The organism is Sporosarcina sp. (assembly GCF_029257255.1).
Classification (GTDB): Bacteria; Bacillota; Bacilli; order Bacillales_A; family Planococcaceae; genus Sporosarcina.
The window spans coordinates 1-115343 of sequence record NZ_JARICI010000036.1; the positions used below are offsets into that span (position 1 = coordinate 1).

A 115343-nucleotide genomic window follows, 5' to 3' on the forward strand; every position below is an offset into this window, starting at 1 on the left:
AAGAGGACTTGAACCTCCACGGGTTATTCACCCACTAGGCCCTCAACCTAGCGCGTCTGCCATTCCGCCACTACCGCTTTGTTTTAGCGACAAACTCTATTATACATGACTGATTTAATAAGTCAACTACTTTTTTTAAAAAATGGTGAGCCGTACAGGATTCGAACCTGTGACCCTCTGATTAAAAGTCAGATGCTCTACCAACTGAGCTAACGGCTCGTTTTAAAATAAAAACGATGTAATGGAAATGGCTGGGGTAGCTGGATTCGAACCAACGAATGACGGAGTCAAAGTCCGTTGCCTTACCGCTTGGCTATACCCCATTGATAATCTGTTAAACAGATCTCCAGGCATTCATTCTATTTACTAAAGTGACCCCTACGGGATTCGAACCCGTGATACCGCCGTGAAAGGGCGGTGTCTTAACCGCTTGACCAAGGGGCCTAAGTTTTATTGTCCAGCAAACTGATGTGCGATTTGTTTCGCTTGTCTCAGTCGACTTTTCCTATTATAGACAGGCCTGTCCTGTTCGTCAACCTTTTTTATCAATCTTTTTTTATAAAACTTTCATGATCTCGCAAAAACATTGATTCTATAGGGTTTATAGCGCTAAATCTTTAGGTGTTTTTTAAAATACGTTTGGGGCATTTCCTATCAGGCATGCAAGAGTATTATGCAAAAGGTTTTCTATTTCTGGTTTCATCATCTGACCTTTCTACATAAATAAAGAGACAAACATAAAAATCTCACTTCCATGCTTGTCTCTTTTCTGTTTATTCTTCTTTCACAATTTCCCCTGCGCATTTACCGCAGCGATATTTCTTGCAGTCCATACGTCTTCTCCTACGGTATTCACAGCCGCAAGATGTACAGCGATATAAATGAACAGCTGCGCTTCTCACCTTTGGTTCAGCCAGAGGTTTACAGTGGCGCGGTGAATCTGTTATTTTCAGTAGATTTCTGAAATCTGCATCGCCGTGCTTGTAACCTTTGCCTTCTAAATGCAGGTGATAGTGACAGAGTTCATGTTTGACGATCCCTACAAGCTCTTGTTCATCGTGCATTTGCACAACAAGCGGATTAATTTCTATAAAATGGTTACCCAGTTTATAGCGCCCGCCTGTCGTGCGCAACCGTTTATTGAAAATAGCCTGATGGCGAAATGGTTTATGAAAGATGTCGAGTGAAATGTGCTCGACTAGTTCCTGTAATTGTTCATCCGACATAATCATTTACCCCTTTATTTGTTCAAAGGAACCATGGAAAGTGCAATTCGGCCTTTTTGACGATCAACTGAATCAATCCAAACGGTGACGATATCGCCGGAAGCTACGACATCTAATGGATGCTTAACGAAGCCTTTTTTCAATTTGGAAATATGGACAAGGCCGTCTTCCGATACTCCTATGTCTACGAATGCGCCGAAATCCACTACATTGCGTACAGTTCCTTGCATTTCCATTCCTTCGTGCAGATCTTTAATATCCAAAACATCCGCTTTTAAGAGCGGCTGAGGATAGTCGTCACGAGGATCACGGTTAGGCCGCTGTAATGTATTGATAATATCCTGAAGAGTGATTACCCCTACATCCAGCTGAGCGGCTAATTGGGATAGATTCATATTTGCTAATGCTTGTGTTGCCTCATCAGTACCCAGTTGTTTTTTATTCAGCCCCGCTTCTTTTAGAACTGCTTCCGCAATCTTATAGCTCTCTGGGTGAATTCCAGTTGTGTCAAACGGCTCTTTCGATTCAGGAATACGCAGGAATCCGATTGCCTGCTCATACGTTTTCAAACCGAGTCGCGGCACTTTCTTCAAATCTGTGCGTTTTTCGAACTTGCCAGCTTCTTCTCTCGCTTTAACGATATTTTCCGCCACTGCTTTAGATAATCCTGACACATACTGTAATAAAGAGGAAGAAGCCGTATTGACATTGACGCCCACTCGGTTCACTGCTGTCTCTACTACGAACGACAATGATTCCGACAAGTTTTTCTTAGCTACGTCATGCTGGTACTGACCTACCCCTATGGAACCCGGATCAATTTTCACCAGCTCAGATAGCGGATCTTGCAAGCGGCGGGCGATAGATACCGCACTTCGCTGCTCTACTTGTAAATCAGGAAACTCTTCTCTAGCTTGCGGTGATGCAGAGTAGACACTGGCTCCCGCTTCATTGACTATAACGTATGAAACCGGTTTATCAGATTCTTTAATGATGTCAACGATGAACTTCTCGGATTCCCGTGAAGCTGTCCCGTTGCCGATCGCGATGATGGAAATCGGATATTTCTCCAATAAATCATTAATTATTTTTTTAGATGCTTCCTTTTGCTGCTTCGGCGGATGAGGATAGATGACGGAAATATCATGGAGCTTTCCTGTCTCATCCACGACTGCCAGCTTGCATCCCGTTCGGAAAGCAGGGTCGAGGCCAAGAACCGTTCTGCCTTTTAGCGGCGGCTGCAATAGCAGACTGCGAAGATTTTCCGAGAATACATGGATGGCTTGTGTTTCTGCTTTTTCCGTCAGCGCTGCACGCACTTCTCTCTCAATAGAAGGAGCGATTAATCGTTTGAATGAATCTTCCAGCGCTTCTTTTATATAAGGGGCCGATGGCGAGCTTGTCCGTTTGAGATATGTACGCTCTAAATCCCCAACAATACGCTCAGTGGGAAAAGTCACGCTGACACGCAATACATCCTCTTTTTCTCCGCGATTGATCGCCAATACTCTGTGAGGAACGATTTTATTCAACGGTTCTGAGTAATCATAATAGTTTTCAAAAACATTACGCTCATCTTCTGCACCTTTTTTCAGATTCGCTGTCAGATGCCCAGAAACCCAAGAAACTTTACGTATTTTTTCACGCATCGATGCATCCTCTGAAACTCGTTCTGCCAGAATGAACTTGGCACCTTCCAGAGCATCTTCTGCTGTATTTACTTCTTTTTCAGGATTAATATAGTTTTGCGCTGTCTGTTCAATTGCTTCATTAGTTTGCATCATTATTTGATCCGCCAATGGCTCTAAACCATTTTCAATGGCTATCATTGCTTTCGTTCTGCGTTTCTGTTTATACGGACGATAGAGGTCCTCGATTCGCTGTAGAACCGTAGCTTTTTCAATATCAGCTTTGAGCTGATCACTGAGTTTGCCCTGTTCTTCAATTAAGCGGATAACTTCTTCTTTTCGTTGCTCTAGCGATTTTACGTAATGATAAGAGTCTTCTATGTCTTTTATTTGGACTTCATCTAATGAACCCGTTGCTTCTTTTCGATATCGGGCAATGAAAGGTACTGTGTTACCTTCTTCTAATAGTGCGATAACGCTTGCAGTTTGACGTTTGCCAATACCCGCCCTGCTCGCAGTTGCTTCCATAAGATCAATCGACAATACAACCACCCTTTCTTCTTTCCATATAATAGCATAGGTTCAACGTATATTCCCGTTAAAACGGTCGGGGTTATTCGGCAAAATGCGCACATAAAAACCCGCCTCAACTTAATGAAGCAGGCTGGCCGCGATGAATGTCGCGTCGTCATTATCGTCAATTGTCTTTTCAATTTTCTTGTACAATTGATATGGCGTAGAGTTTTCCTGAAGGTATTTCTTCGGGCTTCGCAGACTGACACCATCCGAATGCAAAAAGAATCGATCGTTCTTGTTATAAGGATAACGCTGTGTGCGAAGTGATTGCGGACGTCCTGATAAGTAACCCATGACTGGTAACGGATAAATCATCTGACCATTTGATTGCAGAATATATATACGGATATTGCCGACACAACTATATTCCAAAGTTTGTTGAGCAAAATAAACTTTTACAATACCGACCGCCGCGCCACGCTTATGGAACATCAGCTTATTGCAGCGCAGTAACAAATCGTCAGGTGATTCATGATGATACTTTTTCAAGACTTCCGGAATTACCTGAGCAGATTCCATGGCATCTGTACCACTTCCCAGACCGTCTGCAATTGCACAAATGAAATAGTCTTCTTCTGAATGAATGTAGTAGGCATCCCCAGAATCTTTATTCCCCTTTTTTGACTGTTGATAGATATACGCTTCTACATATTCATTCTCAAAGGTTTCCACTACTTTGCACCACCACTTGTTAATATTACTTCCTGAAGTTTCTTAATTGCTTTTCGCTGAAGTCTCGATACATGCATTTGAGAGATATCCAGCAATTCTCCAGCTTCTTTCTGACTCATCTGGTCAATATATGTATACTGGATAATCTGTCGTTCGCGTTCACTCAGAACGTTCAATGCATTCATTACAAGCATCCGCTGATCTGTTTTTTCAAATCCGTCATCTGTTTCGCCTATAATATCCAGCAGGGTAATCGTCCCACCTTCTGAATCGGCATCGAGCGTATGGTCAATAGACAATGCCTGATAGCTTCTACCCATTTCCATTGCTTCTAACACTAGTTCTTCATCTGTTTCAAGGTACTCAGCTATTTCGTATACCATTGGCGAGCGTTGGAATTCTGTTGTCAAGGCTTCAACTGCCGCTTTAATTTTCGGTCCTAGTTCTTTAATACGTCTAGGCACGTGGACAGCCCATGTTTTATCGCGCAGAAAACGTTTGATTTCACCAATAATTGTAGGAACCGCAAATGCCTCAAAACTTCTGCCTTGCTCCGGATCGTAACGGCGAATTGCACCTAATAACCCAAGCATTCCTGCCTGAACGATATCTTCATGGTGGGATTGGCCACGTGAATATTTTCGCGCAATCGAATGAACTAATCGTTCATAATGAAGGACTAGCTCTGTCTGTGCATGGTCGTCATTCGTTTCTTGGTATTCATGAATCCATTGAATGACTTGTTTTTTCGTTTCCTTATCACGAGAAGACTGTTGGTTTGACATGTCCTTCTCCCCGCTCTCTGCCCAAATATTTGGTCATGAATACGATGACACCCTCCCCATGATCGATCCTCACTTCATCCATTAATGTTTCCATTAAGTACAGACCTAATCCACCTTCTCTCAAAGGGGAGTCTTCATTCCATTCTTGGTAGGGTCCTACTTTTTTCTTTGTTTCCTCGAAATCAAAGCTTCTGCCGTGATCGGTCACGACGATTTCCAGTCGATCTTCATAAAGGGCGCAGCCTAAAATCACTTCACCCGCTTTCTCGTCATTATAGGCGTGCTGTACCGCATTCGTCACAGCCTCACTTGCAGCAATTTTCAAATCCTCAATTTCATCATATGTAAAACCGATGCGACTCGCCAAACCAGAGATCGCTAACCGGGCTACACCGACGTATTGAGGTTTTGCTGGGACTTTTACTTCGATGTAATCAAATGCTTGCATCATGTTCGCCACCTTCAACTTGTTCTATCTGCATAATGTCGCTCAGACCTGTAATTTCAAATAAGCGATAGAGGCGCTGATTAAGCCCTTTGATCACTAATTTCCCGTTATGCGCAGTGATTTCTTTGTAAAAACCAACAAATACACCTAAACCGGTACTATCCATATAATTCACTTCGGATAAATCCAGTTCCACATCCATACCTTCAGCCTGCTCTATTTGCGCCAAACGTTCTTTCAACTTTGGTGCTGTATAAATATCAATTTCTCCAATGATTTTAAAATTATGGACTAAGTCCTTGTCAACTTGCTCAACTTGTAAATTCATTTCGCCACCCCGATCGGTTTCTCTATTTTTTCAATTCATGTGCATCCCACGTAACTTGCTGCACACTTCTTGTTTTATACCCGCTTTCCAAATCTCTAAACCTTTACTTCGTTTTTTTTAAGATAACTAATGTGAAATCATCACGAAGCTTATAGTCTTGCATTTTGGAAAGTTCGTTAAATAAATAATCGACCATTGCCTGCGCATTTTCTGTCTTTACATCCAGCAGCAAATCTTCAATTACATCCATTTCAATAAAGCCTTCTTCGGTTCTCGTTTCACTTACTCCATCTGTCATGATGACGATAAAGTCGTCTTCCTCAAGCTGAACTCCACGTTCTTCGTACACTGCCTCTTCTTTTACTCCAAGCAGAAGGCCCTTACTTTCTAGCAGACTAAACTTCTTTTCAGCGGCACTATAAAAAAGTGCCGGCTCATGCCCTGCCGACGAATAGCGAAACGTTGCTGTGTCCGCATGATACTTGCCGTAAAACATAGAGATAAACATTGAATCCGATATACTTTGTTCAATCATTTTATTGATGAAACTTAAAACTTCTGACGGATCTCTCTTTTCATAGCGTAAGCTGTCCATCCCGAACTTGACCATGGACATATGCATGGCTGCAGACATCCCTTTTCCTATAATGTCTGCAACTGCCATGCAGACTTCATTGGAAGTTTCATTAAGGAAGTAAACGTAATCACCGTTCATTTGCTTTGCAGGTTTGGATATCCAACCAATATCCAGACCCTTCGCCTCAGGGGTCGCTGTCTGCAACAGTGTATTCTGCATTCTCACCGCAATGTCCATTTCCATTTGGATGGCTTCTTGTTTGCGGATCAAACTTTGATGCTCTTGCAAAGCCAGTCCATAATGAATCATCATCTCTATCAAAAAATCAAAAGAAACGCTGACATCAGAAGGTAAATCTTTTATTAATTCTTCAATAGAATTTTTGTGAATACTGATTACATCTTCAGGCGCGATATTCTTATCGATAAAACTGCGGCTGAACTGCTGGCCCAGATAGAGATCTTTTTCTCCCTGGGAATGCAGAAAATTCTTTAGCATTTGTTTATATTGTTCCCCAGCCTCCTGCGGCAATGTTCCTCAACTCCTAGTGCAACCATTTCGTCGCTGTAATGGTAGTGCCAACACCCACTTCAGTTTCGACACGGAAATCATCCATTAGCCTTTTGACTCCTGGCATACCTGCTCCCAGCCCACCGGAAGTCGTAAAGCCGTCTTCCATGACTTTCTGCAAATCTGCAATTCCCGGTCCTTCATCTGACGCGGTAATGATCAATCCGGCCCGCGTACCTACCCGTACCGGCTCAATCTCAATCTTGCCTTTCCCGGCATAAAGATATATGTTTCTCGCTAACTCACTTATAGCAGTAGTGATCCTCGCTTGGTCCACCGTTCCAAACCCCGTACTTTTCGCTTCGTTACGGCCAAGCTGTCTCGCTGCAACAATGTCCCATTCCGTATTGATCTCTATAGAAGACCTGTGGTTCATGGTCAGGCCTCCAATTCTCTAGTCAATTTCTCTAGCCCGTTTTCTAAGTCTAAAGCTGTTGTCACGTTCTCCAATCGGATGCCCAGTTCAATCAGCGTAATCGCTACAGAGGGCTGAATACCCGTGATGACTACTTTTGCGCCCATCAAGCTTGTCATATGAATTACGTCGCCCAGTACTTTGGCGATAAATGAATCAATGAAGTCAATCGGCGTTAAGTCAATTACAACTCCGCGGGCAGAGGTTTTATGCAATTGATCTAATAAATCTTCCTGGAATTGAAGAGCTGTCTGATCATCCAGCTCCACTTGAATGGATACGATTAATGTGTCTTTTAGTTTAAGAATCGGTATTCGCATCTTCATACTACTCTTCCTCCTCCACTATCGTACGACCTGTCATTTCCAGCGCCTTTTGCATACCGCGCCGCAATGTGCTCGTTGTTGAAAAGTCTGTCAGATTAATACCTAGTGTCACGATTGTCTGTGCGATTTCAGGACGGATACCGACCAGCATACATTTAGCGCCTACCAGACGTACTGCATCTGCGGCTTGAATAATATGGTGTGCAACCATTGTGTCTACTACAGGGACACCTGTGATATCGAGCAATACAACTTCCGCCCGTTGCTTGACGACACCTTCAAGCAAGTTTTCCATAATTAATTTCGCACGCTCTGTATCGATTGTTCCGACTAATGGCATGACAGATATTTTATCGAATACTGGAATTAAAGAAGCCGACAATTCCTGCAACGCAATTTTCTGCAGGCTGTCCGTACGTTCCCATTTCGTTGAGTATTCTTCAATAATACTTTCACGCAAAGGATTAATCCAGCGTGAGAAAATCCCAACACCTTGCCGCAAATTTGCATCTGATAAAATACCCTGCTCGAAAAACAATTCATAAACCACAGATGAAAACGTATCAATTGCCCGGTTAATAAATTTAATTGACCAGCCGAAATGTATGATTTTCTCAGTAAACTCGTCCAAACGTTCTTTATCTACTTTTTCACGGTCAGATAAATTCGAAGTCATTAATTCCGTAAATTCTCTGCTCGTCGTATCCACCACACTGGCTGGCATTAAATCTAAAAAGCGTTCAGAAAAGTTATCTTTCATTTGCTCTATCCATCGGCTCGTAATGATATCTATATTTTCTGATATCCCTTTTCTCATAACCTCGTTCATGGCTATTTGTTCCTCCCTACATCTTCAGTTATCTCTATTGTAACGAAAATTCGTATAAACTACATGTATTTTGCGGTTTTTTTATCAACAAAGCTCCCCCGAAGAAAATGCTAGAACCGCTCCGAGTGCCTGTCCCATGACTTTTACAACGATTTCAAGTTGCTATATTCATCTATACTAAAAAGAAAACACTATAACCTATTGGTTATAGTGTTTTCGAGTAAGCAGCCATATATCTTGCTGTTGTCTGCGTGTGTGAAAAACTGTAAGTAGAATATGTATGCTAAAATTTAATGAGTCCGAAGCTTACTTGCAGCGCTTCGTCAACCTGCTTCATTAACGTCTCATCTAAGTGTGTAATTTTGTCTGTGAGCCTGGACTTGTCGATGGTGCGGACTTGCTCGAGCAGGATCACTGAATCCCGCTCGAATCCATGCCGTGCCGCTGTAATTTCGACATGTGTCGGCAATTTTGCTTTTTGTATCTGCGCAGTAATGGCTGCTACGATTACTGTAGGACTGAACCGGTTTCCTATATCATTCTGAATGATCAAAACCGGCCGTGTCCCTCCCTGCTCAGAACCGACTACAGGTGACAAATCTGCAAAAAAGACGTCTCCGCGTTTAATTGCCAACTTTTCATCCTCCGGTGACGCAACGTTCCACGGTATGCTGTGCTTCAAATTCCGCATATAAACATTCTGCCGCGATATTGAGGTTGATCTGCGACATTTCAACATAGCCTCTGATCATAGCTTCCCGCAATAAAGAAGCCTCACCACTCTCCATATGTCTCTCTGTTGTCATATAAACGAAATCATCCTGCATCTGTTCCCGTTGAAAGATTGCGTCTTCATTTTGCTGTTGCAATCTCTTTGAGGCTATACTTACTATTCTTTTTTCGTTTTTATTCGTACGCAACTTGAGCACCTCCGACAAACCCATCCCTTTTATTTCTATATCAAATCTATCTTACCATTGAACTGCTAATATGAAAAGACATGGTTTGAACTCTTCTGACAAGAAATGCAAGTTTATTCAGTAGTTTGTCGAAATGAAGGATGCTGCTTCGAATGTTTTCATTAGTTTTTAGTCTTTTTATTTGTAAACTCTTGGAATACGCTCTGAAAGCATTACGGCTATTTCGTAAGGGATGGTACACAGTCGTTCTGCCCATTCTTCCATGGTGATTTCTTCGTCTCCCTGTTTACCAATCAAAGTTACTTTCTCACCTTCCGGAAATTCGTGCGGCAGCTTCACCATGCACTGATCCATGCAGATCGTGCCCACAATTGGTACCCTTCTACCGCCCACTATTACTTCTTGCCCTGTTAGCGCACGTTTCAAACCATCTGCATAGCCGATCGGCAATGTACCGATCCAGTCGTTTTCTGACGTAATATATTTCCCTCCATAACTGATCCCCTCACCTGCCCGGACCTTTTTCACATAGGACAGTTCGGTTTCAAGCGTCATCGCTCTTTGCAGCTTAAATGGCATTTTTTTAGCCACAACTGCAGAAGGCGCGATACCGTACAGACTGATACCAAAACGGACAGCGTCCAATGAATACTCAGGAAAAATCAGCGTCCCGGCACTGTTAGATGCATGAACGAGACGCGGCTTCTCAGGGAAAACATCCACTAATTGCATAAACTTTTGAAACTGCAAGTCAGTCGGCTCTGGTCCTTCTTCATCCGCCCGCGCAAAATGGGTAAATGTTCCGTCAATCGATAGGTTTTCAGACTGATTAATCGCTTCGATAAGCCTTGCCAGCTCTGTTTCATTCCTGACGCCAATCCTACCCATTCCGCTATCGATTTTCACATGGACTTTGCACTTTTTATTGAAACGCTGCAGGTCGCCAACTTTCTCCGCCCACACAACACTTGTTACAGTAACTGTAATATTTTTCTGGGCCGCGTACTTTGCAAACGATACAGGAGACGGCCCCAGCACGAGAATATCAGTCTGCGGATCGTGCTTCCTGAGCGCCAGTGCTTCATCCGGCGTCGCAACAGCGAACATTTCTGCTCCTGCTGCGAGCGCCGCGGATGAAGCTTCTGCCACCCCATGTCCATAACCATCCGCTTTCACGACGGCTATCAGTTTCGTTTCATTCGGGAGATAAGACACTACTTGTTGTGCGTTATGCTTTATTGCTGCTGTATTGATTACGGCTCTAGTCGGCCGAAAATCCATGTTGTTACACATACGTATTCACCTCGTCGGGATAGACTTTCTGCTTAATTATCTATCCTGAACCAGAAGCAAGTCAATTGTTAGAATCGCTTATCATTTCGCTTCCGTGACAGTCATCGAATTGGCGACAGTAATCAGCTCTTCCTTACTCAGCGTTTCAGAGGCAACAAAGAACGAAACTCCGTTCACTTCCCAATGAATTGACTGATCCGTTAACGCTGCTACCGCAAAGCCTAAGTCCACAGGATCACCTTCTACTGATACAGCCAACTGGTTTAACGGCTTTTCTGCCGGCTCCTGTATAACCAAAAATTCCTTTTCTCCGCTGAACGTCATCAAGATGCGCTGACCATTATCCGTTGTGATAACTTGCTCATCTGATAAAGTAGAGCCTTCCCAATTAACTGCCGGGTAATACGTTTGATATCCAGTTTTGTCGTCGGTTTCTGTAGCTTCTTCATCTTTTTCTGCATCCGCCTGATCATTTTCTGCTTTCGGCGGATCCATCTTCACTGCGTAATCCGCTACTTTATGTTCCACTCCCAATGAAATCTTTGAGAATTTAATGGCGATCTTTTCCTCGCCCGTTTCATCATGAATCGTTACTTTTGTCGGTAGCAATGTTTTCTTGTCAATATGAACTTTCTGTGTAGGCAATAGTTTCTTATGATTATTGCGCGTTGCCGTTTTAAACACATACTCTTTGTCTTTTTCTTCCATCACTACTTCTTTATCCGCCTTGATATCTTCCGCCAGCGTGCCGATTAAATAGCCTTGGCTGTTTTGTGCAGGCCAATCACTTTGGAATTTGTACGTCTTGCCGAGTGATGGCGTAATAACAAAGACGCCTTCTTCATTGCGCACGATCATTTGGGAATCTTCATTTCCCGCCTGCGTTACGTTGACCTTGTAAAATTCCGGCTTAGTGTGCCAAACTTCCACATCATATACCCGAGGTTCTGCACCTGTTTTAATTTCCATTGATGCATTCAATTCATAGCCTTTCGTTTCGTTCCATTTATTGCTGAGCTTCTTCATAACATCTTCTTTAGAAGGCTTTCCACATCCCCCTAATACTAGCAAGACTGCTGCGACCATTACCAACAGAAATCGTTTCCGCATTCAATTCATCCTTTCTCCAATCAATTCGGGTAGCTTATCTTATGAAAGGTATGAATGGATTATGCGAGCTTGTGTTAAAGTTTACGAGTTTGCTTCAGGATTGCATAAGAATCACTTGCGCAGCAGCTACAGTCTGGGTATGCGTGATGCTGACGAAGCCGCTGATCCGTTGCTGCTTGAAGTACAGAACAGGGCGGCCGCTCGGTTCCGACAAGATTTCAATGTCGAGAAAACCGCAGTCTGCACCGATACCTGTGCCGCGCGCTTTAGAAAAGGCTTCTTTTGCGGCAAACCGCCCCGCCAGGTACTCAGTCTGGCGATGTTCCTTTAATTGTTGATAGATTTCCAGTTCCGCTTCCGATAAAATGCGCTCCCGAAATTTTGTGCTGCGGCCGTTCAGACGGGCCACGCGATCGAGTTCTACAATATCTAGACCAATTCCTTGAATCAAAATGAACATCTCCTTTCACATCAGCATCAAATATAGGTATAATCAGTACAGAAGATTGAGGTGAAACCATGTTTATACGAACGGAAAACTTTTCACAGTACGTGCGCGCTTACCCTGTCGTGACGTTTTTACTGGCCCTGAATATCGGAATTTTTATTTTGGCGTGGATTCCCGGCATTGGCGGTCAGATTCTTGTATGGGGAATCGGCGATAATTTCCTGATTGCAAACGGCGAGTACTGGCGTTTACTTACGCCAATGTTCCTTCACGGCGGATTTACCCACTTACTGTTTAATATGTTCTCTTTATTTATTTTTGGACCTGAGCTTGAAAAGATCGCAGGGAAGGCCCGGTTTATTACAATTTATATGCTGGCTGGCCTGTTCGGCGATATCGCGACGTATTTCCTGCAGTTACCTGATTACAGACATTTGGGCGCTAGCGGTGCAATTTTCGGTGTGTTCGGTGCATTCGGTGCACTTGTTTATTATACGAAGCACGTGTTCCCGCAGCTGAAGCAAGTAATTTTGCCGATTATTGTGATCAGTGTGGTGATGACGTTTGTCGGTACAAATATCAACGTGACAGCGCATATTGCAGGGCTGATTACCGGTTTCATTATCGGGCTAAGCTATTTCAATCCAAAGAATATTGTGAGCTGGCGAAAGAAACGCTAGCTGAACACAAAGCCAGACAAGTTTGCTTGTCTGGCTTTTTTGCGTTGCAAATAGTTAGTAAGTAGTTACAATACCGTTTCCCTGCGTTTCAGGCGGACGTGCAGGGAAACGGCTTCCTAACCCACAACCCTATTCACCTTTATTTAATTCAACATATTCTTCGCCTTCAACCCGATGTTCATACCACGCCAAAAACTGTTCTGCTGCTTCTTCGGGCATGTGGCGGATTGCTGGGGAGTCTGCTGTCATGCCGGATTTTACGTTGACTGTTAGGGTAGCTACTTTATTTCTGCGGTGGAAATAGTTTTGGTCCATCTCCATTGACTGTATTCTGTTCTTTTCCGTAAACACAGTGTGTCGGCTGATGGTCCGGAACCGCATTGTCAGCTGCTTCGGCAAAATGGAGTAAGCTGCCGTGTTGTACTGCCATCGTCCAAATGCCCAAACGACAGGGAGCAAGATCAGCGCAAACAAGCCGTACGGGAAGAAAAAGTAGGATACAGCTCCTGCTGCGGCCAATACCAGAAGCAATTTAAAACGGTAGTAGAAACGTTTACCGCGGCCACTAAGCTTCTCTTCAGGCATATCGAAATCGAGATTAGGAAACAGCTCCTGCAGCGGTTCGATTACGCGGTTTCGTTTGGCCAGCGGAAACAGTTTGATTCGCGCGCTCTCCCCCATACCACCTGCACTGTTGACGATCACCGTTGCATAACCGAATAATTGGCGCACAGGATTCTCTGCGATCGTAATATTTTGTACGCGATTAAGCGGTACCGTTACACGTTTCTTCTCGAGCAATCCTCTGGTGATAATCAAATCATCTTTTTCCAATATTACTTTGAAATCATAATTCGCGAGAAATGTCATGGCTACAGACAGCAGCCAGACAATAAGGAAACCAAGCAAAATCATGATTGTGATTACCAGTACACCAAAACGCACGAATGATTCAAGTTCGCCGAACAACCATTCAAACGGGATCAATTCTTCAATTTGTGACAAAAACACAACGGCACCTGATAAAATAACACCGATTCCACCTGAAGTGGTAGCAAGCATCAGCAGGTCGCCTGTCGTCATCGAGAAAACTGTATTCACAGGCTTAACAATTTGTTTTACAGCATCGGTTTCAAGTTCCTGACGAAGTACCAGCTCACCGTCTTCATTGCTTCTTGAAGAAGGACCGATAATCCGGAATTGTTTCGCTTTCTGAATTTCTTCCTCGATCTGCCGGGCAGCCTCTTTCGTAATTGCTGTCAGCTCTGCCTCTGCATCCTTGCCGGAAGAAGACCCCGCTGTTTCCACTTTCACTTTCACCAAATTAAACATACGATGAAAAATTCCTTCTGTATAATCCAAGCTCTGTATCCGGTCATATGGGATGTAGCGTTTTTTTCGGACGAAAAGCCCTGAGACCATCCGCAACTCCTGATCTTCAAACCAATAATCAAATCGGCGCCATTTCACAATGCCAGAAACGAGCGTAATGAGTATGAGTAATCCGAAGATGATAAATGATGAATACTGAAGGAACCATGGTCCCGAACGTTCCCCTTTGAAGCCGTTGACAAGCACCAAGATAATGAATGGCCCAATCAGTTCTTTTAAGGTTTTCGCAGTTTCCACTACCGCCGTCACCCAATGCAATTTATAGTGCTGTTCAGACATCGTCCTTCGCCACCCTTGCAAACATGGAAATTCGGTTGCGCAATTCATCTGCTTCCTCTGTCACCAAAGCAGGTATTGAATGATTGGTTGCTGCTGTGGAGATTGTGATGGAGGCTAGACCGTATTTACGTAAAATCGGACCTTCCGCCGTGTCTACATGCTGTACGCGGACCATCGGGATCAATGTGCGGTTGACGATGAACAATCCGTGCTGCAGTTCAATTTCCGCTTCCCGCACTTCATAGCGCCAACGTTCCCATCTGATTTTCGGGAATAAGTAGATGGAGAAAAATGCTTGCAGAATGATAACAGCTGCGATCATAATGCCAATCCATTTCGGCCATTCGAAATAATAAATTAGAAATCCTAAACCAGCCGCAACGGCCAGCACAATTACAGTTTGTATAACTCCATATAACCTCCAGACTGTCAGACCTTTTCTGGAAATTTGATTTGCAGGCTGCTGTCTCACTCCATCAGCTCCTTTATAAAGTTCTATTATGTATACGGTGAAACTCAAAAAACGTTTCATTCTACCCGATCATATCATAATTAAACGAAAAAAATCCGGGCTGCCAGAAGCAAACCCGGATTGTATCTATTCTATTTCTTATCGCTCTGAACGATTGCTACTGCTGCTGCGACGTGAACCGCCGTCTCTTCTGCCGCCATCGCGTGGGCCGCTGCTACGTCTTGAACCGCCAGCACCGCCGCCACTAAAGTTTCTGCTGCGTCCACCTTGAGAACGTCCGCCTCCGCTGCTGCGATTGCCTTTATAGCCGCCGCGATTACCGCCGGAAGAAGTTCTGCGTGATGGAAGAGGGCGCTCTTCTGTAATATTTACAGGAGTCTCATCCACATCCTTCGTCAATGAACGAAGAGCTGCTGCGATGATATCTTTCGCATCAAATTTCTCAAGAAGCTGGCCTGCAAGTCCTGCATAGTCTTCTGAGTTTTTTTGTTCTACTGCTTCAGTTAAAGATTCTACCGCTAATTTCTTTTGTTCCATTAACGCTTCATCAGATGTTGGTGGACGTAAAGGAGTCATACGCTTCTTAGTCGTTTCCTCAACGATTCGTAGGTAGCCCATTTCACGCGGTGTTACAAAAGTAACTGCCACTCCACTCTTACCTGCACGGCCTGTACGCCCGATACGGTGAACATAGCTTTCTGGATCTTGAGGGATATCGAAGTTGTAAACATGTGTTACACCCGTGATATCCAAACCACGTGCTGCTACGTCTGTCGCTACAAGCACATCGATTTTATTCTCTTTGAACTGACGCAATACTGACATACGCTTCGATTGAGTTAAATCACCGTGGATTCCTTCCGCTAAGTAACCGCGAATGCTAAGTGCATGTGCAAGCTCATCCACCCGGCGCTTTGTACGGCCAAAGACAATTGCAAGTTCCGGTTGGTGAACGTTTAGCAATCTTGAAAGAATATCAAACTTCTCACGTTCGTGTGATTTTACGAAAAACTGCTCAATATTTTCAACAGTCATTTCTTTTGATTTAATTTTCACTATTTCAGGATTCTTCATGAATGTTTCTGCAATTTTACGGATCGGAGCAGGCATCGTTGCTGAGAATAGCAATGTCTGGCGCTCAGCCGGTACACTTGCAAGAATTGTGTTGATATCTTCAATGAAGCCCATGTTTAACATTTCATCTGCTTCGTCCAAGACAAGCGTCTGAACGTTATCCAGCTTCAATGTTTTACGGTTGATATGATCCAGGATACGTCCTGGTGTACCCACTACAATGTTCGGATTGTTGCGAAGCGCACGGATTTGACGTCCAATTTCCTGTCCGCCATAAACGGAAAGTACTTTCGCACGACTTCCGAAACCTACTCTATAGATCTCTTCTGATACTTGGATAGCCAATTCACGAGTCGGTGCGATGACCAGTGCCTGTACTGCATTACTTTTTGGATCCAATTTTTCAATGATCGGAATACCAAAAGCTGCAGTTTTACCTGTACCCGTCTGAGCCTGACCGATTACGTCGCGGCCTTCCATACCAAATGTAATTGTACCTTCCTGGATCGGTGTTGCTTCTTCAAACCCCATGCGTAGCAAGGCGTTCTGTGTTGTTTCACTAATATTCAATTCTGAAAACTTCGTCAAAATATTCATTCTCCTTTATTTCTTCATTTGACAATTGGTTACATTTGCAAATGAAAGCGCGGCAACTTCGAGCCATATACTTTGAAAGTGGGAGCATTTCCGATAGATCCATCTCTGGCATTTAAAAACTCATGGGAGCATTTCTGCGGATGGAGAGGGGTCATATCAATCACGCCTCAGCGTCATTGCGTCCAGATTTATTTAAGTAGCACAATGGTTAAACCTGTGACATACAAGGAAAGCCCGGTCCTTGCCGAGCGGTTAGATCGGCAAATCATTGCTAGTTTGCCTAATTATCCACCGTTTTATTCAAAAAAAAGTACTCTCCGCAAATAAACGGAAGAGCGCCGTGTAAATGTATCCAATTCCTCTCATGAGTTTACCACGGCCGGCGTAAAACTGCAATGAATCAGCTTAAGTTCTATTAATCAGTCTTTTGATAGGAATGACAGTACTCTAGAAAACCACTCATTTCGGTCGTCACTGTAGCAAATGTGATGTTTTCCATGCTCCGAATAAATCAAATGTTTTTCATCTGAGCCAAGCTGTTCAAACAGCAAATCCGCTGTCGCAGCAGGCACAATGCCGTCACGTTTCCCCTGTACAATACAGACAGGCGTTTGCACAACATGATGATAGGGCCGGACTAAGCGGACTACTTTTAAGAACTCAAGCGTCGCACGGACTGGTGTATGCATCAGCTTGTAATTGTAGAGATGATAAAACGAATCTGCAGGATAGCGGTGTCTCTTGGAAGATTTCATCATGATCCTGGCATCTTTTAGAAGAATCCGTGGACTAATATATTTAGCCGCGGCACTCAGCAAAACCAGTTTATCAATCGGATAACGCAGAGACAGATACATCGCAATTAATCCCCCCATCGAAAAGCCGATGACGATGACACGGTCTGTTTCTTTCATCAACCGTTGCAATTCGAGTTCCGCGGCCATAATCCATGAAGCAGCAGAACCTTCCTGCAGACCGCGGTCTAGCTCATGTCCCGGCAAAACCGGAACAACTATTTTCCAATCGGTATGAAGTTTCAAATATTGTCTAAACGGAGCCACTTCAAACGGGCCGCCGGTAAAACCATGGACAAACAGAACGCCTGTTGTCACAAAGTGTCCTCTTTCAGCGCGTTGATGATTCGCTCCACTCTCATTCCTCTTGAACCTTTGCACAGCACAACTGTCTGGTCCGTTAATTTGGGACGCAATGCCTCCGCAATCAACTCCGCGTCGTTCGCGGTCCACATGACTTCACCCGCAAAGTCCTGCAACTGATCTGCCAACCATTTCATCCGACTGCCGAGCAATGCAACCCCTGTCAAATTCATCTTCAGTAAATCTTCTGCCAGTCCTTCATGATATGCCTGTTCCTCTTCGCCCAACTCAAGCATGTCGCCAAGGACGAGCCACTTTTCCTGTCGCACTGACGTTTCCTGCATAAAACGGAATGCCGCACGCATCGAAGTCGGTGCTGCATTGTAGGCATCATTGATCAGCAGTGAGCCGTTCAAACCGGCGACCGGCTGCATTCGCATATCCGTCAGCACTGTATGCTGCAGCCCATCTTTAATCTGCTTATCTGTCAGTCCGAGTTTATTGGCAATCAGCATAGCAGCTAACGCATTCTTTACCTGATGCGCGCCGTACACAGGGATTGTGAATCGCCCCTGTAGCATGCCTGTTATCTCAAACGAACTCCCTTGATCCGTTGAATGAATTTCTTGGACCGTCAAATCCGTCTGTCCATAGCCAAATGAAACACTTTGCACAGCGGGTTTGCTTGCCGTTAACTCACGCAATAGTGGTTCATCGCCATCATATAAGAGGATTCCTTCATTGGACAAACCATCAATAATTTCAAACTTCGCTTTCGCAATACCTTCACGGGAACCGAGATCCTGCATATGTGCTTCCCCGATATTTGTAATGACCGCGAAATCAGGTGCAGCGAGAGTCGTCAAGAAAGAAATTTCTCCAAAACCGCTCATACCCATTTCTAAAATCGCAATTTCTGTTTCATCTTCAACTGACAACAATGTCAGCGGCAAACCGAGTTCATTATTGAAATTTCCTTCTGTTTTTTTAACACTGAAATAAGGAGACAAGACGCCGGCGATTAAATCTTTCGTTGACGTCTTTCCATTCGATCCGGTCACCCCGATTACTTTACAATCGAGTTCCTGCCGGTAGCTTCGAGCCATCTGCTGCAAGGCCAGTTCTGCATCTTCTACAAATATAAGCGGCAGATGTGCAGGCGGATTCGGTTCGTCCTTTAGCCAAAGAGCCGCGGCTGCACCGCGATTGATCGCTCCTTCAACAAATCGATGCCCGTTGACCTGTTCGCCGCGGAAAGGGATGAACAAATCCCCCTCCTGCACATTGCGGGAATCAATGCAGACACCTGTGATGAGTTGCTCGTTAATGTTCTGTCCGTCAGCCTGCAGCCATTGCTGAATAATAGTTATATTTCGTTTCACGTTATATCCTCCGCTCAGTCCATTGTATAGTGCAGTTGTTGTTTTTCCGCATGACGTTCAATCGCAAGTTCTATCAGACGATTGATCAGGTCCGGATACGCCAATCCCGATTTCTGCCAAAGCAGCGGGAACATGCTTGTTGGAGTGAAGCCCGGCAGCGTATTCACCTCATTGATCAGCACTTCATTGTCAGCTGTAACGAAGAAGTCCGCGCGCACGAGTCCGGCACAATCAAGTACTTTAAACGCACGGATCGCCATGTCTTTCATATGTTCTGCGACAGATTCGGGAATTTCTGCTGGAATCGACAGCTCCGTGCTTTGATCCTGATACTTTGCCTCATAATCATAAAATTCTGCGACGGGACGGATTTCGCCCGCTATTGAAACTTCGGGATGATCGTTGCCGAGAACCGCCATTTCAATTTCACGTGCCGTAATTCCTTTTTCTACGATGATCTTCCGGTCGAATTTCAACGCAAGCTCGATGGCTTTCTTCAACGAATCACGGTCGTCCGCTTTGCTGATGCCGACGCTTGAACCAAGATTCGCAGGCTTAACGAACATCGGATACGGCAGTGTTTTTTCCGCCTGATCGAGCAGTACTTCCGAATTATCCTGCCAAGCACTGCGAATAAAATGGACATATTCCACTTGTGCTAAACCAGCCTGCGCAAATAATTGCTTCATGACAACTTTATCCATACCAGCAGAGGAAGCCAGCACCCCGTTGCCTGCATATGGAATATTCAGCACTTCAAATAAACCTTGTACTGTACCGTCTTCTCCATTTGTTCCGTGCAGCAGCGGCAAAATTACGTCCGGCATATCGCCCGCTAAAAAGCCTTCGATATGATCCGGCTCCGGCGCACCTGCTTTTTTCAAGCGCAGTGTTTCAATTTCATCAACCGGTCCTTGAAGCGGCGCACCCTTAAGCCATTCCCCCTGCATCGTAATGTAAATCGGCAGTACTTCATATTTATTTAAATCCAACGCCTGCGTCACTGCGCGCGCTGTAGAAAGAGACACTTCATGCTCTGCGGACTTCCCGCCATATACTAACCCTAATCGTTTTTTCATATAATCTCCTCGCATTCCGTAGATTTCATTCATACAGTTTACCATGAAAGCCGCCCATTCATGAATGAAAAACTAGCGACAGGCATTCTTTTCGCCGAATGCCGAAACCAAACATTTCACCGCGCGTCAATAATCAGTGTACTTATTAAAATCATTTACGATATAATAAGAGATTGTAATAACAGATTATACTAGCTAGGAGAATGACAGCTACAGAAAAGGTGAGTTCGTAATTGAGACAATCAAACAGGCTTGGTGACCGATTCGACTGGACATTAGCCTTTATTATTATGTTATTCGGGATTATTAGTTTAGTTGTCATTGGATCTGCTCAAACATCAGAGCAATATACACAGAATTTCGTCATCAAACAAGTCAGATGGTATGTACTTGGTTCCTTCATCGTCGCCATGGTGATGTATTTCGAGCCGGATCAGTATAAAAAAGCAGCTTGGTATTTCTATGGTTTTGGGATTTTCCTCTTGCTGTTTCTTATGCTTGCGCCTGGGGGCGAAGGCCAGATTGCTGAAATGCGCTATAACGCAAAACGGTGGTTGCATCTGCCTGTCATCGGCACAATTCAACCTGCTGAATTCATCAAAACCTTTTTCATTTTAGGACTAGCCCGGATGGTCAGCACGCATAATGAAAAGGTTCTGCAACGAGACATTCAGTCTGACCTGAAGTTGCTCGGAAAGATTGCACTCATGCTCATTATGCCGCTGTTTTTCATTATGAAGCAACCTGACTTAGGGACTTCTCTCGTCTTTATTTCGATTACGGCAGCCGTCGTCATCGTGTCAGGAATTTCGTGGAAACTGCTAGTGCCGATCTTCTCAATCGGTGCCTCCACAGCCGCAGCGATACTGTGGATGGCGATTTATGCACAGGACTTTCTGGATAAGATTGGATTTTCCCCTTATCAATTCAAGCGGGTCTATTCATGGCTCGATCCTTATTCATACCCTACTGATGAAGGGTATAACCTAATTAACGCGATGACCGCAATCGGTTCAGGTGAGTTGACAGGAAAAGGTTTTCTTGGCCGGATTGTCTATATTCCGGAAAATCACACAGACTTCATATTCAGCGTAATTGGCGAAGAGTACGGTTTCATTGGAGCCTGCGTCGTGATTACCCTGTATTTCATACTTATTTATCATTTGACGAAAGTCGCTCTCTCTTTGCATGATACATTCAGCGTTTACGTCTGTACCGGCGTCATTGCGATGATTACGTTCCACGTCTTTGAAAATATCGGCATGAATATCCAGTTGCTGCCGATTACAGGGATTCCGCTGCCGTTTATTAGTTACGGAGGCAGTTCGCTGTTTAGTAATATGCTGGCGATTGGACTCATTTTCAGTATGAAGTTCCATCATCGAACGTATATGTTCGCTTCAGATGACGACAATTAATGTCATGCCAGCAGCAAAATAACGAAGTCCATTCTAACCCCAAAAGGTGAACCTGATGAAAACTTATAATAAACCGCTTGAACGTTTTGATTGGACGCTGGCTTTTATTTTATTACTGTTCTGCACGGTGAGTGTCATTGCGATCTCATCTGCACAAACCACAGGACAGTACACAATCAATTTTGTACCTTCTCAAATCCAATGGTATATCGTAGGCGCAGTTATTATCGCTTTTGCCATGTATTTTGAACCTGAGCAGTATTTTAAAGCAGCCTGGTGGATTTACGGCGGTGGAATCTTCATTTTGTTGATATTGTTCATCCTGCCGGAAAGCATGGAGCTAGTAGCTCGACGTAACGGCGCAAAAAGCTGGTTTCATCTGCCGATCGGAAGTATCCAGCCAGCTGAATTCATGAAAACCTTCTTCATTATCGCGCTCGCCCGCTTGATCACGCAGCATCATGAGAAGTATGTCGTCAAAACGCTGAAGACGGACGGTGTACTACTCGCCAAGATTATCGGCGTGCTGCTAGTGCCGCTGCTATTCATCATGCTCCAGCCTGATTTAGGGACAGGCCTAGTATTTTTGGCCATCACAGCTGCACTGATCATCATTTCGGGGATTTCATGGAAAATCATCGGACCTATTTTCATCGGCGGATTTACAGCCGGGGCTTCCCTGCTGCTGATGGCGCTGTACGCCCAGGACTTCTTATTAAAGCTCGGATTTAAGAAGTATCAGTTTGAACGGATCTATTCCTGGATTGATCCTTATTCCTACGCTTCGAATGAAGGAATGCATTTGATTACCTCTCTGAACGCCATCGGATCGGGAGAGGTTTTTGGAAAAGGTTATAAAGGCAGAGAGGTCTATGTCGCAGAGAGTCATACCGATTTCATTTTCACAACAATCGGTGAGGACTGGGGTTTCATCGGCACGAGTTTGATCATTTGCCTGTTTTTCATTCTGATCTATCATTTAACGAAAATTACGCTGGAACTGAAAGATCCTTTTAGCACATATATTTCTGCAGGAATTATTGCGATGATCACGTTCCATGTGTTAGAAAATATCGGAATGACGATACAACTACTGCCAATCACCGGAATACCGCTTCCATTCATTAGTTACGGCGGCAGTTCGCTGATGGGAAACATGCTGGCAATCGGTTTAATCTTCAGTATGAAGTTTCACCATCGCAGCACGATGTTCCGTGCTTCCAAAGATTATGAATAAGACCCCTCCTTCCCTGACAAGTACAAGTTGTGTAAACTGTATAGGAAAGGGGGTTTTTTTATGTCAGCACTGCCAAATTGTCCAAAATGCCAATCGGAATATACTTATGAAGACGGAAACCTTTTCGTCTGTCCCGAATGTGCACATGAGTGGACGCTGGAATCTGTTGTTGAAACTGAAGAAGCAGCTGTTGTGAAGGATGCGAATGGAAATGTTCTACAGGACGGCGATACAGTCAGCGTGATTAAGGATTTGAAAGTGAAAGGCAGTTCGAATGCGCTGAAGATGGGTACGCGCGTGAAAGGAATCCGTTTAGTCGACGGCGACCACAACATCGACTGCAAGATCGACGGCTTCGGGGCGATGCAGCTGAAATCGGAGTTTGTTAAGAAGATTTAAGGGGTTTGTTTAGAGTGTAGAAGTAGTTTAGACTTCGTTGATTGCACTTTAAGCGGGCACCTCCTGCGTGAATGGCTTGAGCCAATTGAACTTCGAAGAGTTCGATTGGCAGTATAATTCTCCATATATATTCAACACAAAAAGATCGCCTCCGAAAAATGTCGGGGGCGATCTTTTTGTTACGAGTTTTATTTAATTGGGTTGTACGGGCGGTACGTGTACGGCAGGAGTCAGAGCTTGCAGCATGTCACTCCTAGACTTTGTGAGTGTTGCGGAAACGCCAAGCTTTGCCAAGTTGGAAATAATCTTCTTTATATCCATTTCTTTAGCCATTTCTTCCACCTCAATCTTCCTGAGTTAATCATATAGACGTTTTGTCTGTTCATGAAGTTCTAGTTCTAAGAATAAAACTTGTGTCAATTTTTAGACAGCAGACTCTCAGACACATCGATTCTTTCGTCTTTGACTCTGTTATCCCTATCATACCACTCTGAAAGGAGTTTTAATCTTTCATTTGTGTTACAATTGTATACTTTTTGCAAATTTATTGCTTTCATTCGGTAAAACAGATGTTTTGACATACCCCCCATACGTATATTAGGATGAATTTATACAAAGGAGGTGAGACACTGTTGACAATGATTCCTGATGATTTTTCTGCAGAGGAAGCAGAGGTTTCCTGCCGAAAGAGTCATCATCCTGAATCCGTAAAGACTAATCTGATCCACAGGCTGAACCGGGTCGAAGGTCAGATTCGTGGAATTAAAGGGATGGTAGAACGAGATGTGTACTGTGATGATATTATTACCCAATTATCTGCAACTCAATCTGCTTTAAATAGTGTGGCGAATGTTTTACTCGACGGACACTTGAAAGGCTGTGTCAAAAACCGACTCGCTGAAGGCGATGAAGAAGTGCTGGACGAACTGCTCAAGACCATTACAAAATTAGTTAAAAAATAATTATGAGGAGGAATTTCAAATGAAAGAAACAACATTAAAAGTATCAGGTATGTCATGCAATCACTGTGTACAGGCAGTTGAAGGAGCACTGAATGAATTATCAGGTGTGGAGCATGCCTTGGTTGATCTGAAAGAAAATAAGGTAACTGTGCAATATGATGAATCCGCTGTGACAGTTGACCAGGTGACAGAAGCAATTGAAGAACAAGGATATGACGTAGAAGCTTAATGCACAGAAAGGTGTCTTGATTATCATGGATGATCAGAAAAGAGAAATTGCCATTACCGGCATGACATGTGCCGCATGTGCGAACCGTATCGAAAAAGGATTGAAGCGGCTTGACGGTGTAGCTTCAGCGAATGTAAACTTCGCAACTGAAAAAGCGGCAGTCACATTCGATCCTGATCACATCGATTTGGATGAAGTGGAACAGCAGATTCGCAAACTCGGCTATGATGTGCTGATGGAAGACGCGCATTTAAATATCGCAGGTATGACGTGTGCAGCCTGTTCAGCACGGATTGAGAAAGTGTTGTCCCGCACGCCAGGCATCCAAACAGTCAATGTCAATCTTGCGCTAGAGACAGCAAATGTTTCATATGATCCAGCCGCTGTTGAACTGGAGGATATTTTACAGAAGGTCAAAAAAATCGGCTATGAAGCGACTCCGAGAACAGACGATACTGCAGAGCATACAGACCATCGTCAACGTGAGATTCAGGAGAAGACGCGCAAACTTATTATTTCAGCCATTCTGTCTCTTCCTTTACTGTGGACAATGTTTGCCCATTTTTCATTTACATCGTGGATGTATGTACCGAATATCTTTATGAATCCTTACTTTCAGTGGGCGCTTGCCACACCAGTACAATTTTGGATTGGCGGTACCTTCTATAAAGGCGCCTATTCAGCACTGCGTAACGGCAGCGCCAATATGGACGTGCTGGTTTCACTTGGAACATCCGCAGCCTACTTCTATTCCATCTATTTAGTGCTGACAGGGTCTGCTCACGGACTGTATTTCGAAACAAGTGCCGTGCTGATTACGCTGATTTTATTAGGAAAATTATTTGAAGCTCGTGCGAAAGGCCGTTCATCTGAAGCAATTCAGAAGCTGATGAAATTGCAGCCGCAAGTTGCCACAGTGGAACGTAATGGCGAAACGGCAGAAATCTCGATTCATGAAGTAGTGCTTGGAGATGTGCTAGTCATTCGGCCGGGCGCTTCCATTCCTGTCGACGGTACCGTCCTTTCAGGTACTTCAGCTGTCGATGAATCCATGCTGACAGGTGAAAGCTTGCCTGTCGATAAGCACTCAGGTGATGAGGTATTCGCCGCCACCGTCAATGCCAATGGTTCATTACGTATCGAAGCTTCAAGTGTTGGTAATGATACCGTGCTTTCCAATATCATTCGGGTTGTGGAAGAGGCACAGGGCTCCAAAGCACCGATTCAGCGTCTGGCAGATCAGATTTCCGGCGTCTTTGTCCCGATCGTTGTCGGGATCGCTGTCCTGACATTTCTGGTTTGGTATTTCGCAGTCGCGCCAGGTGACTTTGCCGCGTCACTAACAAGTATGATTGCCGTCCTCGTGATCGCATGTCCTTGCGCGCTTGGATTAGCTACGCCGACATCCATCATGGCGGGATCTGGACGGGCTGCAGAGCAAGGCGTTCTATTTAAGACAGCCGAAGCAATGGAGCAAACACGATCGATCGATACGGTGGTTTTTGATAAAACAGGTACGATCACAAAAGGACTTCCAGAATTGACGGATTTCCACACCCGCAATGAAACGTCACGGGTTACGCTGCTTGCATTGGCAGCTGCTTCTGAAGGCGATTCGGAGCACCCCGTCGCCAAAGCGATAACGACTTATGGAATTGAACATCTGTCTACTCTACCGGTCGTTGATATGTTTGAAGCAATTCCTGGATACGGCATTCGCACGGTCATCGGTGGCCAAACTATCTTACTCGGAACGAAGAATCTTCTGTCGCGTTATGATGTGGAGTTTGATTCAACGATTGCGGCTGTGGAGCAGATGGAAGGTCAGGGGAAAACGGTGATGTTCATGGCTGTGGATGGTATCCATGAAGCAATCATTGCTGTTGCGGATACAATTAAAGATACATCCAAGCAAGCGATTTCAGAGCTTCGCGCGATGGGGCTTGATGTCATCATGCTGACAGGCGATCAAAAAATAACTGCAGAGGCAATCGCCTCTGCAGCCGGGATCGACCACGTCATTGCCGGCGTTCTGCCTGACCGCAAAGCAGAAGTGATCCGTTCGCTGCAGGCAGAAGGCAAACGTGTCGCCATGGTGGGCGACGGCATCAATGATGCTCCTGCACTTGCTGTCGCAGATATCGGCATGGCGATGGGCACTGGAACAGCGGTTGCCATGGAAGCCGCGGACGTTACGCTCATGCACGGTGATTTATTGCGCGTTGTCGATACGGTGCAGATGAGTCAGCTGACAGTTCGTAATATTAAACAAAACTTATTTTGGGCACTCGCCTATAACTCTGTTGGAATCCCGATTGCCGCAGCCGGTTTATTGGCACCATGGCTAGCCGGCGCAGCGATGGCTTTCAGTTCAGTCTCCGTTGTACTGAATGCTTTGAGGCTGCAGCGAGTGAAATTAAAACACTAATAATAGAATGCCTGCAGCAAAAGTCGTTTTAGCGACATTTTGCTGCAGGTTTTTTAAATCGTAGTAATACCCTCCATACTTGAACGCATCCCTCATTCATCGTACGATGTGAAAGACACTATATATATACAGAAAGCAGGTTCGCTATGAAGAAAACGATACTCTTGCTGATGTCTGTGCAATTCTTTGTTTATTTGGGGTTCGGCATCATCATTCCTATTTTACCGGAAGTTATCTTAGCAGAAGGCTATTCGGAAGTGCACGTTGGCGGATTGCTGACTATTTATGCACTGTCCTCATTTTTCACTGCGCCGTTGTGGGGGGCGCTGTCTGACCGCACAGGCAGAAAGAAATTAATCATGATTGGATTGCTCGGATTCAGCGTCAGCTTCTTTTTATTCGCTGTATTCATGCATCATCTATTACTGCTGTATGTTTCGCGTATTGTCGGGGGTATTTTCTCTGGTGCACTGTACACGGCAGTTACAGGCTTTGTAGCTGATTTGACCACAGAAGATAATCGCAATAAGTATATGGGGCTTCTCGGTATGTCAATTGGACTCGGTTTCATTTTCGGTCCGGCAATCGGCGGAATTCTCGGGAACATCCATCTGCAAGTTCCCTTTATTGCTTCGGGGGCTCTGACGCTTTTATTGACAGTTTATGCATTCGTCATCTTGAAAGAGCCGGAAAGACACAGTTCTGCAAATAAACGGGCTATACTGCCAAAAGGCGCTTCAACACTTTGGACGTATCGTATTCGCTATCTATTTATCACTTCATTTATCATTACCTTTTTATTGGCGGGAGTGGAGTCGACTTTCCAGCTGTTCCAGATCGATAAAATTCATATCACACCTCTGCAGCTCGGCTATTTATTCATGGCTAGCGGTTTAGTTGATGCCGCGATTCAGGGCGGAGTCGTGCGGCGGGTAAAGAACGGGCAGGAAACGACTTGGATTATTGTCGCCCAAATCGTTACGGCAATCGGCTTATGTTTAATTCCATTTTCAATGAACTTGATTTGGGCGGGCTTCGCGATGAGTGTATTCACAGCAGGAAACGCACTTGTCAGGACCGTACTCGTTTCGTTGACAACGAAAGAAGCTGGCGGGATGTATGGAACGGCCGCAGGTCTTTCCTACTCAATGGATAATATGGGACGGATCATCGGACCGTTGCTGTTTACGTGGATCTTCACGATGCAGGCAGGAAATATGTATTTCGTTTCCGCTGTCATTGCCCTTTTATCCATCATTCTTGTATGGTTTTTCAAGAAATCTAAACACTCGTTGAAAGAGGCTGACGCTTCTAAATACGCATAGGCTTTATCATGTAACACGCTCAGTTATCCTTTCTTTTCCTGCTAACTCCGATATACTATAGGAATAGCATAACGTTCATAGGAGGAAGCTTATGACGCAAGTGATTAGTATAATGATCACAAGTACGCTGATCATTAACATATTTTTAGCAATTGCTTTAATCTTTCTCGAGCGCAGAGATCCGGCGAGTACATGGGCATGGCTCCTGGTCTTATTTTTCATACCGATCTTCGGATTCCTAATTTATTTATTGCTGGGTCGGCAATTGAGGGAAAAGCATTTATTCCGCTGGGAAGGCAGGAATAAGATTGGAATTGAAAAACTTATCGATTATCAGCTCGTGGCGATAGAAGATGAGTCCTTTGAATTTTTAAAGACAGACACAGAAGATTATTACGATATGATCTATCTTCATTTGAAAAACAACCATTCGGTTCTTACACAGGATAATGATGTGCAAATTTTTGCGGACGGAAAAGAAAAGTTCGAAGCTTTGATAGAAGATTTGGAGAATGCGAAAGATCATATCCACATCCAGTACTATATCTTCCGTCTCGATGGCATCGGAACACGAATCGTAGATATTTTGTGCCGCAAAGCGAAAGCGGGTGTCAAGGTTCGCATGCTGTATGACGATATCGGTTCCAGAGGACTGCGCATCAAACATCTTCAGAAACTAACAGAAAGCGGAGGAGAAGTGGCCGCCTTCTTCCCCGCCATCTTACCTTTAATCAATCCGCGGCTGAATTATCGAAATCACCGCAAGCTCGTCATTATCGACGGACGGATTGGCTACATCGGAGGATTTAATGTCGGTGATGAATATCTTGGATTGAGCAAGAAGTTCGGCTACTGGCGTGACACGCATCTGCGAATGGAAGGAAGCGCCGTGCATCCGATGCAGACGCGCTTTATTCTGGATTGGAATCAGGCTGCCGAAAAAACAAATATTCAATATGATGAGCGTTTTTTTCCGGCTATTCCGCGTAAAGGGACTGTCGGAGTACAGATTGTTTCGAGTGGACCAGACTCTGAATGGGAAGATATTAAAGACGGCTATCTGAAGATGATTTTCCTGGCGAAAGAGTATATCTATATTCAAACACCTTACTTCATTCCCGACGTCAGCGTGTTGGATGCCCTGCGGATTGCTTGTTTATCAGGCGTAGATGTCCGCATTATGATTCCTAATAAGCCTGATCACATGTTTGTTTATTGGGCAACGTATTCAAATATTGGTCTTTTGCTAAAGGCTGGTGCAACCGTATATATTTACGAAAATGGTTTCATTCATTCGAAGCAAATTGTCGTGGACGATAAAGTGTCCACTGTAGGAACAGCAAACTTTGACGTACGAAGCTTCCGTTTGAATTTTGAAGTGAATGCCTTTATCTATGATCGAGAAAAGTCTCATGAACTGGCGGAAATCTTCGAGAAGGACATTCAGATCTGCACCGAGCTGACATATGAAGACTATCTTAACCGCGAGCGTTTCATTAAGATAAAAGAATCTGTTTCCCGATTATTGTCACCCATTTTATAATAAAAAAAGCTGTCCGTTACGTCGTCTTGACGTGTCGGACAGCTTTTTAATTGTTTATCGAATTCCCAAAAACTCTTCCAATGTAATATTTCGTTTAAAAATTTGCTCTGCCTTATCCTTGCCTACATAGCGATAGTGCCAGGATTCGTGCATGTAGCCCGTGATATTTTCTTTACCTTCCGGATAGCGAAGGATAAAGCCGTATTTATAGGCATTCGCCCCCAGCCATCTCGCTGCTTCTGTATCTCCGAATGAAGTAGACGCCCAGTGCTTCTCGTGATTGACTTCTCCAATATCAAAAGCCAACCCCGTCTGATGCTCTGAATAACCCGGCCGAGCACTATAGCTGTCGGCTGCTTCCACGCCATCTCTCTCTACATAGCGGTTATATAACGTCACTTGATAGTCGTAAGAACGGTACGTACTGAACGCCTGCAGATTAATCCCTGAAGTTAACGCGGCTGCCGCCAATTCATCAAAGGCAGCTCTTGCTTCTTTGCTTTCTCCAGGTGCAAAATCTTTCGGCATCGGAAATTGCTTATTCGCAATTAATACACCTTTTACATATTTCGGTTCCTTCGGCAGCTGCTGTCCTTCAATATAACCTGTAGGACTGGACGGTTTCTTCTCCGCTTCCACCGGTTTTCCCGGCTTTTCTGCTGGCTTTTCCTTTTCCGGTAAAGCAGGAGCCTTTTCTATATCTTTTAACGGTGCTTCTGTTGCTTCATCCGAATTCCCTTCGTCCGTTTCAATACCTCCGGATTTCGGTTCTTCTGGATTTGGCTCAACTTCTAAGAACTCGTCAGGACGGTCTGTATCTCCCTTCAGACTTTCAATCGCCTGCTTTACGTTCCATCCGTTTGCAGCAATCCATATGATGCTTCCCGCCAAAATTACTAAAATGAGCCCTGCTATTATATTGGTCCATTTATTTGTTTTATTCCGTTTTCGAGTAGAAAATCTTCCTCTTTTTTTCATAACCAGTTACCCTGCTTTCTTTCTTTATCCCCTGTCAAACTACAATTCCCCTTATCCGCACAAAATAGATTTGTGCTTTCTCTTTTTCACTAGTGTATCATCATTTCTCTTTTTCGTCTGTCTATGCTAGTATTTTCTAAACTAGTACTTAATGAAATCTATTGTGAGGTTATTACATTTGAACAATCAACGTTGGCTTTCTATGAGCTTTTTTGTATTTTTCTTTACGTGGGGCATTTTTCTGCCTTATTGGACAGGCTGGCTGACTTCCGCAAAAGGTCTATCTGTAACAGACGCGAGTATTATTATGGGAGCCGGCATGATTGCCCGTTCATTCTCCACGTTTTTCTTATTCCCGCTCGCTATGCGGAATCTGTCACTCCTGAGGGTCATGCGCTGGACGACGCTTCTATCTTTTCTCATCGCCCTTGCCTATTTGCCTGAAAGCCCTTTTTATGTATTATTTGGATTGACTGTTCTTTTCAGTGCGGTGTATCCTGTCATTTTGCCGAGCGTAGAAAGTGGCGCTTCGCTGCTGATGCAGGTCGAACGAATTCACTATGGCAAAAGCCGTTCATTTGGTTCAATCGGCTATACCATCGCACTCTTACTGATCGGTGTGGCGACTGCCATTTGGAATGAACAGGCGATCCTATATATGATGATTGTCGGTTTGGCTGCTGCATTATGGTTTTTCTACCGGCAGGCACCGGTTGCTTTGCTGCAGCCCCCAGTAAAGACTCCTACCAGAGATACTGGACAGCTAAGGGCCCTTTTCGCCAATAAACCGTTTGTCTTAGTGCTCCTCATCGCCATCCTGTTGCAAGGTGCACATGCTTCCTACTACAATTATGGTTTTATTTTCTTGGATGGTATGGGAATTAACGGTTTTTATATCGGTATTATTTTGAATATCGCTGTGCTGTTTGAAATTATATTTTTCACACAGGCGGATCGTTTATTGGCAAATGTCAGAACATCTACCATCTTTTTAATTGCCGCTGCAGGTTCCACTGTACGCTGGATTGCTATATTCCTTTTCCCTGTAACAAGTGTTTTTATTGCTACGCAGGTTCTGCATTCTGTTTCTTTCGGCATGGCGCATTTTGCCTTTATACAATATATTTCAAAAACCTTACCGCACACGCTGATTGCCTCTGCACAAGGTGTGTATGCAGCCGTTGCAATGAGTCTTAGTGTCGCCATCCTGACATTCCCTGCCGGCTATCTGTACGACCTGTCGCCGCGCTACGCTTTCTTGAGCATGGCGGTCTGTTCCATTGCCGCATTATTTCTTATTTTATTGTCAAAACAACGTCTTACTCCGACAGACAAATAAAAGGAAAGGCCGAACCAGCGGCCTTTCCTTTTTGTTTTTTAAAACTTCCATATGTACATCAAGGTGCCGATTGATCCTGCAGCAAAAAACATCGACAGCCATAGCATCCATTTTGACTCCTTAGCAAGCCCTTGGTTTTTATACATGACGGCACGTGCTGCGTTCGTTAATGTGAACATGATCAGCATGGAAAGAATTGCAAACTCCAGATTTAGCTTAATGATAAAATATAACGAGACAGCAGCAGACGCTGCAATCGCTGCCCCCATGATCCATTTTGCTTTCATACGCTCTTCCTTTCTGCTTCAGACATCCGTCGGAGGCTTTTATCTGAATTCACCTGTTGTTTGAGCACCTACTGAGCAGAAAAAACTCTGCATTCATCTCACCAACTAATAATAGTGGCTGTTTTCTGCTGGATATAGATAAAAAAGCCAGTTTGCACCGGCTTTTCATGTCTTTATTTTTCTTCTGCCACTGGCGTATCAACATGCTTATAGTAAAATTTACGTCCAAGATACGTCTGGAATATTAGAAGCAAACCACCGACTGCCCAGTATAATGGGAGAGCGGCCATGACCGTATAAGAAATAAACATAATCATAATCGGTGACATGTAAATAAACAGTTTCATCTGCTTCTGTTGTTGCTCCGGCATTGTCCATAAAGACACGCGTGCCTGAACAAAATAGACAGCCCCTGCTACAAGCATCATGATAATATCCGGCTCACCTAATTTAAACCATAAAAATACATGGTTTTTCACTTCAGATGGTGCATATAGGATTGCAAAATACAGGCCCATAATAATTGGCATCTGAATTACAAGCGGTAAACACCCCATATTCAGAGGATTGACTCCATGTTTAGAGTAAAGTCCCATCATTTCTTGCTGCAACTTCATTTGCTCTTCTTTATTATCCGACTCTTTAGATGCCTTCATACGCTTTTGGATATCTTCCATTTCCGGCCGTAGTGCATCCATCTTAATTTTCATTTCTTGCTGAGATTTATAGTTCTTCAGCATTAGAGGCATTAGAATTAAACGAATCGCCACAGTAATTAGGATAATCGCAAAACCGTAGTTGCCGTTAAACATTTCTCCAAGATAATGAAGAAGCCACTCCATCGGACGTACAAACGTACTGTAGAAAAACCCTGTCTTATTTTCCACCCCAGAACAACCGCTCAAAAACACAGCAGTAATAGCCAACAAACTTACAAACCCTATTCTCTTCTTCAATGATTTCACCTACGCTATCTCAAACTAAAGAAAAGTATACAGCAAATGGCTTAAAATTCACAGTGAATCATCTTTTTTTACATCAAATTGAAAGTAATTTCCGTCCAAATATTTACGGAAACGCCGAGGCGTCAAACCCGTATACTTTTTAAACACGCGGGTAAAATAACTTTGATTACAGAAATGAAATCTTTCTGCGATATCCGCAATCTTCTGATCAGTGAAACGCAAATAGTATTGTACTTCTTCTATCTTTCGAATTGTAATGAATTCTACAAGTGTGACGCCTGTACATTCACGAAAAATCCTTGAGAGATGACTAGTACTTACATTAAAGAGTTTGGCAATTTCCTCAACTACAAGTTGCTCCTCTAAATTTTCATTTATGTATTCAATTACACCATTTACTGTTCCATGCGATAGTGAGGGTGCTTCTTTTTCCTTCAATACATACCAATAAAATTCTATTAACTCATCACCAATTTCATTCGCATTCATTGCAGTTAAATTTTCTTCTACTAATTCAACGCACTTTCCACTGAAGGTAAACGCATTCTTCTCATTTAATATAGCCTCTTCTTTCAATCGTCTCGTAACCAATGAAGAGAGTACTATAAAATAATATTGAATCACTTTAATGGAAAATTCAGGAGTATGCAAGGATAAAATTTGTTGGATCTCTCTGAGTGTATCGCGGGCCCCATCTCTTTCCAAATTAAAAATTTGCCTTAGAAGCTGCTCTTCTAAATGAAAGAAAGTCTTCGCCTCTTTTGCACTGTTTTCTTTTTCTACAGCACTTATCAATTCGAGACTTACAACTTCTGTTTTTTTACTAGTCATGAGTATCACTCCACTCATTTGCTCTATATCTACTTGTCATGACGAAACATTATATGTAAATCATTTTACCTGATTACCCAGATTTATCTACTGTTTCTATATTTACTGACATATATAGATTAAAGCGCCCCTTAAAAAGAGGCGCTTTTAGTAAGAAATTGCTTATTTTATTTATTGGTCTTTTCTGCCTCTTTGGTGGATTCATCTTTGCTGTAAAGTGGTTCATTATCCGAGGTGTCTTTTTGCTTTTTGTAGAGGCCGTCTTTCTCTGAAGCCTTTTTATCAGGATCCTGAACTTCTTGGTTATAGTAATGAACACTTGTCTGAGCACCTTCTGATACCATATTGTTATCGTCGAGATCTCGGGGATCAGAATGTCCCACTTTTTCAGCCGATTGATCGACCAGCTGATTGTTATTCATAAACGAATCCAGCTTACCTTTTAACGTACTGACTGTTTCCATTGCTTTGTCGCGATTTTCCTTTTTGCTGAAATATGCATACGCACCAGCTGCCAGGGTTGCCATTAATAATCCATTTGATTTTTTAGCCATGTATACCATCCTCCGTCGTAATTAATTGTCTTAAGCTTAATATACCCGACGGCTGTAGTTTCAAACGTAATCCGAGTGAGTTAGTTACTTAGTGTTTCTATTTAGGTCAAGCTTGTGACATTACATGAAAATACCGGCTACATAGCTATTTGATGAGTCTGAACAGAACAACCATACGCTAGACGAATTGCCAGAATAGTATATTTCATTTTCATGACATCGTAGTTTTGAGACAGCTAATTTGATATACTAAATAGAAAGAAGGTTAGGAGTGAGATTGCCATGATTAGACACATGACGTTAGAAGATATTAAGGATGTTCAATATATTGCCCTCACCTCGTGGCGTCACATGTTTCAGGAACATATCCCACTGGAAGTGCTCGAGGCTTTTATTGACCGCTCCTACTCCGAATTAATGTTGCGCAAACAGCTGGAAAAAACGACTATACTGATTGCCACCGATTCGCAAGGACTTCCTGTAGGTTATCTGAGCTACACGCCAATCGATGAAGACGGAGAGTGTGAGGTGACGGCTCTTCATGTGCTCCCTTCGCATCTTGAAAGCGGCTACGAAGAACTGCTTCTGACTGCAGCATTAGAGCTTCTCCATCAAGCAAATTGTATTGATGTATATATTGATGAACAAGCAAATGAACTGCAAAATTTCTATTTGGAACAAGGATTCGTGCTCGTTGAGTCTTTCCCGGAAATATTCGAAGGTATTCCTGTCGAGACTGCCCACTTCTCCCTTCCAGTGAACCAGCTTGTCTATACGTAAAAACCCATTCTCCTGTGAGAATGGGTTTTTACGTATGTCATCAGCTCATCCAAGTTGTTTCAGCGGCTGCATGTTCCGGTTCAGGTGCAAGCGGCGGCTTCTTTGTCAGGCAAAGAATGCCTGCTATATAGAGCAGAATTGAAGTCAGAGAGATTATTCCTCCAAACAACCCCGCGACAATAAATAAGATACCTGCCGCCTTCGGATTGGAACTGTTCCATATTTTAATAGTGCCGAAAATATTCAGCACCAGACTGATGAACGCTGCAATTACAGCAATCCAGATGAGTACATAGAACGAGTCTACCATGCTGATCATAACATCCACCTCAGAAGGTGTAAACGTTCCGTCACCGGACAAAACTCCCCTCATCTCATCCTGGAAACCGGGTTCTGAAACTGCCGCGCTCATAAACAATGCTACAAGAACAGACCCCGCCAGACCGATTCCTGTAAAGATCGCAGCTGTAATTGACAGTGCTCTTTCTGCTGTGCGATTAATCATATCTACATCATCCTTTTCTGCCGGTTTACTTCTCTTATACTTATACGCCAAGTAAATGAAAAGGTTTCAAAAAAGTGATGCAGAAAACTTACTGAATAATAATCAGTATATTAGCCTTAGGCTTTTACATCGTTGTAATCATCACTTCGGTCGAATACGTTTACTACATAAGAGCAAACCGCCTTCATTTTCAAACCCTTATCACGTGCGTTTTCTGCTGCCTGGTCGAGTAGTTTTTTAGCAATACCTTGGCCGCGTAATGAATCATCTACAAAGGTGTGTGTCATTGTCATGATGCCATTGTCTTCTGTCCATTCGATTTCAGCCGTTACGTTGTCATTTTCTTTATGCTGGTACGCATATTTATGACCACCTAAGTTAACAAGATCAAATCCGAAATCCTGGGGCAAATTCAAGTCTTTTTCACTCATGCAAAATCTCTCCTTTTGTAGTTTCATATCATACTTCTTACCCTACCACATTTACAGCTTAACTAAACAATGATTTAAGCGAATCAGCCATATTTCTGAAGAACTCTTTCACCTTTTCCCAGAAGCCTGGATCAATATCACCCAGTTTGTCTTTAATTTTGGAAGCCATATCTGAAAGCTGTTCATTGAGCTTGGTAAAATCGATATCCAATTTCGATATACGATCCATTAAGTCGATCAATAACTGACGATCCGCATCGCTTAATTGGATATTCAATTTACTTAATTGTTCGTTGACAATCTTCTCGACATCTTCTTTTGTTGCGGGTTTCTGTTCTGCAATTTGCTTTTTGATATCTGTAAGCAATTTTGCCACTTCGTCTTTATCAACGCCGGCTTTTTCGGACAGTTTTGTCGCAAGATTCAACTCATCATTTGCTGTATCGGTACGTTCCGTATCCAATACTTCCCCGGAAACCTCATAGGCTTTATAAATTCCTACAAGCGCGGAATGTCCTGTTACTTTCTTCGGAGCAGCCACTTCTACGATCGCATCTTCAATACCTGCAGTTAGCATAGCTGTCGCATACATATCCGCAGTTACTTGTGTAATATTATCAGGAGTCACGATGTTGATGACGAGGCCTTCACCTTCTTCTTGGCGAGTAATTTTCGCTGACGAATACATGCGGGCGTTACGGTCGCCGCCAGGTATATATTTAATCAGATCATTGCCGTCTACTGATAATTCTTCCACTTCAGCTTCTTCCGCTACTTTCAAGTCTTTCTTAACGATATCCAGTTCACTTTCAGATAGATTCGCACCATATACAACGATTGGCACACCTAGCTTTTCATTGATTACGTCATCCGCTAAAGCAGACGGAGTCAGGATGCCCGCCATCAAAATGACTGCCAATAAAAATGAAAATCCTTTTTTCATTCAGTTTCTCCTCCTTGTTCTATACAATAGATACGATGAGGCAAATCAAAAAGTTCCGTCTTATTTACGATTTGAGATTCGTCCAGCCGTCCTGTTGCTCGATCCGACCTTCCTTCATCAGCTTGCCAAGTGCACGTTTGAAAGCGCCTTTACTCATTTGGAACATCTCTTCGATTTCTTCAGGTGACGATTTATCTGTGAATGGCATCTTGCCGCCGGACTGCTCCAAATAGGATAAAATCTGTCCGCCGTCTGTCTGTAGACGGTCCTGCTTTCTAGGAAGCAGAGAACCGTTTAAAGTCCCGTCATCCCGCACCCCGATAATTCGCAGTTCCACTTCTTCACCAAGTCTTGGTTCCTGCAGGCGTTCTGTTTCGTGAACAAATATGCGGTATAGATCTTCTGTCAAAAAGAAAGATCCGACCGGTAATAATCGATAGGCTCTCGCTTTCATATTTAAATTGTACATATCTTCTTCAGCAATCGTGAAATGATCCTGCACACGCTCTTCTGTCACTAAACGTCCGAATAAATTTCCTCCCGGATCGCTGCGCAGCGTCATATACAATTGATCTCCAGGCTGTGGCCAAAGATTCTTCAGACGCGGGAAGTCCGCCCGGTTCACCAGCACTTCGAATGAAGAACCGATGTCCACGTAAGCCCCTTCTTCTCTTTCCAGACGAATAACTTTTGCCCAGCCAAACGTATCGTTCGTAATATCAGGCAACTGCCCGCTTGCTGTCAGTTCTCCTCTTCTATTCATATAAAGAAACACTTCAACTGTTTCGTTTTCCTGTGCATCAGGTGCTTCTGAGACATTTAGGTAAATTTCTTCACCGTTTGCATCCAACACCCAGCGAGAGCCCTCTTGGCGAATAATCTCGAGTGTAGCGCGATTTCCTGCTTGTAATTGTGTCATTTAGGATAATCCTTTCTAGTTTGCTTTGCTTTTTAGTTTCTTAATGAATTCAGGATCTTGCTCCAACGTTTCCACCAGATCGGTAATGCGGTCCATGGCATTCCAGCTGAGGTGATGTTCAATTCCCTCGACATCTCCATAGATATTTTCTTCTTCCACCCCAATGATACGCAGGAATTGTTCCAATAATTCATGGCGGTGTACAAGCTTCTTACCAAAACGAAGTCCCCGGTCTGTCAGGACAAGTCCCCGATAACGTTCGTAGTGTACATAACCCTCTTTATCTAGCCGCTGTGCCATTTTTGTAACAGAAGAAGGAAGCACGGAAAGCGCCTCTGCCACATCTGACACACGCGCTTCTCCTCTTGCTTCCAGCTGTAAATAAATTTGTTCAATATAATCTTCCATACTTGGTGTAGCCAAGACATCTCCTCCTTATTTGACTGCCGTTTCATCGTGAATCCATTTTCAGAAGTTTAGGATTCTGTTGCTTGGGTAAATAACTACTACAACAAAGAAAAGGAGTGATATAAAATGGCTCGTTTATTATGGCTTGTTATTGTAGTTCTTATAGCATTATGGGTTATCGGTCTAGTTGCAAAAATCGGCGGCGGATTTATTCACCTTCTTCTGATCATTGCTGGAATCATCTTTGTACTTCAGTTATTGACCGGAAGACGATCGGTATAGTAACAAACAGATTTAAGACAATCAATGCTCTTTCTGCTTTCAGGAAATTCTTGCGTACAGACATGTATTTCGCAGGTCTTTCCCGTTGGCAGAGAGAGCATTTTTGCGTAAGATGCCTTCTAACTCAAAGCCCGCACGCTTCGCCACCGCTCTGCCTTTGCTGTGCTTTTCATCACAATGAAATTCCACACGCTGAGCCTGCAGTTCTTCCATAGCGAAATCTGTGAGTCCTTTTACAGCCTCTGTCATATATCCTTGTCCTTCAAATCTCGTATCCATCCAATATTCCAATTCGAACTTGCGGATGCGCCAGTCAATTTGATGCAGCCCGACGCTGCCGATCAATTCACCCGTTTCCTTCAGATAGATATGGAAAATCAGTTTTTTTCTGCTGATAAAATCCGCAACACACTGGCGGACATGCTCTTCCGATGTCTCTATCGTCAGATCAGGCTGTGCCCAACCAGTCCAACGTCGCAGAGCAGGAATAGAATGGGAAACGGCTTCCCAGACACCTTTGGCATCCTGTAATTCAGGTGCACGCAGCGATAGACGTTCTGTCGTAAACTGTTCATTGAAATCCGGAATCCGCTTTTCATAGAGTTCCCGATCTTCCCAGTGAACCGGCGTGGTCGTCCCTTCGAGATAATCTTCCCTCGTCATGCCATATGTCACAGCATCATAATACGTGTTTTCTTTAGGGAAGAACCATGCTTGGCGCAAGTGCGCTTCCTTCACGAAGCCTGCACGTTCAAATGCTTTACGCATAGCTGCGTTATCATGGCGAGTATGTCCTTGAATGCGAATTTTTTCTTCTGGCAGTTCGAACACATATTGCGTCAGTTTCTTCAACGCGCGTGAACCATAGCCATAGCCTCTGTATCGATCGGCAATCCGCAAGTCAAACAGCGGTACGTCTTCCTGCATGTCATACACCTTAACGATCCCGACTTTTTCATCTTCATTATTCTCAATCCAGAAGGTCTTTACATCATCTGATGCATAGCCGCCTTCTTCAATCGATTTTTCCAGCAATTCCTGGCCCGGCTGACTGATATCATGGTACGGCCAGGAGTTCGTTGTCATAAATTGAATCAGTAAATCTTGTTCCTCTATCGTCCATTCTTGTAAACGCATCAAAATTCCTCCATCAACTCGCTCTGCAGCGAGCGTTTCGCTGCTCAGGCATCAAATGGTCTGTTCTACTTCAACAGCATGTTCATGAGCAATTTTCACTAAATCAGCTACATGCTTGTCCGCTAATGAATAGTATACCATTTTTCCGCGTCTTTCTGATTTCGCCAATGAATGTTCACGCAAATAACGCAGATGATGCGAAGCAGTGGCCGAAGAAGATTGGATCACTGCCGCTACGTCACAGACACACATTTCAGATTCCATAGTAAGCGAATAGGCAATACGCAGTCGTGTTTCATCCGCCAAAGCTTTAAATATCTTCGCCATCTCACTTACATCAGGCAGCTCTTTCTGTATTTTCCGCACCACATCTTCATGCACAATTGTCACATCACAAGCATCTTGATTTGTCACATTGCCACCCCATTCACAGTCTTAATATTACGGTCATTATATAGATACTAGTGAGAAAAATCAATTTACTCAAACAGTGTTCCATTCCTTTACCAAACGTGTGCTTGCCAGTTTATTATATGAGCAGTTTGAGAATTGACTGCGGTTTTGAAACCTAACTATCTGCGTACTGCAGTCTTCAATTCAGATTGGTTGTTTTTTAACATAGTATTGGATGGTAAGCGGTAAAACAAAACCAACACCATCCACACTTTGCAAATAATCCGCATGACATACTTTTCACAAAACAGCGAAGGCGCAGCTGCGTGGTCGGCTATGAGCGCAGAGACCAGTCCAATGATCACGTCGGGATGCTGTATGATCACTAGACCGAGCCGAATGATCACTCAGCCGGTGAGTATGCTCGAGTGAGGCAGGGCTATGAGCGCTTGAACGGGTACTATGATCATCCGTGAAGCTTCTTTGGCAGATCGCCACGCTTTTCGCCAGTAGGCTCACAGCGGAAGGCAATCCCCCAGCGCCGAAGCAGATTTATACTGCACACACACCATTCAAACCGCTTGCAAAGTCGAGAAACGGACCGCACCACTTACGTCCAGGTCTTGCAAAATAGCAGACCCAGTGTTTTGCATCAGTTTTTATTTGTCGGCATCTGTTTTTCACCATGGATTTTTTCGTACAACTCGTCTTCTATGGAAATATCTGCAAGCTTCACCTTCGAACGATAAGCAGCCCGGATGATAACGTGACCTGCAACAGGCGCCGTTAAAAATACAAAGCCGATTCCAAGCAGCAGACGTACACTGATAAAATGTTCAGCGAAAAGGAAATAGACGAACGCCCCCGACAGTGTCAGCAGGACAGCCAGAGTCGAGCTCTTTGTGGCTGCATGCGAACGGGTATAGACGTCCGGCAGCCGAATCAAACCAAATACACTTAAAATACTCGCGATTGCACCAGTCAAAATTAACAGAGCACCTGCAAACTCACCCATCTCGCTTACGTTCAACGATTTTCCCCCTCTCGATAAACTTCGAAAACGCAATGGTACCAATAAATGAAAGTATTCCCAGAATCAAAATGGCTTCCAAAAATGCTTTCGTCTTCATCATTACCGACACGACGGCAATCGTTGCAATCAAATTCACACCGATCACATCCAGCGCAACAACACGGTCCGGCAATGAAGGACCTAATACTATACGGATGACCGCCACTAAAATAGTCAGAGCAAATAATATGACAGATACCGACAGCATGCCTGCAATCATCGTGTCACCTCCATAATTGCCTTTTCAAAGTTTTTCAATTGCTTGATCAGTCCATCCCGCGATTCTTCTACATCCATCGCATGAATATACAGTTCATTACCTTCTGGGGAGACCTCCATTACGACTGAACCCGGCGTTAATGTTAGCAGCATTGACAGCATCGTCACTTCTACGTCACTCGTCAAAATTGTTTCATACTTAAAGATGCCCGGTTTTATTTTTAATTTGGGCCTCATAATCTGAGATATCACCACAATACTTGATTGTGTCAATTCGCGATTGAAAATGAGTAAAAGTTTACACGCTGCGTAAATTCTTCGCAAATAAAAATGTGTGCCGAAAAAGCGGCTCATGAAAAAGATAATCCCGATGCCCACTAAAAACCCCATGAAGAAGGTAGTGAATTTCAGCTCGTCTTCATCCACCAGCAGCATCCATAAAAGCGCAATGAATAAGTTCAGCAGAAGCTGCACCGGCATGCGGCGTCCCCCCTTTCTATTTTAAATCGTCACCTAGCACTGCCCGGATATAAAGTTCCGGATCTGCCAGCGTTTGTGCAGCATCCTGGATATACGGTGCAAGGAATTCCGCACCGACTCCCATTCCAACTACCAGCATCGCAAGCAACACAAGCGGCAGGCCGAGCGACTTGTCAAAATGTTTCTGTTCATCCTCACTGATCGTTGTCTCACCCCAAAAACTATTGAGGAATATACGAAGCAGTGAATATAGCACACCTATACCCGACAGGAACGCAGCGGTAAGAAGCACATACTCCTTCGCCTCTATTGCCCCTAATCCAATATAGACTTTCCCAATAAATCCGCTTAATGGTGGAATTCCAGCAACCGCAAGCATTGTCAAGAAAAACAACCAGCCAACAAGCGGGTAATTTCGAATCAGTCCGCTGATTTCATGGAACTTCACACGTCCTGTTAAATAGACAACTGTCCCCGCCAATAAAAACAGCAGCGCTTTGCTGACCATATCGTGAATCAAATAGTAGCTCGCTCCCTGGAACGAAGCAGTCGTAGAAATCGCCAACCCCGTCAGCACGAAGCCAACAGAAATGATGACATTGTATGAGACGATCTGCCGGATATCCGAATACGCAACCGCCCCTAAGCAGCCGCCAAGCATCGTAATAACTGCCAGCACGCCAATGATCTGGAAAACCAATGGATCATGAACAAAAATCAATGTAAACATCCTGTACAGAGCATATATACCGACCTTCGTCAGCAAAGCACCGAACAAAGCAGCTACTGCTGTAGGCGGTGCAGAGTAAGAACCGGGAAGCCAGAAATATAACAGCAGCCCCGCTTTCAAGCTGAAGACTAGCAAAAAGATGATACTGATCAGCGTCAGCAACGGACCCTGGCCAGCTTCTGTTACACGCACAGCAATATGTGCCATATTCAACGTGCCAAGCGCGCCATACAAATAGGCAATGCCCAATAAAAAGAACCAAGAAGCCAGCACATTGATCAGTACATATGTAATGCCTTCCTTTAACTGCATCTTCCGTCCACCCAGTGTTAGCAAAACGTACGAAGCAAGTAGCATCACTTCAAAGCACACGAACAAGTTAAATAAATCACCTGTCAGAAACGAACCGTTGACACCAGCCACTAAAAACAAGAAAAACGGATAGAAGAACATTTCTTCTGTTTGTAAACCTGTTGTGCCAAACGCATAAATCAGTATAATACTCGAGACTACACAGGCAGCCAGGACCAACAACATGGCAAACGAATCGCCGACAAATAGAATCCCATGCGGCGGAAGCCAGTTTCCAAAATCTAGCCGCATGATACCTGTACGGCGAATATGTTCCAAACAATAGGCAGCGATTCCGGCAGAAGCGAGCAGCGTAACTAAACTTAATCCACGCTGAAGCCGGATATACGGTCGTAAAAACACCAATAGCACGCCCATCAAAACAGGCAGGATCATTGGCAGCACTACTAAATTATTCATCCTGCTGCCCTCGCAATTCTGATCCACGGCCCGATTCCTGATAGACACGATAGGATAGTACTAATAAAAAAGCCGTTACAGCAAAGCTGATAACAATCGCCGTCAATATTAACGCTTGCGGCAGCGCATCTGTATACTCTGCTGCCCCTTCCTGAAGCAACGGGACATCACCTTTTTTCAGGCCGCCCATTGTCAGCAATAACAGGTGGATCGCATGGGATAGAATCGCCGTGCCGAGAATTATCCGCAGCATTTCTTTCGACAGGAGCAAATAGACCCCCACCGCCACCAATACACCAACCAGAAGGGTAATTAATGTCTCCATTACTCCACATCCTCACTGATCCCTAAAATAATCGTTACAACGGTTCCTAGCACCGTCAGCGCGACGCCTGCTTCGAAGATTGTCATGGTACCGATTTCCGTTGCACCAAAAACAGGCAAATCCACTACCCGTGTCGCCTGCGATAAAAAAGGTACATGAAACACGATAGACAAAACACCAGTGCCGACAGCCAATAAAACACCTAGCGCCGCTACACGTTTAAAGTCAAAAGGCGTCCCACGGTGAACCGTTTCGATATCGTACACCAAATACAGCAGCACGAATGCCGAAGAAAGTACTAAACCGCCGATAAAGCCGCCGCCTGGATTATTATGTCCAGATATAAACAGCTCGACACCGAACGTCAAAATAATAAAGAATACAATTTTGGTCACGGTCTGCAAGATCACATCATTTTTCTTCAGACTGATCCGCTCCCTTCTTACGACGCAGCTTCACTAATGAAAAGACCCCAAGTCCGGCGATAAAAAGAACCAAGACTTCAAGCATCGTATCAAACGCACGGAAATCACCTAGTATCGTGTTGACAACATTCATTCCGCCAGCTAGACGTGATGCTGTTTCATAGTAAATTGAGATGGACGGATACAATGAATGCCCCTGCACTAATAGCGCTACTACCGTCACAGCAATCCCTGAAGCTGCCGCGATCAATCCATTACGCCATTTCATTGAGTTAGATTTATATTCAGTACGCCATTCCGGCAAGTAGTAGAAACACAGCAAAAACAAGACAGTCGTCACCGTTTCCACAATAATCTGTGTAAGTGCCAGATCGGGTGCACGGAACACGACAAATAAAATCGCAATTGAGTATCCAAGCACGCCATTCAAAATGATGGCTGTAATCCGGGAACGCGCAAATAAAATTGCGATACTTGAGCACATCATCACAAAAACAATCAAGCCTTCATTGATTTCAACCGGTGCGTCGTTTGAGAAGTCAAAGATAAACTGCTGAAATCCAACCAGCCCAATCCCAATGAATGCAATGAAGATCAGCATAATATAGGCGACATAATCACGGACAGAACCTGTCATATAGGTTCTCGTAACAAGTGTACCGACTCTCTCTCCAAAAGTCAGAAATGCATTATAGAGCCTGTCGAGAGTCCATTGCAGCATCCCTAACCGATAGACACCTTTCCAGTAGTCGAGGAAATAATAGAGTAAAATACCCGCTATAATCACACCTAGCGTCATGAATACCGGCATATTCCATCCATGCCAGACATGAATTTCAGGCACCAGTCCTTCAATCGTTCTGAACTGCGGATACACAGCAGACATCGCCGGCCCTAAAATATAAGTGCCAAGGATATTCGGGAAGAAGAAAATCAGTACGACCAGACTTGCAAGAACAAGCGGTGCAATAAGCATTTTAATTGGCGCTTCATGTGCGGGACGTTGCCCTGGAAACGGCTCCGGTACTTTCCCAAGAAATGATTGGAAGACAATGACCATACAGTAGATGAACGTAAAGATACTGCCAACCCACGCGACAATCGGGAAGAGTAGAGCCAGAGAGTCGAGCGTCAGTAAATTTGCATCTTGAAGAGACAGCATCGCTTCAAAAAATAATTCCTTACTCAAAAAACCGTTAAACGGTGGAAGACCTGCCATAGAAAAACTGCCGATCAATGCGATTGAGAACGTAATCGGCATAATAGTCGCAAGCCCGCCTAATCTTCGAATATTCCGCGTACCGAGCTGATGGTCTAAAATCCCGACAACCATAAACAGTGAACCTTTAAAGGTCGAGTGATTTATTAAATGAAACAAAGCGGCAAATGTGGCGGCCGTGAACAATGCGGTATGTGCACTTTCAGAAGACGCAAATGCAAGCGATCCAACACCGAGCAAACTCATGATCATCCCAAGCTGACTCACCGTTGAGAAGGCGAGCAGCGCTTTAAGATCCGTTTGCTTTACGGCATTCACTGATCCCCACAGCATCGTCAGCAGACCGACACCCGAAACCACATAGAACCATATTGCATCACCTGCAAATACCGGCGTAAAACGGGCAACCAGATAAATCCCCGCTTTCACCATTGTTGCTGAATGTAAATAAGCACTGACTGGCGTCGGGGCTTCCATCGCATCCGGCAGCCATATATGAAAAGGAAACTGCGCAGATTTCGTGAAAGCTCCGAGCAATACGAGGAGCATAGCCGGAATAAACAAAGAATCCCCAGAAACGATCTCCCTCATCGCAATTATTTCACGCAGGCTGAATGTTTCGGTCATTGAATACAGCATCAAAAATCCTGCCAGCATGAAAAGACCGCCTGTCACGGTGATCAGCATCGATTTCTTAGCACCATATCTAGATTGCTTCCGGTGATACCAGAATGCAATCAGCAAGAATGACGATATACTCGTCAATTCCCAAAACACATACAGTACAATCAAGTTATCGGATAATACTACACCGAGCATCGCACCCATAAATAGCAGTAAATATGTATAAAAGCGACCGATCGCTTCCCGTTCAGACAGATAATATATCGAATAAAAGACAACAAGACTTCCTATGCCTGTTATGAGCAATGCAAAAATCATACTTAATCCATCTAAATAAGTTGAAAAATAGACACCTGCTGAAGGTATCCAAGGGAAAGTATATTGATAAACAGCATCATCTGAAAGTGAAGGTACTAAACGTAGAAGTAAGATGAAAAGAAACAGTGGAACCGTCATCACAAACCAGCCAATTCGTCGGCCCGTCAAAAACCTATGTATCAATGGTACTAGGCATGCTGCGATAAACGGCAGAAAAATTGCCAGCAAGACGGTAATCAACCTTACACCTCCCAGAAAAATTCAATATAAGACACTGCACCCTCTTGACTGAACATCATACGTTATGCATAATGAGACTCTAAGAAGAGAGTGCATTCACTACTAAAAAGTATACACTACTTTCTCACAAATCGCATACAATGCGTGGTGAGCCATCTGTGGACATCTGGACTAAACTGTACAATGATGTATGCTCAACAGTCTTATTGAATATGAAGAGGTGAAGAGTCATTATGGGCAAAATGAAAAGCCGTATGGACGAGAGTATTCTCGTTTGTGTGTATTACGGTCCAAATGGTGAACGTCTCATTAAAAGAGGATATAAAATCGCGGCAATTATGGATTGTCCGCTGTACATCTTAACCGTCGATGCTGCACCTCTTGACGAGTTCAACGCAGATAAATCAGATTATATTGATCGCTGGAAAGAGCTTGCGGAAGAACTTGATGTCGAAGCATTCATCATACGCGACGATGAAAAGCGGCCGACCGCCAAAGTCATCAAAGAAGTTGCACACCAGTACGGAATCACACAAATTATCATTGGCCAGACAGCGCAAAGCCGCTGGGAAGAAATCACGAAAGGTTCTTTTATGAACGTCTTGCTACGTGAAATTTCTTTCGTCGACTTCCATGTCGTTTCTGTCGAGCGAGCCATCAAAAGTGAAGTCGAAGGGTCATTTGAAAAAGGAGTACGCGCCTATCTGACCTCAGATGGCGACGGATACCGCATCAATTTCACCTTATCCAAACATGTACAATATGAAGGGATCTTCTTCAAAGAAATCGGTACTGACTTCAACAACGGCATTTTCAAATTCATGCAAAACAACAAAATCTGCCAAGTCCAGATCGAAGATGACCATGTCGTCGAGCCAAATAAAATACAGTGCAAAACCCACGACTAATATCAAATAGCCTGCAGGAGCATCTAAGCTTCTGCAGGCTTTTTTGCCGATACCGTGGCGATACCGCCGTACCGCCGCGCCAAAACAGCAGTTAACGATCCAATAACTAGTAACGGCGAACCAAACAAGCAAAGGAACGCACATTAACACTTGCTGAACGAGCCAAAAGTCTCTTTAACCGAACCAAAGCCCCGAATGAACGAACATTTAGTTTCTCCAAATAAAAAACGGCACAGGATATCTCAAACTCAGACATCCTGCACCGTCAGCTTCACTTATTCGGAAAGCTCTTCCCCGACAATCTTTACTTCCATCTCAAGATCTATCCCGAAATTCTTCTTCACTTCTTCTTTCACCATTTCAATAGTCTGGATATAATCCGCTGCCGTGGCATCTTTTTTATTGACGATAAATCCGGCATGTTTCGTTGATACTTCCGCGCCGCCAAAACCTTTGCCCTGCAAACCGCTATCCTGAATTAATTTCCCTGCAAAATACCCCGGTGGTCGTTTGAATACACTTCCTGCAGAGGGATATTCTAATGGCTGCTTTGATTCCCGCTGGAACGTCAAATCTGCCACAGTCGAATCAATATCCTGCTGGACACCCGGTGTTAACTCGAACTCAGCAGACAGGACATAATAGCCCTCTTCGGTGATGATACTCTTTCGATACCCTAGCTCCAATTCTTCTTTCGACAGCACAAATATTTCGCCAGCATGGTTCATCACAGTCGCTTGCGTAATGATGTCCTTAATTTCTCCTCCATACGCACCAGCATTCATAGCCATAGCACCACCAATTGATCCCGGGATTCCACAGGCAAACTCCAAACCTGACAGGCACGCCTTGGCCGCTTCTTTTGAGGCATCAATAATATGCGCACCTGCCTCTGCGATCATCGTGTTTCCCTTAATTTCAATCTTATTGAAATTGGCCATGTACAAAACGATTCCGCGTACGCCACCATCGCGAACGACCATATTCGAACCATTGCCAAGTAATAAAATAGGTATATTGTTTTCGTATCCATAGGTTACAGTTGCTTGCACTTCTTCTATAGTGGCAGGCGCCACGACTACATCCGCCTTGCCGCCTAAACGAGTTTTAGTGTATTTATTCAGTGGTTCATCCAGCAATAACCAGCCGTCCTTAATTTTCATTTGAAGGTCTTCAAACCAGCGATGTTTTGACATCTTTACCCAGTCCTTTCAATTTACCTGCTTCCCCTTACAGGAAAACAATCTTATCCCTCTATTAGTATGCTTGCAATCGAGATTTTTGACAAGGAATTTCATTTTGACTTTTGACCGATTTTCCATTAGAGTTTACATAACTTAAGACCACAGGAGGAGTGTAAGTGAATACGTCTAAAATCAATCATGCCACCTCAACTATCGGTTTTTCAGTTCCGCATATGATGGTATCTACCGTCACCGGTATTTTTAAGGAGTTTACTGGTACAGTAGAGGGCAATCCGGCAGATTTAGCGAAAAGTTCGGTTCAGTTCCAAGTTTCCGTCGCGTCGATTGATACAGACAATAGAGATCGAGATATTCACCTATGCTCAAAAGATTTTTTTGACACAGAAGCTTTCCCTTTCATGACATTCATCTCACGCTCTATTTATTGGATGGAGCAAGAAGGGATGTACCGAATGAACGGCGACCTGACCCTCAAGCAGACGACAAAAAGAGTGATGTTTTGTGTTACCCCCATCGATTCCGAGAACTTCGAATTTCGTTATGAAGTCGTGGCCAGGATCAAGCGCAAGGAGTTCGGACTGACTTGGAATCAAGCAATAGAGGCCGGCGGTGTCATGGTTGGAGAAACAATCGACATTCAACTGAAAATTTCCGTAGAGATGAACGGTTCTGATTAACTTTATGCCACACGAAACAGCAGCCAACGTGAAGTTGACTGCTGTTTTGTTTATTTATTAGACGTTACAAGATCCATCATCGCACTGGCCTCCGCCGACTCCACCAAGTACTTGCAATGAAGGCTGAATCCCTTCTTCTTTTGCAATTTTCTCAAGTGCCTCTACAAACGCCTCGGTTGGTTGAGCTCCGGAAATTGCATATTTTCTATTGATCACGAAGAATGGCACACCCTGTACCCCTATTTCACGCGCTTCATCAATATCTTCCTGTACCTGCTCTGCGAAGTCATCGCTGTTTAGCATCGCTTTAGTCTGTTCTGCATCCAAACCAACTTCTTTCGCAATCGCAAGCAGTACTTCTTCCGTATCAATTCGCTCACCTTCAACAAAATAACCGTGCAGCAAACGCTCTGTTATCTGCGACTCTTTGCCATGCAGCTTAGCAAATTTAGCCAAGCGATGTGCATCCATCGTGTTAGATGTCTTCATTTTATCGACTTGATAATGAAGTCCCACTGTTTTTGCCTGTTCTTCAATATTCTTCATCATGTTTTCTGCTTCTGCCAGGCTTACGCTATATTTTGCAGCCAATCCTTCCAGTAAAGACAGATCAGAAGCGATCGGCGTATTAGGATCGAGCTGGTAAGCTTTATACTCCACCTCAGCTTTTCCTTTTAATCCTGATTGTTTCAGGCCATCCTCCAAACGTCTTTTTCCGATGTAGCAAAACGGACATACATAATCTGACCACACTTCAATTTTCATTTATTCCTCCACCTTCCTATATTCTATTTTAGATTCAAGAAAACTTGGCAACAATATAAATGCTTGGAAACCTAGAATTTATAGAATGAGGTGTCGGAATGAATGAATCATTATGGCTAGCTACCGCTTATCCGCAAGAAAAGTATCCTGTCATAGAAGACAATCTCTCGTGCGAAGTATTAATTATTGGCGGAGGTTTAAGCGGAATTGCCAATGCGTATTTCTTGGCGAAGCAAGGGAAAGACGTAGTATTACTGGAAAAGAACAGTATTTTACATGGGGCGACCGGTAACTCTACCGGCAAACTGACCTCACAACACGACTTGGTTTACGCCGATTTGATTGAGCAATTTGATTTGGAAAGCGCAAAACAGTATTTCAACGCCAATGAACATGCATTACACCTCGCTCGGTCCTTCGCCGATCCAGAACAATTGCAGACCGCTCATTCTGTTCTTTATTCGCAGACAGCAGAAGGAACCGAGAAATTGATGCGCGAGAAAAAAGCGTATGAGGAAATAGGAATACCTTTCAAACTGGGAGGCAAAGCAGCCGATTTGCCATTTGACACAGCAAACACCTTGATAGTAGAAGATGAAGCTCAAATTCATCCAGTACGTTTCGGACAAAAAATGGCACAGCTTGCAGTGCAGGCTGGCGCCCGAATCTTTGAACACGCGCAAGTTGCTGCTCTCAATACAGACCATCATTACGTCAAACTGTCATCTGAAAAAGAAGTACGCTACCGACAGCTGGTTATCTGCTCGCATTACCCCATTGAAGCACTTAAAGGGATGCAGATTCTGAAGCTAGATGTTGAACGATCCTATATTGCAGCAGCAAAAACAGACAACCCTTTCACTCACCAATACATTTCCACAGATAACCCGAAGCGTTCGATTCGCACAGCAATCATTGACAAACAACCCTATCTGCTGCTGTGTGCAGAATCCCATCCCGCAGGCACGGAGAAAGATACGCAGATCCATTATGACCGTATCGCTGAGGATTTGAAGTCAACGTTCGAACATCCTGACATCATGTATAAGTGGTCTGCGCAAGATCCTTCTACACCTGATCTTGTACCCTATGCAGGTGCCATTTCAGAATCTCTGTCCAATGTCTTTATTAGTACAGGATACAGGAAATGGGGGCTTACCAACTCCATAGCAAGTGCACAGATTATCACAGATACTATTTTAGGAAAAGAAAATCCGGCAGCTGCACTTTATTCTCCGGGACGTACGGACTTTGGCGCTTTATTCAGCCGGGCCCTGATGCTCACCGGACGCACAGTCAAGGAGTTCACGGGCGGTCATATTGCACGAACAGATTCACCAATCTGCACACATATGGGCTGCCGCACACGCTGGAATAAAGGGGATCAGACTTGGGACTGTCCTTGCCACGGCTCTCGATTCCGAGCAGATGGAACAGTACTAGAAGGCCCCGCTACCCAACCTCTTAATTTAGGATAAAAAAGACTGCATGGGGACAGTTTTACCGTTCTCCCATGCAGTCTTTTCTTTATGAAAGTGCTTCAGTTAATACTGGCACAATTTGTTTTTTACGTGACACAATGCCTTTCAACAAAGCGGAGTTATTATGGAACGATACGTTAAACGCAGATCCTGCGCGTTCCGCTTCTTCGCCTAATGCGATGATAACCGAATCACTATTAATGATATCCGTCACAACGAATAGGAATAAATCCAGGTTCTTCTGTTCGATCACTTGTAAAAGCAATTCTTCGAGTTCTGCCTGACGTCCCAGAATGTCCTGCAGATCTACCGCATTGACTTGTGCAATTTCCATTTTGATATCGCCGAATGAAAATTCTTTTGCATCCAGGCTAACTAATTCGCTAATAGGCGTCGCACTAAGATCTGCTCCCGCTTTCAGCATAGCCAGTCCGTATTCAGCCGCATTGACTTCAGCAATCGCAGTCAATTCATCAGCTGCCGCTTGATCCTGCGCCGTAAATGTTGGCGATTTGAATAATAATGAATCGGAAACAATAGCAGAAAGCATAAGACCAGCAATATTCTTAGGAATCTCTACTCCGTGTTCCTTAAATAATTTATTCAGGATAGTTGCTGTACAGCCTACAGGCTCGGCACGGTAATATAATGGATCATTCGTCTGGAAGTTTGCGATACGGTGGTGATCAATAACCTCCGTAACTTGTACCTCGTCCAGATCATCTACACTTTGCTGTTTTTCATTGTGGTCTACTAGGATCACTTGTGATACTTCCGGGGATGCTTTTTCAATCAGGCGCGGCGCTTCGAAACCAAATGTTTCTAGGGCATATGCCGTTTCTTTTGAAATGTTTCCTAAGCGTACCGCTTCTGCATCCACGCCAATCTGCTGCTTCAGATATGCATACGCAATAGCAGATGCAATTGAATCTGTGTCCGGGTTTTTATGCCCGATGACCAATACTTTTGACATGCCTAAATTCCTCCTATTACATTCAGTTCTTCTAAATCGAATACCTATATTCTACCACATTACTCAGGATTGACTAGTGGGAAATAATAACGCATGGATTTCATCTTTATTATGAAGAAAATCCGCGATGGTGTAACCATCAAGCACAGTAAAATACGCTTGCAACGCTTCATATAATACACTTTTCAACCGACAGGCTGACGATAAGACACAAAGATTTTTATTTGGATCAAAACATTCGACCAGATGAAAATCGTCTTCCGTTTTACGTACGAGCTTGCCGACATTAATATCCTTCGGGTCAACGCTGAGACGAATGCCTCCGCCTCTTCCACGAGTCGTCTCAATCAATTGAAGCTTCCCTAACTCATGAACAATTTTGGTGAGGTGATTTTTAGAGATTCGATAAGCATCCGAGATTTCTTGAACGGTTGATAGTTCGTCGGGTTGCTTGGAAGCTAGAAAAATCAGTACACGCAGCGAGTAATCAGTATACATTGTTAAACGCATAGTATCACCACTTCCATTTCTCTTTTCAGTATAACATTTAGAAATGAAAATTCCTTATTCCACAACTGGCCTTCTTCAAGAATAAAATGACAGATTATTGAATGAACTGTGTCAAAATCTTGTACTTTATTTAAAGATGTATTTTTTATATATCTTTAAAGCGAATAATGTTTTATGATGAGGATATCAAATCCAGAAAGGTTGTGCATTACCCATGTTAGATCAAAAAACTATCGATATTATCAAATCTACAGTACCTGTTCTTGAGCAGCACGGTAAAACAATTACAACGGTTTTCTATAGAAATATGTTTGAGGCACACCCAGAACTACTAGATATATTCAATCACGCAAATCAGTCACAGGGACGTCAGCAGACGGCACTTGCAAATACAGTATACGCAGCAGCACAGCATATCGACAATCTCGGCGCGATTTTGCCGGCAGTTGTACAAATTGCACACAAGCACGTATCTTTAGGAATCAAGCCTGAACATTATCCTATCGTAGGAGAGCATTTATTAGGCGCGATCAAAGAAGTTCTTGGTGACGCGGCAACTCCAGAAATCATCGACGCATGGGCAGCGGCTTACGGCATAATTGCAGATGCATTCATCGGTGTCGAAGCAGAAATGTACGACAATAATGAAAATGCAGACGGCGGCTGGAAAATGTTCAAGGATTTTGAAATCGTGGACAAAGTAGAGGAAAGCGACATTATCACTTCCTTCTATCTAAAGCCTGTTGACGGCAAGAAATTACCATACTACTTGCCAGGTCAGTACATCACAATCCGTACATCCATTCCAGGCGCAAAAAACATTGTCAACCGTCAGTACAGTCTGTCTCAGAAATCAAATGACGAGACATTCCGTATTTCTGTAAAACGTGAAGACACATTGCAGCCAAACGGCGTTGTGTCTTGCTACTTGCACAACGAAGCATCTGTTGGCGATATTATTGAAGTCAGTGCACCAGCAGGGGATTTCTATATGGAGGCTACAGGCACAACACCAGTTACATTAATCAGTGGCGGTGTCGGTATTACGCCAATGAAAGCTATGTATTCAACAATTGCAGACGTGTCTCCAGAGCGCGAAGTTGCATTCTTGCACTCTGCACGCACTCGCAACCAGCAGGCATTTGCGAAGAAGCTGGAGCAGTTGAACGCGAAATTGCCTAACTCAACGTATAAAGCTCTTTATTCAGAAGAGGGAGACGGCATGTTCACGCGTGAGTTCCTTCAAGAGAATGTCATCGCAGGCAGCGACGTGTATATATGCGGACCTACAGGCTTCATGGAGTTCGTCATCCAGCAGCTTCTTGCAATCGGCGTACCGGAAGACAAAGTACACTACGAGTTCTTCGGACCAGCAGTACAGCTTGAATTAGCAACAGTTTAATAAGACAAGCAAAAGCCCGCGATTCATTTCGCGGGCTTTTTTGTATAGTGTTTAAAAGATTACTTTGGGTTGCAGTTTGGGATTTGCGCTTCAGCCGGTACGCTTTCCCGAGGCGACTCCCGGAGGCTCAAGCCACGCCCTCAGGAAAGCGTCCGTCTGAAACGCAGGGAAACGGTATCCTACCACTTACAAACTTTTCTTTGCCATACCAAACGAAGCAACAATCAATGCCCCCACCAAGAACAATCCTAGATAACCGACGAGCGGGTAGAAGTATCTTACTAGATTTGTGAAGCCGAAGAAGCTTAGGCCGTAGCCGATGAGCAGTGCGAATGCGACGAACCATCTGAACTTTGTTGTTCCGCTCTCAATAAACCGTGCACCAAAAGCGTAGAACATGCTGACGGCCGTGTTGAAAATCATGCCGTACAACACAAGCGACATGAAGATCGCAAACACCGGCGAAATATCATTAATGATGGCAAGCATCGGCATTTCCGTCCCCGCCACTGTATCCACCTTCGAAAAAATCGCCAGATGACTCAGCAAAATTAAAACACCTAAACCCAAGCCACCGACAAAACCGCCCCAGCCCGCAATCCGTTCATTTTTTTCTGCTCCGCCCATGACAATCGCCATCGAAGCACCGAGTGCGATATTGAACGATACATAATTAGCGGCAGACAGAAACCAGTTCGGCAATGTAGTCGGCACTGCCTGCGCCACAGGATCCAGCACGGCGAATGTCGTATCCATCGTCACCAGACAATAAACAGATACACCGATCACTGTGATGATCAGAAATGGTGTAATGCTGCCAATCACCGCCACCACTTTATCCACATCAAGCAGCATCGTTAAAAACACCAGTACTATCATCAATAAACTGCCTACAAATGAAGGCAACTCGAATTGCTGCTGCAGATTGGCCCCTGCTCCTGCAAGCATGACGACACCTACACCGAACAGTGTGAAAATAATAATCGCATCTACTACTGCACCTAAATAGCGTCCGCTGATTTTATATATTACATCTTTATGAGAATTGGTATGCATGCGGCTCCCTAAGCGTGTCAGCGTCATGCCCAAATAGGCGAACAACGCTGTACAGACAATCGCACCCGCTATTCCCCACAGGCCAAAGCTCGTAAAATAAGTCATGATTTCATTTCCGGAAGCAAATCCTGCCCCGACAATAATGCCAATAAAGGCGCTTGCCATCTTTAATACGTCTTTCATAGTATTCCTATCCCTCTCTAAATTGGTCTTCCTGTATAATTTATTTCCTGTATTTCGAGACGAATGGGTTATCTTTTTCATAAAATCGCCACGGATAATGAACGGCTTCACCGGAGTTTCCGATGCCGACACGGGGACTGGTCTCCACTTCATTCATCGCTAGCCCTTCCGCGATATACAACGGTTTTTCTGCCCAGTTATGACCATAATATTTCATAGTGACCCCAAGCGCTTTGGACAGCTTGCCGGGGCCGTTGGTCAGATCAGCTATCTTCTTAATATGACTTCCCCGGTTTTCCTGCATCTGTTCCAGTCCTTCTACCGGCTCTCCTGCCCGCAGAAGTACGGCATGAGGAGTTCCTTCAGCGGCAGCGACTACGTTCATCAGGACATGTGTATGCATCTGGTATGTATATACCGATCCAGCTTCTCCAAACATCACTTCTGTTCGTTTAGTGGGGCGGTTGCTGAAACTGTGAGCTGCGCGATCTTCCGGTCCATGATATGCTTCCGTTTCCACAATACGAACCGCCAGCAAACCCTCTGGACTTTCATGAACAATATATTTGCCGACTAAACTGTGGGCAAGTTGCAGTACCGGTTCCTGAAAAAAAGACGGATCGATTGGTTCATACATAGTATCTTCTCCTTTTTCTCATTCAGGCGAGGCCTTGACCTGCAGCAAATTCACGATAAAGCATATGCGTTTGCACAAGCTCTTCATGCGTTCCTCTGCCTGTTATTTTGCCGTCTTCTAAAAACAGCAATTGATCGGCGTGTAAAACGGTGGCCAGCCGATGAGCAATAATTAATGTGGTGCGGCCCTTCATTAAGTGATGCAGCGCTTCTTGAACATGCGTTTCAGAACCGCTGTCTAAGTTAGAAGTCGCTTCATCAAGCAGTAAGATCTCCGGGTCATGCAGCAGGGCGCGTGCAATTGCAATCCTTTGCCTTTGACCGCCTGACAGCTTCATGCCCCGCTCTCCGACCCATGTTTCAAATTGGTCCGGCATGTCTTTTATAAATGAATAGGCATTGGCTGCACTTGCCGCTTCTATGACTTTTTCCATCGGCGGCCGCTGTTCTAACCCGTACGCAATATTATCGAGGATCGTGCCGCTCAATAACGGACTTTCCTGCGACACATAGCCGATTCGCTGGCGCCATTTTGATAAAGGAATATCGTTTACCGGAGCGTCACCCAATAAAATCTCGCCCGCGACCGGCTGGTAAAAGCGTTCAACCAGCGAGAAAATGGTTGTTTTCCCGCCGCCACTCGGACCGACAAATGCCGTGACAGTGCCTCTTTCCGCTGTAAACGAAATACCGTTTACTACTTGTTTCCCCTCATCATATGCAAAATGAACATCTGAAAATGTCAGCGCTGACTCAGACTGTACTGGTAATTCTCCTTCAGATGGTTCAGATTTCATTCGTAGAATCCCTTGAATGCGCTCTGTGGCTCCTACTGCCTTTTGGAAAGAAGTAAAGAACTGTGCCATCTGAGCAAATGGCATGATAATCTGGAATAACAGGAAAATGACAGCCACTAATGTCCCTGCAGACAGTGTACCTTTGGCAACTTGCGCGCCACCGTAACCAAGAATCACCACTAGGATGCCCATCATCGTCAGCATCATGATTGGTGAAATGACGGCTTGAATTTTCGCTTCTTTTAAGCCATAACGGAACAATGATTGTATCGCTGTCTTTCCTTTTTCACTTTCTGCCGGTTCTGCACGATAAGCTTTTACTAATCGGATATCGCCGAGTACACGACCCAAGTGTCCTGAGAACTTCGCCATCTCCGCCTGTGTTGCTTTCGCCACTTTATGCATAAGACGGCCGAGCGGATATAATATCGCCATGCTGACCGGCACGCTGACGAGCATGATAATCGTCATTTTCCAGTCCAGCACGAGCAGGATGATGACGGCTCCGATGATGGAAATCATGCCGGAAATGAACGATACTAGATGCTCAGACACGAGAGACTTTAATACCGTCGTATCCTGTGTAATGCGGCTCATAGTCTCTCCTGTTTCATTCTGATCAAAATACGGCACGGGCAGACGCAGAACTTTCTGCCATAATTGATTTCGCAGATCTGCCACTACCGTTTCTCCTATGTAGGCAAGCATATAGTAGGAAAAGCCGCCCGTAATCGCCTGGACGACAAATAAGATGAGCAGGAACAAACCAGTTTTCCAGTTCATCAGCTCACTTGTAAAAGAATCCACCAAGTCTTTGGTAATCAGAGGGACAGCTAAGCCTGCTGCGGTTTCGACGAGTGATAAAAGTAAAGCAATTGCGGTGACGGCTACAGGCCAATGCAGCGTTTTGATTAGACTAAAAAAGTTTTGTAACGATCCGGCTGATTTCATTTGCAACGGTCCTCTTCTCTATCTTATTCCCATGGTTTGCTGTGTAGCGCTTGCAGGTATTCACCAATCCTCATCCAGTCCTCTTCCAAATTGGGTCTGAGTGACGGCCGGTAGAAAATGGACGCGGGATGAAACGTCGGCAGAATAGTATAGGACTGTTCTGTCCAGCTATATTGTTTGTCTTCAAGCCTCTGTAGATATTGGACTGACTGCGTCAACAGCTGGCCATGCAGCTCTGTCACTTTGGCATGTTTGCCGAGCAGTCGCTGCAAACCTACATTACCAAGTGTGACGATGAGTCCTGGCTTTAAGTTCGCTACTTCATAATCCAACACAGGCGCATGAGCCAGCTGTTCTTTTTGTGTGGGTGGACGATTATATTTACGTTCCGTCAATGTGCCGTCCCGTTCCTTCTTTGTGCCCCATCTGTATGGACGACTGCGAAATGCACTGGTCATGTAGACATCTTCCCTTGATAAACCGACCGAAGCGAGTGATTTCATTAATTCGTTTCCCGCACGTCCGATGAACGGCACGCCATGTACGCCTTCGTGCTCGCCCGGTGCCTCTCCGATTAAAAGAATCGCGGGTGATTCAGGACCCTCTCCCTGAACGAAGCCTTCCACTTGAAACCCTTCGCTGCGTTCCAGTGCAAGACGGGCAATTTCATCTGGAATCCGAAACATCGTATCAACTCCCTTACTGTAAGTATAAGGCTTAAATAGCCGAATCAAAAACATTTGCCATTGAAAAAGCCGCCCCCATTTATGGTAAATGGAAACGACTTATCTTATTCTATGCTAATTCTGTTTGTTTTGTTTCTGTTCCAAGCAGTACAACCGATAATACACCAATCATAATCGCTGCACAGAAAATACCGAATATGATACCGAATCCGTAACCTGCCGTCAGTAACGATCCGACAAGAAGAGGACCGAATATACCGCCGACCCGGCCAACTGCTGCCGCAACGCCCGAACCTGTCGCACGTATTGCGGTCGGATATTGTTCTGGTGAATAGGCGTACAATGCACCCCATGCTCCTAAGTTAAAGAATGAAAGAAATGCACCTGCAATCATTAATGTAACCAAAGTATCCGCATTTCCGAACGCCAACGCGCTAAGTGCAGTACCGAATAAATACGTTGCAAGGACAAATTTGCGTCCTGCACGTTCAATTAGCCAGGCGGCACTGAAATAGCCTGGCAGCTGTGCCAAAGTCATAATCAGCACATAGCCAAAACTTTTAATTAGACTGAAGCCTTTAATCACCATGACACTTGGCAGCCACAGGAACATACCATAATAGGAAAAGACTACAGCAAACCAGACAATCCACAGCATGATCGTGCGCTTTCTAAATTCCGGAGTGAGCAATTGCTTGAGCTTCTGCCCCGCGGATTGCTCCGTCTTGCCTTCTTGAACAAACTTCTTTGAATCCGGCAGATTACGTCGTAAATAAATGGCGTAAAATGCAGGTAATGCTGTGATGATCAGCGCAACACGCCAGCCGTAACTTGGGATAACAAAATAGGCGATCAAAGCAGCGATAAGCCATCCTGCAGCCCAGAAACTTTCTAGCAGAACGACAACGCGCCCACGCTCTTTTGCAGATACGCTTTCTGAAACTAATGTAGAAGCTACAGGCAACTCCCCGCCAAGACCTGCACCAACTAAAAAGCGCAGAATCAGGAATGCCCATAACGCTGTGGTCAACGCAGACAAACCGCTCGCAACAGAAAATATGACCAATGTCATCATAAATACTTGCCTGCGTCCAATACGGTCTGCCAACAGTCCAAAGCCGAATGCACCGACTGCCATTCCAATTGAGTTGACACTGCCGATCCAGCCCATCTCTGAAGAAGTTAAATTCCATTCTACCGCAAGTGCTGCGATGACAAAAGACAGGATCCCGACATCCATCGCGTCAAACATCCAGCCAGTACCTGCGATACCAAGCAATTTATTACGTGAGATTTCTTTCTTTTTCACAAGTCTTCTACCTTTCTCTTGTAGAGTTTTTCAATGTCTTTACACGTGTAATTATACCACTGTATGACGTATTTTTACTAGTTTAGTTTTAGGCAGGAGAATCGCGAATGAGTATGGGAGAGGCTATGAGCACGGAACAGACGTGTATGATCTTGGAATCAAGCGGTATGGTCACGCGGCTGCTCGATATGAGCATAAATTTTAACGGAATGAGCGGCAGTATGGGTGCTAATAGGACATGCATGATCAACTACATCTGCATCCATCTGCATTCTACCCTAAATTCCATATAAAAATCCCGAAAGACTAAGTCTCCCGGGATTTGATTGCTTATTATAGTCCAGCTTCTACTTCTTTGATCATTTCTTTCAATGATTGAAGTCCGCCGCCTGACAAGTACCAATATTCACCGTTCAGGTAAACAATTTTTTCATTTTGGAACGCGTTTGTTTTCTTAACCAAGTCGTTTTCAACAGAATCTTTTGCTGATGCACCGTTACCGATTGCTGCATCACGGTCGATGACGAACAGGATATCAGGATTTGTGTCCAAGATGTATTCAAACGTAATGTTCTGACCGTGTGTGGAAGCTTCAATCTTTTCATCCGCAGGCTCAAAACCGAATACGTCGTGAATCAACCCAAAACGTGAGCTTGGTCCGTATGCACTTACTTTTCCTTCAGTTGCCAGGATCAACAATGCTTTGCCGTCTGATTCAGCAGTCTTCGCTTTGATATCTTCAATGCTTGCATCAACTTTATCCAATTCAGCTTTCATTTCATCTTCTTTGTCAAAAATCATTGCAATTTTATCCATGTTTTCTTTGAATGATTCCATGTAGCGTGTTGTATCTACACCCATGAAGATCGTCGGTGCGATTTTTGAAAGTTCTTCATATGAATCTGACTGACGTCCAGAGATAAAAATTACGTCCGGCTTCATTGCATTAATTGCTTCGAAATCAGGCTCTTTCAGGCTTCCCAGGTTTTCGTACTTTTCAGCATCATCGTATTTAGAAAGGTATGCAGGTACATGAGACTGTGGCAATCCTGCTACTTCAATTCCTAATTCATCCAATGTATCAAGTACACCGTTATCAAAGACAACTACTTTTTCAGGGTTCTTCTCAAGTGTTGTTTCACCAAGCTCATGCTTGATTGTGATTTCTGTGCTTTCTTCCACAGCTGGCTTATCTTCTGGTGCCGCGTTGTCAGCCGGCTTGTCTTCTTCTTTCGTGCTGCCGCAAGCAGCAAGTGCAAGCATTAAAATCAATGCAAATAGGGATAGTGTAAGTTTTTTCATTTGAATTAGTTCCTCGCTTTTTTTAAGAGTTAAAGTAAACACAAATACGACAATTTTTCATTTGTTGAATCGGGATATCCATATCGTAGATTTCCCGCAGTGATTCTGAATTGATAATATCGTTTGTCAGCCCGTCCTTGATGACCCTGCCGTTTTTCAATGCAACAATGCGGTCTGAATAAACGGATGCAAAGTTGATATCGTGCAACACGATAACGACCGTTTTACCCAGGTCATTGACGAGCTGACGTAAAATTTTCATAATCTGTACGGAATGTTTCATGTCCAAGTTGTTCAGCGGCTCATCCAGTAAAATATAATCGGTATCCTGCGCAATAGTCATTGCAATAAACGCGCGCTGACGCTGACCACCGGATAATTCGTCCAAATAAGCTTCCTGCATATCCATTAAGCCCATGTATTCAAGCGCCTGATTCACCATCCGTTCATCTTCTTCCTGGAGACGGCCCTTACAGTGCGGGAAACGGCCGAATCCAACAAGTTCGCGAATGGTCAATTTGACATTCATGAAATTGGATTGCTTAAGAATGGCTACACGCTTAGCGAATTCATTGGATTTCATATCCTTCACTTTGTGTTTGTCGAGCAATACTTCGCCTGTATCAGCATCCATCAACCTGCTAACCATCGAAAGAAGAGTAGATTTACCAGCCCCGTTCGGTCCAATGAAAGATGTGATTTTTCCGCGATGGATATTCACATTGACCTTTTCGACGACTGCCTTTTTTCCATAAAACTTCGTTAACTCACGAACTTGAATCATGAAGATCGACTCTCCTTTAATAGTAAATAGATAAAGTAAATGCCACCGACGAAGTTGATGATAACACTCAATGTCGTGGAGAACGAGAAGACCCGCTCAACAATCCATTGTCCGCCGACCAATGCAACGACACTCATTAACGCAGCTCCTGTGATTAAGATGGAATGCTTGAATGTGTTAAAGAATTGATATGACAGATTGGCGACAATGAGTCCAAAGAAAGTAATGGGACCGACCAGCGCGGTAGATACAGCAATGAGAACTGCGGATAATATCAGCATGATCTTGACGACCGTCTGATAATTCACCCCTAAGTTGATTGCGGTATCACGTCCTAATGAAAGAACATCCAGTTCATTGATATAGCGCCAGCCGATGATCAGTGTCAGCACGAGTATTGCAAATGCCCACCAGACGAGATCGCCGTTGATATTGTTGAAGCTCGCAAACATTTTATCCTGTACGCGCAAGAATTCATTCGGATCGATCAAGACTTGCAGGAATGTCGAGATACTGCCGAAGAACGTTCCGACAATAATACCGACCAGCAGCAAGAAATAGATCGGCCGGTTCCCCTTGCCGAATAAAAAGTGATAGAGCAGTAAAGCAAACAGTACCATGGCTCCCACCGACAACATAAAGTTGAATTGCTGATTTATCAGTACAAAATGGGTAGAACCAAAGAAGAAAATAAGGACAGTTTGCAATAAGATGTATAGGGAGTCCAGCCCCATAATGCTAGGCGTCAAAATTCGGTTATGTGTAATCGTCTGGAAAATGACCGTAGAATACGCGACCGCCACGCCCGTCAAAATCATCGCAACCACTTTGATCGCTCTTCGAGGGAGCGCGTAGTCATAGCTGCCGTTCAGTCCTTGAAATAAATACAATCCGCAAAACACTAGTGCAACAGCTGTTAAGATTACTAGTTTTGTTCTATTACGCATATGCTTTCCCCCTAAACAACAGGAACAGGAAGATTCCGCTTCCGATCACACCAACCATTAAACTGATCGAGATCTCGTATGGATAGATAATAACTCTTCCTATAATGTCGCAAATGAGAAGAAAGATTGCGCCGAGCAAAGCGGTGTGCGGTAACGTCTTTTGAAGATGGTCGCCTTTGAAAATCGAGACGATATTCGGGATGATCAGTCCTAAGAACGGGATTAGACCTACCGTTAATACAACGGTTGTCGTAATTAACGCAACTAAGACAAGGCCTATATTCACAATCCGTTTGTACGCCAGCCCTAAGTTCTTGGAGAAATCTTCACCCATTCCGGCCACTGTAAAACGATTCGCATATAAATAGGTAATGATCAGGACCGGTATGCTTATATACAAAAGTTCATAACGGCCTTTCATGATCATCGAAAAGTCACCTTGCAGCCAAGCTGACATGTTCTGAATGACATTTGCTTTATAAGCGAAAAATGTGGAAATGGATGACAGGATATTCCCGAACATCAAGCCGACAAGCGGAATGAAGATCGCATCCTTAAATTTAATTCGGTCCAGGATTTGCATGAACAAAAATGTACCGAGTAGGGCGAATGTAAAAGACACTGCCATTTTTTCTAATAGTGTTGCATTCGTGAATATTATCATTGAGACTAAAATCCCCAGCTTCGTTGCGTCAAGCGTTCCTGCTGTTGTAGGAGAAACAAACTTATTGCGGCTTAGCTGCTGCATAATCAGCCCGGCAATACTCATTCCTGCCCCCGCCAGCAAAATAGCAACTAACCGCGGAACCCTGCTAATTAAGAAAATTTCTGTTTCTTCTGATCTCCAATCCAATAAGTCCATTGGTGTAATTCTGCTTGCACCGACGAATAATGAAAGGAGTGAGAGTAGTATGACAGCTGTAAACAAATAACGTTTCTTCATGAAGAACTCCGATATCGAATATTTGAGCTTTTACTCACTTAAATGAAAATGATTATCATTCGCTCATGAACTACTTTAAGTGTTTTACTGTACGAAGTCAATAGCTAATTGAAAATGATTATCATCTCTTTGTGACAATTGATTTTTTATCGTATTCCACAGTCTATGTATTGTGACAGCCGTTCTACAGCGCAAAAAAACTGCCTTCCTGAAATACGGAAGACAGTTTACACTGCTTTTATTGCTGTTGCTGCATGGCTTCGTTCATATCAACTGCATTATCAATAACTTCTTTCGGTACTTTGATTTCATCAATTTCATTAATTTTCGAGATATCACCTTTGATCTTTTGTGAGATCTTCACTTGCTGGCCTTCTTCTTCCATTGTCATGACCATATCCATGTCAAAATGATTTGTGAAGAAAGTTTTCTTGTCAATTGTAAATTCCACATCAATACTTTCAATCTTCATTTGAGAAATGAGATCTAATTGCTCTTCTTCCATTCCTGCAGGCATGTTTTGTTCCATCATATCTTTCATCAATTCACTGAACTTATCGCCTGACCCCTTCAAATGAAGAATGTATTCATCATTGGTCTGTTCGAATGTAAAATCATCAGCGAACTCTTCATAAATAGAAAAGTCTACTTGTGTATTCATAGAACCCGCCATCTGTCCTGCAACTTCTTCATACATATCATTCGGCAGCTGCATCCAGTCGCCCGACTCTGGATCTTTCATAAAAAATCCGTCTTCTGTCATAAACATTTCGACAGCCATCTCTTCGTCGCCCATTTGCATGTTTATCGTTTGACGCATAGCAAGCGGTTTAACAATCATATCCATATCGATTGTCGAATGAACTTCTTGAATGTCCTCACCCATCTCGATGTTCTGGTCCATCACCATGTCAGCGTGCATGCTTTGTTGTGTTTCAGACGCAGCATTTGCTTTCTCCATCACTTCCTGCACAGTAAGGTCGCTTTTCACTACTACCTTTTCTTCTTTTCCAGGATCCGTATTGGTATCCTCTTTCGGCGTTGCTGTCTGTCCGCAGGCACTTAAAGCAAATGCCAGTGCACCCGCACCTATAATTGATGTCCACTTTTTCATATCTACATCTCTCCTCTTATTTTAGCTTCACTTAGTTGTACGGCCGAAGAAGTAAAAAGGTTCAATTTTCCTCAAATTCCGACATAAACGAAACCTTTATACCAAGTCTACCCAATAATTACATAGGCAATTTAAACGAGCAGGATAGGTAATTCCAACTCATTCTGTCAGAAAGGTTTAATTAAAGCTAAAGCGGGCATACTAGAAACATCCCACCCCCTTTCTCTTCTTATAAAGATAAAAGGATTTGGCTGCATGCATTGCGCATGCAGCCCTTTTTTTGCGTTTGATCTTCTGTTTACAATACAAACTCCTGCAGTCGCTCGCATTCGCTTACGGGCATTTCTACCGTCAGCAGTGTTCCTTCTTCTTCATAAGCAGTCTCTTTAATCGCAGCTGTCTCATTCAGATGGGAAACGATTTCTCCCCGATCATACGGGATGAGCAGTTTGCATGTTACATATTCTTTGAAAAGACTCTGTTCAATTAGCTTCAGCAATTCAGGTACACCTACATTTTTACCGGCAGACATCCAGATATTCTGATCCTGCACACGAGGGTACGGTATTTTTGCCAAGTCTGCTTTATTGTACACATTGACTGTCGGAACGCTTTCCACTCCGATATCCTGCAGAGTTTCATTGGTAATGTCCATCATATAACCGTGCTCTTCGTTAGACACATCGACAACATGAAGAAGTAGATCTGCATTTCTCGCTTCTTCTAATGTAGAGCGGAATGCTTTGACAAGATGATGAGGCAACTTGGAGACAAATCCTACCGTATCCGTCAAAATGAATTCTTTCTTGCTCTGTAGTTTGATTTTCCGAACAGCCGTCTCCAGTGTGGCGAACAGCATATCTTTTTCGCTCACTTGCTTTGACTCATCAGCTTCTACATATTGAAGCAGACGATTCATCAGCGTCGATTTTCCAGCATTCGTATAGCCAACAATAGATACAACCGGAATTCCGCTGCGCACCCGCTGTTTACGCTGAGTCTCCCGCTGTTCACTGACTTGATCCAATTCTTTGCGCAGTTTTGCAATCTGATCTTCAATTTTCCGGCGGTCAAGTTCCAGTTTCGTTTCCCCGGCCCCTTTGTTCTGCAGACCTCCGCCTGTTCCTCCACCCTGCCTGCTCAATGAAGCACGGAGCCCTACCAGACGCGGCAAAGAATATTGAAGCTGAGCTAGTTCCACCTGCATCTGCGCTTCGCGGTTACGTGCACGTCTTGCGAAAATATCCAAAATCAGCATGGTCCGATCGATAATTTTACATTCCAGCTCTTTTTCCAGATTACGCAGTTGAGAAGGCGACAGTTCATCATTGAAAATCAGCAAGTTTGCGCCTGTTTCCTCATATACCTGTCGTATTTCATCAATTTTCCCCTTACCTAAATAATGAGATGGGTTTCTTCTCTCAAGATTCTGTGACACTTGCCCAACTATCGTGACATCGATTGCTTCCGCTAAGTTGCGCAACTCTTCCATCGCATATTCGAAGTGTAGATCTTTTTGTTCATGTACACCAACTATGACTGCTTCTTCTATTAATACATCCATTCTAATATCCTCCCCAACGTCTTTTATAAACAGTTTACCCTTCATAACGCCAACTAACCGTTATTCGCCAGACGAACAGCTGCTAAACGTTCAGGCTCTCCAGGTTTTTCAACAAACTGAAATAGGGTATCTTCTATTTGAATATCATTGTGATCGCCAACCTTCTGTGACAGCAGGATTGCCCATTCTGCCGTATCTCTCAGCGGATCATCGACATGAAAAACACATTCTGTAATTTTGTGGTTTCGATGTACAGCGGTGTATGCCCCCTGTTCTTGCAATCTTTTAAACCGCTGAGCTTCTGTCTCTTCCCACTCAATGAAAAAAGGATAAGGCAGATCGCTCGTAATTTGTTGTTCAACAAACAACATTTTCCATCGTAGCAGCTTTCCATCATTAGTTCTTCGTGAAGCAGATAAAACATCTGTCGTCTGAAATCCCTTATTATCCAGCTCATCCTTCCACTCTTCCATATTTTCTACAGAAAAGCATACAGTTGCCCAACCGTTACCGTATGACTGATCATGAAGCAATTGTTCAATCAGTGGCTGACTCGATGCAGCTTGCTTCGCCTTGTCCAGATTTTCTACTGTCAGCCATTCAATATAAGCATTTTCTGTATAGAGCAATGCATTGGCAGTTCCCCAATGCTCATGACGGCCACCCATAATGGCGTCGTAACCTTCTGCTAGCTGTGCTTTAATAACTTCCTCCAGCTTTTCATTGGTGAAATAGACAATATGATCTAACTTCATGGCTGCGGCCTCCTCTACTACTCTTATTCACCCATCATAACAAAAACGTACAGTTATTCATTGTTTTCAAGCGCTGATTGGATTTTTTGTCTGAACTGCAATTGTTTTGTATGATGAGATCAGGAATCCGGACAATATTTCCCGGGAAATTTGATTATTCGACAGGAGGTAATGACATGAATGATGAAATGTGGCTAGAGCATACAGTGGAAATGGCGACAGTGAATGTAGCAAATGGCGGTGGCCCGTTTGCAGCGGTCGTTGTGAAAGACGGGGAAATTATTGGGTCAGGGACGAACCTTGTGGAAACCACATGTGATCCATCCGCACATGCAGAGCTTCTGGCAATCAAAGAAGCTTGTGCGAAATTACAGACACTGGATCTGTCTGCCTGTGTACTCTATGCCAGTGGTGAACCTTGCCCAATGTGTCTTGGTGCTTCTTATTGGGCAAAAGTGGGCAGAATCGTTTATGCGTGCAGCAAGCAGGACGCATATGAGGAGGTCGGTTTTACAAATCCAGTGCAACCTTTCTTCCCTGATCAAGAACTGCGACCTGAAAGAAGGTCAATTCCATTCATTCAGCATAAGACTACCGAAGCGTTAAAACCGTTCATTGCTTGGCAAAAACGCGAGTTCAAATGAGCTTGGGTATTTCCTGAAAGCTCTGAATAGTGTAGGATGAAAGAAGGGTTTCAGGAGGATAACATCTCCTGCTGAGAAAACAAATGCGGAGGGATAGTATGGTTATCGATTTATTAACGTCTCACTCTTCTGTTCGTCGCTACAAAGACGAGCCAATCACACGGGAGACAGTGACTGAACTGATTCGGGCAGGACAGCACGCGGCAAGCTCACATTTTGTGCAGGCCTGCTCCGTGCTTTATGTAACAGATACGGAAAAACGTGGACAACTGGCGGAGCTTTCCAAAAACCGCCGTCAGTTTTATACAGGCGGAGCAGTACTTGTTTTCTGCATGGATTACAACCGCCTGTCACATGCAGCCCGCCTGCACGGCAGAGAAATTGACTATTCTGTTGCTGAAAACGTCTTGGTCGGTGCAATCGATGTCGGTCTGTTCGCTCAAAATGTCGCCATCGCAGCTGAATCAAAAGGTTATGGCATCTGCTATATAGGTGGTGTACGTAATGCGATTGAAGAAATTGCAGAAGTGCTTGAACTGCCAAAAGGCGTCGTGCCTTTATTCGGCATGTCCATCGGTGTACCGAATGAAGCGAACGGCGTGAAACCGAGACTGCCAGTTGAAGCAGTCCTGCACGAAAATACGTATAATGAAGAAAAATACGATGAGTTATTGCCGGCTTACGATGAAATCATGATGGCATATTATGCAGGCCGCGATTCTAACCAGCGTGAAGCCACATGGACGGCAGAGATGGCGGATTTCCTAGAGAAACCGCACCGCCTTCATATTAAAGGATTTTTAGAGAAGCAAGGCTTTCTATTTAACTGAACGCAGACAGACAGGAGTGTCAAACCATGTCAGTAGATGAAGTACTCGAACTGTTGCAAAGACGCATGACAGACGGTACTTTCATTCGGGGGACGATCAGTCAGCCCCGTTTGAAATCAAACGAAACAAAACGCATAAAAATGAAGCCTCTAGAACTGAAAGGAGAATTTTACATTCAGTTTGAATATCAGCATGAGCGGATTCTTAAGCATGAGAATATAGCGCTCGATGATATTGCAGTGCCGTTGCAGGAGGCTCTTGAAGCTTACAAGCAATTCCATATCGAATTAACAGATGAAACGATTCAGATTCAGCTGTCGAAAAAGATGAAGGTTTCTATTAAAAGAATCTTTTTGGACACAGAGAAAACTGTGGATTACGCACATAACCGTAAAAAGCACTATGCACTGACTGAAGGAACACCTTATCCGTTTTTAGTACGTTTAGGCGTGCAAACTCCTGAAGGCAAAGTGAAAAATCAAAAGCACGATAAATTTCGGCAGATTAACCGTTTCGTCGAATTGATTGACGATACGCTGAGCCATCTTCCGCAAGACCGCCCGATCCGCATTTTGGATTTCGGTTCAGGCAAGTCGTATTTGACGTTTGCACTGTACCATTATTTGCGAATCGAAAAAGGCCTGGATATCCGGGTCACTGGATTAGATCTAAAAAAAGAAGTAATCGAAGAATGCCAAGTGATCGCACAAGACTTACAGTATGATCAGCTGGAATTCCTCGTAGGTGATATCAACGAATACGAAGGTGACACGGCAGTCGATATGGTCGTAACGCTGCATGCATGTGACGTGGCAACAGATATGGCACTTGCAAAAGCCGTTACATGGGGAGCTTCGGTTATTTTATCTGTTCCTTGCTGCCAGCATGAGCTGTTTTCACAACTGCAGTCCCCTGCACTTGATGTCATGCTGCAGCATGGCTTGGTAAAAGAACGATTTGCAGCGCTCGCCACGGATTCGTTGCGCGCCGAACTGTTGTCATTAGTAGGCTACGAAGCGCAACTCGTCGAATTCATTGATATGGAACATACGCCGAAAAACATACTGATTCGCGCCTATCGTAATGACCGTCAGCCAGATCAGGCGCAAATCGCACGCTATGCGGCATTCCGCGATATGTTGAATGCGAAACCATTTTTAGAAAAAGAACTGCAGCCGCGGCTTGGATTTCTTCCGGGCAGCAACACGATATAAATGAAAGTAGGACGGTCCAAAAGTCAGCTGGCTTTTGCGACCGTCTTTTTTTGCACTGTGAAGATGAGAATAGTGCGGTGAATAGTTTGTTTGGTTCGGTCAGTTAGTGGATTGGTGCGGTTCAAACGCGTAAATGTGCGGTCGACACAGGTTTTGGCTCGTTATCTAGAGTTTTTGGTACGGTTCGGTGCATTTTTGGCGCGCTGCTAAATCTCTTTAATCAGCAAAATTTCATTTTTAAAAAAAGCTGTCCAAAAGTCAATTTCGACTTTTAGACAACCCTCTTTGTAATCATCTCGGTAAATGTTCAATAATCGCATCAACCGCCTGCTTGATATGCTTAGGCTCTGTTCCTAAATTCAGGCGGATAAAGCCTTTGGATTTTTCGCCGAACCATTCACCGTAATCGATTGCCAGCTTGCATGTGTCCTGCACAAATTCCTTGACATTATCAGGCTGGATATACGCACGCAGATCGATCCACAGCAAATAGGTGCCTTCGAGCGGGCTAACTACCAATTTCGGCGCATGCTCTGCAAATTGTTCCACTGCATAGCGTTCATTGGATTTAATGACGGCGCGCAGCCCGTCCAGCCAGTCTGCACCATGTCGGAATGCGGCTTCAGAAGCCGTCATGCCGAGCAGATTAACTTCTGTCTGATTGACTGATTTCACAAATTGATCAAACTGATTGCGCAGCTCTTCCTTCTCGATAATGATCTGTGATGTCAACAGCCCTGCCAGATTAAATGTTTTGGAAGCAGCTGTCACCGTGATGACACGCTCAGAATATTTGCCGTCCGCCACAATGGCAGATGGAATATGCGTATGATCGCCGAATGTCATATCATGATGAATTTCATCCGATACAATCAGGACGTCATGTTTGTCACAGATTGCGAGCAGCTTCTCAGCCTCTCCAGCCGTCCATACGCGGCCAACGGGGTTATGCGGCGTACAATGAATAAACAGCTTCACATCATTGTCGACAATTTTCTTCTCAAAGTCTTCAAAGTCAATCGTGTACTTGCCGTCTGTATTGATCAGTTCACTGTTAACAAGCGTGCGTCCTGTGTCTTTCACCGCATTGCTGAACGGATAATAGACCGGTGACAGAATAATAACCGCATCTTCCGGCTTAGTAAAGGCATTGACGAACCAGTAAAGTGCCGTCACGACACCTGTTGAAAAGCGCATCCATTCCGACTTCACTTCATAGCCATGACGCTCGCGTTCCCAGTTGATGAACGCTTCATAATAGGAATCCGGAACATATGTATAGCCGAATACGCCATAATCTACTTTCTCTCTCAGTGCTTCCACTACCTGCTCAGGCACTTTAAATTCCATATCCGCCACCCAGGCAGCCAATAAATCTGCATCGCCGAAACGTTCCTCTAATTTATCCCACTTCAATGAGTTCGATCCTCGTCGGTCAATTGCATATCGTTCCAAAAACTGATCTTTATTCATACGTACATCCTCCCTTATTTTACTATTCAATCCTATCTGTCTACTCAGATTATACCATATATGCACTTTTGCTTCCTGTTCGTGTTGAGCGCAATATTTTTGGGGTATAGTGTAACTATTGATTTGGCAACTTGCTGGAGGTAATTATCATGAGAAAATGGATGGGATCATTGAGTTGGACAGCACTGATTTTCTTCTGTTCTGCCCATTCCGTAACAGCACAAGCAACATTATATACAGATATCCCCGACTTTCACTGGGCAAAAAATGAAATTCTTCAATTGACCGAAATGAATGTATTGCATGGTGATGCTGATTTGCAGATCAGACCAGATGCACCGCTGACAAAAGGACAGGCCGTACGAGCTTTATCACAGACTTTACCGTCCAAAGCACCAAGCCTGTACCCTATTTCTGATATGAATGAGCCAATAAAACCTGAACAGTTGCTGCAGGTATTGACCGTTGCATTTGACATAGAACCTGATCAATTGATTGCACTGTGGTCTTCGCAACTTGAACAGACTGCTTTACATAACATTGCACTATTCAAAGTCCTGACTGCGAAAGAATTTCTGCAAAATGGATCAACGGTTGTTACAAAAGCTACTTTCGCTAAAGTTTTGCATCGTTTATTACTGAACAGCGGCTATATTAAAGAAGCCAAATCCTACACGGTGACCGATATCGAAACATCGGAGAATTTTTTACCCATGAACACTTCTCTTTATATAGAAGAAATACCATTCGCACGGCATCGAATTTCTTTGCGTGCCGAAGAAAAAATTCATTTGAAATCACGGTCCCAGACCGATTATGGCTTCTCGCACGATGAAAACTACACATATCAAGTGGGAGCAGCCGGTGCGGAAATCAAAGTGACATTCAGAAACCTAGCAAATCAAGATATCTTTGTATTTTCTGAACTGAATAACCCATCGGACGAGCCTATTACAGTGGATATTCTGCAAAAGGAAAATGAGGTCTCCTATTTTGATTTATATCGCTATGACCGGTATCCGCTGATGAGAGAAAACATTGATTCAGCTGATGCAGATATGACTTCTTATCCGACAGGTGTACTGCGTTTCATTCGAAATGACGGTACTGTTAGAGAGCGAATGATCGGGCAGTCCTATAGTTCAAAGCAGCTTTCCAAGCGATACGATAACGGTGGGGAAAGTTTCACACGTGAACTGATCGATGAACAGGAAGCTCTGTCCTATGCTTTGGCAGACGACTCGCTGCTGTCTGTTTATACATTGCGTTCCAAAGGACAGGATATCGCGGATCACTGGTATTTAAATTCTGACCATCAGCTGTTTGATTCGAAGGAAAAGATTTATGCCTGGATGAGAGAGACAGGTCAGAATCACAAGAAGCGCAATAATTGGTATACTGCGGACGGTGCCTATAATAAACTGGCCGACTCTACGGAACCGATGCCGAAGTCAGGACAGAACTATGGCCGGACGCTGTTAATGATGAAAGAAGACCGTGCGCTGATGCTTTTCCATGAGCAGGGTGACCGCTATTTTGAAAACCTGGTCTATAACGCGTTCGTTAATCTAAAAAACTTCAAGAAAGATAAGGATTACTGGGAAACGGAAGTAACGAGCACCTATCTGAAAGACTTGTACAAGATACATGCCCCTTTCATTGACACCCGTTTCAATGAACAAATTGCGCTGTTTTATTATAATATCGGCAGTGAATTCGCTATTCCGGAAGCCAATGAACCGTTGCGGAATTACGCGGATTTGCTCGTGTCACAGGAAGACAAAGGCAATATTATACCCGTGAAAAAATACGCGTATTATATTGCGGATTACTTCCCGATCAATCAGGAAGTCACAACGCACGCTTCCATGAATCACGTGCTTGGCGGGATGAATATTTTACTGATGGCATACGAGGAATTCAAAGATCCCCGTTATTTGCAGACTGCACGCCGCATCCAGCAGGCTATCGCCTATCAGAAGGAAAACTGGATTCGCGACAACGGTGATATCTGGTACCGCATCTCACCTGATCTGTCATTTAAGGGCGATGATTATAAGCATCTGACACTCGAGGACTTGATTAATGCTTACCAGCTTTGGCAGAGGATAGATCCTGTCTATCTCCCTTATCTGAAAGAGCTGATTATTTCCAAAGCGACCTTCTTGTCGAATGAAAATTTAGGCTATACGACGAAAATAAAAGAAGGTTTGGAACATATTGATCTTTCGAAGTATCTTCCTAAAGGTGAAGAGGTGACCGATGCATTATAAAATGAGGAGAGTACTCTTCAGAAAGAAATTCGGATCCTGAATGATTGGTTCGGCTTTTCCTAACAGTCGATTTACCAGAGGAAGAAGATTGTAATGCATTCGTAAACAACATAATTTTGGCGTTTGTGAGTCAGATATCTATTAGTAATACTATAGAATTAAACCCCTGAACAGTAAGCTCAGGGGCTGTGTAGTAACTGACTTTTATAAATCTGAAATTTTGACGAAGATATACCCTTCACTTTGTAAATAGGCTAAAACTGCTTCGAGACCATCCGCTGTCGATTGATGGATATCATGCATCAAAATGGTACTCCCGTCTTTCGTCGCACTTTTAACATTGGCAAGAAGCTGGTTTGAATCACGGTTTTTCCAGTCAAGGGTATCGACATCCCATAAGATGACAGGCAAGTTTGTTTGGTTGCGGACAGTGTCGTTGACTGCCCCGTAAGGCGGTCTGAATTCGGTTACTTTCTGACCGGTCACATTTTCAATAATCGCAGAAGTTCTATCGATTTCATGCCGGGCCTTTTCTGCGCCTAACTTGGTCAAATCAAGGTGAGCCCACGTATGATTTCCAAGCTCGTGACCTGCTTTTTGTACTTCCCTTGCCATTTCAGGATGTTTTTCAACCATGTTACCAAGCATGAAAAAAGTTGCTTTTGCATCATATTTTCTCAAAGTCTCAAGTATTTGCATTGTCACTTTGGGATGTGGTCCATCGTCGAAAGTCAGGGCAACTTTCTTAACACCTTTGCCATGCTCTTCTTTAGTTTCTTCATTAACAACAGCATCTCCATTGCTATGCTCTTGATGTAGAAGGTCAGCAGTCTCTCTTTCTTTCACAGGTTTTTTGGTAATCGCATTTTCATCAGTATCTTGCATTCCCGACTTGAATTTATCGGAAAGTAAGTTATCTATATTCTTTAACGGAATAACCACAGCCGGAGGGCCGATTGTCCCTGCCATCAGTTTATATTCATCAAAATAGAAGATTAGAGATTCATCTGTAATTGCAAAATTCCCGAAATTGTCCCAAGTCGGTTCTGTCTTTGTATGAAGACTTCCTGGGGGGAGGTAGTCTTCGATTACTGGATTATTATCTAGTACCTTACGTACTAGATTAGAAAGAGTGTTAAGATGTTTCGAATTGTGATCGAGCACATCTGAGATTGTAAAGTTTTCTCCTGTTTTAAGATTCAAATGGAAGGATCGAATCTCCGTCTCTCGAATAGTCTTTCCAGTTTTACGGTTGTTAACCAGAACAAAAGAATAGTTACCTGAACGATGAGAAAGAATTTCATAAGAAATATTCAATCCACTTTTATATTTACTGCCGTTATGTTTAGTTAAATAATCCTGCTTTGTATCTTCTATGTAACTGGAAATAGCTTGATTGATCGGATTATGTAAACTTTGCGGATATTGAATGATATAAGGTGTATTTAAGTCTTTCGATGTTTCAGTAATAATTTTAATATCTGGATAATCAGAGTCGGAAGTACCGATCACAACTGAAGCAGGAGTAACGGCTTGTTTAGTTTTAGAGAATAAGGCAGCTTCACCTTTAGTGGTCAGTGTAATTAAACTGGCGGCAGATATGGTTAGTACGATAATAACAATTAAAAATATAACGTCAATCCAGAAAGAACGACGTTTTCTATGTGGTTTCTTCATACGAATACTCCTTTACTTGACTTTTACGAGCAATATACATTGCTAAAAACTCACCACTACACACTTTTATTGTGGAAGCAGCAAACACCCCATTGTGTTTGCTGCTTTAAATGAAAAGAAATTAGTTAATATATGTGTCACTGACCAATAAATTTTCAAGTATATCCGATGGGATCTCGAACGTCACAACCCCCATATAGCCGGGTGCTACTTCATAATCGTCAAATGAAATAACGAGTTTATTATTCGTAGTTATATAGAAGTTTTGATTAGGTTTAACTGCTTCAAATTCCAATTCGGATCCGTCATACTGGAAGTAATTGACCTTTTCATCTATCGACATTTGTCGCTTCATCTCATCTGCGATATACGAGCTAATCACATCAATATATTTGTTATCTTTAAAAAGACTTGGAAGTGTAATGACTATATTTTGCTGTTTATCAATTGTGTCGTACTTCATTGTTGTTGACGACGAGCCGACAGTGTTCACCTCATAACGAGCAATCGATAGGAGTTGGCCGGTATCGGTCAATACTTCGTAGCCCGTGTCAATTCCAAGGTGGCCGTCTCCTGCTTTTTTCATTTCAGCTACTTCTGCTTCAAATTGTTCGAAGAGCGCCTTATTTTCCTCCATATATTTATCATTTAATGAAGTCTGCAACTCTTCATTTTCTAAACCGGTAATCTCAGGTGTATCAAGATTGGCTTGATATGTCTTTTCATCTACAGTTAATTTTTGAACAGTCAAAACTTCTACAATAACTCCTAGTCCAGGGATATTCACCATCGATTGTGCCATAGCTGGACTCATGTTGATGCTCCCAATAAATATCACCACTGCTGAAGCAACCCCAATCGTCCATTGTTTTACAATCGGACGTTTCTTTCGCACTTCTTTAGCCTGGCGAATGGAGCTTTTCACAACATCTTCCAACTCCGCTGGAATTTCTATCGCCTCATAATCTTTTTTTAACTTATTCATTTTTTTCATAATCTAAAATCCTCCCCTATTTCAATGCGTAATACTTTTAATGCGCTATAGAGCCTGGTTTTAACGGTATTGACATTTTGACCAGTTACAGTTGCAATTTCATCCATTTTTAAATCCTCGAAAAAACGGAGAATGATTAGTGTCTTATATTTTGGAGGCAATTGTTCAATGGCATCTTGCAAATCCATATCAGTGAATTCATCCTCTATTTGTGGCAAATGCTCAAGCAGATGATCATCATCCATTGCCGAAACTCGTTGATTTTTTCTAATATAATCAATTGATGTGTTGATAACAATTCGGTAGAACCACGTTTTCAAATAGGTGTTTTCTTTGAGACTATCGATTGATTTAAGTGCTTTGAATATAGATTCTTGTACAATATCGAGTGCCATTTCTTTATTTCTAACATAGCTGTATGCAAGGCGATAATGGGATTCTCGATTTTCTATTATAAATTTCTCTATAATTTTAAAACTATCTGTTTTTGTCATGACACACTATTCACCTTTCCCCATTTTAAACACGTCGCGATCACGTTCTAATTATTTGACGGACCAGAAACGTAAAAAGTTTGGATTGATTTTCAAAGTATTGGTTGGCTGAATGTTCTCAGTGTTCATTATAAGATTATGACAACGTACAGAAGGATGAAATAGTATTCGAGAGGAGCTTGATGATGACCATTTCCAATAAGTGTACTTTATGGTAAGGTTCAATCTATAGACAGCTCAAAGACCGCTAACTCACATATAGATTAACGGTCTTTTTTATACATTCATTTGAATTTACTACTATACGTTACATATTCGAAATAGCTTAGCCTCTGTTCTGCTGATCCGCATAAACACTCATTGCATCCCGCATGAATTCCGCCAGCCCCTCGCCGAACTGATCGATATTTTGCTTGAAGCGTTCATCCGCCACATACATGTCACCCAGCCCTCTAAATGCATCCAATGAATAGCTGCCCATTCGGTTCAGCAGGATGAACCACTCTTCAATAGCAGCCTGCGCTTCAATAGAATCTGCCTTTTGGTGCCGGAGTTCTGCCAACTTGAAATAAATCCGGTTCATTTCATTCTGCATCTCCTCTCCAAACTTTCGGTTGGTCTGCTCCACTTTTTTCTCACCCCATCTTGCCTTCGCTTCTTCTTCATACGGATTCTTTCGAAAATCGAATCCCTTGAACTTCTCTTCATTGGTCATCATATCTTCCCCTTTCTCTGATTGGATCGTGCGGTCAATCGTATGAAGCATAACTTCCAGCTGCGTTTTTTTCTGCAACAGCATATTCCGTTGCAGTTCCAATGCTTCCACGCGCTCAAACGCCGGACTTTGCAGCAATTCTTTTATTTGCTTTAATGAGAAACCGAGTTCCCGAAAAAATAATATTTGCTGCAGGTCTGCCAGGTTTTCATTGGAATATAGCCGGTAGCCTGCTTCAGTCACTTCGTCTGGAATGAGCAGTCCGATATCGTCGTAATGATGCAATGTGCGAATACTGACGCCTGTCATTTCTGCCACTTCTTTTACTTTCATCTGATCCACCGTCTTTCTATCTTTACTATAAGGTCTAACGTTACGTAAGAGTCAAACTGTAATTTCATTTCTTCTTACTGGATCTTCAGCTTTGAAGCTTTCAGATAACTGCGTTAGTATAATGCTAGAATCAAGAATTTACTATGCGGAAGGAGATTTCAAATGACACAAACATTCCACGCACTGACAGTCGATAAACAAGAAGTTGACTTTACATTAGAGGTACGTAAACTTTCACTTGAAGACCTGCCGGCAGGAGACACGGTCATTCGCGTGCACTATTCGGGTATCAACTATAAAGACAGTCTGGCGTCCATACCAAACGGCAACATCGTGCAAAACTATCCGATGGTTCCCGGTATTGATTTAGCAGGTGTGGTCGTTTCTTCAACAGATGACCGATTTAAAGAAGGAGACGAAGTCATTGCGACAAGCTACGAAATCGGTGTGGCACACTTCGGCGGATACAGTGAATATGCAAGAGTAAAGGCGGACTGGGTTGTACCACTTCCAGCAGGACTTTCATTGAAAGAAGCGATGATTATTGGAACAGCGGGCTTTACAGCAGCACTGTCTGTTCAGCGTTTAGAAGATAATCATGTGTCACCTGATAAAGGAAATGTGCTGGTTACAGGTGCAACTGGTGGAGTAGGAAGTTTTGCAATTTCGTTTTTATCAAAGCTCGGCTACGATGTGGAGGCAAGCACTGGAAAACAGGACGAGCATGCATATTTGGAATCTCTCGGTGCCAAGTCTATTGTATCTCGTGAAGAAGTTTATGATGGTAAAATCCGTGCTCTCGGCAAGCAGAAATGGGCAGCTGCGGTGGATCCGGTCGGCGGTGAACCTCTTGCATCGTTAGTAAGCCAGATTGAATATGGCGGATCAGTCGCTGTGAGTGGATTGACTGCCGGCACTAAATTACCAACTACCGTATTCCCCTTCATTTTGCGTGCAGTGAACCTGCTCGGCATCGATTCTGTCTACTGCCCGATGGATGTACGCAAAAAAGTATGGGACCGTTTAGCAACGGACTTAAAGCTTCCGGACCTGGAACAGCTGGTACAAAAGGAAATTTCATTGGAAGAATTACCTGACGCACTTCCCGTTTTATTGAAAGGTGAAGCCCGCGGACGAACCATCGTAAAATTGATTTAAGCATAGGAAAGAGCCATCCTCACCATGTGTGCAGGATGGCTCTTCTCTGTCAATTAACGTTCTTGTTCCAATAACTTAATCGTTTCATCGTATTCTCGTTCAATTTCAGCATTCTTTTTATACGTTAATAAACTAACGATGTACACCACAATTAGACAAACTAAAAATCCGGGAACGATCTCATACAGAGCTTTGGAAAGCACTTTAAAACTCCCCCAAATGCCCACTGTCACGGCTCCCGCCACCATTCCGCACAATGCGCCCTGTGCGGTGATCTTTCTCCAGTAAAGAGACAGTAAAATGATCGGTCCAAACGCCCCGCCGAAACCTGCCCAGGCGAAAGAAACCAATTTTAACACCGATTCCTTATTCGGCCATGCGAGAATTACCGCAACGATCGCAACGATCATCACCGCTGCACGTCCTAAAAAGACATATTGCCGTTCTGATGCGTTTGACTTAAAGACTGCTTTATATAAGTCTTCGATCAGTGCAGACGATGTCACGATCAACTGAGATGAAATCGTACTCATGACCGCCGCTAATACTGCGGCCAGCATAATTCCCGCAATTAATGGATGGAAGAATAGTTGGCCAAGGACAATAAATACGGTCTCTGGATCCGCAAGCTCTGCAGCGTTTTGCTGAAAATAAGCAATTCCGATTAAAGCCGTGGCAATTGCGCCGATCAAACTTAACAGCATCCAGCCGATTCCGATACGTCTGGCACTCTTCGTCTCTTTAACCGATTTTATTGCCATAAAACGCACAATAATATGCGGCTGTCCAAAGTAGCCCAGGCCCCATGCCAGTGAGGATATGATGCCCAATACGCCGATACCCGATGCGAAATTAAACAGCGCAGGATCCACTTGACGAATACTGTTCGCCGTTTCTGTAAATCCGCCTGTAATGAATATGCCGACGGCCGGCACTAATATCAGTGCAAGGAACATGATCAATCCTTGTACGAAGTCGGTATAGCTGACTGCTAAAAATCCTCCAAATAACGTATAGGCAATGACCACTGCGGATACGATCAGCAGCCCTGTATGATAATCTAAACCGAATGAACTTTGAAAGAATTTCCCGCCTGCCACCATTCCCGAAGAGACATAGAAAGTGAAAAATACTAATATGATGATACCCGAAGCAACACGCAGCAAACGAGATGTATCCTTCAATCTATTTTCCAAGAAACTTGGAATCGTAATGGAGTTATTCGACACTTGCGTATACATACGCAAACGCGGTGCCACCAGCAGCCAGTTTAAATAGGCTCCTATTGTCAATCCAATGGCAACCCATGCTTCAACAAGACCGTTCAGATATATGGCGCCCGGTAGACCCATCAAGAGCCATCCTGACATATCAGAAGCCCCGGCACTCAACGCTGTAACTGCGGGTCCAAGTGAACGTCCGCCCAGCATATAATCCGTCAGATTGGATGTCCGTTTGAACGCGTACCATCCGATAAATAACATAGCTGCCATGTACAAGATGATCGAGATGAGTTGATACGCTTGTTCCGTCATACAATCTCCCTCCTTTTTAAACAACAGTCCTATTTTACATGATTCTCAGACTTCTTTGAACCATAATCCTAAAGTGTGTATATTGAAACTATTAGTATCGACAATATTCCCCGGGAAATACTTTTTTGCGACAGTCTTTTATTCAACAAAATGAAAGAGCTGCCCATTTTGAAACCAATCCATATTCCATTTCGTATAAAAGAAAACAAAAGGAGGAGATTGAATGTTACACACGACAACGAACACTCTGCAGGGAAAAACTATTGAAACGTATCACGGAATTGTATCAGGAGAGACCATTATGGGAGCGAATATCGTCCGCGATATCTTTGCATCCGTCACAGATATAGTCGGCGGAAGAAGTGCGGCATATGAAAGTAAGCTGACAGAGGCCCGTGAGACTGCAATCGAAGAAATGTCAGAGAAAGCACGACGCATGGGCGCGAATGCTGTAATCGGCGTGGATCTGGATTTTGAAATGGTACGTGAAGGTATGATGATGTGTATCGCTACGGGTACGGCTGTAACGTATCGGGACGGAGAATAAGCTTCGAATAGCCATTGTTAGAGGTGACTTGAGGTGCATAGAAGGTTTGTAACTTTTCAAGATAATGCAAAGAAGAGAGGATACAATTTTATCCTCTCTTGTTTTTATTGTTTTGGATATAACCCTTGTAAAAACGTAATGGATTGTACAATTAACTCCTTCAGCACGTCCACTTCAATATCCGCAACTTTGTTAATATACACGCATGCTTTTCCGCTCGTGTGCTTGCCGAATCTCTCCAGCAACTGCTCCCGTTCAGCATCACCTGTTGCAAAATATAAGCTGATCTTCGCCTTGCGCGGTGAAAATCCCACAAGCGGCGCGTCCCCTTCATGACCTGTTTTATAAACATAATGATAGGAGCCAAACCCGATAATGCTTGGTCCCCACATCTTCGCCTCATATCCTGTAGTTTCAGAAAAAATATCAAGCAAACGATAGGCGTCCTCCCGCTTTTTTGTACTCTCCACGCTCTCGATAAATTCAATGACACTGTCATCAGTTTGCTTTGTCTTCAATTCATACATATGACTTCAGCTCCTGTCAATCCAATATCTCCGCCACTCGCCCGACTTGTCCATCCTCCAGCCGCACTTTAATACCATGTGGATGAAAGCTTGAATTTGTCAAAAGATCTTTGACAATGCCTTCTGTTTTCACACCGCTGCGCTGATCTTTCTTTAAGATAACTGCTACACGCAGCCCGGGTTTAACATCTGCTCGATTCTGTCCATTCATACTATAATCGCTCCTCTTTTTTTATTTAGTGTACCATGAATAGCTTTGGTTCGTTCAGACTGCATCTTGGTGCGGCGGAAAGATTTTTTCGTGCGGCAAGGAGTTCGTTACGTTCGGCGGTATTGTCTATTGGTGCACTTCTTTCGCAGTTTGGTGCGGCAGCGAAAGACTTTCGCTCACTCCGTCCTCCATGTACATCTAATGAACACAGCAGACAAGCATGATACAATGAAGGCTATCAAAATAGGAGGGATTAGTATGCGATTAACAGTATACTTAGCTGGGGAGATTCACACATCATGGCGGGAAGAAGTCAAACAACAGGCAGAAAAGATGCAACTGCCAGTCGACTTTGTCGGACCAATGGAGGATCACGACCGGTCTGATAACATTGGAGAAGAAATCCTGGGGGAACAGCCTGATGCAATCTTTAAAGATGCTGCGGCTTCAAGCTTCAATAACTTACGCACTGAAATACTTATGAAAAAGTCTGACGTCGTCATAGCGCTGTTTGGAGAGCAGTATAAACAATGGAATACTGCAATGGATGCAAGCGCCGCTGTTGCATACGGTAAACCGCTCATTTTAATACGCCGGGAAAGTCATCATCATCCGTTGAAAGAACTATCACGTAAAGCGCATGTCACTGTAGAAACGGTCGATCAGGCTGTACGGGCACTGCAATATATTTTTGAATAAACATTTCAGGACACAGCCCGCTGTGTCTTTTTTATTGGAAGATAGCATAAAGAAAATCGGCCGTCAGGAGAAACTCCCTACTGAACTCCATTCAAATAGTGTAAAAAATAATCCGTATATTCCATACGCCCTAATCCTGCTTCAGATGATAGAATAGAAGTATAGGAACCATCAGAAAGGGGCAACCGAATGTTGCGAAAAAAAGGTATTCGCCAGCAATATATAAATATTTTTATCGTATCATTGTTAGTGGCTGTAATTGGCATGGGCAGTATGTATATATATGTGAAAAATTCCTGGACAGAACTTGAAGAACAGCAGCAGGAGATCTTTAAGAAATCTGAATTAGTTGAACAAATGTCTAACTCTGTTCAAGATTTATTTTTTCGGATTCGAGGATATTATGCTTTTCAGATAGAAGATGAGCTGAATTCGGCCTACCAGGCAATAAAAGATATTCACACATACTCCAGACAGTATAAATCACTTAATCTCAATGCAGAAGAGCAACGTATAGTGGAGGAAATTGATAATTTTCTAGCCACTTATGAAGAAGTTACCTTACCAAAAGCCATTCAATTCGTGCAGGAAAATGACTATGAAGGATTGAGTGAATTCGCCAAAAGCGGAACCAATCTATCAGTCAACCAATTTATTCAGTTTTCCAGTGAATACTATGGCGATGCAAAAAAAACTCTCCAAGAAAATTATGATCAAATAAAAAAACAGACTAATCAATATTTTTTTCTTATCTCGGTATTAGGGTTCACATTTTTATTGATTCCAATTTTTATGGTTTGGAATGTGATGAACCGGGTAGTACGCCCCGTCGAAACCATTACACTTGTGGCAGATCAGTATGAAACGGAAGGCAAGATTTTATTCCAGCCAATAGACAGAGAAGATGAAATTGGTGCTTTATCGCAGGCGCTTCACAAAATGATGCAGCGCATCCAAACAAATGAACAGGAATTACTCGCTCAGAATGAAGAACTGATTTCCCAGCAGGACGAACTGTTCAATCGTCAGACAAAGATGGAGTATGCTTTATCGGAAGCACGATTCTCTAAAGTTCGTTTGGAACGCTATAACGGGCTTAGTCACTTGCTGTCATTTTCATTGGACAAACAAGAAGTCTGTGATCAAACATCTGAATACCTAAATACCATTTATCAATCAGACCTCAGTTTATTGTGGTTTCCTAAAAGTGATACCCATTCATTAAAAGGGATGTCTGAAAATATATTTGAAGAAGTGAAACAAGAGCGGATGGACTATTTCAAACTCCGATTGGAAACGGAATCTTATTTTGTCATTAAGCGTGAGGCCGATTACGAGAAAGGTGTCGCAGATCATATGACGTTCGTTTATGATTTTGTCACCGGTGCTTATAATTCTGAAAATCAATTAAGCATCATTGCTGTTCTCTCCCGAATAGGCAAGCCATTTACTGAAGAAGATCAGACCGACTTATACGGCTTGTTCATGCGAATTGCAACCGCTGTCGACCGAATCGAACAGCATGAGCTAATCAGTCATGAGCGGCAATTGAATCAAAATATTTTAGACAATATCAATGAAGGTATCCGTTTCGTTTCCACTAACAGCGATGAGGATAAATACAACGCTGCACTCTTCGAATTGTTGGGCATGGAACCTGGAACATGGCCGCGGGAGGAATGGACAGAACATTTCCTTCAGCAGATTAATGAGCCTGAGCAATATAGGACATTTTCAGAAGTAGCACTGAAGAAGGATAATCAGGAGATGAACCATTACACATATATTGTCTCGCTTCCTACAGATCAGTCACGCGTTATGAAAGTCTATAGCGTGCCGATACTGATCAACGGAGAAAAGGTAGGAACCATTTTCGTGCATCGGGATATTACACACGAACATGAAGTCGATCAGATGAAAACTGAATTAGTTTCCACGGTGAGTCACGAGTTGCGCACGCCGCTGTCCAGTATTTTAGGATTCTCTGAACTATTGCTGAATAAAGAGATGGATGAAAAGCGCAAGAAACTATATTTAGAAACAATTCAAACCGAAGCCAATCGACTGACTTCTCTTATCAATGACTTTTTAGATATTCAACGAATGGAATCCGGGCGTCAGACATATGCCGTAGAAGACGTTTCAATAGCCGAACTGGCAGAGCGGACAGTTAGCAGTCTATCCGTACAGACCTCTTCACATGCAATTAAATTCCAGGATGTCACTTGCACTTCTACTGTGGTCGGGGACAGAGGAAGACTGCTTCAAGTATTTAATAATTTATTAGGCAATGCCATCAAATTCTCTCCAGACGGTGGGGACATAAAAGTCACCCTGCTCAATCAGCAAGATAAAGTTGTCGTTTCCATTTCTGATCAAGGGATTGGAATTCCTCAAGAGGATATCAGTCACTTATTTGAGAAATTCTATCGTTTTGATAATAGTTTCAGCAGGAAGATCGGAGGCACAGGTCTTGGTCTATCCATTTGTAAAGAAATTATTAATAATCATAATGGACAAATTTGGATTGACTCGAAAGAAGACGTAGGCACTACTGTATTCTTCTCATTACCGCTTAAACAGCAGTTACCTAATGAACCAGTTAATTCAGAAAAACCTCTTGTGGTCGTAGTGGAAGATGATGTGAACATCGCTTTGTTATTGGGTGAAGAGCTCGCAAGCAATGGATTTTCTGTTGTACATCATGAAACCGTGATGACAGCACTTGAATGTATAATAAAAATGCAACCCGCTGCAGTGGTAGTAGATTTAATTCTGCATGAGGGAGAAACAGGCTGGGAATTAATCCGGCAAATGAAAGAACGGAAAGATACAGAATCGATTCCGATCATTATCTCTTCATCAGTGGAAAAGGAACCTCGGTTAATGGCAGAATTCCAAATCGATCATTATTTGACTAAGCCTTATCCGCTGCATAATCTGTCCGCGACGATCCTACAAAATATGCATCGTCTGGACGGCAGAATTTTATATCCTCAAAGTGATCAATCCGTAAAAAAATAAAAATAAAAAAACGTTCTTTCCAAAGAAATGGAGAGAGCGTTTTCCATTCTGACCGTCAGAAAAACGTTTTAAGCAATTCAATTAATTCATTGGGGCTAAAAGGTTTTGGCACAAAGTACGTAGCACCTTTTTCCATGGCGGCCTCTTGATCAGCCAGTTGCGCTTTCGCTGTCAGCATGACTACTGGTATTTGAAGATTCATAGGTTGGATTTTTTCCAGCACTTCCAGACCTGTCATATGCGGCATCATATAATCAAGGAGGACTACATCGTAGTGATTCTCCTGAATTTTCTTCAAACCTTGTAAGCCATCCACAGCTTCTTCCACTATGAAACCTTCAAACTCTAGTGTATCCGTAAGAAGCATGCGTAGTATTTCTTCATCATCTACAACTAGTACTTTCCTACCTGTATGTGTCACTTCCGAAGCGCCCCCCTTCCTCTTATTCTCTCTTATCAAATAAACGATTGGCCAGCTTATCAATACGTCCAAGTACCTCTGCAGGCTGAAACGGTTTGATGATATAGTCGTCAGCACCTAACCACAGGGCTGCTTTTATATCATTGGCACTCTTTCTGGCCGTCAGCATAGATACGGTTACGTTTGTTTTGGCATGATCGCTCTTCAAACTGCTCAATACTTCCAAGCCGTCCATTTTCGGCATAACACCGTCAAGCAGTACAATGAAGTAGTCATCCGGTGTATACCAGTCATCTTCCAAGAAAGCAGGGCCGTCGGAATAAGTTTTCACTGTAAATTCAATATCCGGTGATTTTAATTCCAGTAAAGTTTGCTGAAGAATCTGACGGATGAAGGAGTCATCATCTACTATAATCACCATTAATTTTCGTTTCACAGCAAGCTTTCTCTGATCATAGACGACTGTTTTATTTCTGCCCTCACGTTTAGCTTGATATAAAGCCTGATCTGCAGCAGATACTAATTCTGCTGTATCACCTTCGTACGTTGCGCTTCCAGCTGAAAAGGTAGCTTGAAACGTTTCCTCTCCCGAAGCGAAAGACATAGCATTAAACTTTGAGCGAATACGTTTTACTGCGTTGACAGTCTCTTCTGCCGGTAAATTTGCAAATAACAGGGCAAATTCTTCCCCGCCATAGCGGAATACATAGTCGCCCTCTCTTTTTTCTTCCCTAATAATTTCACCGAACTTGCGAAGTACTTCATCTCCCGCCGGGTGGCCATATAAGTCATTCACTTGTTTGAAATGATCTAGATCTACCATCACTAAAGAGAAAATCTTATCCAATTGATCAGCATTTTTTGCCAGGTTATTGATTGTTTCATCAAAATATCGGCGATTGCCGACCCCGGTTAGACTGTCTGTAATCATGCTACTGCTAATGGCACGCTGGCGCTGCTGCCGATTGAATAAATAAGGGAAAAAGATATCCATATCAAAGGGTTTTTCGATAAAATCCATAGCCCCTCTGCGAAAACTCTCAATTTTAAGATCCTTTGTCGCATGTTCACTGGATATAGCCAATGTCGTATTTTTCTGCCTGGCAGTCTCTGCTATTTGATCTAGAACTTCAAAGCCAGTCATGTCAGGGAGCTTATGATCAATAATCACGATGCTCGGTCGCATGGAATAAAATTGCTCAATACCGCGCTTTCCATTCAAGGAAATAATAACCTGTGCACCAAGTTTTTCGAGAAGCTCTTTTAAATACGATACAAATTCCAGATCATCATCAATAATTAAAATAAAGGTTTCCTGATCAAGATGGTTAACGTATTGATCCGGCAATTGAAACTCTTCCTTTTTCACAGCAATTGAGTCATCAAAATGAAGACGGATGCGATTCTTCAAATTTTCCAATGATGTCACGGGTATTTTCTGATCATTGGAAGAGGATAGGATCTCCAGCTGAGAAGCACAAAAAAGAGACAACTGTTGTAATCCGATGGTTCCGGATGTTCCTTTGAGTTTATGCAGAAAGTAGTACAGCTCACGCTCAGTTAAGCTGCCTCTCATTTCCCACTCATCAAAGATATTCTCTGTTCGCTGTGCCAGCATATCCTGGTATTTTTTTTGGCTCATTCTATCTATTTCCCCTCCGTTCATAGGAAGTATTTCCCCAACGGTCTCTACTTCAAGCACTGCTTTATATGATCTTTTATGGAAGAAAGCCGGAAACATTGGTTATCCCCTGTTTCCAGCTGCGACCCTATTCGTTTACTCTAAGCCCATTTCCTCAGTCACTACTTGTGAAATACGTTCAGCATAGTCTTTGCACAGTTCCTTTGTCGTTGCTTCTACCATGACTCTGACAAGCGGTTCTGTTCCAGAAGGACGAACTAAGATACGGCCCTGCCCTGCCATTTCTTTTTCCACTTCATTAATGATGCTGACAATACGCAAGTTTTCCATGACGGCATGTTTATCAGCCACCCGGATATTTACGAGTTTCTGAGGATATTTAGTCATTTCATTGGCCAAATCAGATAGTTTTCTGCCGGTTTGCTGCATAATGTTCACTAATTGCAATGCAGTGAGCAAGCCGTCGCCTGTTGTATTATAATCCATGAATATAATATGGCCAGATTGTTCGCCGCCCAGATTGTACTGACCATTGCGCATTTCTTCTACTACATACCGGTCACCGACAGCTGTTTGGATACTTTTCATGCCAAATTCTTCAAGTGCCTTATAGAAGCCTAAATTACTCATCACAGTTGAAACAATGGTGTCTGCTTTCAAACGTCCTTTACTATGTAAGTAACGTCCTACAATAAACATTATTTGATCGCCGTCTACTATATTTCCTTTTTCATCTACCGCAATGAGACGATCTCCGTCTCCGTCAAAAGCTAAGCCGATATCTGCATTTTTCTCTACCACCAGTGCAGCCAACGTTTCTGGATGTGTAGAGCCCACACCATCATTAATATTCAAACCGTTTGGCGAAGCACCCATCGTTGTTAAGTCTGCATCTAAATCAGCGAATACATGCGTAGCCAATACAGAAGTAGCACCATTCGCACAATCAAGCGCTACATGAATTCCATCAAAATCTTCATCCACTATTTGCTTCAGATATTGAATGTATTTCTGTCCGCCTTCGAAATACTCTGTAATCGTTCCTACCTGTCCGCCGACAGGGCGTGGTAACTGATCTTCTTTTTCGTTCAGAAGTTTTTCAAATTCTGCTTCCTGATCATCTGTCAACTTAAATCCGTCTGCGCCAAAAAACTTGATTCCATTGTCTGCCACTGGATTATGAGAAGCGGAAATCATGACGCCTGCCTGTGCATTCATTACTTTAGTGAGATACGCAACGCCTGGTGTACTAATAACGCCGAGCCTCATAACTTCTGCTCCTACTGACAGGAGTCCTGCGATTAACGCATTTTCAAGCATTTCACCGGAAATACGTGTGTCTTTACCAACAAGTACTTCTGCTTTTCCTTCAATATCTCTTGTGAATAAATAGCCACCAATTCGTCCTAATTTAAACGCTAATTCAGGTGTCAGTTCGGTATTTGCAACCCCGCGGACTCCATCTGTACCAAAATACTGTGTCATTTTAACTTCTTCCTTTCGATCATATCCTCATTGGATTATATCTGTTACCGTCAGGCCTTTGCTTCTGCAGCCCGTATGTCGAGTGTGGCATTGCGCACTGCCAGCTTCCATGTAATTCCTTTAGGCGCTTCCACCAGTAAGGAAGCTGCTTGCTGACCTTCCACTTTTACATTCGACGCATCTATATAGACTGAGATATCTGTACGTTTCATTTGTTCAAGTTCTGCTTGTGTGCCTGTCACTTGTAAGGAAACATTGCCGTTGGCCGGCTCCGCAATGGACGCTGTAAACGCAGAATCAAGATTGCGGATAGAGATGGGCACATCGCTCATTTGCTGGGTAACTTTCCCGGCAACTGTAACATTCTCTGCATTACTATCAACTGCCGGCGGAGATCCTTCCTCATCCTCCGGCTTTGCAGCAGATTCATCTGATTTATCTTGTTCATCAGACTCTGATGGCTCGCCGGCTATTTTCACTTGCACTTTTACTTTATTCGGCGTGACTTTGCTGACATCACTTGGCTTTTTAATCTCCACTTCCACTTTACCCGACTTACTGACCTTCGATAGATCCACTTCTGCCGGAATCTCTTTCACTGCATCCACCGCACTTTTCGGGCCGTAGACACGAACTGACTGCTCTTCCAGCGTCACACTTTCGACGGTCAGGTCACCGGCAGGCTTTCCTTTACGAATTAGCTTCAGTGGGATATCGCGGCTGTATTCCTGTACGTCCACCTTCACCGTTACTTCTACCGGTTCAACTGAGACAGACAGTTTATTTAAATCACGGTCAAGCACACGTACACGCGCTTTTTGCTCAAATGATTTGTCAATTTTATTTTCTCCTGTTACCGAAACTTTTACGAAGCTGATAGAATCAACAATACTCTTCGCTCCAGTGACATTTATGAAACCAGGCTGCACGTCCATAGCTTTCACTTCATAACCTTCCGCCAGCAACCTCGTGTTCATTTCAGGATCTATGCGGAATGATTGAGTGACCTTTTCTTCGATATTGACCTGAACGGTTGGCGGTTCAATTCGGACATCCAGTTTATCGGAAAGATTTTCTGGCTGGATCCGTACCGTATGTTCACCTAATGTTAAATCCTTCAAATCTAATTTCAGCGTAAAGTCTTTCAGCACCTTCGTTGTCTGCACAATATTGGCAGGACCTTCAATCGTCATATTGACCATATCAGGAACGCCTGTTACGACCAGATTGTCTGTATCGTAGTACACCTCTACGGGCACATCCTGAATTAGTGCGAATACATCATTGGCAGTATTGCGGTTCGATTGATCTTCGGCTCTCACTGAGAAAAACAGCGTAACCGCCAAGAACAGAGCAATCACACGGAGAAACCATGGGCTGTCTATAAATTTATCCATTTTTTCTCTTCCCCCACTTCCATAGAGAAGTATCCGCTTGTCCGGTTTCGCTGCCAAACCATGAAATCCTCAATAACTTTTCAAATTCATCCATATCTAAATGACGGTTGATATCCCCGTCCACCGTTAAGCTGACGGCACCTGTTTCCTCAGACACAATAACCGTTACAGCATCTGTCACTTCACTGATGCCAAGTGCTGCCCGGTGACGCGTTCCAAGTTCCTTAGAAATGAATGGACTTTCGGACAACGGCAAGTAGCAGGCTGCAGCGGCAATACGGTTCTTGGTTACAATGACTGCTCCATCATGCAGTGGTGTGTTAGGAATGAAAATATTGATCAGCAATTCGGATGAAATATGCGAATTCATCGGGATACCCGTTTCGATATATTCGCTTAAACCCGTTTCTTTTTCAATTGTAATTAAAGCACCGATTCGGCGTTTCGCCATATAACTCACCGATTTGCTAAACGCACTTACTAAACGGTCGCGCTCTTCCTCCTCCTGCATCGCAGTGCGTGCAAACAGGCGGCCTCTTCCTAATTGTTCAAGTGCCCGGCGCAGTTCCGGCTGGAATATGATAATCGCAGCTAAGAAACCCCATCGAAGAACTTCTTCCATTATCCACTGAAGCGTATTTAAGCCCAACCATTCCGTTACATAACGTCCGATCAGGATGACAAAAATCCCTTTCAGTAATTGGACAGCTTTTGTTCCTTTAATAATGGTAATTAATTTATATAGTACAAACCAAACTAGAAGCACATCCACAATGTTTTTCAAAATTTCCATTGGTGCTAATGTTGTTACCTGCTCCAAAACCGGCATGTGCTTCCCCTACCTTTTACAAAAGTTCTTATTCATACAGTATAGCATATTTTCCAGATGACATGCCTACATAAAGGGGGTACTTCTATTTCTTGGACGACAAAAAAGTGATGCGGGAAACTCTATGCCCGCATCACTTCATAAATGTTCAACTATCCCTATTCTGTTTGCTCTTTATCCCCTTTTGAAGAAGGAATCACATCTTTTGCAACAGACTTTATTTTGTACCAGAGCCAATCAAACACTTCATTGATTTCTTCACTGGAACCGGTAATGACAGCGGTGGAAGCCATATATTTCGAACCGCGTATCACGGTTACATCACCGTCAACTTCTCCTTCAATACGCAAATCACCGTTCTTCACAACAAGATCGCCTTTGACGATTTCACCAGCGGGCACTACAACCGTTTCACCCTCCACTACCACATTCGGCTGTTTGGTAAATGAAAATTGCTGTTCATTTTCAAAACTAGAGAAAAATGAAGCGCTCATAAGAATGAGAAACAGTGCCGCAGCAGCCATGATCGGATGCTGTCGAAGCCATCTCTTCGGCCCCGTTTTTACATTTTGCTGAGGCAATCTGGCTGTTACTCCACTTACAAAGCCTGTAGGTGCCTGGACAGTTTCCACATTGCCAAATAAGTTCACCGTCTGTTCCAACTCTTCCATCATAGTTCGGCATTCTTCACATGTGCTAATGTGTTCTGTTAAGATTTTTTCTTCTTCTTTTGTAATTTCACCATCTAACAACGCATGCATATAATGGACAACATGTTTAGGACATTTTTCCATGAATCCAACCTCCTACATACTCCCCATTTGTTGCCGAAGCGCTTCTCGCCCTCGGTGTACCCGTGTCTTGACAGTTCCTAAAGGCATTTCTAAGATATCAGCGATTTCCTGCAACTGTAGGTCTTCCATATATCGCAAAATAATAATTGTTCGGTATTTATCGGGCAGCCTGTTCACTTCATACTGGATACGTTCTTGCATTTGCATCTTTTCTACTTCTTCTTCCGGAAGCCGCTGATCTGCTGCGATCTGCGAATACATATCTAACCCTTGTGTACCCGGCACTTCCGCATCTAAATGATAATCCGGCTTCTTCTTGCGAATACGGTCAATACACAGATTGGTCGCTATTCGATAGAGCCAGGTCGAAAATTTCCGTTTTTGATCGTACGTCTCCAAATTCACATACGCACGTACAAATGCTTCCTGTGCAATATCCTCTGCTTCCGCTGCGTTATTCAGCATACGATAACATACTTGATACAGCCGATGCTGAAAATGAATGACAATCTCTTCAAAAGCTTCTTGGTTGCCATCCAGCACTTCTTTGACACGCTTTGTAATCAATTCATCCAATAGGCTTCACCCTCCGCTCTATGCGGCTGTCCCTTTGTATACGTTACAGACTTCATTTGGTTTCATTTTTTCTTCACTTTTTTATGTCCACTACTACAATATCATTTTTCGGACAGTTGGTGATAGGAAAATCTCCACAAAAAAATGACTGAAACCAATTGGCTTCAATCACTTATGTAATTACAATAACTTTTCACCGAATAATGAACCCATCAGTCCCACTGCTACATCTGCGGTTTTATTGTATGTGTCGAGTATTGGATTCACTTCGACAAATTCAGCAGATGTGATTACGCCGGAATCTTCAAGCAGCTCCATCGCCAAATGACTTTCCCGATAGGTGATGCCACCTGGCACCGGCGTCCCGACTCCAGGAGTATAAAGAGGATCAAGCCCATCTAAATCCAATGAAAGATGGACACCATCTACTTGACGTGATGCTAAATAGTCGAGCGTTTTCTGTATAACGGCGGACATACCATAGCGATCGACCTCATGCATAGTGAAGACTTTTACGCCTTTTTCTTTGATCAACTTTCGCTCACCCGGATCTAATGCCCGCGCCCCAATAATGACAATGTTTTGCGGATCAACTTTCGCTCCATCATGATGTACATTGATCAAATCTTCGTGGCCAAGCCCCATACTGACGGCTAGCGGCATCCCGTGAATATTGCCCGATGGAGATGTTTCACTAGTGTTCATGTCTGCATGCGCGTCATACCAAATGACGCCTAACCGTTCATAGTGTGCTGCCAAACCGGCTAGCGTACCAATTGCAATACTGTGATCTCCGCCAAGAACTAAAGGAAACTTCTTATCTTTTACGATGTTTGAAATAGCGGCTGCCAGCTCTTCTGTTGCTGCTGTGACTTCTTTTAAGTTCTTTAGACCCGAATCTTCACAATGATTTTCCTGTATCGCAGAAATAGCAATATTACCTTCATCTGTTACCTGGTGACCAAGTTCCCTCAGACGTTCTGCTGCACCCGCATACCGAATTGCACTAGGTCCCATATCCACTCCCCTGCGGCTCTGACCGAAATCCACCGGTACACCGATCATCGAAATATCCAGCTTCAGCATTAGCTATTCCCCCTTTTGCTACCTTTTTTGACTCTCCCGCGTCCCCTTCGCTTCCACTAACGTAGTCGGCCGTCCAAAATAATAACCTTGCCCTTCTCTGCATCCTAAACGGTACAGCATATCTGACTGTTCTTGTAACTCGATACCTTCTGCTACAACGTTTAAACCCGCTGTATCTGCAAGGGTGACAATCGCCTTAACAATTGCCTGGCTGTTTTCATTCTCTAAAATATCGCGCACAAACGCCATATCAATTTTCAATGTATCTGCAGGTAGCTCTTTAATATAACTGAACGTGCTGTAACCTGTTCCAAAGTCATCGATTGCAACAGTAATACCAGCTCCCCGCAGCTTTTGGATGGAGTCTTTCATTCCTTCCATATCCATGAAAGAACTTTCCGTCAGTTCCAGCTCCAACATGTTAGCAGGCACACCATATTCCTCCATGATCTGAAACACCGAATCCACAAATCCGTCTTCTTTCATTTGAATGGTCGAAACGTTAACCGCAAACTTGCAAAAAGAATTCTCCGCAAGCTCTTCTGCTGCCCGTTTGCAAACTTCCCGCAAAATCCACTCGCCAAGCGGAACAATGATTTTGGTTTCTTCTGCAAGGGGGATAAACTTCATTGGCGGTATAATTCCAAGATCCGGGTGGTTCCATCGAACAAGAGCTTCCACTCCTGTGAGTTCACCTGTACCTAAAATCACTTTAGGCTGATACTCCAAATAAAAATGCTGGTGCTGAACACTTTTCCGTAATTCATTTTCCAATAATATTCGCTCTAACGACATTTTAGAAGTTCCATGCTGATACATCTCACTGTCACCACCGCCGCGAAGCTTCACTTTTCCAAGAGCTAAAGTAGCTTTGGTGACCATTTCAGATGGCTGATTCGCATGCTCAGGGTACATAGAAATACCGCAGCTGATGGACAGCGAGTAAGACTGCTGGCCGACTTGAATCGGCTGTTCCAAATACAAACGAATATCTTCCGCGTAATTGTAGATATCAGTTTCTTCTGTAAAGCCAGTCACGATGAACGCAAATTCATCTCCCGCAGTTCGCGCCAGCAAACTTTCAGGACCCGTTTTTTTCTTCAGGCGCTCGCCAACCATCGCCAGCAAGTAATCCCCTGCTTCATGTCCCAATAAATCGTTGGCATAGCGCAAACGGTCAATATTGATGTGCACCAACGCAAAAACTTGATTACGAGTACGCGCCCGCTCAAACGCCAAAGCCAATTGCTCGCGAAAAGAGTTGCGGTTCATCAGTGAAGTAAGCTGATCATTGTAAACCAAATAACGAATCTTTTCTTCGGACTTCACTCGTTCGGTTACATCTCGCATAACAATCAGCAGCTGATCCTCGTAATCTACCGAACCCTGCACTTCGTTCAGCTTGGCCTCCATTATATGGATACCGCCCTTCACGTCTAGCAATGAATACTCTAAACTGATCGTATGCTTGTTATACCCACGAAACTGCGACACTTTTCTCTCGACTTTCTGACGGTCTTTCTTATAAATGAGAGAGAATAATGAATCCGCATACAGACTGTCCAAAGAATATCCCAGTAACGTCCCAAATGAAGGAGATACGTATTTGAATTTCCCATCGCGATCAATAACCGCAATGAAGTCAGATGCGTTTGCCGTAATAATTTCATACAGTTCTGCACTTTTACGTATTTCTTCTTCCATTAACTTCCTAGCCGTAATATCGTATCGAATAGATATATACTGATATGGTTTACCTTTTTCATTTAAGAACGGAACAATAGTTGTATCTACCCAATAAAATGAACCGTCTTGTTTCCGGTTTCGTATATCGCCGCGCCAAGTTTTCCCGCTTCCGATCGTAGCCCACATGTCTTTAAAAAAGGAAGAGTCATGATAACCCGAATTGACGATCCGTTGATTAGCGCCAATCAAATCTTCCGAAGAATACTGAGAAAGCTTTTCAAAATGTTCATTTGCATATCGGATCGTACCTTGGGGATCAGTAATAGAAACGATTGCTGCCTGTTCTAAAGTGTAAGCTATATCCCCAAGGACTTTTTGTAAATCTAATTCACTATCTGAGTCAGCAAATCTTTTCACACCTTCTATAAAATGTTGCATATCTATATCACAATCCCTATGTTTATATATTTTCTTATCAACCTACAAGAGAAAATACCTATACGTAATATTAATTATTATACACGATTAATCGTTCTCTTCTAGATGCTTATGCAAATAAAACAACAAAAAAACCCTTCATTATTGTGAAATAATAAGGATTTGACACATTTCTTTTCAATTGTTATAAGTACCTTTTTAGAAGGTAAAATGGCTGGGGTAGCTGGATTCGAACCAACGAGTGACGGAGTCAAAGTCCGTTGCCTTACCGCTTGGCTATACCCCAACGTGATGCTTGGTTATGGTTAAAAAGGTAATAAGTAAAACAAACATGGTGGTGGGGGACGGATTCGAACCGCCGAACCCGGAGGGAGCGGATTTACAGTCCGCCGCGTTTAGCCACTTCGCTACCCCACCGTGTTAAAATTGCGATGAGCTTCGCATTACTGCGTCAGCTGCACTCGCTCAATCAGTCACGTACTTAGGTACGCTCCTTCATTCTCTCAATTGCTTCCTTGTTCTGCTCGCTCCTCCCAATTTTAACGGGATTTGCGATGAGCTTCGCATTACTGCGTCGCTTGCACAGGATGTGCTGACTTCGATGTTGCCACAGGACGTGGCGTTCTTAATCGAAGATCCTTTAAGTCAGTCACGTACTTTAGTACGTTGCTTCCTTGGAGTTAAAAAAAGTTGGTGACCCCTACGGGATTCGAACCCGTGATACCGCCGTGAAAGGGCGGTGTCTTAACCGCTTGACCAAGGGGCCAAAATAAAAACGTTCTCATGGAGCTTCCAGCCGGGCTCGAACCGGCGACCTCTTCCTTACCATGGAAGCACTCTACCTGCTGAGCTATGGAAGCATAAAAAAATGGCTCCGCAGGTAAGATTCGAACTTACGACCGATCGGTTAACAGCCGATTGCTCTACCACTGAGCTACTGCGGAATAGTTAAATTGTTAATTGCTATCTCTAACGACAAAAATCATTGTATCACGTTTATTAAAGACGTGCAACCTTTTTTTATATAATGCCTCGAACCTTTTTTATTATATAGCGGACTGGGCATATGCGTCAAGACTTTTTCATATAGTATTTTATCTGAATTCAGCAAATCCCTCCCACTTTTATAAATGGAGGTATGTATTCAAGTTATTTTTTCTTTACAGCGGGTATTCAAACGGCCGCTGAATCCAGATAAGCCTCCGGCGGATGTCATGGATTCTGCAGGAGTTAGTGCCGGAACGAATCAAAATTCAGACGCAATCACACCGAGGCGTGATTGATACTCTACTGTCATAAGGAGATCGGTATGCTGAAGAAAATCATCCTAATTTCTATTCTTAGTCTGCTATTCATTTTGTATCTGCCTAAAATCACTGCACAGCCTTCTTCTTTAACAGCAGTTTTTCGCCTTGCGGAACATCCTACAGTTATCGTAAGAGGTATTCAAGGTTCAACCGCAACAATAGATATTTCTTTTGGTGAGCAGGAAATTGAAGAACTGGTGGACCAGCTGTCACAGCCTTATCCTCTGCTCTTTATAGACAGTGACTGGGCTTTGCGTTTCCCCCATATTGTCGAAAAAATGAAGAAGCGTTCTATTCCTGTTGCATTACTCGGACAAGTGGGCGAGAAATATGAAGAAAATCCTTCTTTGTTCAAACAGCATCTCAACCAGTTCGAAGAGGCCTTTGAAGTCCGTCCGCTTTGGTTTCGTACTGCTGATGAAGTCTTTCCGCAATCATTACTTCAGTCTGTGAATGAAGCAGAAATTAATGCACTCGGTTCAACTGTACAATGGACTGGTGGAAATCTGCCCAAAAAGACTGCAGGTGAGATTATCGCTGTGCCTCATCATCGCGAAGAACGTGTACGCCTGAAAGATATCGAGCGTTTATTAGCCAGCCGCCCGTTTCAATCGGTAGAAGATTTATTGTTTCAGTCTACTGTTAAAACTAAAAAACTGCCAAAATAAAAACCGATGGGAGATGACTCCCGTCGGTTTTCATTTGGCTTTGGCCGGTTTTTGTTGTTTTACTTTCTTTCGTTCACTGCGTCGCTTATCCAGCTCTGCTTTATCTATATCTGATTGCCTGTTATATTTCGGTAAAACTAGCAATTGAAAAGCATTTACTGCAAGTAACGGGAATAGAAGAATAGCGACCCATTCATCTCTGTTTCCGGATTGGACCATCAGAGCCGGCAGCCATTCGAGCGTCGTGATGACGATCATAAAGAACAGCGCGGAAATAAGTGCGTGTTTCTTAGTCCACTGTGCTTTGAAATAGGCGGTTACAGCAGATACAACAACCAATGAGATGAGCAGGAAGATGTACAAGAATGTCTGTCCTGAACTTGCTTCAGATAATTTAAAACGGAAGACAACCAGATCAAACAGTACAACTGCGATAATCAGCATCTGTACCCAGTTCCATAATGTTAACGTACGGAACATATTCACGCCAAATTGGTGAACAGTCAGATACGCAAAAAAGCCCATTTGTGCCACAACACTCATGGTGAAACCTAAAAAGATCATCCATAAGAAAGCACCGGTAAACTGCCATATTTCGCCTGCCTGTATATATCCAAAAAAGAAGTTCCAACGTACGATTAAGCCGACAATGGCTGTAATCCCACCGCCGATTGCCATAGCGCGCAAGAAAAATTTAACCCAATTTCGTATTGTCACAACACTGTTCCCCTTTTTTTCATGTCCCTAACAGTGTATCAACGATTCTCCAAAAAATCTATTTCATTGAACGAATCATGCATATTCCTGCTGATATTGTGAACAATAAATGAAAATACAAGCGGAAGGTTGATTGGAATGAAAAAAATTTTAGGTCTTCTCCTATTCCTTGTATTCCTGGCGGGTTGCAGCGGAGGACAGCAGGCAGGTCCAAGCTATGACGAAATGAAAAAGATGATGACAGATGCGATCCAGACGGAAGAAGGAAAAAAAGCGCTGCGTAAGTTAATGACAGATCCAGAATTCCGAGAGTTACTCGTGCTGGAACAGCCTGAAGTAAAACAAAGTATCGAAAACGTACTGCTTTCCAAAGAGGGCGAAAAGTTTTGGAAAACTGCGTTTGAGGATCCAAAGTTTACGGAATCTATAGCCAAAAGTATGAAAAAACAGCAAGCCGATATTATGAAAGATTTAATGGGCGATGCGTCATTTCAAAAAGAAATGGAAAAGTTTTTCGGCCAGCCTGATATGATGAAGCAAATGGAAAAGGTTGTTAATTCCAGCACATTAAAAAAAGAGATGGAGAAAGCGGTGGAAGATACGATTAATAGTCCTCTAATGCAGGCGAAATGGCAGCAGCTCATTATGAAAGCGGGCAAAGGGACGGAAGAGGCAAACAAGGACGATAAAGATGAATCAAGCGGCGGTGAGGAAAAAACAGGCGGAGGAAAATAAATTCCTCAGCGCCTGCCGTCAATTATTTATTTAGTGCTTTTTCCAATTACCGTATCGGCTACCTGCAAGTAGATCTTCCCGATTGGATGATCCTCTGCATAGACAGATGGCGCAAATTCTGTTTCATTCCAGTCTGGCTGACCCAGTGGAATCTGTCCCAAAAGCTCCGTGCGAAGTTCTTCAGACAGACGCGTACCGCCGCCTTGTCCAAAGACGTACTCTTTTTCGCCGGATGATTTTGATTCGAACCACGACATATTCTCGATTACGCCGAGCAATTCATGATCCGTCTGTAAAGCCATTGCTCCTGCACGCGCTGCTACGAATGCTGCAGTCGGGTGCGGTGTTGTTACAACGATTTCTTTTGACGCTGGAATCATTTGGTGGATATCTAGTGCCACATCACCCGTTCCTGGTGGCAAGTCCAGCAATAGATAATCCAGCTCGCCCCATTCAACATCGCGGAAGAATTGATCCAGTACTTTACCCAGCATAGGTCCGCGCCACACAACTGGTGCGTTGTCCTCTACGAAGAAGCCCATGGAAATTACTTTGACGCCAAAGCGCTCAACCGGCATAATGCGGTCTTCTCTCACTTCCGGCATAGCCGTAATCCCCATCATATCAGGCACACTGAAACCGTAAATGTCAGCATCGATCAAGCCGACTTTTTTGCCGCGTCTTGCCAAAGCTACTGCTAAGTTTACAGATACAGTAGATTTACCAACTCCGCCTTTTCCAGAGGCAATGGAGATAAATTCGATATTAGATAAAGGAGATAAAATATCCTGTGGCTCAGCCTCTGTTACCGTCCCGCGAAATTGCTCAAGCACTTCTTTGGGCAGCTCTTCAAAACGAATTCCAACAGAGTCTGCTCCTGCCTCTTTCAAAACGTCCACTACTTTCGATTGAAGCGCTAATTGCTCACCGGTATTCACTTTCGCAATTGCTACTTTGACACTGACGTGTTGCTTTTCAGGCTTGATGGTTACGCCAACAATACCATTTGTTTCTGCCAGTGTTTTATGTAAAAACGGATCTTCCAATGCGCCAATCAATTCACGGACTTGTTGTTCATTAATCACATTCAACACTCCTAACTAAATTCATTCACTCCCCCTCAGTATATCATATTCCCTATTGTCTAAACTCTCATTTGCTCACTGTTCTTCTGCATGCTCATATTTTACAATGCCATCAACAATTGCAGCTGCTACCTTTTTCTGGTATGCCGGATCTGATAATAACTTTCTTTCTTCCGGATTTGATAAAAATCCAGTTTCCACTAAAACAGCAGGAACAGGTACTTTCTTCAGCAAATAGACGCCTGTAATTTTCATGGCTTCACGGTCCGTATTCTTCAACTGATCCCGTAATTCACCCTGAATAGATGTCGCCAGCTGTTTGCCCGCCGGATTGCCATCTGGATGGTAAAACACTTGCGAACCGCGCCAACGTTCTTCCGGAATTGCATTTACATGTACACTAATGAACATATCAGGTTCCAACTCAACCGCCATACTTTCACGTAATTTAAGATCTGCAAATTTTCGGTTTCTAGTTGAATTAAATGTTTCAGACGGTGCGTGTTCAGCAATTGCGTCCCCTTCCTTTTCACGTGTCATTTTGACAGTCGCACCTTTTCTTTCAAGTAATTTCCTTACTTCGTGGGAAATACTCAGTGTGATGTCTTTTTCTATGACATCTTCCGCTGACGCTCCTCCATCCTCTCCTCCATGTCCAGGATCAATCAGAACACTCACCCCACCCAATTCAGCCGGCGTAAAAAATCCCCGATCCGATGCCTTTACGCCATACCATAGCCCGCCCAATGAAAAAAACAACAGCAAACCTGCCGCAAGCCATTTCTTCATCCATACACCGCCTTTTTCTTTCACTATACGCTTGGACCTTTTACGTTATGAATAGGCGCGATCAAATAAAGCCACAAGAGCATCGATCCGCTCCTGTGGCTTTATTCACATATTATTCTTTTGCTTCATCGCTGTAAAAGAGATCAGCCTTCATACCAGCGTCTTCACAGCGTTTGACAGACAGCTGAGCGTACTCGCTGGATAGCTCAATTCCGAGCCCTACTCCATAATGTGCCTCGACTAAAGCGGAAGTTCCGGAACCGGAGAACGGATTCAAAATCCTGCAGTATATTTTGACATCTGAAGAGTACTATTCAAGTTTTTTATATCGCTCCAGTATAGAACGAGTATTCGTTTTAAGCAATTAGCCATCTGCAGCATAGACGCCATAAAAAAAGCGTCAGAAGGAGAACATTCTCTCTCTGACACTTCTTTTTTATTCTGTTTTACCTTCCCAAGCAAGCATGCCGCCTGTCATGTTCGTCACGTCAAAGCCTTCATCCGCCATTATTTCCTGTGCTCTTCCGCTTCGGCCGCCTGAACGGCATACGAGAATGTACGGTGTGTCCTGATCTAGATCGTGCATTTCAATAGGTAGATTACCAAGTGCAATATGCGTTGCCCCTGGGATCATTCCTGCTGCCACTTCATCGTCCTCCCGTACATCGATCAGATGCAGTTCCTTGCCGCTTTCTAATTGCTCTTGAACTTCTTTTGCTGTCAATTCTTTCAAAGCCATGAGTTGTACCCTCCAAAATATCTAATATATCTTCATTCTATCCCGCCTGTTGAATGATTGTCTATTGAAACGAACCGATACTTTGCTACACCAATTCACTTGGCGTATGCCCACGGTTTTCCCACAGTCTTGTGGTGTTGGCAACCTCTATGACCGTCGGAATATAGCGCTCGGCTTTTTCAACAGGCAGACCAAGACGGCCAAGGAATTCCGAAAGCTCTTTCGTAAATTCCCCACCGCTCATCTGCAAATCCTGTACGAGTTCTTCTACTTCTTCTTCGATATCAACAGAAGCATCAAGTTCTTCCTTCATCATTTCTATCAGACGTTCCTGCTGCGGTGTCCTCTCGAAATAAAACTGATCCGTATAGGACAGCAATTCTTCTTTCTCCGGCACATAATACGGTTTTCCGTCTGTCACTTCTTCCAGTGCTTCCTTTTCATTGAATACGTGGAGCACTTCCGCAACAAACGCATCCGCATAGACATGAACAAATCGTTCCTCCAGCTTTTCCTTTACAGATTGTTCATTGACAAAGGAAACCATCCTCTCCAATGAAATTCCGTCCTCTGTATAAAGGTTATAGATTTCTATCGCTTTTTCGAACGGCGTCACACCATAGATGTTTGTGCAGGCCGCTATATAATCGAGCAACAAATCTTCGTTAGCAACTTTCATTCAGGTCACCTCATTCAATTAGTAGAAATTCTTTATCCGTCAATTGTAACAAATTTGTTTACAGAGTACAGGAACCCAAAACATTTCCCAGAACTTTGTCATATGCAGCAATAACTGAATATCCTATAGAAACATATAACTATCAGGGGGAATTCTATGGGAGCTATTACAGGAGAAGAATTCATTCAGAGGATTGATCAGCTGAAAACAGAAATTTGGCTGGATGGTCAACGGATAGAGGGACCAATTTCTCAACATCAAGCGTTCAAAGGACTTCTTAAAACGAAGGCGGCTCTTTATGATTTGCAGATTCTTCCTTCTAATTTATCAACCATGACATACGAATCACCGACCACCAAAGAACGCGTGGGTCTGTCTTACTTACAGCCTAAAACGAAAGAGGATTTGCGTAGCCGCCAGCAGATGATGACACAGTGGGCGCGTGTATCTTGCGGCCTACTCGGAAGAAGTCCTGACTATCTCAATTCAGTAATTATGAGTTTTGCATGTTCTTCCGCTTACTTACACGGTAAAGAGAAGTGTTTTCCAGAACATATTCAAGCGCTTTACGAACGCGCAAGGGACAGGGATTTATCCTTTACTCATACATTCATTACGCCGCAGGTCAATCGCTCCCAAAGTTATTTTGAAATGACAGACGAACCGATTTCCGCCAAGATTGTCGGCAAAACTGCTGAGGGACTTGTCATTAAAGGCGCCAGATTACTTGCTACACAAGGCGGCCTAACAGATGAAGTACTCGTCTTTTCCGCACCCATGTTTCTGGGAGATCCTGATGAAGCCTTTGCTTTCTCGATTCCTTCAGACACGAAGGGATTGCGTTTCATTTGCCGTGAATCCTTTGTCGGCGGAGAGTCGGGTTTTACTTACCCGCTCAGTTCCCGATTTGAAGAGATGGACTCGATTGTGGTATTCGATAATGTAGTCGTTCCGTGGGAGTGCGTATTCTTTTATGAAAACTCCGAAGTGGCAGCAGATTTTTTTTCGATCAGTTCCTTTCATCCATTTGCGATTCATCAAGTGATTACGAGACAGGTTGTCAAAGCGGAATTTATGCTTGGATTAGCCGAACAGCTTGTAGAAACAATCAATGTCGCAGAGTATCAGCATATACAGGGGAAGCTATCTGAAATTATCATCGGTCTCGAAACATTGAAAGCACTGCTGGATAAGTCTGTACAGGACGCTTCGCTTGATCAATGGGGATTCATGCGCCCAAGTCTCACTCCTTTGCAGGTCGCCAGCAATCTTTCACCGAAGATTTTCCCGCGTTTCAGCGAAATCATTCAGCTGATCGGCGCAAGCGGCATGGTGGCACTGCCTACAGAAAATGACTTCCAATCCGCTATTGAGCCGGATCTCGCAAAATACTTGCAAGGCGCCACGAAAACAGCAGAAGAGCGTGTGAAGATTTTCCGTATCGCCTGGGATCTGACGATGAGTTCATTCGGTTCGCGCCAGACCCAGTACGAACGGTACTTTTTTGGTGATCCCATTCGTCTGGCCAGTCAGCTTTATAGGGCTTACTCTAAAAAGGATGGAATGAGTTTGCTAAGTCATTTGCTGGATTCGTAATGCCTCTAATGAAAAGTCAGCAATTTGGCAAAATCCTTCCGCATTCATTCGATATCTCCGTGCTAGACTCGAGGTATGGAGTTGATGAATATGGTGCTGTCTGCAAATCGCAATGAGCTTTTTCATGAAGCAGCAAAATTTATCTATAGCTGTTACGTGGAACTGGAACTGTCTTACGAAGAACAGATAATGCGTGTTAAAGAAATTGAAGAAGAAATTATGCAGAGCGGGACCTATACACATAAAGAATTTGAAGTAAAACACGGGGCGAAAATGGCTTGGCGCAACAGTAACCGTTGTATTGGACGACTGCTGTGGGAATCGCTTGAAGTATTTGATGAACGGCAAGTTACCACTGTTGAAGAAGCCTTTGATAAGCTGGCGCATCATATCCGCTATGCTACGAATGAAGGCGACATCCGTTCGACGATTACGGTCTTTGCTCCAAGAAAGCACGGTGTAGATCCTTTGCGTCTCTGGAATCACCAATTGATTCGGTATGCGGGCTATGAACAAGACTCCTCTGTCATCGGCGATTCTACTTCCATTGAATTAACGAAAATGTGCGAACGTCTAGGCTGGAAAGGCGAAAGGTCTGCATTTGATGTACTGCCTCTTGTTATCCAGGAAGACGGAAAGCTGCCAAAGCTATTTGACGTGCCAAAAGAATTGATCAAGGAAGTTCCGATCATTCACCCTGAACTGAAAGATATCGCGGATCTCGAAATGAAATGGTATGCAGTTCCAATCATCTCCAATATGCTTCTTGATATTGGCGGGATCGAATATCCGATGGCGCCCTTTAACGGCTGGTATATGGGCACAGAAATCGGGGCACGCAATCTCGCAGATCCTGACCGCTATAATATGTTACCGTCCGTCGCAAAGCTGATGGGACTGAATACGAAGTCCAGCAGGTCGCTATGGATCGATAAAGCACTGGTTGAACTAAATATTGCAGTCTTACATTCTTATCAGGAAGCAGGCGTCACGCTAGTCGATCATCACACCGCTGCAAAGCAATTTAAAGTTTTCGAGAAAAAAGAGCGCGAGTGTGGCCGCCAAGTCACAGGCAACTGGACATGGCTTATTCCACCGCTGTCTCCGGCTGCTACTCATATCTATCATAAGCCTTATAAAAACGATATCGTTACACCCAACTTCTTTACTCAGAAAGATCCCGAATAAACCAATGAACCCGCACCTATCTTAGGCGCGGGTTCATTGGTTTATTCGCCAATATGCAATTCTTGAAATTCAATGTTGATCAGCTTGTCGGTTTCCGGTGCATACCTCACATTTACAAGCACTCCGAATTCCCTGCCTCCATCTTTCAGCCACAATCTAAACTTTTCAACAGTAGCTCCCTTCTCTGATTCGCTTCCGATATGCAAGTAATCCACAACATTCGCATGAGGATATTTCACTTGCGTCTCCTTAATTGCGAGCCTGGACCATTTTGCATAGGTAGGAACCTCCGATTGTGCAGCAGCTTCCATCGGTATAGAAGCGATCGTAGAAGTACTCGCCAAGATGATCCCAAATGCCATGCATAGATGTCGAATGATGACGCACACCTCCTCTAGCTATAGGATGCGTCATTCCAGTTGATTCATTCTATACGGTGAGTTTGGAAATACAAGTAACCATTCTATATGTAGTTATTCGATACATAGCCAATCAGCCATTTAATAAAAAGTAAGACAAACGCAATTTTTTAAAAATACTCAATAGGAATATTCTTTTCTTTTCGATTCATCGTCATCAATGGCAAGCTCGTCATTCTTACTGATAGGATGCCCAGCGCTCGCTTCTCCATCCTCTTCTGCAAGTACATCATTCATTGTAGATTGGACGATATACTCATCTGATTTCGAATTTGTATTCATGGTACAAGTCATCAGAGTAAAATACGCGTATTCTTACATGATGAAAAGAATTTGAAACGAAACGGTCCGAGCTGAAGTCTAATGAATGTCCGGACGAAAGGAGTTCTCATATGTTTCACTCAAACTTATTGAAGAAAGCGCAAAAAGGGAATGATCTGGTGTTCCTCGAACTGATTGACCACGACAAAGAGAAATTATACAGAATCGCTTTTACTTATGTGAAAAATGAAAGTGACGCGCTTGATGTAGTTCAGGAAACCATTTATAAAGCTTATACATCCATAAAAAATGTGAAAGAGACAGCCTATTTTTCCACATGGCTGACCAGAATTTTGATTAATACAGCTTTAGATTTCATTAAGAAAAAAAGTAAGGTAGTTCCGATTGAACAGGATTCATTGGAAAGAGTGGAATCTCCACAGAATCCGTTTTCCGAAGACAAATTGGACTTATTGGAAGCCATCGAAGAGTTAGAGGAGAAATATAAGACTGTGATCGTTTTGCGGTTTTATCAGGATTTAACGGTAAAACAAATAGCCGAGCTTTTGGAATGTCCAGAGGGAACGGTGAAAACAAATTTACATCGAGCTATTAACCGATTAAAAATACGTTTTAAGGAGTCGTGTATCAATGAATAATGAAAAGCACGATATAAAAAAAGCCATCGATCAAATTGACGTGCCGCATGATAAATTAGACCAGTCGATAACAAGTGCAATGAAAGCTGCAAAAACAAAGAATAAAAAGCCGCGCCGGAAGATTTGGCCTTCTGCCACTGCTGCATCATTTGCAGCCTGTATGTTGCTCGGATCTGCTTTCGTTTCTCCAACAATGGCAAGAGTTTTATCTTCCGTTCCAGTATTGGATTCAGTTTTTGAATTCGCAGGCGATAAAGGATTGGTCATCGCCAGCCAAAAAGGGTTATCCAATGAGGTTGAACAAACGGTCACAGACCAGGGGATTAGTTTGACCATTAAAGATGTGTATTATGACGGAACACGGCTGTCGATCAGCTATATACAAGAGTCTCCTCATCCAAAAGATCATTTAGGTGAATTTCAGCTGAAGGCAGACGGTCAGGTAATCAACTTTTCAGACAGTCGCACAGGCAAACTTTTAACCGAGACACAATTTGCAGGTGTAATGAATATAGCGCCCGTTGAAGAGCTTCCTGATTCATTTGAGCTGAGTATGTCATTGAAGGAAGTAGGAGATGTTGCAGGATCATGGGATTTTGAAGTTCCAGTTACATTATCCGATGAAGACGTAAAAACGATTGAAGTCAATAAAAAGCTTGTCTATCAGGACATGAAAATGACAGTGAAAGAAATGAAGATTGGGGAAGCAGGTATTAAACTTTCTGTATCCGTTACGTCCCCTGATGAAATCGATCCAAACATGGTCGGTGATGATATGCTGAATCTTAATTTGCTGAATGATCAAGGTTTTGCACTGACTCAACTGGATGTCTATGGCTCAGGAAGCATAGTAAACGGCCAACACGTCATGAATATGGAATATCGATATGAACCGCTTGAATACGCTTCTGAAACGCTCACAGTGAGCCCGTATTTAGTTCCGGTGAATACAGGCCAATCTGCGCGAATTGAACATTCGTTGCAGTCTGATCAATTGCCGCTGACTATCGATCAAGGAAAAATGGGAAATATTATTGTTCAGGATCTGCAATACGATGATGAAAAGATGCTTCTGTACTTCGAAGTAGACAGTGATTTTACTTACGATGGACATTTCCAGTTCAATACCCTTTGGCTTGAAGACGAGAAAGGCAACAACCTGGCGATTACAGGATATCCTGAGCGTGTGGAAGGTAACACGTACGTACAGGAATTTAAAAAAGTTTCTAAGGGTGAGCAACTGACGCTTGTGACTTTTGAAATGCCTTATCTGGATGTGCTTAATGAGTTAAACGTGAAGATACCGCTGAAGTAGATTTTTGTAAACCGCCTGCGTGTTATACAACGCAGGCGGTTTATTCCTTTTTCATTACTGTTTACAACAGTACTACATGGGAAATGGAATAGTGAGGAAGGGACGTGTATGCCGAAGTTTATCGATACTGATAACGATTATGAGGTCAAAATGGGAAAGTATACGGTTTTCCTTAATAAAAATCATCAGTACATTTTTATTATTAATGAATCCGTACCGGGCATTATATTTGTAGTTGGGAGCATCTTCTTCCTCTTTGATTCTTTAAAGACTGCAGGAATCATACTGTTTATTGTGGGAAATGCCCAGCTTTTTATACGGCCTGTATTGGAAATTCTGCATGCCATTACGCTGCGAAACATGGATAATATTAAGCGAAATCATGAAACGAGGGAACAATAAGATTAATCTGCATACAAAAAACTCCCGGCCATATCGCCGGGAGTTTTGTATGCATATAAAATTAACGTTTTGAGAACTGAGGTGCACGACGAGCGCCGCGAAGACCTGGCTTCTTACGTTCTTTCATACGTGGGTCACGAGTTAGAAGTCCTGCAGATTTAAGTGCTGGACGGAAATCAGGATCTACTGTAAGCAAAGCACGAGCAACGCCGTGACGGATTGCGCCAGCTTGACCAGTGTAACCTCCACCGTTAACGTTAACGTGGATATCGTAGCTTCCAAGTGTTTCAGTTGCAACTAGTGGTTGTTTGATGATTTCGCGTAGTGTTTCGAATGGTACGTAGTCTTCTACGTCACGGTTATTGACGGTAATTTTACCTTCGCCAGGAACTAGACGTACACGAGCTACAGAACTTTTACGACGGCCAGTGCCGATATATTGTACTTGTGCCAAGTGTGTTTCCTCCTCTTAATTATCCGCGAAGCTCATAAGCTTCAGGTTTTTGTGCTGCATGCTGATGTTCTGCTCCAGCATAAACGTGCAATTTCTTGATTGTCTGACGACCTAGAGGACCTTTTGGAAGCATTCCTTTGATCGCAAGTTCAAGCATTTTAACAGGGTAGTTTGTACGCATTTCAAGCGCTGTACGTGACTTGATGCTGCCAGTGTACCCTGAATGACGGTAATAAATTTTATCTTTCAATTTGTTACCTGTTAATTGAATTTTTTCAGCGTTGATGATGATCACGTGATCACCTGTATCAACATGTGGTGTGAACGTTGGTTTATGTTTACCACGTAAAATGGATGCAACTTCTGAAGCAAGACGTCCAAGCGTTTGTCCTTCAGCGTCGACAACAAGCCATTTACGTTCTACTTCGTGACCTTTAGCCATGAATGTTGTGCGCATAGTGTAATCCTCCTAAAAATATCAATCTGTTCCGTTGTTTTCTCTATCCCTAAACACAAATAAACTTTCCGGGGCTTGTTTGTGGGGTTATTGAAATACCATTTATCATCTTACCTGATAACCCAATTTAAGTCAAGCATTTTAATGAAAACGCCAGGATTAGTTGCCATGACCTTCATACGTCACTTCCATCAAGTACAAACCGTGTGCGGGCGCTGTTTTGCCTGCACTTTTTCGATCTTTTGTATCCAGAATCCTCTTGACGTCTTCCGGCTCGTCCCAGCCGATTCCGACCGCCAATAAAACACCTGCAATCGTGCGGACCATATTGTAAAGAAAACCGTCACCTTCCACTTCCAGCAGCAGATGATCACCTTGCCGTTCAAGTGTCAGCTTGCGGATCGTTCGGACTTTATTCGACGTCGCAGTTTTTGCTGAACAAAAACTTGTGAAATCATGTGTGCCGATTAAATACTGCGCAGCTTCTTGCATCCGTTCAATATCCGGATCCCATCTTCCCAAATGAACCGCAAAATTTCTTTCAAATGGACTTTGCACTTCATTGTAGGTCCATTTATATAGATACGTCTTCCCTGCTGCGCTGTAGCGTGCATGAAAATCCTCTGCCGCTTCTTCCACCTTAACTACACGAATATCTTTCGGTAGCAGTACATTCAGAGCCATCCGCCAACGATTGCCTAAATCAAGCGACGTATCAAAATGAATGACTTGTCCGAGCGCGTGGACGCCGGAATCTGTGCGTCCGCTCGCTACTGAGTGTATTGAAGCATCCTTATGCAGTTTGACGAGCGCTTTATCGATTTCCGATTGAACGGTGCGCATATTAGGCTGCGACTGATAACCCGCAAAATCGGTTCCATCATAGGAAACCGTCGCCTTCATTCGTTTCATTATGTTCACTTCCTTACATAAGCCAGCACGGCCACTAGTACAACAAATGCAATTAGGACCGCGGTATCTTTCATTTGCCAAGACAGCTGACGGAATCGTGTCCGTCCCTCTCCTCCACGATAGCCGCGTACTTCCATCGCAACGGCCAAATCTTCTGCTCGTTTAAACGCACTGACGAACAGCGGAACAAGCAGCGGAATCACAGCCTGTATCCGCTCTTTCATCGAACCTGAACTCAAATCCGATCCTCTGGCCAGCTGTGCTTTCAGGATTTTATCCGTCTCATCCATCAGTGTCGGAATGAAACGAAGTGCGATCGACATCATCAGCGCCAGCTCGTGTACCGGCAGTTTCAGTTTTTTGAATGGATTAAGAAGCGTCTCGAGTCCATCTGTAATGGAAATCGGTGAAGTGGTAAGTGTCAGTACTGTCGTAATCAGCACTAATACCAAGAACCTGATGGATATGAATATACCCATCCGTAAACCTTCTTCGTAGATCTTGATGAATTTCCATTCAAATATAATCGGACCTTCACGTGTGAAAAAGATGTGCAGTAAAAGCGTGAAGATAATCAAGAACAGAACTGGCTTTAGCCCATTCACTAAAAAGTACGGCTTGATTCGCGCCAATGCAATTACAAACGCTGTGAATCCAAGCAGTACAGCGTAGGATGCAACATTATTCGCCAAGAACACGGCAATGACAAACAGGAAAACAAAAAGCAGTTTCGAGCGCGGATCTAATCGATGCACAATCGTATTCCCGGGGATATAACGGCCGATGATCATTTTTTCTAACATGGCCTTTCTCCCTTTCCTTGAATAACAGCAGCCAATTCCTGTGCCAGTAATTCTTCCGTTACTGCCAGCCGTCCGAGTTTTCGACCAGTTAGTTTCTCCATCCTATGCTGAAAGCGTACCGAACGGGGAATTCCTAATCGATAGGAATGCAGCTGCTCTTCCTGACTGAAAATTTCTTCGGGAGTCCCCTCCATGACAGATGTTCCCTCATGCATCACAACAATTCGATCACTGTAGCGTGCGGCATCTTCCATACTATGGGTGACTAAAATGGTCGTCAGGTTCTCTTCTTCATGAAGACGGTGGAACAGCTCCATTATTTCTTTACGTCCTCTGGGATCAAGACCTGCTGTCGGTTCATCCAGCACTAATACAGACGGTTTGAATGCAAGTACACCCGCAATCGCCACACGCCGCATTTGGCCGCCTGACAGTTCGAAAGGTGATTTCTGCAACACTTCCTCCGGTAAGCCAAGCAGCTTCACCAGTTCATGCGCCCGATCACGTGCAATCTCTTTTGGCACACCGAAATTTATGGGGCCAAACATAATATCCTTTTCTACCGTTTCTTCAAACAATTGATGTTCGGGAAATTGGAAAACGATGCCTACTTTGTGACGCACATTCTTCAATTGCTTTCCTTTGGTCTGTGCAGTGATGGTTGTATCACCAACCTTCACAATACCTTCCGAAGGTTTCAACAGACCATTCAAATGAAGGAGAAGAGTCGACTTGCCTGACCCTGTATGGCCGATAATAGACGTATAGGACCCCGAAGGAATTGTAGCCGTCACATCTTGTAATGCCCTCTTTTCAAACGGTGAATCTTTCGCATATAAATATCCTACTTGCTGAAGTGAAATGTCCACAATTCATTCACCAACTCTTCTTCTGTCATATGATTACCTTGAATGTCCACATCTGCTTCACGCAGAAATTCTGATACACGTAAAGCAAACGGCAGATCAAGACCAATTGATTCCAATTCGGCCCCTTTCTGAAATATCTCTTCAGGTGTCCCGGTCATCAGGACTTTTCCTTCATTCATCACAAGTACCCGATCTGCCAACAATACTTCTTCCAGATCATGTGTAATAGAAAGCACAGTCAGCCCAATTTCGGACCGAAGTTTTTTGACAATCTCAATAACTTCTTCTCTACCCTGAGGGTCAAGCATTGATGTTGCTTCATCCAATATTAGAAGCTCAGGCTGCAACGCCAATGCGCCCGCAATCCCCACCCGCTGCTTTTGACCGCCTGATAAGTGATGTGGCTCATGATTGATATAGTCGGTCATCTTCACCTGTTCCAGCGCTTCATGCACACGCTTGACCATGACTTCATGCGGAACACCATTATTTTCTAGTGCGAACGCGACGTCATCCTGAACAGTGGAGCCTACAAATTGATTATCCGGATTTTGAAAGACGATCCCCATTCGTGAACGCGTCTCCCATAAGTTATCTTCCGTTAAATGTTCTAAAAAGAGATTTACTTCGCCTGACGAAGGAAACAGCAATCCTATCAGCAGTTTTGCCAGCGTCGATTTACCTGAACCATTATGACCGACAACAGCCAGCCACTCACCTTCATATAAAGTAAAAGATACATCATCCAACGCTTTGGACTGAACATCCGGCGGTTCTTCTTCCGCAAGTTCGTATGAAAACGTCACATGATGCATAGACGCGATTTCCTTCATTTAGGACACTCCTTTATTTATGTATGCCATTCTTATGTATAAAAAAAAAGCGCGTACCTCATCTAAGGAATGCGCCTTTGAAAACGAAATGCCGGGTGCTCATGCCGACATCTCAGATGAGGTACGTAGAGCTAGACCAGTCGATTGCTCGCTGATCATAACACTCAGCTTTTCAGTCGTATAAATCATATATGTTTGTAAAAGAGGGTGTGGCTGTGCATGACAGACACACCCTCGAAGTGTATGGAATTACACTAGTTCGATGATAACTACTGGTGCGCCATCGCCGCGGCGAGGACCCATCTTCATTATACGTGTATAACCGCCTTGGCGATCTGCATAGCGTGGTGCCACTGTATCGAAAAGTTTTTGAAGTGCAAACACTGTTGCTTCTTCTCCTTCTTCGTTTTCAACAGTAACCGTTTCACGACGGATATATTCAGCAGCCTGACGACGTGCATGAAGATCTCCACGTTTACCAAGAGTGATCATCTTTTCAACTACTGAACGCAATTCTTTCGCGCGTGCTTCAGTTGTCTGGATGCGCTCGTGGACGATTAAATCTGTTGTCAAGTCGCGAAGCATTGCTTTACGTTGTGAACTTGTGCGTCCAAGTTTTCTGTATCCCATTTGAAGTTTCCCTCCTTCAAGTATATGTCAGTTATTCTTCAGAGCGTAACTCAAGATTCAGCTCATCAAGTTTAGCCTTCACTTCTTCAAGTGATTTACGGCCAAGGTTGCGCACTTTCATCATTTCATCTTCGGACTTATTAGCAAGTTCTAAGACTGTATTGATTCCCGCACGTTTCAGGCAGTTGTAAGAACGAACAGAAAGGTCTAGCTCTTCGATAGTCATCTCAAGAACTTTTTCTTTTTGGTCTTCTTCTTTCTCTACCATGATTTCTGCAGTCTGTGCTTCGTCAGTCATACCAACGAATATATTAAGGTGTTCTGTAAGAATTTTAGCACCAAGAGATACTGCCTCTTTAGGACCTATGCTGCCATCTGTCCAAACATCAAGTGTTAACTTGTCAAAGTTTGTACTTTGACCGACGCGAGTGTTCTCCACTTGGAAGTTGACGCGTGATACTGGAGTGTAAATTGAGTCGATCGGAATTACACCAATCGCTAGATCCTCACGTTTGTTTTGATCGGAAGGAACATATCCACGACCACGTACAGCATACATACGCATACGTAAATGTCCATTCTTGCCGAGAGTAGCAATCGGGAGATCTGGATTCAATACTTCGACATCACTATCATGTGTGATATCCGCAGCCGTCACGACGCCTTCACCTTTCACATCGATCTCAATAACTTTCTCATCATCTGAGTAAATTTTGAGAGCAAGTTTCTTCACATTCAAAATAACTGTCGATACGTCTTCTACGACACCTTCAATTGTTGAGAATTCATGAAGTACTCCATCGATCTGAATAGATGTCACAGCAGCTCCTGGTAATGAAGACAAGAGAATGCGACGTAAGGAATTCCCTAAGGTATTTCCATATCCACGCTCAAGCGGTTCGATAATAAATTTACCAAACTGTGAATCTTCACCGATCGTAACTGTTTCAATCTTTGGTTTCTCAATCTCGATCATTATTTACCCTCCTCAAAACGTCTTCTGTATTGGTTAAACCATATTGAATTCACTGATAATAGATAACCTATTTCAACAGTATTAACAAAAAATGTCTTTCTTAATCCAATAGATTCAAACCTATTATACGCGACGACGTTTTGGCGGGCGGCAACCGTTGTGCGGAACCGGAGTTACGTCTCTGATTGCAGTAACTTCAAGACCAGCAGCTTGTAATGAACGGATAGCCGCTTCACGACCAGCACCTGGGCCTTTAACTGTTACTTCCAATGATTTTAAAC

The 115343-nt window shown here is 43.5% G+C and carries 123 protein-coding genes and 8 tRNA genes (1 of these 131 running past the window's edge); 32 read left to right on the forward strand and 99 right to left on the reverse strand.

All coding sequences use genetic code 11. The features are described from left to right. Positions 1-143: 143 nt before the first annotated feature. The 18 genes from Q1J64_RS07645 to acpS all read right to left on the reverse strand — a co-directional run bounded on the left by Q1J64_RS07645 (position 144) and on the right by acpS (position 12154). Positions 144-219: transfer RNA gene (locus Q1J64_RS07645), tRNA-Lys, on the reverse strand. A 29-nt stretch (positions 220-248) separates the two neighbouring features. Next, positions 249-323: transfer RNA gene (locus Q1J64_RS07650), tRNA-Gln, on the reverse strand. Positions 324-372: 49 nt separating this feature from the next. Beyond that, positions 373-444, reverse strand: a tRNA-Glu gene (locus Q1J64_RS07655). 329 nt (positions 445-773) lie between these two features. Continuing rightward, on the reverse strand, positions 774-1226 hold the full coding sequence (locus Q1J64_RS07660; RefSeq protein ID WP_301108485.1) for a SprT family protein: 453 nt from the start codon (positions 1224-1226) through the stop codon (positions 774-776). Positions 1227-1240: 14 nt separating this feature from the next. Further along, the gene (locus Q1J64_RS07665) at positions 1241-3382 is read right to left on the reverse strand and encodes a Tex family protein (protein WP_301108601.1); all 2142 of its coding nucleotides are present in this window, start codon (positions 3380-3382) and stop codon (positions 1241-1243) included. 123 nt (positions 3383-3505) lie between these two features. After that, the gene (locus tag Q1J64_RS07670) at positions 3506-4102 is read right to left on the reverse strand and encodes a PP2C family serine/threonine-protein phosphatase (protein WP_301108486.1); all 597 of its coding nucleotides are present in this window, start codon (positions 4100-4102) and stop codon (positions 3506-3508) included. Further along, on the reverse strand, positions 4102-4887 hold the full coding sequence (gene sigB, locus Q1J64_RS07675) for an RNA polymerase sigma factor SigB (protein WP_301108487.1): 786 nt from the start codon (positions 4885-4887) through the stop codon (positions 4102-4104). The genes Q1J64_RS07670 and sigB overlap by 1 nt, the downstream gene beginning before the upstream one ends. Further along, a complete protein-coding gene (gene rsbW / locus Q1J64_RS07680) occupies positions 4862-5335 on the reverse strand; it encodes an anti-sigma B factor RsbW (protein ID WP_301108602.1) in 474 nt (157 codons plus the stop codon). Before rsbW ends, sigB begins: the two co-directional genes overlap by 26 nt. Further along, positions 5322-5663 carry an STAS domain-containing protein gene (locus Q1J64_RS07685; RefSeq protein ID WP_301108488.1) on the reverse strand — a complete coding sequence of 114 codons (342 nt, stop codon included), beginning with the start codon at positions 5661-5663 and terminating at the stop codon, positions 5322-5324. The genes rsbW and Q1J64_RS07685 overlap by 14 nt, the downstream gene beginning before the upstream one ends. Before the next feature lie 103 nt (positions 5664-5766). Then, a complete protein-coding gene (locus Q1J64_RS07690; RefSeq protein WP_301108489.1) occupies positions 5767-6771 on the reverse strand; it encodes a PP2C family protein-serine/threonine phosphatase in 1005 nt (334 codons plus the stop codon). 13 nt (positions 6772-6784) lie between these two features. Beyond that, entirely contained in the window at positions 6785-7186 is a 402-nt protein-coding gene (locus Q1J64_RS07695; protein ID WP_301108490.1) for an anti-sigma regulatory factor, read from the reverse strand. A gap of 2 nt (positions 7187-7188) precedes the next feature. Continuing rightward, positions 7189-7551 carry an STAS domain-containing protein gene (locus tag Q1J64_RS07700; RefSeq protein ID WP_153732266.1) on the reverse strand — a complete coding sequence of 121 codons (363 nt, stop codon included), beginning with the start codon at positions 7549-7551 and terminating at the stop codon, positions 7189-7191. A gap of 1 nt (position 7552) precedes the next feature. Further along, complete coding sequence (gene rsbRA, locus Q1J64_RS07705; RefSeq protein ID WP_301108491.1) at positions 7553-8380, reverse strand: RsbT co-antagonist protein RsbRA; 828 nt, start codon at positions 8378-8380, stop codon at positions 7553-7555. Positions 8381-8663: 283 nt separating this feature from the next. Further along, positions 8664-9014 carry a type II toxin-antitoxin system PemK/MazF family toxin gene (locus Q1J64_RS07710; protein WP_301108492.1) on the reverse strand — a complete coding sequence of 117 codons (351 nt, stop codon included), beginning with the start codon at positions 9012-9014 and terminating at the stop codon, positions 8664-8666. A gap of 4 nt (positions 9015-9018) precedes the next feature. Continuing rightward, on the reverse strand, positions 9019-9324 hold the full coding sequence (locus tag Q1J64_RS07715; protein ID WP_367183432.1) for a transcriptional regulator: 306 nt from the start codon (positions 9322-9324) through the stop codon (positions 9019-9021). A 153-nt stretch (positions 9325-9477) separates the two neighbouring features. Beyond that, positions 9478-10593 (reverse strand): alanine racemase, encoded by a 1116-nt coding sequence (gene alr, locus Q1J64_RS07720; protein WP_301108493.1) that lies wholly within the window; start codon positions 10591-10593, stop codon positions 9478-9480. 81 nt (positions 10594-10674) lie between these two features. Next, positions 10675-11703 (reverse strand): LolA family protein, encoded by a 1029-nt coding sequence (locus tag Q1J64_RS07725; protein WP_301108494.1) that lies wholly within the window; start codon positions 11701-11703, stop codon positions 10675-10677. Between the two features lie 94 nt (positions 11704-11797). Next, positions 11798-12154: a holo-ACP synthase gene (gene acpS, locus Q1J64_RS07730; protein WP_301108495.1), complete on the reverse strand. Its 357-nt coding sequence runs from the start codon at positions 12152-12154 to the stop codon at positions 11798-11800. A gap of 68 nt (positions 12155-12222) precedes the next feature. On the opposite strand from acpS, the gene Q1J64_RS07735 reads away from it, so the two are divergent. Next, entirely contained in the window at positions 12223-12831 is a 609-nt protein-coding gene (locus Q1J64_RS07735) for a rhomboid family intramembrane serine protease (RefSeq protein WP_301108496.1), read from the forward strand. Positions 12832-12960: 129 nt separating this feature from the next. Here the strand turns inward: Q1J64_RS07735 and Q1J64_RS07740 are convergent, their stop codons facing one another. The 6 genes from Q1J64_RS07740 to Q1J64_RS07765 all read right to left on the reverse strand — a co-directional run bounded on the left by Q1J64_RS07740 (position 12961) and on the right by Q1J64_RS07765 (position 20203). After that, positions 12961-14502 (reverse strand): PH domain-containing protein, encoded by a 1542-nt coding sequence (locus tag Q1J64_RS07740; RefSeq protein ID WP_301108497.1) that lies wholly within the window; start codon positions 14500-14502, stop codon positions 12961-12963. After that, positions 14495-14974: a PH domain-containing protein gene (locus Q1J64_RS07745; protein ID WP_301108498.1), complete on the reverse strand. Its 480-nt coding sequence runs from the start codon at positions 14972-14974 to the stop codon at positions 14495-14497. Before Q1J64_RS07745 ends, Q1J64_RS07740 begins: the two co-directional genes overlap by 8 nt. 138 nt (positions 14975-15112) lie before the next feature. After that, positions 15113-16636 (reverse strand): degradosome RNA helicase CshA, encoded by a 1524-nt coding sequence (cshA, locus tag Q1J64_RS07750; protein ID WP_301108499.1) that lies wholly within the window; start codon positions 16634-16636, stop codon positions 15113-15115. A 428-nt stretch (positions 16637-17064) separates the two neighbouring features. Continuing rightward, positions 17065-17757 (reverse strand): alpha/beta hydrolase, encoded by a 693-nt coding sequence (locus tag Q1J64_RS07755; RefSeq protein WP_301108500.1) that lies wholly within the window; start codon positions 17755-17757, stop codon positions 17065-17067. Beyond that, positions 17754-19124, reverse strand: coding sequence for a UDP-N-acetylmuramoyl-tripeptide--D-alanyl-D-alanine ligase (locus tag Q1J64_RS07760; protein ID WP_301108501.1), 1371 nt, complete (start codon positions 19122-19124; stop codon positions 17754-17756). Before Q1J64_RS07760 ends, Q1J64_RS07755 begins: the two co-directional genes overlap by 4 nt. A 14-nt stretch (positions 19125-19138) precedes the next feature. Further along, the gene (locus tag Q1J64_RS07765) at positions 19139-20203 is read right to left on the reverse strand and encodes a D-alanine--D-alanine ligase (RefSeq protein WP_301108502.1); all 1065 of its coding nucleotides are present in this window, start codon (positions 20201-20203) and stop codon (positions 19139-19141) included. A gap of 233 nt (positions 20204-20436) precedes the next feature. Between Q1J64_RS07765 and Q1J64_RS07770 the strand changes: the two genes are divergently transcribed. Genes Q1J64_RS07770 through Q1J64_RS07780 form a run of 3 tightly spaced genes read left to right on the forward strand, consistent with a single transcriptional unit; the run spans position 20437 to position 23257 of the window. Continuing rightward, the gene (locus tag Q1J64_RS07770) at positions 20437-21621 is read left to right on the forward strand and encodes an FtsW/RodA/SpoVE family cell cycle protein (protein WP_301108503.1); all 1185 of its coding nucleotides are present in this window, start codon (positions 20437-20439) and stop codon (positions 21619-21621) included. Positions 21622-21676: 55 nt separating this feature from the next. Continuing rightward, the gene (locus Q1J64_RS07775; RefSeq protein ID WP_301108504.1) at positions 21677-22858 is read left to right on the forward strand and encodes an FtsW/RodA/SpoVE family cell cycle protein; all 1182 of its coding nucleotides are present in this window, start codon (positions 21677-21679) and stop codon (positions 22856-22858) included. Positions 22859-22918: 60 nt separating this feature from the next. Beyond that, a complete protein-coding gene (locus Q1J64_RS07780; RefSeq protein WP_301108505.1) occupies positions 22919-23257 on the forward strand; it encodes a zinc ribbon domain-containing protein YjdM in 339 nt (112 codons plus the stop codon). A gap of 192 nt (positions 23258-23449) precedes the next feature. On the opposite strand, the gene Q1J64_RS07785 is transcribed toward Q1J64_RS07780, so the two are convergent. After that, positions 23450-23590, reverse strand: a complete 141-nt coding sequence (locus tag Q1J64_RS07785) for an Lmo0850 family protein (protein ID WP_301108506.1) — start codon at positions 23588-23590, stop codon at positions 23450-23452. A gap of 305 nt (positions 23591-23895) precedes the next feature. On the opposite strand from Q1J64_RS07785, the gene Q1J64_RS07790 reads away from it, so the two are divergent. The 5 genes from Q1J64_RS07790 (at position 23896) to cls (ending at position 29744) form a co-directional block, all read left to right on the forward strand. Continuing rightward, a complete protein-coding gene (locus tag Q1J64_RS07790; protein ID WP_301108604.1) occupies positions 23896-24219 on the forward strand; it encodes a metal-sensitive transcriptional regulator in 324 nt (107 codons plus the stop codon). A 19-nt stretch (positions 24220-24238) separates the two neighbouring features. After that, positions 24239-24448, forward strand: coding sequence for a copper chaperone CopZ (gene copZ / locus Q1J64_RS07795; protein ID WP_301108507.1), 210 nt, complete (start codon positions 24239-24241; stop codon positions 24446-24448). Between the two features lie 25 nt (positions 24449-24473). Further along, positions 24474-26876, forward strand: a complete 2403-nt coding sequence (locus Q1J64_RS07800; RefSeq protein ID WP_301108508.1) for a heavy metal translocating P-type ATPase — start codon at positions 24474-24476, stop codon at positions 26874-26876. Between the two features lie 146 nt (positions 26877-27022). After that, on the forward strand, positions 27023-28201 hold the full coding sequence (locus Q1J64_RS07805) for an MFS transporter (protein WP_301108509.1): 1179 nt from the start codon (positions 27023-27025) through the stop codon (positions 28199-28201). Positions 28202-28292: 91 nt separating this feature from the next. After that, positions 28293-29744: a cardiolipin synthase gene (gene cls / locus Q1J64_RS07810; protein WP_301108510.1), complete on the forward strand. Its 1452-nt coding sequence runs from the start codon at positions 28293-28295 to the stop codon at positions 29742-29744. A 54-nt stretch (positions 29745-29798) separates the two neighbouring features. Here cls and Q1J64_RS07815 read toward each other — a convergent pair whose 3' ends face one another. Next, positions 29799-30722 carry a M15 family metallopeptidase gene (locus tag Q1J64_RS07815; RefSeq protein WP_301108511.1) on the reverse strand — a complete coding sequence of 308 codons (924 nt, stop codon included), beginning with the start codon at positions 30720-30722 and terminating at the stop codon, positions 29799-29801. A 178-nt stretch (positions 30723-30900) separates the two neighbouring features. Between Q1J64_RS07815 and Q1J64_RS07820 the strand changes: the two genes are divergently transcribed. Then, positions 30901-32061 carry an MFS transporter gene (locus Q1J64_RS07820; protein ID WP_301108512.1) on the forward strand — a complete coding sequence of 387 codons (1161 nt, stop codon included), beginning with the start codon at positions 30901-30903 and terminating at the stop codon, positions 32059-32061. A gap of 38 nt (positions 32062-32099) precedes the next feature. Here the strand turns inward: Q1J64_RS07820 and Q1J64_RS07825 are convergent, their stop codons facing one another. The 4 genes from Q1J64_RS07825 to Q1J64_RS07840 form a co-directional block, all read right to left on the reverse strand. Next, on the reverse strand, positions 32100-32348 hold the full coding sequence (locus Q1J64_RS07825) for a hypothetical protein (protein ID WP_301108513.1): 249 nt from the start codon (positions 32346-32348) through the stop codon (positions 32100-32102). A 173-nt stretch (positions 32349-32521) separates the two neighbouring features. After that, entirely contained in the window at positions 32522-33304 is a 783-nt protein-coding gene (gene yidC, locus Q1J64_RS07830) for a membrane protein insertase YidC (protein WP_301108514.1), read from the reverse strand. 57 nt (positions 33305-33361) lie between these two features. Beyond that, a complete protein-coding gene (locus Q1J64_RS07835; protein ID WP_301108515.1) occupies positions 33362-34144 on the reverse strand; it encodes a helix-turn-helix domain-containing protein in 783 nt (260 codons plus the stop codon). 167 nt (positions 34145-34311) lie between these two features. Further along, on the reverse strand, positions 34312-34698 hold the full coding sequence (locus Q1J64_RS07840; protein WP_301108516.1) for a YbyB family protein: 387 nt from the start codon (positions 34696-34698) through the stop codon (positions 34312-34314). Positions 34699-34980: 282 nt separating this feature from the next. Between Q1J64_RS07840 and Q1J64_RS07845 the strand changes: the two genes are divergently transcribed. After that, entirely contained in the window at positions 34981-35478 is a 498-nt protein-coding gene (locus Q1J64_RS07845; protein WP_301108517.1) for a GNAT family N-acetyltransferase, read from the forward strand. Positions 35479-35518: 40 nt separating this feature from the next. Here Q1J64_RS07845 and Q1J64_RS07850 read toward each other — a convergent pair whose 3' ends face one another. From Q1J64_RS07850 to mntR, 5 genes are all read right to left on the reverse strand, one after another. After that, entirely contained in the window at positions 35519-35983 is a 465-nt protein-coding gene (locus Q1J64_RS07850) for a DUF4064 domain-containing protein (RefSeq protein WP_301108518.1), read from the reverse strand. Positions 35984-36099: 116 nt separating this feature from the next. Next, a complete protein-coding gene (locus Q1J64_RS07855; protein ID WP_301108519.1) occupies positions 36100-36414 on the reverse strand; it encodes a GNAT family N-acetyltransferase in 315 nt (104 codons plus the stop codon). Positions 36415-36472: 58 nt separating this feature from the next. After that, the gene (locus Q1J64_RS07860; protein ID WP_301108520.1) at positions 36473-37357 is read right to left on the reverse strand and encodes a DUF1002 domain-containing protein; all 885 of its coding nucleotides are present in this window, start codon (positions 37355-37357) and stop codon (positions 36473-36475) included. A 64-nt stretch (positions 37358-37421) separates the two neighbouring features. Next, the gene (locus tag Q1J64_RS07865) at positions 37422-38276 is read right to left on the reverse strand and encodes a CvfB family protein (protein ID WP_301108521.1); all 855 of its coding nucleotides are present in this window, start codon (positions 38274-38276) and stop codon (positions 37422-37424) included. Positions 38277-38291: 15 nt separating this feature from the next. Then, positions 38292-38699: a transcriptional regulator MntR gene (gene mntR, locus Q1J64_RS07870; protein WP_301108522.1), complete on the reverse strand. Its 408-nt coding sequence runs from the start codon at positions 38697-38699 to the stop codon at positions 38292-38294. Positions 38700-38810: 111 nt separating this feature from the next. Between mntR and Q1J64_RS07875 the strand changes: the two genes are divergently transcribed. After that, positions 38811-38966 carry a lmo0937 family membrane protein gene (locus Q1J64_RS07875; RefSeq protein ID WP_301108523.1) on the forward strand — a complete coding sequence of 52 codons (156 nt, stop codon included), beginning with the start codon at positions 38811-38813 and terminating at the stop codon, positions 38964-38966. 39 nt (positions 38967-39005) lie between these two features. On the opposite strand, the gene Q1J64_RS07880 is transcribed toward Q1J64_RS07875, so the two are convergent. From Q1J64_RS07880 to Q1J64_RS07920, 9 genes are all read right to left on the reverse strand, one after another. Then, entirely contained in the window at positions 39006-40103 is a 1098-nt protein-coding gene (locus tag Q1J64_RS07880) for a GNAT family N-acetyltransferase (RefSeq protein ID WP_301108524.1), read from the reverse strand. Between the two features lie 51 nt (positions 40104-40154). Further along, positions 40155-40517 (reverse strand): ArsR/SmtB family transcription factor, encoded by a 363-nt coding sequence (locus Q1J64_RS07885; protein ID WP_301108525.1) that lies wholly within the window; start codon positions 40515-40517, stop codon positions 40155-40157. Positions 40518-41148: 631 nt separating this feature from the next. After that, entirely contained in the window at positions 41149-41526 is a 378-nt protein-coding gene (gene mnhG, locus Q1J64_RS07890) for a monovalent cation/H(+) antiporter subunit G (protein WP_301108526.1), read from the reverse strand. After that, positions 41504-41788, reverse strand: a complete 285-nt coding sequence (locus tag Q1J64_RS07895; protein WP_301108527.1) for a Na(+)/H(+) antiporter subunit F1 — start codon at positions 41786-41788, stop codon at positions 41504-41506. The genes mnhG and Q1J64_RS07895 overlap by 23 nt, the downstream gene beginning before the upstream one ends. Beyond that, the gene (locus Q1J64_RS07900; protein ID WP_301108528.1) at positions 41785-42267 is read right to left on the reverse strand and encodes a Na+/H+ antiporter subunit E; all 483 of its coding nucleotides are present in this window, start codon (positions 42265-42267) and stop codon (positions 41785-41787) included. Before Q1J64_RS07900 ends, Q1J64_RS07895 begins: the two co-directional genes overlap by 4 nt. A 16-nt stretch (positions 42268-42283) precedes the next feature. Further along, complete coding sequence (locus Q1J64_RS07905; protein WP_301108529.1) at positions 42284-43768, reverse strand: Na+/H+ antiporter subunit D; 1485 nt, start codon at positions 43766-43768, stop codon at positions 42284-42286. Continuing rightward, on the reverse strand, positions 43761-44093 hold the full coding sequence (locus tag Q1J64_RS07910; protein ID WP_301108530.1) for a Na(+)/H(+) antiporter subunit C: 333 nt from the start codon (positions 44091-44093) through the stop codon (positions 43761-43763). Before Q1J64_RS07910 ends, Q1J64_RS07905 begins: the two co-directional genes overlap by 8 nt. Further along, complete coding sequence (locus Q1J64_RS07915; RefSeq protein WP_301108605.1) at positions 44093-44518, reverse strand: Na(+)/H(+) antiporter subunit B; 426 nt, start codon at positions 44516-44518, stop codon at positions 44093-44095. The genes Q1J64_RS07910 and Q1J64_RS07915 overlap by 1 nt, the downstream gene beginning before the upstream one ends. After that, positions 44505-46919 carry a Na+/H+ antiporter subunit A gene (locus tag Q1J64_RS07920; RefSeq protein ID WP_301108531.1) on the reverse strand — a complete coding sequence of 805 codons (2415 nt, stop codon included), beginning with the start codon at positions 46917-46919 and terminating at the stop codon, positions 44505-44507. Before Q1J64_RS07920 ends, Q1J64_RS07915 begins: the two co-directional genes overlap by 14 nt. Positions 46920-47152: 233 nt before the next feature. Between Q1J64_RS07920 and Q1J64_RS07925 the strand changes: the two genes are divergently transcribed. Next, positions 47153-47827, forward strand: coding sequence for an adenine nucleotide alpha hydrolase family protein (locus tag Q1J64_RS07925; protein WP_301108532.1), 675 nt, complete (start codon positions 47153-47155; stop codon positions 47825-47827). Between the two features lie 275 nt (positions 47828-48102). On the opposite strand, the gene murB is transcribed toward Q1J64_RS07925, so the two are convergent. Continuing rightward, positions 48103-49023 (reverse strand): UDP-N-acetylmuramate dehydrogenase, encoded by a 921-nt coding sequence (gene murB / locus Q1J64_RS07930; RefSeq protein WP_301108533.1) that lies wholly within the window; start codon positions 49021-49023, stop codon positions 48103-48105. Positions 49024-49187: 164 nt separating this feature from the next. On the opposite strand from murB, the gene Q1J64_RS07935 reads away from it, so the two are divergent. Further along, positions 49188-49709 carry a YceI family protein gene (locus tag Q1J64_RS07935; protein ID WP_301108534.1) on the forward strand — a complete coding sequence of 174 codons (522 nt, stop codon included), beginning with the start codon at positions 49188-49190 and terminating at the stop codon, positions 49707-49709. A 57-nt stretch (positions 49710-49766) separates the two neighbouring features. On the opposite strand, the gene Q1J64_RS07940 is transcribed toward Q1J64_RS07935, so the two are convergent. Continuing rightward, positions 49767-50474, reverse strand: a complete 708-nt coding sequence (locus Q1J64_RS07940) for a DsbA family oxidoreductase (protein WP_301108535.1) — start codon at positions 50472-50474, stop codon at positions 49767-49769. A gap of 98 nt (positions 50475-50572) precedes the next feature. Here Q1J64_RS07940 and Q1J64_RS07945 point away from each other — a divergent pair, with 98 nt between their 5' ends. Further along, on the forward strand, positions 50573-51952 hold the full coding sequence (locus tag Q1J64_RS07945; RefSeq protein WP_301108536.1) for an FAD-dependent oxidoreductase: 1380 nt from the start codon (positions 50573-50575) through the stop codon (positions 51950-51952). A gap of 49 nt (positions 51953-52001) precedes the next feature. Here Q1J64_RS07945 and Q1J64_RS07950 read toward each other — a convergent pair whose 3' ends face one another. Further along, the gene (locus Q1J64_RS07950; RefSeq protein WP_301108537.1) at positions 52002-52928 is read right to left on the reverse strand and encodes a manganese-dependent inorganic pyrophosphatase; all 927 of its coding nucleotides are present in this window, start codon (positions 52926-52928) and stop codon (positions 52002-52004) included. 63 nt (positions 52929-52991) lie between these two features. Beyond that, on the reverse strand, positions 52992-53438 hold the full coding sequence (locus Q1J64_RS07955) for an RrF2 family transcriptional regulator (RefSeq protein ID WP_301108538.1): 447 nt from the start codon (positions 53436-53438) through the stop codon (positions 52992-52994). Between the two features lie 190 nt (positions 53439-53628). On the opposite strand from Q1J64_RS07955, the gene hmpA reads away from it, so the two are divergent. Beyond that, positions 53629-54840: an NO-inducible flavohemoprotein gene (hmpA, locus tag Q1J64_RS07960; protein WP_301108606.1), complete on the forward strand. Its 1212-nt coding sequence runs from the start codon at positions 53629-53631 to the stop codon at positions 54838-54840. Between the two features lie 186 nt (positions 54841-55026). Here the strand turns inward: hmpA and Q1J64_RS07965 are convergent, their stop codons facing one another. From Q1J64_RS07965 to Q1J64_RS07985, 5 genes are all read right to left on the reverse strand, one after another. Continuing rightward, positions 55027-56079, reverse strand: a complete 1053-nt coding sequence (locus Q1J64_RS07965) for a YkvI family membrane protein (protein WP_301108539.1) — start codon at positions 56077-56079, stop codon at positions 55027-55029. 40 nt (positions 56080-56119) lie between these two features. After that, a complete protein-coding gene (locus Q1J64_RS07970; protein ID WP_301108540.1) occupies positions 56120-56716 on the reverse strand; it encodes a DNA-3-methyladenine glycosylase in 597 nt (198 codons plus the stop codon). A 22-nt stretch (positions 56717-56738) separates the two neighbouring features. Next, positions 56739-58463 carry an ABC transporter ATP-binding protein gene (locus tag Q1J64_RS07975; RefSeq protein WP_301108541.1) on the reverse strand — a complete coding sequence of 575 codons (1725 nt, stop codon included), beginning with the start codon at positions 58461-58463 and terminating at the stop codon, positions 56739-56741. Between the two features lie 23 nt (positions 58464-58486). Then, entirely contained in the window at positions 58487-59149 is a 663-nt protein-coding gene (locus Q1J64_RS07980; protein WP_301108542.1) for a uracil-DNA glycosylase, read from the reverse strand. A gap of 109 nt (positions 59150-59258) precedes the next feature. Next, a complete protein-coding gene (locus Q1J64_RS07985) occupies positions 59259-60401 on the reverse strand; it encodes an MFS transporter (protein ID WP_301108607.1) in 1143 nt (380 codons plus the stop codon). Positions 60402-60565: 164 nt separating this feature from the next. Here Q1J64_RS07985 and Q1J64_RS07990 point away from each other — a divergent pair, with 164 nt between their 5' ends. Continuing rightward, positions 60566-60751: a hypothetical protein gene (locus tag Q1J64_RS07990; protein ID WP_301108543.1), complete on the forward strand. Its 186-nt coding sequence runs from the start codon at positions 60566-60568 to the stop codon at positions 60749-60751. Positions 60752-60791: 40 nt separating this feature from the next. Here the strand turns inward: Q1J64_RS07990 and Q1J64_RS07995 are convergent, their stop codons facing one another. The 7 genes from Q1J64_RS07995 to Q1J64_RS08025 form a co-directional block, all read right to left on the reverse strand. Continuing rightward, positions 60792-61760 carry a siderophore ABC transporter substrate-binding protein gene (locus tag Q1J64_RS07995; RefSeq protein WP_301108544.1) on the reverse strand — a complete coding sequence of 323 codons (969 nt, stop codon included), beginning with the start codon at positions 61758-61760 and terminating at the stop codon, positions 60792-60794. 22 nt (positions 61761-61782) lie between these two features. After that, positions 61783-62544 (reverse strand): iron ABC transporter ATP-binding protein, encoded by a 762-nt coding sequence (locus Q1J64_RS08000; RefSeq protein ID WP_301108545.1) that lies wholly within the window; start codon positions 62542-62544, stop codon positions 61783-61785. Further along, entirely contained in the window at positions 62541-63491 is a 951-nt protein-coding gene (locus tag Q1J64_RS08005) for an iron chelate uptake ABC transporter family permease subunit (RefSeq protein WP_301108546.1), read from the reverse strand. Before Q1J64_RS08005 ends, Q1J64_RS08000 begins: the two co-directional genes overlap by 4 nt. Then, a complete protein-coding gene (locus Q1J64_RS08010) occupies positions 63484-64434 on the reverse strand; it encodes an ABC transporter permease (RefSeq protein WP_301108547.1) in 951 nt (316 codons plus the stop codon). The genes Q1J64_RS08005 and Q1J64_RS08010 overlap by 8 nt, the downstream gene beginning before the upstream one ends. A 238-nt stretch (positions 64435-64672) precedes the next feature. Continuing rightward, on the reverse strand, positions 64673-65548 hold the full coding sequence (locus tag Q1J64_RS08015; protein ID WP_301108548.1) for a DUF6612 family protein: 876 nt from the start codon (positions 65546-65548) through the stop codon (positions 64673-64675). Between the two features lie 298 nt (positions 65549-65846). Beyond that, positions 65847-67112: a GTPase HflX gene (gene hflX / locus Q1J64_RS08020; protein ID WP_301108549.1), complete on the reverse strand. Its 1266-nt coding sequence runs from the start codon at positions 67110-67112 to the stop codon at positions 65847-65849. Positions 67113-67165: 53 nt separating this feature from the next. Further along, positions 67166-67867, reverse strand: coding sequence for a VOC family protein (locus Q1J64_RS08025; RefSeq protein WP_301108550.1), 702 nt, complete (start codon positions 67865-67867; stop codon positions 67166-67168). Between the two features lie 176 nt (positions 67868-68043). Between Q1J64_RS08025 and Q1J64_RS08030 the strand changes: the two genes are divergently transcribed. The 3 genes from Q1J64_RS08030 (at position 68044) to Q1J64_RS08040 (ending at position 70555) form a co-directional block, all read left to right on the forward strand. Continuing rightward, positions 68044-68511, forward strand: a complete 468-nt coding sequence (locus Q1J64_RS08030) for a nucleoside deaminase (protein ID WP_301108551.1) — start codon at positions 68044-68046, stop codon at positions 68509-68511. Between the two features lie 98 nt (positions 68512-68609). After that, positions 68610-69341, forward strand: coding sequence for an oxygen-insensitive NADPH nitroreductase (gene nfsA, locus Q1J64_RS08035; RefSeq protein WP_301108552.1), 732 nt, complete (start codon positions 68610-68612; stop codon positions 69339-69341). A 26-nt stretch (positions 69342-69367) separates the two neighbouring features. Beyond that, positions 69368-70555 (forward strand): class I SAM-dependent methyltransferase, encoded by a 1188-nt coding sequence (locus tag Q1J64_RS08040; RefSeq protein WP_301108553.1) that lies wholly within the window; start codon positions 69368-69370, stop codon positions 70553-70555. Between the two features lie 291 nt (positions 70556-70846). On the opposite strand, the gene Q1J64_RS08045 is transcribed toward Q1J64_RS08040, so the two are convergent. Then, complete coding sequence (locus Q1J64_RS08045; protein ID WP_301108554.1) at positions 70847-72028, reverse strand: MalY/PatB family protein; 1182 nt, start codon at positions 72026-72028, stop codon at positions 70847-70849. 149 nt (positions 72029-72177) lie between these two features. On the opposite strand from Q1J64_RS08045, the gene Q1J64_RS08050 reads away from it, so the two are divergent. Next, the gene (locus Q1J64_RS08050) at positions 72178-74301 is read left to right on the forward strand and encodes an S-layer homology domain-containing protein (RefSeq protein WP_301108555.1); all 2124 of its coding nucleotides are present in this window, start codon (positions 72178-72180) and stop codon (positions 74299-74301) included. A 204-nt stretch (positions 74302-74505) separates the two neighbouring features. On the opposite strand, the gene Q1J64_RS08055 is transcribed toward Q1J64_RS08050, so the two are convergent. From Q1J64_RS08055 to Q1J64_RS08070, 4 genes are all read right to left on the reverse strand, one after another. Further along, a complete protein-coding gene (locus Q1J64_RS08055) occupies positions 74506-75978 on the reverse strand; it encodes a polysaccharide deacetylase family protein (RefSeq protein ID WP_301108556.1) in 1473 nt (490 codons plus the stop codon). Between the two features lie 121 nt (positions 75979-76099). Then, positions 76100-76972, reverse strand: coding sequence for an anti-sigma-V factor RsiV (gene rsiV, locus Q1J64_RS08060; RefSeq protein WP_301108557.1), 873 nt, complete (start codon positions 76970-76972; stop codon positions 76100-76102). After that, positions 76969-77466, reverse strand: a complete 498-nt coding sequence (gene sigV / locus Q1J64_RS08065) for an RNA polymerase sigma factor SigV (protein ID WP_301108558.1) — start codon at positions 77464-77466, stop codon at positions 76969-76971. The genes rsiV and sigV overlap by 4 nt, the downstream gene beginning before the upstream one ends. Before the next feature lie 325 nt (positions 77467-77791). After that, complete coding sequence (locus Q1J64_RS08070; protein WP_301108559.1) at positions 77792-78514, reverse strand: MerR family transcriptional regulator; 723 nt, start codon at positions 78512-78514, stop codon at positions 77792-77794. A gap of 162 nt (positions 78515-78676) precedes the next feature. On the opposite strand from Q1J64_RS08070, the gene Q1J64_RS08075 reads away from it, so the two are divergent. Beyond that, positions 78677-79672: an NADPH:quinone oxidoreductase family protein gene (locus Q1J64_RS08075; protein ID WP_301108560.1), complete on the forward strand. Its 996-nt coding sequence runs from the start codon at positions 78677-78679 to the stop codon at positions 79670-79672. A gap of 53 nt (positions 79673-79725) precedes the next feature. Here Q1J64_RS08075 and putP read toward each other — a convergent pair whose 3' ends face one another. Beyond that, complete coding sequence (gene putP, locus Q1J64_RS08080; RefSeq protein WP_301108561.1) at positions 79726-81207, reverse strand: sodium/proline symporter PutP; 1482 nt, start codon at positions 81205-81207, stop codon at positions 79726-79728. A gap of 223 nt (positions 81208-81430) precedes the next feature. Between putP and Q1J64_RS08085 the strand changes: the two genes are divergently transcribed. Next, positions 81431-81754 carry a YbjQ family protein gene (locus Q1J64_RS08085; protein WP_301108562.1) on the forward strand — a complete coding sequence of 108 codons (324 nt, stop codon included), beginning with the start codon at positions 81431-81433 and terminating at the stop codon, positions 81752-81754. 104 nt (positions 81755-81858) lie between these two features. Here Q1J64_RS08085 and Q1J64_RS08090 read toward each other — a convergent pair whose 3' ends face one another. Together Q1J64_RS08090 and Q1J64_RS08095 are read right to left on the reverse strand one after the other, a co-directional pair. Then, entirely contained in the window at positions 81859-82281 is a 423-nt protein-coding gene (locus tag Q1J64_RS08090) for a DUF1801 domain-containing protein (protein WP_301108563.1), read from the reverse strand. A gap of 16 nt (positions 82282-82297) precedes the next feature. Then, positions 82298-82492 (reverse strand): YwbE family protein, encoded by a 195-nt coding sequence (locus Q1J64_RS08095; RefSeq protein WP_301108564.1) that lies wholly within the window; start codon positions 82490-82492, stop codon positions 82298-82300. 258 nt (positions 82493-82750) lie between these two features. Between Q1J64_RS08095 and Q1J64_RS08100 the strand changes: the two genes are divergently transcribed. Both Q1J64_RS08100 and Q1J64_RS08105 read left to right on the forward strand, forming a co-directional pair. Continuing rightward, positions 82751-83191 carry a YtoQ family protein gene (locus Q1J64_RS08100; RefSeq protein ID WP_301108565.1) on the forward strand — a complete coding sequence of 147 codons (441 nt, stop codon included), beginning with the start codon at positions 82751-82753 and terminating at the stop codon, positions 83189-83191. 189 nt (positions 83192-83380) lie between these two features. Next, positions 83381-86215: an ATP-binding protein gene (locus Q1J64_RS08105; protein ID WP_301108566.1), complete on the forward strand. Its 2835-nt coding sequence runs from the start codon at positions 83381-83383 to the stop codon at positions 86213-86215. Positions 86216-86270: 55 nt separating this feature from the next. Here Q1J64_RS08105 and Q1J64_RS08110 read toward each other — a convergent pair whose 3' ends face one another. The 14 genes from Q1J64_RS08110 to Q1J64_RS08175 all read right to left on the reverse strand — a co-directional run bounded on the left by Q1J64_RS08110 (position 86271) and on the right by Q1J64_RS08175 (position 97513). Then, on the reverse strand, positions 86271-86636 hold the full coding sequence (locus Q1J64_RS08110; protein ID WP_301108567.1) for a response regulator transcription factor: 366 nt from the start codon (positions 86634-86636) through the stop codon (positions 86271-86273). A gap of 22 nt (positions 86637-86658) precedes the next feature. Further along, positions 86659-88278 carry a diguanylate cyclase gene (locus Q1J64_RS08115; RefSeq protein ID WP_301108568.1) on the reverse strand — a complete coding sequence of 540 codons (1620 nt, stop codon included), beginning with the start codon at positions 88276-88278 and terminating at the stop codon, positions 86659-86661. A 135-nt stretch (positions 88279-88413) separates the two neighbouring features. Beyond that, on the reverse strand, positions 88414-89763 hold the full coding sequence (gene glmM, locus Q1J64_RS08120) for a phosphoglucosamine mutase (RefSeq protein WP_301108569.1): 1350 nt from the start codon (positions 89761-89763) through the stop codon (positions 88414-88416). 50 nt (positions 89764-89813) lie between these two features. Next, positions 89814-91160: a CdaR family protein gene (locus tag Q1J64_RS08125; RefSeq protein WP_301108570.1), complete on the reverse strand. Its 1347-nt coding sequence runs from the start codon at positions 91158-91160 to the stop codon at positions 89814-89816. Then, positions 91153-91989, reverse strand: a complete 837-nt coding sequence (gene cdaA / locus Q1J64_RS08130; RefSeq protein ID WP_301108571.1) for a diadenylate cyclase CdaA — start codon at positions 91987-91989, stop codon at positions 91153-91155. Before cdaA ends, Q1J64_RS08125 begins: the two co-directional genes overlap by 8 nt. A gap of 158 nt (positions 91990-92147) precedes the next feature. Continuing rightward, positions 92148-92783: a zf-HC2 domain-containing protein gene (locus Q1J64_RS08135; protein WP_301108572.1), complete on the reverse strand. Its 636-nt coding sequence runs from the start codon at positions 92781-92783 to the stop codon at positions 92148-92150. A 12-nt stretch (positions 92784-92795) separates the two neighbouring features. Then, positions 92796-93359 (reverse strand): RNA polymerase sigma factor SigW, encoded by a 564-nt coding sequence (sigW, locus tag Q1J64_RS08140; protein WP_301108573.1) that lies wholly within the window; start codon positions 93357-93359, stop codon positions 92796-92798. Positions 93360-93539: 180 nt separating this feature from the next. Continuing rightward, a complete protein-coding gene (gene rocF, locus Q1J64_RS08145) occupies positions 93540-94445 on the reverse strand; it encodes an arginase (RefSeq protein WP_301108574.1) in 906 nt (301 codons plus the stop codon). 18 nt (positions 94446-94463) lie between these two features. Further along, positions 94464-96569, reverse strand: a complete 2106-nt coding sequence (locus Q1J64_RS08150) for a sensor domain-containing protein (protein WP_301108575.1) — start codon at positions 96567-96569, stop codon at positions 94464-94466. 211 nt (positions 96570-96780) lie between these two features. Beyond that, positions 96781-96855, reverse strand: a tRNA-Gln gene (locus tag Q1J64_RS08155). 46 nt (positions 96856-96901) lie between these two features. After that, a tRNA-Tyr gene (locus Q1J64_RS08160) sits at positions 96902-96986 on the reverse strand. A 274-nt stretch (positions 96987-97260) separates the two neighbouring features. Beyond that, a tRNA-Glu gene (locus tag Q1J64_RS08165) sits at positions 97261-97335 on the reverse strand. A gap of 18 nt (positions 97336-97353) precedes the next feature. Next, a tRNA-Thr gene (locus tag Q1J64_RS08170) sits at positions 97354-97429 on the reverse strand. A gap of 9 nt (positions 97430-97438) precedes the next feature. Beyond that, positions 97439-97513: transfer RNA gene (locus tag Q1J64_RS08175), tRNA-Asn, on the reverse strand. Between the two features lie 365 nt (positions 97514-97878). On the opposite strand from Q1J64_RS08175, the gene Q1J64_RS08180 reads away from it, so the two are divergent. Further along, positions 97879-98544, forward strand: a complete 666-nt coding sequence (locus Q1J64_RS08180; protein WP_301108576.1) for a polysaccharide deacetylase family protein — start codon at positions 97879-97881, stop codon at positions 98542-98544. A gap of 30 nt (positions 98545-98574) precedes the next feature. On the opposite strand, the gene Q1J64_RS08185 is transcribed toward Q1J64_RS08180, so the two are convergent. Beyond that, positions 98575-99261 (reverse strand): KinB-signaling pathway activation protein, encoded by a 687-nt coding sequence (locus Q1J64_RS08185; RefSeq protein ID WP_301108577.1) that lies wholly within the window; start codon positions 99259-99261, stop codon positions 98575-98577. A gap of 138 nt (positions 99262-99399) precedes the next feature. Here Q1J64_RS08185 and gerD point away from each other — a divergent pair, with 138 nt between their 5' ends. Further along, complete coding sequence (gerD, locus tag Q1J64_RS08190; RefSeq protein WP_301108578.1) at positions 99400-99996, forward strand: spore germination lipoprotein GerD; 597 nt, start codon at positions 99400-99402, stop codon at positions 99994-99996. Between the two features lie 26 nt (positions 99997-100022). Here the strand turns inward: gerD and salA are convergent, their stop codons facing one another. The 5 genes from salA to Q1J64_RS08215 form a co-directional block, all read right to left on the reverse strand. After that, positions 100023-101081 (reverse strand): iron-sulfur carrier protein/transcriptional regulator SalA, encoded by a 1059-nt coding sequence (salA, locus tag Q1J64_RS08195; RefSeq protein WP_301108579.1) that lies wholly within the window; start codon positions 101079-101081, stop codon positions 100023-100025. 75 nt (positions 101082-101156) lie between these two features. Beyond that, on the reverse strand, positions 101157-101870 hold the full coding sequence (locus Q1J64_RS08200) for an N-acetylmuramoyl-L-alanine amidase (protein WP_301108580.1): 714 nt from the start codon (positions 101868-101870) through the stop codon (positions 101157-101159). A 112-nt stretch (positions 101871-101982) separates the two neighbouring features. Further along, complete coding sequence (locus Q1J64_RS08205) at positions 101983-102147, reverse strand: hypothetical protein (RefSeq protein ID WP_301108581.1); 165 nt, start codon at positions 102145-102147, stop codon at positions 101983-101985. A gap of 159 nt (positions 102148-102306) precedes the next feature. Further along, positions 102307-102603 (reverse strand): rhodanese-like domain-containing protein, encoded by a 297-nt coding sequence (locus Q1J64_RS08210; protein ID WP_301108608.1) that lies wholly within the window; start codon positions 102601-102603, stop codon positions 102307-102309. A gap of 91 nt (positions 102604-102694) precedes the next feature. Next, entirely contained in the window at positions 102695-103288 is a 594-nt protein-coding gene (locus Q1J64_RS08215; protein WP_301108582.1) for a hypothetical protein, read from the reverse strand. A 156-nt stretch (positions 103289-103444) separates the two neighbouring features. Here Q1J64_RS08215 and hpaB point away from each other — a divergent pair, with 156 nt between their 5' ends. Together hpaB and Q1J64_RS08225 are read left to right on the forward strand one after the other, a co-directional pair. Further along, positions 103445-104884 carry a 4-hydroxyphenylacetate 3-monooxygenase, oxygenase component gene (gene hpaB / locus Q1J64_RS08220; protein ID WP_301108583.1) on the forward strand — a complete coding sequence of 480 codons (1440 nt, stop codon included), beginning with the start codon at positions 103445-103447 and terminating at the stop codon, positions 104882-104884. 90 nt (positions 104885-104974) lie between these two features. Continuing rightward, positions 104975-106072, forward strand: coding sequence for a nitric oxide synthase oxygenase (locus Q1J64_RS08225; protein WP_483315961.1), 1098 nt, complete (start codon positions 104975-104977; stop codon positions 106070-106072). A 41-nt stretch (positions 106073-106113) separates the two neighbouring features. On the opposite strand, the gene Q1J64_RS08230 is transcribed toward Q1J64_RS08225, so the two are convergent. Then, a complete protein-coding gene (locus tag Q1J64_RS08230) occupies positions 106114-106416 on the reverse strand; it encodes a DUF3889 domain-containing protein (RefSeq protein WP_301108585.1) in 303 nt (100 codons plus the stop codon). A 195-nt stretch (positions 106417-106611) separates the two neighbouring features. Then, a complete protein-coding gene (locus tag Q1J64_RS08235; protein ID WP_301108586.1) occupies positions 106612-106773 on the reverse strand; it encodes a hypothetical protein in 162 nt (53 codons plus the stop codon). 110 nt (positions 106774-106883) lie between these two features. On the opposite strand from Q1J64_RS08235, the gene Q1J64_RS08240 reads away from it, so the two are divergent. The 3 genes from Q1J64_RS08240 (at position 106884) to Q1J64_RS08250 (ending at position 109128) form a co-directional block, all read left to right on the forward strand. Next, the gene (locus Q1J64_RS08240) at positions 106884-107411 is read left to right on the forward strand and encodes a sigma-70 family RNA polymerase sigma factor (protein WP_301108587.1); all 528 of its coding nucleotides are present in this window, start codon (positions 106884-106886) and stop codon (positions 107409-107411) included. Beyond that, positions 107404-108726: a DUF4179 domain-containing protein gene (locus Q1J64_RS08245; protein ID WP_301108588.1), complete on the forward strand. Its 1323-nt coding sequence runs from the start codon at positions 107404-107406 to the stop codon at positions 108724-108726. Before Q1J64_RS08240 ends, Q1J64_RS08245 begins: the two co-directional genes overlap by 8 nt. A 108-nt stretch (positions 108727-108834) precedes the next feature. Beyond that, entirely contained in the window at positions 108835-109128 is a 294-nt protein-coding gene (locus tag Q1J64_RS08250; protein WP_301108589.1) for a YrhK family protein, read from the forward strand. Positions 109129-109189: 61 nt separating this feature from the next. Here the strand turns inward: Q1J64_RS08250 and rpsI are convergent, their stop codons facing one another. The 9 genes from rpsI to rpsK form a co-directional block, all read right to left on the reverse strand. Next, positions 109190-109582 (reverse strand): 30S ribosomal protein S9, encoded by a 393-nt coding sequence (gene rpsI / locus Q1J64_RS08255; RefSeq protein WP_153732622.1) that lies wholly within the window; start codon positions 109580-109582, stop codon positions 109190-109192. A 19-nt stretch (positions 109583-109601) separates the two neighbouring features. Beyond that, positions 109602-110039 carry a 50S ribosomal protein L13 gene (gene rplM, locus Q1J64_RS08260; RefSeq protein ID WP_301108590.1) on the reverse strand — a complete coding sequence of 146 codons (438 nt, stop codon included), beginning with the start codon at positions 110037-110039 and terminating at the stop codon, positions 109602-109604. Positions 110040-110198: 159 nt separating this feature from the next. Further along, complete coding sequence (truA, locus tag Q1J64_RS08265) at positions 110199-110951, reverse strand: tRNA pseudouridine(38-40) synthase TruA (protein WP_301108591.1); 753 nt, start codon at positions 110949-110951, stop codon at positions 110199-110201. 5 nt (positions 110952-110956) lie between these two features. Beyond that, positions 110957-111754: an energy-coupling factor transporter transmembrane component T family protein gene (locus Q1J64_RS08270; protein WP_301108592.1), complete on the reverse strand. Its 798-nt coding sequence runs from the start codon at positions 111752-111754 to the stop codon at positions 110957-110959. Then, positions 111748-112623: an energy-coupling factor ABC transporter ATP-binding protein gene (locus Q1J64_RS08275; RefSeq protein WP_301108593.1), complete on the reverse strand. Its 876-nt coding sequence runs from the start codon at positions 112621-112623 to the stop codon at positions 111748-111750. Before Q1J64_RS08275 ends, Q1J64_RS08270 begins: the two co-directional genes overlap by 7 nt. Beyond that, positions 112599-113456, reverse strand: coding sequence for an energy-coupling factor ABC transporter ATP-binding protein (locus Q1J64_RS08280; protein ID WP_301108594.1), 858 nt, complete (start codon positions 113454-113456; stop codon positions 112599-112601). Before Q1J64_RS08280 ends, Q1J64_RS08275 begins: the two co-directional genes overlap by 25 nt. A gap of 249 nt (positions 113457-113705) precedes the next feature. Further along, positions 113706-114086, reverse strand: a complete 381-nt coding sequence (rplQ, locus tag Q1J64_RS08285; protein ID WP_009499029.1) for a 50S ribosomal protein L17 — start codon at positions 114084-114086, stop codon at positions 113706-113708. A gap of 31 nt (positions 114087-114117) precedes the next feature. Then, positions 114118-115062 carry a DNA-directed RNA polymerase subunit alpha gene (locus Q1J64_RS08290; RefSeq protein WP_009499030.1) on the reverse strand — a complete coding sequence of 315 codons (945 nt, stop codon included), beginning with the start codon at positions 115060-115062 and terminating at the stop codon, positions 114118-114120. A 123-nt stretch (positions 115063-115185) separates the two neighbouring features. Next, a protein-coding gene (rpsK, locus tag Q1J64_RS08295; RefSeq protein WP_009499031.1) for a 30S ribosomal protein S11 crosses the window boundary here: on the reverse strand, positions 115186-115343 show its final stretch. 232 nt of this gene lie beyond the right edge of the window; the window shows 158 of its 390 coding nt (coding positions 233-390); its start codon lies off the right edge, out of view; the stop codon is at positions 115186-115188.

What these genes read in the sequence shown, in the direction of transcription:
- Q1J64_RS08235 (WP_301108586.1), bottom strand. Translation starts at nt 106,773, where the DNA reads ATGAATACAAATTCGAAATCAGATGAGTATATCGTCCAATCTACAATG.
- cdaA (WP_301108571.1), bottom strand. Translation starts at nt 91,989, where the DNA reads ATGCCGGTTTTGGAGCAGGTAACAACATTAGCACCAATGGAAATTTTG.
- rplQ (WP_009499029.1), bottom strand. Translation starts at nt 114,086, where the DNA reads ATGGGATACAGAAAACTTGGACGCACAAGTTCACAACGTAAAGCAATG.
- Q1J64_RS07785 (WP_301108506.1), bottom strand. Translation starts at nt 23,590, where the DNA reads ATGGCTAAAGAAATGGATATAAAGAAGATTATTTCCAACTTGGCAAAG.
- truA (WP_301108591.1), bottom strand. Translation starts at nt 110,951, where the DNA reads ATGAAACGAATGAAGGCGACGGTTTCCTATGATGGAACCGATTTTGCG.
- Q1J64_RS08070 (WP_301108559.1), bottom strand. Translation starts at nt 78,514, where the DNA reads ATGAAAGTAAAAGAAGTGGCAGAAATGACAGGCGTCAGTATTCGCACA.
- sigB (WP_301108487.1), bottom strand. Translation starts at nt 4,887, where the DNA reads ATGTCAAACCAACAGTCTTCTCGTGATAAGGAAACGAAAAAACAAGTC.
- hflX (WP_301108549.1), bottom strand. Translation starts at nt 67,112, where the DNA reads ATGGATGTATTAATAGAAGAAGCAGTCATAGTTGGTGTACATGAACAA.
- Q1J64_RS07735 (WP_301108496.1), top strand. Translation starts at nt 12,223, where the DNA reads ATGTTTATACGAACGGAAAACTTTTCACAGTACGTGCGCGCTTACCCT.
- Q1J64_RS07695 (WP_301108490.1), bottom strand. Translation starts at nt 7,186, where the DNA reads ATGAACCACAGGTCTTCTATAGAGATCAATACGGAATGGGACATTGTT.
- Q1J64_RS07855 (WP_301108519.1), bottom strand. Translation starts at nt 36,414, where the DNA reads ATGAGTGAAAAAGACTTGAATTTGCCCCAGGATTTCGGATTTGATCTT.
- Q1J64_RS07685 (WP_301108488.1), bottom strand. Translation starts at nt 5,663, where the DNA reads ATGAATTTACAAGTTGAGCAAGTTGACAAGGACTTAGTCCATAATTTT.
- Q1J64_RS08100 (WP_301108565.1), top strand. Translation starts at nt 82,751, where the DNA reads ATGCGATTAACAGTATACTTAGCTGGGGAGATTCACACATCATGGCGG.
- copZ (WP_301108507.1), top strand. Translation starts at nt 24,239, where the DNA reads ATGAAAGAAACAACATTAAAAGTATCAGGTATGTCATGCAATCACTGT.
- Q1J64_RS07970 (WP_301108540.1), bottom strand. Translation starts at nt 56,716, where the DNA reads ATGTATGAACCAATCGATCCGTCTTTTTTTCAGGAACCGGTACTGCAA.
- Q1J64_RS08015 (WP_301108548.1), bottom strand. Translation starts at nt 65,548, where the DNA reads ATGAAAAAGTGGACATCAATTATAGGTGCGGGTGCACTGGCATTTGCT.
- Q1J64_RS07765 (WP_301108502.1), bottom strand. Translation starts at nt 20,203, where the DNA reads ATGAAAAAACGATTAGGGTTAGTATATGGCGGGAAGTCCGCAGAGCAT.
- glmM (WP_301108569.1), bottom strand. Translation starts at nt 89,763, where the DNA reads ATGACACAGTATTTTGGTACAGATGGAGTCCGCGGGGTTGCAAATACC.
- Q1J64_RS07985 (WP_301108607.1), bottom strand. Translation starts at nt 60,401, where the DNA reads ATGTTTGACGCGATGGATGTCGGGATCCTGTCTTTTGTCATCGCAGCA.
- Q1J64_RS07980 (WP_301108542.1), bottom strand. Translation starts at nt 59,149, where the DNA reads ATGTTTCGGATTCCAGATGAAATTGCCCGTCTTGCACTGGAACGCAGC.
- Q1J64_RS07660 (WP_301108485.1), bottom strand. Translation starts at nt 1,226, where the DNA reads ATGTCGGATGAACAATTACAGGAACTAGTCGAGCACATTTCACTCGAC.
- gerD (WP_301108578.1), top strand. Translation starts at nt 99,400, where the DNA reads ATGAAAAAAATTTTAGGTCTTCTCCTATTCCTTGTATTCCTGGCGGGT.
- Q1J64_RS07825 (WP_301108513.1), bottom strand. Translation starts at nt 32,348, where the DNA reads ATGAAAGCAAAATGGATCATGGGGGCAGCGATTGCAGCGTCTGCTGCT.
- Q1J64_RS08045 (WP_301108554.1), bottom strand. Translation starts at nt 72,028, where the DNA reads ATGAATAAAGATCAGTTTTTGGAACGATATGCAATTGACCGACGAGGA.
- Q1J64_RS07850 (WP_301108518.1), bottom strand. Translation starts at nt 35,983, where the DNA reads ATGATTAATCGCACAGCAGAAAGAGCACTGTCAATTACAGCTGCGATC.
- Q1J64_RS07990 (WP_301108543.1), top strand. Translation starts at nt 60,566, where the DNA reads ATGAGTATGGGAGAGGCTATGAGCACGGAACAGACGTGTATGATCTTG.
- rocF (WP_301108574.1), bottom strand. Translation starts at nt 94,445, where the DNA reads ATGCTGAAGCTGGATATTTCGATGATCGGTGTACCGGTGGATTTCGGT.
- alr (WP_301108493.1), bottom strand. Translation starts at nt 10,593, where the DNA reads ATGTGTAACAACATGGATTTTCGGCCGACTAGAGCCGTAATCAATACA.
- Q1J64_RS08115 (WP_301108568.1), bottom strand. Translation starts at nt 88,278, where the DNA reads ATGAGCCAAAAAAAATACCAGGATATGCTGGCACAGCGAACAGAGAAT.
- rsiV (WP_301108557.1), bottom strand. Translation starts at nt 76,972, where the DNA reads ATGAAAAAAATGAATAAGTTAAAAAAAGATTATGAGGCGATAGAAATT.
- Q1J64_RS07715 (WP_367183432.1), bottom strand. Translation starts at nt 9,324, where the DNA reads ATGGGTTTGTCGGAGGTGCTCAAGTTGCGTACGAATAAAAACGAAAAA.
- Q1J64_RS08030 (WP_301108551.1), top strand. Translation starts at nt 68,044, where the DNA reads ATGAATGATGAAATGTGGCTAGAGCATACAGTGGAAATGGCGACAGTG.
- Q1J64_RS08125 (WP_301108570.1), bottom strand. Translation starts at nt 91,160, where the DNA reads ATGGATAAATTTATAGACAGCCCATGGTTTCTCCGTGTGATTGCTCTG.
- Q1J64_RS07840 (WP_301108516.1), bottom strand. Translation starts at nt 34,698, where the DNA reads ATGGCTAAAAAATCAAATGGATTATTAATGGCAACCCTGGCAGCTGGT.
- Q1J64_RS07945 (WP_301108536.1), top strand. Translation starts at nt 50,573, where the DNA reads ATGAATGAATCATTATGGCTAGCTACCGCTTATCCGCAAGAAAAGTAT.
- cls (WP_301108510.1), top strand. Translation starts at nt 28,293, where the DNA reads ATGACGCAAGTGATTAGTATAATGATCACAAGTACGCTGATCATTAAC.
- Q1J64_RS08095 (WP_301108564.1), bottom strand. Translation starts at nt 82,492, where the DNA reads ATGAATGGACAGAATCGAGCAGATGTTAAACCCGGGCTGCGTGTAGCA.
- Q1J64_RS07805 (WP_301108509.1), top strand. Translation starts at nt 27,023, where the DNA reads ATGAAGAAAACGATACTCTTGCTGATGTCTGTGCAATTCTTTGTTTAT.
- Q1J64_RS08280 (WP_301108594.1), bottom strand. Translation starts at nt 113,456, where the DNA reads ATGAAGGAAATCGCGTCTATGCATCATGTGACGTTTTCATACGAACTT.
- Q1J64_RS07955 (WP_301108538.1), bottom strand. Translation starts at nt 53,438, where the DNA reads ATGCGTTTAACAATGTATACTGATTACTCGCTGCGTGTACTGATTTTT.
- nfsA (WP_301108552.1), top strand. Translation starts at nt 68,610, where the DNA reads ATGGTTATCGATTTATTAACGTCTCACTCTTCTGTTCGTCGCTACAAA.
- Q1J64_RS07950 (WP_301108537.1), bottom strand. Translation starts at nt 52,928, where the DNA reads ATGTCAAAAGTATTGGTCATCGGGCATAAAAACCCGGACACAGATTCA.
- Q1J64_RS08180 (WP_301108576.1), top strand. Translation starts at nt 97,879, where the DNA reads ATGCTGAAGAAAATCATCCTAATTTCTATTCTTAGTCTGCTATTCATT.
- Q1J64_RS08135 (WP_301108572.1), bottom strand. Translation starts at nt 92,783, where the DNA reads ATGGAAAAATGTCCTAAACATGTTGTCCATTATATGCATGCGTTGTTA.
- rplM (WP_301108590.1), bottom strand. Translation starts at nt 110,039, where the DNA reads ATGCGCACAACATTCATGGCTAAAGGTCACGAAGTAGAACGTAAATGG.
- murB (WP_301108533.1), bottom strand. Translation starts at nt 49,023, where the DNA reads ATGTCAAAACATCGCTGGTTTGAAGACCTTCAAATGAAAATTAAGGAC.
- Q1J64_RS07940 (WP_301108535.1), bottom strand. Translation starts at nt 50,474, where the DNA reads ATGAAAATTGAAGTGTGGTCAGATTATGTATGTCCGTTTTGCTACATC.
- Q1J64_RS08040 (WP_301108553.1), top strand. Translation starts at nt 69,368, where the DNA reads ATGTCAGTAGATGAAGTACTCGAACTGTTGCAAAGACGCATGACAGAC.
- Q1J64_RS07835 (WP_301108515.1), bottom strand. Translation starts at nt 34,144, where the DNA reads ATGACTAGTAAAAAAACAGAAGTTGTAAGTCTCGAATTGATAAGTGCT.
- Q1J64_RS07895 (WP_301108527.1), bottom strand. Translation starts at nt 41,788, where the DNA reads ATGATTGCAGGCATGCTGTCGGTATCTGTCATATTATTTGCTCTGACT.
- Q1J64_RS08010 (WP_301108547.1), bottom strand. Translation starts at nt 64,434, where the DNA reads ATGAAGAAACGTTATTTGTTTACAGCTGTCATACTACTCTCACTCCTT.
- Q1J64_RS07790 (WP_301108604.1), top strand. Translation starts at nt 23,896, where the DNA reads ATGATTCCTGATGATTTTTCTGCAGAGGAAGCAGAGGTTTCCTGCCGA.
- Q1J64_RS08250 (WP_301108589.1), top strand. Translation starts at nt 108,835, where the DNA reads ATGCCGAAGTTTATCGATACTGATAACGATTATGAGGTCAAAATGGGA.
- Q1J64_RS08225 (WP_483315961.1), top strand. Translation starts at nt 104,975, where the DNA reads ATGGTGCTGTCTGCAAATCGCAATGAGCTTTTTCATGAAGCAGCAAAA.
- Q1J64_RS07815 (WP_301108511.1), bottom strand. Translation starts at nt 30,722, where the DNA reads ATGAAAAAAAGAGGAAGATTTTCTACTCGAAAACGGAATAAAACAAAT.
- Q1J64_RS08055 (WP_301108556.1), bottom strand. Translation starts at nt 75,978, where the DNA reads ATGAAGAAACCACATAGAAAACGTCGTTCTTTCTGGATTGACGTTATA.
- Q1J64_RS08245 (WP_301108588.1), top strand. Translation starts at nt 107,404, where the DNA reads ATGAATAATGAAAAGCACGATATAAAAAAAGCCATCGATCAAATTGAC.
- Q1J64_RS08000 (WP_301108545.1), bottom strand. Translation starts at nt 62,544, where the DNA reads ATGATTCAAGTTCGTGAGTTAACGAAGTTTTATGGAAAAAAGGCAGTC.
- Q1J64_RS08215 (WP_301108582.1), bottom strand. Translation starts at nt 103,288, where the DNA reads ATGAAAGTTGCTAACGAAGATTTGTTGCTCGATTATATAGCGGCCTGC.
- Q1J64_RS08240 (WP_301108587.1), top strand. Translation starts at nt 106,884, where the DNA reads ATGTTTCACTCAAACTTATTGAAGAAAGCGCAAAAAGGGAATGATCTG.
- Q1J64_RS08090 (WP_301108563.1), bottom strand. Translation starts at nt 82,281, where the DNA reads ATGTATGAATTGAAGACAAAGCAAACTGATGACAGTGTCATTGAATTT.
- Q1J64_RS08085 (WP_301108562.1), top strand. Translation starts at nt 81,431, where the DNA reads ATGTTACACACGACAACGAACACTCTGCAGGGAAAAACTATTGAAACG.
- Q1J64_RS07800 (WP_301108508.1), top strand. Translation starts at nt 24,474, where the DNA reads ATGGATGATCAGAAAAGAGAAATTGCCATTACCGGCATGACATGTGCC.
- Q1J64_RS08075 (WP_301108560.1), top strand. Translation starts at nt 78,677, where the DNA reads ATGACACAAACATTCCACGCACTGACAGTCGATAAACAAGAAGTTGAC.
- Q1J64_RS08005 (WP_301108546.1), bottom strand. Translation starts at nt 63,491, where the DNA reads ATGCGTAATAGAACAAAACTAGTAATCTTAACAGCTGTTGCACTAGTG.
- Q1J64_RS07775 (WP_301108504.1), top strand. Translation starts at nt 21,677, where the DNA reads ATGAAAACTTATAATAAACCGCTTGAACGTTTTGATTGGACGCTGGCT.
- Q1J64_RS07965 (WP_301108539.1), bottom strand. Translation starts at nt 56,079, where the DNA reads ATGAAAGACGTATTAAAGATGGCAAGCGCCTTTATTGGCATTATTGTC.
- putP (WP_301108561.1), bottom strand. Translation starts at nt 81,207, where the DNA reads ATGACGGAACAAGCGTATCAACTCATCTCGATCATCTTGTACATGGCA.
- Q1J64_RS07865 (WP_301108521.1), bottom strand. Translation starts at nt 38,276, where the DNA reads ATGACACAATTACAAGCAGGAAATCGCGCTACACTCGAGATTATTCGC.
- Q1J64_RS07700 (WP_153732266.1), bottom strand. Translation starts at nt 7,551, where the DNA reads ATGAAGATGCGAATACCGATTCTTAAACTAAAAGACACATTAATCGTA.
- rsbW (WP_301108602.1), bottom strand. Translation starts at nt 5,335, where the DNA reads ATGCAAGCATTTGATTACATCGAAGTAAAAGTCCCAGCAAAACCTCAA.
- Q1J64_RS07725 (WP_301108494.1), bottom strand. Translation starts at nt 11,703, where the DNA reads ATGCGGAAACGATTTCTGTTGGTAATGGTCGCAGCAGTCTTGCTAGTA.
- Q1J64_RS08105 (WP_301108566.1), top strand. Translation starts at nt 83,381, where the DNA reads ATGTTGCGAAAAAAAGGTATTCGCCAGCAATATATAAATATTTTTATC.
- hpaB (WP_301108583.1), top strand. Translation starts at nt 103,445, where the DNA reads ATGGGAGCTATTACAGGAGAAGAATTCATTCAGAGGATTGATCAGCTG.
- sigV (WP_301108558.1), bottom strand. Translation starts at nt 77,466, where the DNA reads ATGACAAAAACAGATAGTTTTAAAATTATAGAGAAATTTATAATAGAA.
- Q1J64_RS07740 (WP_301108497.1), bottom strand. Translation starts at nt 14,502, where the DNA reads ATGTCTGAACAGCACTATAAATTGCATTGGGTGACGGCGGTAGTGGAA.
- Q1J64_RS07780 (WP_301108505.1), top strand. Translation starts at nt 22,919, where the DNA reads ATGTCAGCACTGCCAAATTGTCCAAAATGCCAATCGGAATATACTTAT.
- Q1J64_RS08150 (WP_301108575.1), bottom strand. Translation starts at nt 96,569, where the DNA reads ATGCAACATTTTATAGAAGGTGTGAAAAGATTTGCTGACTCAGATAGT.
- Q1J64_RS07900 (WP_301108528.1), bottom strand. Translation starts at nt 42,267, where the DNA reads ATGCCGGTGCAGCTTCTGCTGAACTTATTCATTGCGCTTTTATGGATG.
- Q1J64_RS08270 (WP_301108592.1), bottom strand. Translation starts at nt 111,754, where the DNA reads ATGTTAGAAAAAATGATCATCGGCCGTTATATCCCCGGGAATACGATT.
- Q1J64_RS08025 (WP_301108550.1), bottom strand. Translation starts at nt 67,867, where the DNA reads ATGAAGTTAGATCATATTGTCTATTTCACCAATGAAAAGCTGGAGGAA.
- Q1J64_RS07910 (WP_301108530.1), bottom strand. Translation starts at nt 44,093, where the DNA reads ATGGAGACATTAATTACCCTTCTGGTTGGTGTATTGGTGGCGGTGGGG.
- Q1J64_RS07905 (WP_301108529.1), bottom strand. Translation starts at nt 43,768, where the DNA reads ATGAATAATTTAGTAGTGCTGCCAATGATCCTGCCTGTTTTGATGGGC.
- Q1J64_RS07875 (WP_301108523.1), top strand. Translation starts at nt 38,811, where the DNA reads ATGGCTCGTTTATTATGGCTTGTTATTGTAGTTCTTATAGCATTATGG.
- Q1J64_RS07845 (WP_301108517.1), top strand. Translation starts at nt 34,981, where the DNA reads ATGATTAGACACATGACGTTAGAAGATATTAAGGATGTTCAATATATT.
- Q1J64_RS07860 (WP_301108520.1), bottom strand. Translation starts at nt 37,357, where the DNA reads ATGAAAAAAGGATTTTCATTTTTATTGGCAGTCATTTTGATGGCGGGC.
- Q1J64_RS07880 (WP_301108524.1), bottom strand. Translation starts at nt 40,103, where the DNA reads ATGCGTTTACAAGAATGGACGATAGAGGAACAAGATTTACTGATTCAA.
- Q1J64_RS07925 (WP_301108532.1), top strand. Translation starts at nt 47,153, where the DNA reads ATGGGCAAAATGAAAAGCCGTATGGACGAGAGTATTCTCGTTTGTGTG.
- Q1J64_RS07975 (WP_301108541.1), bottom strand. Translation starts at nt 58,463, where the DNA reads ATGAAATCAGCCGGATCGTTACAAAACTTTTTTAGTCTAATCAAAACG.
- Q1J64_RS07665 (WP_301108601.1), bottom strand. Translation starts at nt 3,382, where the DNA reads ATGGAAGCAACTGCGAGCAGGGCGGGTATTGGCAAACGTCAAACTGCA.
- Q1J64_RS08200 (WP_301108580.1), bottom strand. Translation starts at nt 101,870, where the DNA reads ATGAAGAAATGGCTTGCGGCAGGTTTGCTGTTGTTTTTTTCATTGGGC.
- Q1J64_RS08050 (WP_301108555.1), top strand. Translation starts at nt 72,178, where the DNA reads ATGAGAAAATGGATGGGATCATTGAGTTGGACAGCACTGATTTTCTTC.
- Q1J64_RS07995 (WP_301108544.1), bottom strand. Translation starts at nt 61,760, where the DNA reads ATGAAAAAACTTACACTATCCCTATTTGCATTGATTTTAATGCTTGCA.
- rsbRA (WP_301108491.1), bottom strand. Translation starts at nt 8,380, where the DNA reads ATGAACGAGGTTATGAGAAAAGGGATATCAGAAAATATAGATATCATT.
- Q1J64_RS08290 (WP_009499030.1), bottom strand. Translation starts at nt 115,062, where the DNA reads ATGATCGAGATTGAGAAACCAAAGATTGAAACAGTTACGATCGGTGAA.